Origin of the sequence: Peribacillus sp. FSL K6-1552, assembly GCF_038005205.1 — a bacterium.
Classification (GTDB): Bacteria; Bacillota; Bacilli; order Bacillales; family DSM-1321; genus Peribacillus; species Peribacillus butanolivorans.
This window is the reverse complement of the sequence record NZ_JBBOST010000001.1, coordinates 3,689,415-3,804,757: the sequence shown is the minus strand read 5'-3', so window position 1 is coordinate 3,804,757 and position 115,343 is coordinate 3,689,415. Positions and strand designations below refer to the sequence as shown.

At 37.9% G+C, this 115,343-nt stretch carries 113 protein-coding genes, 1 other RNA gene, 1 riboswitch and 1 other annotated feature (2 of these 116 cut by a window edge); of the genes, 99 read left to right on the top strand and 15 right to left on the bottom strand.

All coding sequences use genetic code 11. The features are described from left to right. The 29 genes from NST21_RS18210 to NST21_RS18070 form a co-directional block, all read left to right on the top strand. Positions 1 to 1,556: the 3' portion of a sigma 54-interacting transcriptional regulator gene (locus NST21_RS18210; protein ID WP_056525077.1), read on the top strand. It extends 553 nt beyond the left edge of the window; the window shows 1,556 of its 2,109 coding nt (coding positions 554-2,109); its start codon lies beyond the left edge, outside the window; its stop codon occupies positions 1,554 to 1,556. A 294-nt stretch (positions 1,557 to 1,850) separates the two neighbouring features. Then, the gene (locus NST21_RS18205; RefSeq protein ID WP_056525074.1) at positions 1,851 to 3,224 is read left to right on the top strand and encodes a putrescine aminotransferase; all 1,374 of its coding nucleotides are present in this window, start codon (positions 1,851 to 1,853) and stop codon (positions 3,222 to 3,224) included. Positions 3,225 to 3,262: 38 nt separating this feature from the next. Then, positions 3,263 to 3,454 (top strand): hypothetical protein, encoded by a 192-nt coding sequence (locus NST21_RS18200; protein WP_340890553.1) that lies wholly within the window; start codon positions 3,263 to 3,265, stop codon positions 3,452 to 3,454. 44 nt (positions 3,455 to 3,498) lie between these two features. Beyond that, on the top strand, positions 3,499 to 3,696 hold the full coding sequence (locus tag NST21_RS18195; RefSeq protein ID WP_053346785.1) for a DUF2768 domain-containing protein: 198 nt from the start codon (positions 3,499 to 3,501) through the stop codon (positions 3,694 to 3,696). A 16-nt stretch (positions 3,697 to 3,712) separates the two neighbouring features. Then, entirely contained in the window at positions 3,713 to 4,435 is a 723-nt protein-coding gene (locus tag NST21_RS18190; RefSeq protein ID WP_053348123.1) for a hypothetical protein, read from the top strand. A gap of 230 nt (positions 4,436 to 4,665) precedes the next feature. Then, complete coding sequence (spoIVA, locus tag NST21_RS18185) at positions 4,666 to 6,144, top strand: stage IV sporulation protein A (RefSeq protein ID WP_056525068.1); 1,479 nt, start codon at positions 4,666 to 4,668, stop codon at positions 6,142 to 6,144. 594 nt (positions 6,145 to 6,738) lie between these two features. Then, positions 6,739 to 7,011, top strand: a complete 273-nt coding sequence (locus NST21_RS18180) for an HU family DNA-binding protein (RefSeq protein ID WP_034308023.1) — start codon at positions 6,739 to 6,741, stop codon at positions 7,009 to 7,011. Between the two features lie 323 nt (positions 7,012 to 7,334). Beyond that, positions 7,335 to 7,901, top strand: coding sequence for a GTP cyclohydrolase I FolE (gene folE / locus NST21_RS18175; RefSeq protein ID WP_056525065.1), 567 nt, complete (start codon positions 7,335 to 7,337; stop codon positions 7,899 to 7,901). A 19-nt stretch (positions 7,902 to 7,920) separates the two neighbouring features. Then, positions 7,921 to 8,169, top strand: a complete 249-nt coding sequence (mtrB, locus tag NST21_RS18170; protein ID WP_053346782.1) for a trp RNA-binding attenuation protein MtrB — start codon at positions 7,921 to 7,923, stop codon at positions 8,167 to 8,169. Between the two features lie 251 nt (positions 8,170 to 8,420). Beyond that, positions 8,421 to 9,251: a heptaprenyl diphosphate synthase component 1 gene (locus NST21_RS18165; RefSeq protein ID WP_340890551.1), complete on the top strand. Its 831-nt coding sequence runs from the start codon at positions 8,421 to 8,423 to the stop codon at positions 9,249 to 9,251. Positions 9,252 to 9,254: 3 nt separating this feature from the next. Further along, entirely contained in the window at positions 9,255 to 9,971 is a 717-nt protein-coding gene (locus tag NST21_RS18160; protein ID WP_053346780.1) for a demethylmenaquinone methyltransferase, read from the top strand. 28 nt (positions 9,972 to 9,999) lie between these two features. Beyond that, complete coding sequence (gene hepT, locus NST21_RS18155) at positions 10,000 to 10,962, top strand: heptaprenyl diphosphate synthase component II (RefSeq protein WP_340890550.1); 963 nt, start codon at positions 10,000 to 10,002, stop codon at positions 10,960 to 10,962. A 96-nt stretch (positions 10,963 to 11,058) separates the two neighbouring features. Next, positions 11,059 to 11,505 carry a nucleoside-diphosphate kinase gene (gene ndk, locus NST21_RS18150; RefSeq protein ID WP_340890548.1) on the top strand — a complete coding sequence of 149 codons (447 nt, stop codon included), beginning with the start codon at positions 11,059 to 11,061 and terminating at the stop codon, positions 11,503 to 11,505. Positions 11,506 to 11,692: 187 nt separating this feature from the next. After that, positions 11,693 to 12,466: a CheR family methyltransferase gene (locus tag NST21_RS18145; RefSeq protein WP_340890546.1), complete on the top strand. Its 774-nt coding sequence runs from the start codon at positions 11,693 to 11,695 to the stop codon at positions 12,464 to 12,466. A gap of 247 nt (positions 12,467 to 12,713) precedes the next feature. Then, on the top strand, positions 12,714 to 13,886 hold the full coding sequence (gene aroC, locus NST21_RS18140; RefSeq protein ID WP_053346777.1) for a chorismate synthase: 1,173 nt from the start codon (positions 12,714 to 12,716) through the stop codon (positions 13,884 to 13,886). A gap of 3 nt (positions 13,887 to 13,889) precedes the next feature. After that, the gene (gene aroB, locus NST21_RS18135; protein ID WP_056525058.1) at positions 13,890 to 14,969 is read left to right on the top strand and encodes a 3-dehydroquinate synthase; all 1,080 of its coding nucleotides are present in this window, start codon (positions 13,890 to 13,892) and stop codon (positions 14,967 to 14,969) included. Between the two features lie 25 nt (positions 14,970 to 14,994). After that, entirely contained in the window at positions 14,995 to 15,363 is a 369-nt protein-coding gene (gene aroH, locus NST21_RS18130) for a chorismate mutase (protein ID WP_340890541.1), read from the top strand. An 83-nt stretch (positions 15,364 to 15,446) separates the two neighbouring features. Then, positions 15,447 to 16,559 carry a histidinol-phosphate transaminase gene (gene hisC / locus NST21_RS18125; RefSeq protein WP_056525052.1) on the top strand — a complete coding sequence of 371 codons (1,113 nt, stop codon included), beginning with the start codon at positions 15,447 to 15,449 and terminating at the stop codon, positions 16,557 to 16,559. Positions 16,560 to 16,606: 47 nt separating this feature from the next. Continuing rightward, positions 16,607 to 17,710 (top strand): prephenate dehydrogenase, encoded by a 1,104-nt coding sequence (locus NST21_RS18120; protein ID WP_340890539.1) that lies wholly within the window; start codon positions 16,607 to 16,609, stop codon positions 17,708 to 17,710. A gap of 28 nt (positions 17,711 to 17,738) precedes the next feature. Continuing rightward, on the top strand, positions 17,739 to 19,025 hold the full coding sequence (gene aroA / locus NST21_RS18115) for a 3-phosphoshikimate 1-carboxyvinyltransferase (RefSeq protein WP_340890537.1): 1,287 nt from the start codon (positions 17,739 to 17,741) through the stop codon (positions 19,023 to 19,025). Between the two features lie 396 nt (positions 19,026 to 19,421). Then, the gene (locus NST21_RS18110) at positions 19,422 to 20,693 is read left to right on the top strand and encodes a tetratricopeptide repeat protein (protein WP_340890536.1); all 1,272 of its coding nucleotides are present in this window, start codon (positions 19,422 to 19,424) and stop codon (positions 20,691 to 20,693) included. A gap of 42 nt (positions 20,694 to 20,735) precedes the next feature. Further along, a complete protein-coding gene (locus NST21_RS18105) occupies positions 20,736 to 21,287 on the top strand; it encodes a ReoY family proteolytic degradation factor (RefSeq protein ID WP_053346769.1) in 552 nt (183 codons plus the stop codon). 161 nt (positions 21,288 to 21,448) lie between these two features. Next, positions 21,449 to 21,910 carry a YpiF family protein gene (locus NST21_RS18100; RefSeq protein WP_056525040.1) on the top strand — a complete coding sequence of 154 codons (462 nt, stop codon included), beginning with the start codon at positions 21,449 to 21,451 and terminating at the stop codon, positions 21,908 to 21,910. A 160-nt stretch (positions 21,911 to 22,070) separates the two neighbouring features. Then, a complete protein-coding gene (locus NST21_RS18095; RefSeq protein WP_053346767.1) occupies positions 22,071 to 22,577 on the top strand; it encodes a QcrA and Rieske domain-containing protein in 507 nt (168 codons plus the stop codon). Positions 22,578 to 22,580: 3 nt separating this feature from the next. After that, positions 22,581 to 23,255: a menaquinol-cytochrome c reductase cytochrome b subunit gene (qcrB, locus tag NST21_RS18090; protein WP_053346766.1), complete on the top strand. Its 675-nt coding sequence runs from the start codon at positions 22,581 to 22,583 to the stop codon at positions 23,253 to 23,255. 55 nt (positions 23,256 to 23,310) lie between these two features. Next, positions 23,311 to 24,078, top strand: coding sequence for a menaquinol-cytochrome c reductase cytochrome b/c subunit (locus NST21_RS18085; RefSeq protein WP_057217447.1), 768 nt, complete (start codon positions 23,311 to 23,313; stop codon positions 24,076 to 24,078). A 181-nt stretch (positions 24,079 to 24,259) separates the two neighbouring features. Beyond that, positions 24,260 to 24,856 carry a DUF1405 domain-containing protein gene (locus tag NST21_RS18080; protein WP_057217449.1) on the top strand — a complete coding sequence of 199 codons (597 nt, stop codon included), beginning with the start codon at positions 24,260 to 24,262 and terminating at the stop codon, positions 24,854 to 24,856. A gap of 117 nt (positions 24,857 to 24,973) precedes the next feature. Beyond that, entirely contained in the window at positions 24,974 to 25,759 is a 786-nt protein-coding gene (ypjB, locus tag NST21_RS18075) for a sporulation protein YpjB (RefSeq protein WP_340890534.1), read from the top strand. A gap of 83 nt (positions 25,760 to 25,842) precedes the next feature. Next, the gene (locus NST21_RS18070; RefSeq protein WP_053346762.1) at positions 25,843 to 26,517 is read left to right on the top strand and encodes a zinc metallopeptidase; all 675 of its coding nucleotides are present in this window, start codon (positions 25,843 to 25,845) and stop codon (positions 26,515 to 26,517) included. A 140-nt stretch (positions 26,518 to 26,657) separates the two neighbouring features. Here NST21_RS18070 and NST21_RS18065 read toward each other — a convergent pair whose 3' ends face one another. After that, positions 26,658 to 27,530, bottom strand: a complete 873-nt coding sequence (locus NST21_RS18065) for a YitT family protein (RefSeq protein ID WP_053346761.1) — start codon at positions 27,528 to 27,530, stop codon at positions 26,658 to 26,660. A gap of 168 nt (positions 27,531 to 27,698) precedes the next feature. On the opposite strand from NST21_RS18065, the gene NST21_RS18060 reads away from it, so the two are divergent. From NST21_RS18060 to NST21_RS17975, 18 genes are all read left to right on the top strand, one after another. Next, positions 27,699 to 28,058, top strand: coding sequence for a nucleotide pyrophosphohydrolase (locus tag NST21_RS18060; protein ID WP_053346760.1), 360 nt, complete (start codon positions 27,699 to 27,701; stop codon positions 28,056 to 28,058). After that, complete coding sequence (gene dapB / locus NST21_RS18055; protein WP_056525032.1) at positions 28,051 to 28,851, top strand: 4-hydroxy-tetrahydrodipicolinate reductase; 801 nt, start codon at positions 28,051 to 28,053, stop codon at positions 28,849 to 28,851. Before NST21_RS18060 ends, dapB begins: the two co-directional genes overlap by 8 nt. A gap of 17 nt (positions 28,852 to 28,868) precedes the next feature. After that, entirely contained in the window at positions 28,869 to 29,294 is a 426-nt protein-coding gene (locus NST21_RS18050) for a methylglyoxal synthase (protein WP_053346758.1), read from the top strand. After that, complete coding sequence (gene bshB1, locus NST21_RS18045; protein ID WP_056525029.1) at positions 29,278 to 29,991, top strand: bacillithiol biosynthesis deacetylase BshB1; 714 nt, start codon at positions 29,278 to 29,280, stop codon at positions 29,989 to 29,991. The genes NST21_RS18050 and bshB1 overlap by 17 nt, the downstream gene beginning before the upstream one ends. 4 nt (positions 29,992 to 29,995) lie before the next feature. Beyond that, on the top strand, positions 29,996 to 31,135 hold the full coding sequence (gene bshA, locus NST21_RS18040; RefSeq protein ID WP_056525025.1) for an N-acetyl-alpha-D-glucosaminyl L-malate synthase BshA: 1,140 nt from the start codon (positions 29,996 to 29,998) through the stop codon (positions 31,133 to 31,135). A gap of 13 nt (positions 31,136 to 31,148) precedes the next feature. Further along, positions 31,149 to 32,342 carry a CCA tRNA nucleotidyltransferase gene (locus tag NST21_RS18035; RefSeq protein WP_340890532.1) on the top strand — a complete coding sequence of 398 codons (1,194 nt, stop codon included), beginning with the start codon at positions 31,149 to 31,151 and terminating at the stop codon, positions 32,340 to 32,342. After that, positions 32,327 to 33,307 carry a biotin--[acetyl-CoA-carboxylase] ligase gene (locus tag NST21_RS18030; RefSeq protein WP_053346754.1) on the top strand — a complete coding sequence of 327 codons (981 nt, stop codon included), beginning with the start codon at positions 32,327 to 32,329 and terminating at the stop codon, positions 33,305 to 33,307. Before NST21_RS18035 ends, NST21_RS18030 begins: the two co-directional genes overlap by 16 nt. 350 nt (positions 33,308 to 33,657) lie before the next feature. Next, positions 33,658 to 34,494, top strand: coding sequence for a 3-methyl-2-oxobutanoate hydroxymethyltransferase (gene panB, locus NST21_RS18025; RefSeq protein WP_340890529.1), 837 nt, complete (start codon positions 33,658 to 33,660; stop codon positions 34,492 to 34,494). After that, positions 34,491 to 35,339: a pantoate--beta-alanine ligase gene (panC, locus tag NST21_RS18020; protein WP_056525016.1), complete on the top strand. Its 849-nt coding sequence runs from the start codon at positions 34,491 to 34,493 to the stop codon at positions 35,337 to 35,339. The genes panB and panC overlap by 4 nt, the downstream gene beginning before the upstream one ends. A 24-nt stretch (positions 35,340 to 35,363) precedes the next feature. Next, complete coding sequence (panD, locus tag NST21_RS18015) at positions 35,364 to 35,747, top strand: aspartate 1-decarboxylase (protein ID WP_340890528.1); 384 nt, start codon at positions 35,364 to 35,366, stop codon at positions 35,745 to 35,747. Positions 35,748 to 35,974: 227 nt separating this feature from the next. Then, positions 35,975 to 38,755, top strand: coding sequence for an ATP-dependent DNA helicase DinG (gene dinG, locus NST21_RS18010; RefSeq protein WP_340890526.1), 2,781 nt, complete (start codon positions 35,975 to 35,977; stop codon positions 38,753 to 38,755). 158 nt (positions 38,756 to 38,913) lie between these two features. Further along, on the top strand, positions 38,914 to 39,084 hold the full coding sequence (locus NST21_RS18005; RefSeq protein WP_082527552.1) for a YpmA family protein: 171 nt from the start codon (positions 38,914 to 38,916) through the stop codon (positions 39,082 to 39,084). Between the two features lie 18 nt (positions 39,085 to 39,102). Further along, positions 39,103 to 39,579, top strand: a complete 477-nt coding sequence (locus NST21_RS18000; RefSeq protein WP_056525010.1) for a cell wall elongation regulator TseB-like domain-containing protein — start codon at positions 39,103 to 39,105, stop codon at positions 39,577 to 39,579. A gap of 19 nt (positions 39,580 to 39,598) precedes the next feature. Continuing rightward, entirely contained in the window at positions 39,599 to 40,783 is a 1,185-nt protein-coding gene (locus tag NST21_RS17995) for a pyridoxal phosphate-dependent aminotransferase (RefSeq protein WP_056525007.1), read from the top strand. Positions 40,784 to 41,534: 751 nt separating this feature from the next. After that, complete coding sequence (gene asnS, locus NST21_RS17990) at positions 41,535 to 42,827, top strand: asparagine--tRNA ligase (RefSeq protein WP_053346747.1); 1,293 nt, start codon at positions 41,535 to 41,537, stop codon at positions 42,825 to 42,827. 115 nt (positions 42,828 to 42,942) lie between these two features. Continuing rightward, positions 42,943 to 43,638 carry a DnaD domain-containing protein gene (locus tag NST21_RS17985; protein WP_340890525.1) on the top strand — a complete coding sequence of 232 codons (696 nt, stop codon included), beginning with the start codon at positions 42,943 to 42,945 and terminating at the stop codon, positions 43,636 to 43,638. 22 nt (positions 43,639 to 43,660) lie between these two features. Further along, on the top strand, positions 43,661 to 44,317 hold the full coding sequence (gene nth / locus NST21_RS17980; RefSeq protein ID WP_053346745.1) for an endonuclease III: 657 nt from the start codon (positions 43,661 to 43,663) through the stop codon (positions 44,315 to 44,317). Continuing rightward, complete coding sequence (locus NST21_RS17975; RefSeq protein ID WP_056525000.1) at positions 44,314 to 44,832, top strand: YpoC family protein; 519 nt, start codon at positions 44,314 to 44,316, stop codon at positions 44,830 to 44,832. Before nth ends, NST21_RS17975 begins: the two co-directional genes overlap by 4 nt. Positions 44,833 to 44,880: 48 nt before the next feature. On the opposite strand, the gene NST21_RS17970 is transcribed toward NST21_RS17975, so the two are convergent. After that, a complete protein-coding gene (locus NST21_RS17970; RefSeq protein WP_340890524.1) occupies positions 44,881 to 47,601 on the bottom strand; it encodes a PBP1A family penicillin-binding protein in 2,721 nt (906 codons plus the stop codon). Between the two features lie 28 nt (positions 47,602 to 47,629). Then, positions 47,630 to 48,241: a Holliday junction resolvase RecU gene (recU, locus tag NST21_RS17965; protein WP_083450805.1), complete on the bottom strand. Its 612-nt coding sequence runs from the start codon at positions 48,239 to 48,241 to the stop codon at positions 47,630 to 47,632. Between the two features lie 146 nt (positions 48,242 to 48,387). On the opposite strand from recU, the gene NST21_RS17960 reads away from it, so the two are divergent. From NST21_RS17960 to NST21_RS17945, 4 genes are all read left to right on the top strand, one after another. Then, the gene (locus NST21_RS17960; protein WP_340890522.1) at positions 48,388 to 49,365 is read left to right on the top strand and encodes a DUF2515 family protein; all 978 of its coding nucleotides are present in this window, start codon (positions 48,388 to 48,390) and stop codon (positions 49,363 to 49,365) included. 334 nt (positions 49,366 to 49,699) lie between these two features. After that, positions 49,700 to 49,975, top strand: coding sequence for a hypothetical protein (locus tag NST21_RS17955; RefSeq protein WP_340890520.1), 276 nt, complete (start codon positions 49,700 to 49,702; stop codon positions 49,973 to 49,975). A gap of 69 nt (positions 49,976 to 50,044) precedes the next feature. Then, on the top strand, positions 50,045 to 50,413 hold the full coding sequence (locus NST21_RS17950) for a YppE family protein (RefSeq protein WP_162878644.1): 369 nt from the start codon (positions 50,045 to 50,047) through the stop codon (positions 50,411 to 50,413). 78 nt (positions 50,414 to 50,491) lie between these two features. After that, positions 50,492 to 51,100 carry a YppG family protein gene (locus NST21_RS17945; RefSeq protein ID WP_340892584.1) on the top strand — a complete coding sequence of 203 codons (609 nt, stop codon included), beginning with the start codon at positions 50,492 to 50,494 and terminating at the stop codon, positions 51,098 to 51,100. Between the two features lie 77 nt (positions 51,101 to 51,177). On the opposite strand, the gene NST21_RS17940 is transcribed toward NST21_RS17945, so the two are convergent. Next, positions 51,178 to 51,642, bottom strand: coding sequence for an Hsp20/alpha crystallin family protein (locus NST21_RS17940; protein ID WP_340890517.1), 465 nt, complete (start codon positions 51,640 to 51,642; stop codon positions 51,178 to 51,180). 138 nt (positions 51,643 to 51,780) lie between these two features. On the opposite strand from NST21_RS17940, the gene NST21_RS17935 reads away from it, so the two are divergent. The 12 genes from NST21_RS17935 to NST21_RS17880 all read left to right on the top strand — a co-directional run bounded on the left by NST21_RS17935 (position 51,781) and on the right by NST21_RS17880 (position 65,404). Beyond that, positions 51,781 to 52,545 (top strand): alpha/beta fold hydrolase, encoded by a 765-nt coding sequence (locus NST21_RS17935; protein WP_340890516.1) that lies wholly within the window; start codon positions 51,781 to 51,783, stop codon positions 52,543 to 52,545. Positions 52,546 to 52,668: 123 nt separating this feature from the next. After that, a complete protein-coding gene (locus NST21_RS17930; protein WP_057217465.1) occupies positions 52,669 to 54,969 on the top strand; it encodes a DEAD/DEAH box helicase in 2,301 nt (766 codons plus the stop codon). A gap of 12 nt (positions 54,970 to 54,981) precedes the next feature. Continuing rightward, a complete protein-coding gene (locus tag NST21_RS17925; protein WP_340890514.1) occupies positions 54,982 to 56,250 on the top strand; it encodes a ribonuclease H-like domain-containing protein in 1,269 nt (422 codons plus the stop codon). 470 nt (positions 56,251 to 56,720) lie between these two features. Then, positions 56,721 to 57,221 (top strand): CotD family spore coat protein, encoded by a 501-nt coding sequence (locus tag NST21_RS17920; RefSeq protein ID WP_340890513.1) that lies wholly within the window; start codon positions 56,721 to 56,723, stop codon positions 57,219 to 57,221. A 68-nt stretch (positions 57,222 to 57,289) separates the two neighbouring features. Further along, the gene (locus NST21_RS17915; protein WP_053346735.1) at positions 57,290 to 57,841 is read left to right on the top strand and encodes a DUF1273 domain-containing protein; all 552 of its coding nucleotides are present in this window, start codon (positions 57,290 to 57,292) and stop codon (positions 57,839 to 57,841) included. A gap of 205 nt (positions 57,842 to 58,046) precedes the next feature. Beyond that, positions 58,047 to 58,358, top strand: coding sequence for a cell division regulator GpsB (gene gpsB / locus NST21_RS17910; protein ID WP_056524974.1), 312 nt, complete (start codon positions 58,047 to 58,049; stop codon positions 58,356 to 58,358). Between the two features lie 72 nt (positions 58,359 to 58,430). Next, positions 58,431 to 58,821: RNase P RNA component class B (gene rnpB, locus NST21_RS17905), an RNA gene on the top strand. Between the two features lie 903 nt (positions 58,822 to 59,724). Next, positions 59,725 to 59,958: an EAL domain-containing protein gene (locus NST21_RS17900; RefSeq protein ID WP_340890509.1), complete on the top strand. Its 234-nt coding sequence runs from the start codon at positions 59,725 to 59,727 to the stop codon at positions 59,956 to 59,958. A gap of 108 nt (positions 59,959 to 60,066) precedes the next feature. Continuing rightward, positions 60,067 to 61,215 (top strand): THUMP domain-containing class I SAM-dependent RNA methyltransferase, encoded by a 1,149-nt coding sequence (locus tag NST21_RS17895; protein WP_340890508.1) that lies wholly within the window; start codon positions 60,067 to 60,069, stop codon positions 61,213 to 61,215. A gap of 193 nt (positions 61,216 to 61,408) precedes the next feature. Beyond that, positions 61,409 to 61,609 (top strand): cold-shock protein, encoded by a 201-nt coding sequence (locus NST21_RS17890; protein ID WP_034307871.1) that lies wholly within the window; start codon positions 61,409 to 61,411, stop codon positions 61,607 to 61,609. 235 nt (positions 61,610 to 61,844) lie between these two features. Then, positions 61,845 to 63,761, top strand: coding sequence for an ATP-dependent DNA helicase (locus tag NST21_RS17885; protein ID WP_057217469.1), 1,917 nt, complete (start codon positions 61,845 to 61,847; stop codon positions 63,759 to 63,761). A 128-nt stretch (positions 63,762 to 63,889) separates the two neighbouring features. Then, entirely contained in the window at positions 63,890 to 65,404 is a 1,515-nt protein-coding gene (locus NST21_RS17880; protein WP_340890505.1) for a carboxypeptidase M32, read from the top strand. A gap of 57 nt (positions 65,405 to 65,461) precedes the next feature. Here NST21_RS17880 and NST21_RS17875 read toward each other — a convergent pair whose 3' ends face one another. Genes NST21_RS17875 through NST21_RS17865 form a run of 3 tightly spaced genes read right to left on the bottom strand, consistent with a single transcriptional unit; the run spans position 65,462 to position 67,756 of the window. Next, positions 65,462 to 67,117 carry a b(o/a)3-type cytochrome-c oxidase subunit 1 gene (locus NST21_RS17875; protein ID WP_340890503.1) on the bottom strand — a complete coding sequence of 552 codons (1,656 nt, stop codon included), beginning with the start codon at positions 67,115 to 67,117 and terminating at the stop codon, positions 65,462 to 65,464. Next, positions 67,114 to 67,593: a cytochrome c oxidase subunit II gene (locus NST21_RS17870; protein WP_056524952.1), complete on the bottom strand. Its 480-nt coding sequence runs from the start codon at positions 67,591 to 67,593 to the stop codon at positions 67,114 to 67,116. Before NST21_RS17870 ends, NST21_RS17875 begins: the two co-directional genes overlap by 4 nt. A 16-nt stretch (positions 67,594 to 67,609) precedes the next feature. Beyond that, positions 67,610 to 67,756 (bottom strand): hypothetical protein, encoded by a 147-nt coding sequence (locus tag NST21_RS17865; protein WP_056524949.1) that lies wholly within the window; start codon positions 67,754 to 67,756, stop codon positions 67,610 to 67,612. Between the two features lie 373 nt (positions 67,757 to 68,129). Further along, positions 68,130 to 68,231: riboswitch (purine riboswitch) on the top strand. 162 nt (positions 68,232 to 68,393) lie between these two features. Here NST21_RS17865 and NST21_RS17860 point away from each other — a divergent pair. Then, positions 68,394 to 68,993: a xanthine phosphoribosyltransferase gene (locus NST21_RS17860; RefSeq protein ID WP_340890502.1), complete on the top strand. Its 600-nt coding sequence runs from the start codon at positions 68,394 to 68,396 to the stop codon at positions 68,991 to 68,993. Beyond that, entirely contained in the window at positions 68,986 to 70,299 is a 1,314-nt protein-coding gene (locus NST21_RS17855) for a nucleobase:cation symporter-2 family protein (protein ID WP_056524943.1), read from the top strand. The genes NST21_RS17860 and NST21_RS17855 overlap by 8 nt, the downstream gene beginning before the upstream one ends. A gap of 425 nt (positions 70,300 to 70,724) precedes the next feature. Here NST21_RS17855 and NST21_RS17850 read toward each other — a convergent pair whose 3' ends face one another. Next, on the bottom strand, positions 70,725 to 70,895 hold the full coding sequence (locus tag NST21_RS17850) for a hypothetical protein (protein WP_157443919.1): 171 nt from the start codon (positions 70,893 to 70,895) through the stop codon (positions 70,725 to 70,727). Between NST21_RS17850 and NST21_RS17845 the strand changes: the two genes are divergently transcribed. From NST21_RS17845 to NST21_RS17805, 9 genes are all read left to right on the top strand, one after another. After that, positions 70,849 to 71,067, top strand: coding sequence for a hypothetical protein (locus NST21_RS17845; RefSeq protein ID WP_340890497.1), 219 nt, complete (start codon positions 70,849 to 70,851; stop codon positions 71,065 to 71,067). The genes NST21_RS17850 and NST21_RS17845 overlap by 47 nt on opposite strands. Positions 71,068 to 71,243: 176 nt before the next feature. Continuing rightward, positions 71,244 to 72,332 carry a type III polyketide synthase gene (locus NST21_RS17840; RefSeq protein ID WP_340890496.1) on the top strand — a complete coding sequence of 363 codons (1,089 nt, stop codon included), beginning with the start codon at positions 71,244 to 71,246 and terminating at the stop codon, positions 72,330 to 72,332. Beyond that, positions 72,332 to 72,862 carry an isoprenylcysteine carboxyl methyltransferase family protein gene (locus NST21_RS17835; RefSeq protein ID WP_098176868.1) on the top strand — a complete coding sequence of 177 codons (531 nt, stop codon included), beginning with the start codon at positions 72,332 to 72,334 and terminating at the stop codon, positions 72,860 to 72,862. The genes NST21_RS17840 and NST21_RS17835 overlap by 1 nt, the downstream gene beginning before the upstream one ends. Before the next feature lie 142 nt (positions 72,863 to 73,004). Continuing rightward, positions 73,005 to 73,163: a hypothetical protein gene (locus tag NST21_RS17830; protein ID WP_157443918.1), complete on the top strand. Its 159-nt coding sequence runs from the start codon at positions 73,005 to 73,007 to the stop codon at positions 73,161 to 73,163. A gap of 207 nt (positions 73,164 to 73,370) precedes the next feature. Then, entirely contained in the window at positions 73,371 to 77,081 is a 3,711-nt protein-coding gene (locus NST21_RS17825) for a dynamin family protein (protein WP_340890494.1), read from the top strand. 18 nt (positions 77,082 to 77,099) lie between these two features. Further along, entirely contained in the window at positions 77,100 to 77,858 is a 759-nt protein-coding gene (locus NST21_RS17820) for a DNA polymerase beta superfamily protein (RefSeq protein WP_340890493.1), read from the top strand. A gap of 12 nt (positions 77,859 to 77,870) precedes the next feature. Continuing rightward, a complete protein-coding gene (locus NST21_RS17815) occupies positions 77,871 to 78,698 on the top strand; it encodes a sulfurtransferase (RefSeq protein WP_340890492.1) in 828 nt (275 codons plus the stop codon). Positions 78,699 to 78,784: 86 nt separating this feature from the next. Then, complete coding sequence (locus tag NST21_RS17810) at positions 78,785 to 79,660, top strand: 5'-3' exonuclease (protein ID WP_053346718.1); 876 nt, start codon at positions 78,785 to 78,787, stop codon at positions 79,658 to 79,660. 121 nt (positions 79,661 to 79,781) lie between these two features. After that, positions 79,782 to 80,063, top strand: coding sequence for a DUF6123 family protein (locus NST21_RS17805; RefSeq protein WP_340890489.1), 282 nt, complete (start codon positions 79,782 to 79,784; stop codon positions 80,061 to 80,063). 46 nt (positions 80,064 to 80,109) lie between these two features. Here the strand turns inward: NST21_RS17805 and NST21_RS17800 are convergent, their stop codons facing one another. After that, positions 80,110 to 81,021 carry a DMT family transporter gene (locus NST21_RS17800; protein WP_340890488.1) on the bottom strand — a complete coding sequence of 304 codons (912 nt, stop codon included), beginning with the start codon at positions 81,019 to 81,021 and terminating at the stop codon, positions 80,110 to 80,112. Beyond that, a complete protein-coding gene (locus NST21_RS17795) occupies positions 81,005 to 81,418 on the bottom strand; it encodes a reverse transcriptase-like protein (protein WP_056524925.1) in 414 nt (137 codons plus the stop codon). The genes NST21_RS17800 and NST21_RS17795 overlap by 17 nt, the downstream gene beginning before the upstream one ends. A 261-nt stretch (positions 81,419 to 81,679) precedes the next feature. Here NST21_RS17795 and NST21_RS17790 point away from each other — a divergent pair, with 261 nt between their 5' ends. The 3 genes from NST21_RS17790 (at position 81,680) to NST21_RS17780 (ending at position 83,606) form a co-directional block, all read left to right on the top strand. Continuing rightward, positions 81,680 to 82,348 carry a reverse transcriptase-like protein gene (locus tag NST21_RS17790; protein ID WP_340890487.1) on the top strand — a complete coding sequence of 223 codons (669 nt, stop codon included), beginning with the start codon at positions 81,680 to 81,682 and terminating at the stop codon, positions 82,346 to 82,348. An 8-nt stretch (positions 82,349 to 82,356) separates the two neighbouring features. Next, positions 82,357 to 82,542: a zinc-finger domain-containing protein gene (locus tag NST21_RS17785; RefSeq protein WP_201185582.1), complete on the top strand. Its 186-nt coding sequence runs from the start codon at positions 82,357 to 82,359 to the stop codon at positions 82,540 to 82,542. An 83-nt stretch (positions 82,543 to 82,625) separates the two neighbouring features. Then, a complete protein-coding gene (locus tag NST21_RS17780; RefSeq protein WP_340890486.1) occupies positions 82,626 to 83,606 on the top strand; it encodes an HD-GYP domain-containing protein in 981 nt (326 codons plus the stop codon). 16 nt (positions 83,607 to 83,622) lie between these two features. Here the strand turns inward: NST21_RS17780 and NST21_RS17775 are convergent, their stop codons facing one another. Further along, positions 83,623 to 84,084, bottom strand: coding sequence for an RrF2 family transcriptional regulator (locus tag NST21_RS17775; protein ID WP_053346712.1), 462 nt, complete (start codon positions 84,082 to 84,084; stop codon positions 83,623 to 83,625). Between the two features lie 170 nt (positions 84,085 to 84,254). Between NST21_RS17775 and hmpA the strand changes: the two genes are divergently transcribed. The 13 genes from hmpA to NST21_RS17710 all read left to right on the top strand — a co-directional run bounded on the left by hmpA (position 84,255) and on the right by NST21_RS17710 (position 101,631). Then, the gene (gene hmpA, locus NST21_RS17770; protein ID WP_309557855.1) at positions 84,255 to 85,463 is read left to right on the top strand and encodes an NO-inducible flavohemoprotein; all 1,209 of its coding nucleotides are present in this window, start codon (positions 84,255 to 84,257) and stop codon (positions 85,461 to 85,463) included. Between the two features lie 64 nt (positions 85,464 to 85,527). Further along, positions 85,528 to 85,743 (top strand) — a binding site (T-box leader). Between the two features lie 57 nt (positions 85,744 to 85,800). Next, on the top strand, positions 85,801 to 86,889 hold the full coding sequence (gene proB, locus NST21_RS17765; RefSeq protein WP_201185579.1) for a glutamate 5-kinase: 1,089 nt from the start codon (positions 85,801 to 85,803) through the stop codon (positions 86,887 to 86,889). A 40-nt stretch (positions 86,890 to 86,929) separates the two neighbouring features. After that, entirely contained in the window at positions 86,930 to 88,177 is a 1,248-nt protein-coding gene (locus NST21_RS17760; RefSeq protein WP_340890485.1) for a glutamate-5-semialdehyde dehydrogenase, read from the top strand. 78 nt (positions 88,178 to 88,255) lie between these two features. Further along, positions 88,256 to 88,702 (top strand): general stress protein, encoded by a 447-nt coding sequence (locus tag NST21_RS17755; RefSeq protein WP_340890484.1) that lies wholly within the window; start codon positions 88,256 to 88,258, stop codon positions 88,700 to 88,702. Positions 88,703 to 89,548: 846 nt separating this feature from the next. Then, positions 89,549 to 91,480: a sigma 54-interacting transcriptional regulator gene (locus NST21_RS17750; protein ID WP_340890482.1), complete on the top strand. Its 1,932-nt coding sequence runs from the start codon at positions 89,549 to 89,551 to the stop codon at positions 91,478 to 91,480. Between the two features lie 185 nt (positions 91,481 to 91,665). Next, positions 91,666 to 92,640: a hydroxyacid dehydrogenase gene (locus tag NST21_RS17745; protein ID WP_340890480.1), complete on the top strand. Its 975-nt coding sequence runs from the start codon at positions 91,666 to 91,668 to the stop codon at positions 92,638 to 92,640. Between the two features lie 88 nt (positions 92,641 to 92,728). Then, positions 92,729 to 92,920, top strand: coding sequence for a DUF3311 domain-containing protein (locus NST21_RS17740; RefSeq protein WP_340890478.1), 192 nt, complete (start codon positions 92,729 to 92,731; stop codon positions 92,918 to 92,920). Beyond that, positions 92,920 to 94,416 (top strand): sodium:solute symporter family protein, encoded by a 1,497-nt coding sequence (locus NST21_RS17735; RefSeq protein ID WP_340890476.1) that lies wholly within the window; start codon positions 92,920 to 92,922, stop codon positions 94,414 to 94,416. The genes NST21_RS17740 and NST21_RS17735 overlap by 1 nt, the downstream gene beginning before the upstream one ends. Before the next feature lie 79 nt (positions 94,417 to 94,495). Further along, on the top strand, positions 94,496 to 96,160 hold the full coding sequence (locus tag NST21_RS17730; protein WP_340890475.1) for a thiamine pyrophosphate-dependent enzyme: 1,665 nt from the start codon (positions 94,496 to 94,498) through the stop codon (positions 96,158 to 96,160). 81 nt (positions 96,161 to 96,241) lie between these two features. Next, positions 96,242 to 97,417, top strand: a complete 1,176-nt coding sequence (locus tag NST21_RS17725; protein ID WP_201223826.1) for a Glu/Leu/Phe/Val family dehydrogenase — start codon at positions 96,242 to 96,244, stop codon at positions 97,415 to 97,417. Positions 97,418 to 97,513: 96 nt separating this feature from the next. Then, the gene (locus NST21_RS17720) at positions 97,514 to 98,941 is read left to right on the top strand and encodes an amino acid permease (RefSeq protein ID WP_340890473.1); all 1,428 of its coding nucleotides are present in this window, start codon (positions 97,514 to 97,516) and stop codon (positions 98,939 to 98,941) included. A 143-nt stretch (positions 98,942 to 99,084) separates the two neighbouring features. Further along, a complete protein-coding gene (locus NST21_RS17715; protein ID WP_340890472.1) occupies positions 99,085 to 100,527 on the top strand; it encodes an aldehyde dehydrogenase family protein in 1,443 nt (480 codons plus the stop codon). Between the two features lie 72 nt (positions 100,528 to 100,599). Beyond that, the gene (locus NST21_RS17710) at positions 100,600 to 101,631 is read left to right on the top strand and encodes an aromatic ring-hydroxylating oxygenase subunit alpha (RefSeq protein WP_340890470.1); all 1,032 of its coding nucleotides are present in this window, start codon (positions 100,600 to 100,602) and stop codon (positions 101,629 to 101,631) included. A 298-nt stretch (positions 101,632 to 101,929) separates the two neighbouring features. Here NST21_RS17710 and NST21_RS17705 read toward each other — a convergent pair whose 3' ends face one another. Beyond that, a complete protein-coding gene (locus NST21_RS17705) occupies positions 101,930 to 102,376 on the bottom strand; it encodes a DUF5392 family protein (RefSeq protein ID WP_340890468.1) in 447 nt (148 codons plus the stop codon). Positions 102,377 to 102,701: 325 nt separating this feature from the next. On the opposite strand from NST21_RS17705, the gene NST21_RS17700 reads away from it, so the two are divergent. From NST21_RS17700 to NST21_RS17680, 5 genes are all read left to right on the top strand, one after another. Continuing rightward, on the top strand, positions 102,702 to 103,319 hold the full coding sequence (locus NST21_RS17700) for a TetR/AcrR family transcriptional regulator (protein ID WP_340890467.1): 618 nt from the start codon (positions 102,702 to 102,704) through the stop codon (positions 103,317 to 103,319). A 29-nt stretch (positions 103,320 to 103,348) separates the two neighbouring features. Beyond that, positions 103,349 to 105,556: a YhgE/Pip domain-containing protein gene (locus NST21_RS17695; protein ID WP_340890466.1), complete on the top strand. Its 2,208-nt coding sequence runs from the start codon at positions 103,349 to 103,351 to the stop codon at positions 105,554 to 105,556. A gap of 834 nt (positions 105,557 to 106,390) precedes the next feature. Further along, complete coding sequence (locus NST21_RS17690; protein ID WP_340890464.1) at positions 106,391 to 106,768, top strand: hypothetical protein; 378 nt, start codon at positions 106,391 to 106,393, stop codon at positions 106,766 to 106,768. Beyond that, on the top strand, positions 106,758 to 107,216 hold the full coding sequence (locus tag NST21_RS17685; RefSeq protein WP_053346703.1) for a hypothetical protein: 459 nt from the start codon (positions 106,758 to 106,760) through the stop codon (positions 107,214 to 107,216). Before NST21_RS17690 ends, NST21_RS17685 begins: the two co-directional genes overlap by 11 nt. A gap of 284 nt (positions 107,217 to 107,500) precedes the next feature. Next, complete coding sequence (locus NST21_RS17680) at positions 107,501 to 107,947, top strand: DinB family protein (RefSeq protein WP_340890463.1); 447 nt, start codon at positions 107,501 to 107,503, stop codon at positions 107,945 to 107,947. 201 nt (positions 107,948 to 108,148) lie between these two features. On the opposite strand, the gene NST21_RS17675 is transcribed toward NST21_RS17680, so the two are convergent. After that, complete coding sequence (locus NST21_RS17675) at positions 108,149 to 108,352, bottom strand: hypothetical protein (RefSeq protein WP_053346701.1); 204 nt, start codon at positions 108,350 to 108,352, stop codon at positions 108,149 to 108,151. A 693-nt stretch (positions 108,353 to 109,045) separates the two neighbouring features. Here NST21_RS17675 and NST21_RS17670 point away from each other — a divergent pair. Further along, on the top strand, positions 109,046 to 109,510 hold the full coding sequence (locus tag NST21_RS17670; protein ID WP_340890462.1) for a hypothetical protein: 465 nt from the start codon (positions 109,046 to 109,048) through the stop codon (positions 109,508 to 109,510). 394 nt (positions 109,511 to 109,904) lie between these two features. Here the strand turns inward: NST21_RS17670 and anmK are convergent, their stop codons facing one another. Together anmK and NST21_RS17660 are read right to left on the bottom strand one after the other, a co-directional pair. Further along, the gene (anmK, locus tag NST21_RS17665) at positions 109,905 to 111,080 is read right to left on the bottom strand and encodes an anhydro-N-acetylmuramic acid kinase AnmK (protein WP_340890461.1); all 1,176 of its coding nucleotides are present in this window, start codon (positions 111,078 to 111,080) and stop codon (positions 109,905 to 109,907) included. Between the two features lie 209 nt (positions 111,081 to 111,289). Beyond that, entirely contained in the window at positions 111,290 to 112,900 is a 1,611-nt protein-coding gene (locus NST21_RS17660; RefSeq protein ID WP_340890459.1) for a glycoside hydrolase family 10 protein, read from the bottom strand. A 340-nt stretch (positions 112,901 to 113,240) separates the two neighbouring features. On the opposite strand from NST21_RS17660, the gene murQ reads away from it, so the two are divergent. The 3 genes in view from murQ to NST21_RS17645 are tightly spaced (at most 48 nt apart) and all read left to right on the top strand, a layout consistent with a single transcriptional unit that may run on beyond the window. Then, positions 113,241 to 114,134, top strand: coding sequence for an N-acetylmuramic acid 6-phosphate etherase (gene murQ / locus NST21_RS17655; protein WP_340890458.1), 894 nt, complete (start codon positions 113,241 to 113,243; stop codon positions 114,132 to 114,134). Between the two features lie 36 nt (positions 114,135 to 114,170). Next, positions 114,171 to 114,479, top strand: a complete 309-nt coding sequence (locus tag NST21_RS17650; RefSeq protein ID WP_340890456.1) for a PTS sugar transporter subunit IIB — start codon at positions 114,171 to 114,173, stop codon at positions 114,477 to 114,479. A gap of 48 nt (positions 114,480 to 114,527) precedes the next feature. Further along, positions 114,528 to 115,343: the 5' portion of a PTS sugar transporter subunit IIC gene (locus NST21_RS17645; protein WP_201185545.1), read on the top strand. It continues 474 nt past the right edge of the window; 816 of the gene's 1,290 nt are visible here — the first part of the coding sequence; its start codon is at positions 114,528 to 114,530; its stop codon lies beyond the right edge, outside the window.

Below are 115,343 nucleotides of genomic sequence, written 5' to 3'. Positions count from 1 at the left end.
TTACCAGTGGAGGCAGTATCCTCAATCAGCTGGAAATTACCGATATAATGAGTGTGCTTGTCGATTATAGCCCAATTCTAAACCATACAAAAGAAGTGGAAGGTCTTATTATCATCGTTCAGGACTTACCAATGGTTGAGGAAATGGCTATGGAAATAGAGTTGATAAAGAGTTCGAATAAGGATTTAAATGCCATTTTAGCGAATATCTATGATGAAATTCTGGTCGTTAATCAAAAAGGGGAACTGTTGCGCTACAGTGACAGCATCATTTCTGGATTCTGGGGAATGGATTTAAAGGATTATATCGGGAAGAACCTCTTGCAAATAGAGGATGAAGGGATTTTTAACCCTTCGGTCACCCGGTTAGTTCTTGAGCAAAAGAAGAAAGTATCGATTGTTCAAGATACGAAAATGAATAAGAAAGTCCTTTCCGTAGGAACCCCTGTGTTCAATGAAAAAGGAGACATTGAGCGAATTGTCATTGCATCAAGGGATATTACAGAAACAACTCAGTTAAAATCAGAGTTAAATGAAATGAGAAAAGAACTTGACTCGTTCAAAAAACAAGATCAATTTTACAAAGAGTTGATTTTCGCCAGTCCTAAAATGGAGCAGATTATTAGCCAAGTGAAAAAAATTGCCCATTTTTCATCTACCGTGTTAATCAATGGAGAGTCTGGTGTAGGTAAAGAAGTGATTGCTGAGTCAATCCATAAAATGGGTAGAAGGTCCAAACAGCCTTTCTTGAAAATAAATTGCGGAGCGATACCGGAAAATTTACTCGAAAGTGAATTGTTTGGTTATACGAAGGGATCATTTACCGGCGCAGATAAAAATGGAAAGGTAGGATACTTTCAACAGGCGAATAATGGCGTTTTATTCCTTGATGAAGTTGGAGATATGCCTATACACCTGCAAGTGAAATTGCTTCGTGTTTTACAGGAACAGGAAGTGATTCCGATTGGTAGTACTACACCTATACCGATTGATGTTCAAATTGTTGCTGCTACGAATAAGAGACTGGAAAAAATGGTCGAGATGGGGACATTTAGAGAAGATTTGTTCTATCGGTTAAACGTCATTCCCATTCATGTTCCGCCTTTAAGGGAAAGACCGGAGGATATACCGCCGCTAGCTTTTCATTTTCTACAAAAGCTAAATGAGCGGTATCACCGGAATTACCATTTTTCGCCAGATGCTCTAAATATTCTGGAGGTCTATTCATGGCCAGGTAACATTCGCGAATTGCAAAATATGATTGAAAGATTGGTTGTCTCCGCGGATGAAGAAATGATTGATGCCGACTTTATCCAGAAGTTCCTTACGGTTGGCAGCGATTTTAAACAGGCAAAACCAATTATAACGAGAATTCTTCCTCTTCAAGAGGCACAGGATTATGTGGAAGAGCAATTGATCATGCTTGCAATGAAACAATATAAAACTACGACGAAAGCAGCTAAAGCGCTGGGGATCAGCCAATCGTCAGTGAGCAGAAAGTATCAAAAAATCTTAGCAGAGCAAAATAAGAGAAGCGAAAAAAATGTATTTTTTTGAATGAAAGCTGTTGACAAGTGTTTAACTTGTACAACGGCTTTTTTTTTATGTAGTAATTGGAAAGCGTCTCGAAGGACTTCTAAAAGGGAGGTATGCATCAGAAAATAAGCTATGCATATTTGCATAGTTTTTATAGATTTTTAAAAGAAAAATAGCTATATCCTTAATGAAACATGTTGGCATGGTTCTTGCTTGTATATATGTATAAGCTAAAAGGGAGGTAAACAGTAAAGTTTTATCAGAGTTATCATAATTAACCAACCACTACAGTTTACTAAAAAAGGAGTTTTTTATATGTCAATTAATGTAGAAAATAAAACAAATCAAGTGAGCCAAACAGAAACACAGGATTATATTAAAAAAGTGCTTCAATTAATCGAACAAAAAGAAATTTCAAAAGAAGATGCCCAATGGGTAACGAAAGAAACTGTTGAAAATTTCCGTAACCATGTAAACCCAGGTTTTTTAGAATATCGGAAAACGGTAACGAAAGATACACAATTCGCAGCAGTAGAATGGTCTGACCAGGATTCCTGTTTTACGGATGTTAATGGAAAAAAATATATTGATTGTTTAGGCGGCTTTGGTATCTATAATGTTGGCCACCGTAACCCCAAAGTTGTAAAAGCCGTTACTGATCAATTGCAAAGACAAGCACTTCACAGCCAGGACTTACTAGATCCATTACGGGCAATGCTTGCTAAGATTCTTGCTGATATTACACCGGGAGATTTAAAATACTCCTTCTTTACGAACAGCGGTACTGAAAGTGTAGAAGCTGCGTTGAAGTTGGCTAAAATGTACAGCGACCGATACACGATTATTTCGACGACAAAATCATTTCACGGAAAAAGCCTCGGTTCCCTTTCGGCTACTGCAAAGGGCATGTTCCGTAAACCGTTCCTACCACTGATTCCGGGCGTACGTCATGTACCTTTCGGTGATATCGATATGATGAGGAAAACGTTCGAAAGTAGTGCCCTAGTCGGTGAAGAAGTTGCTGCTGTATTGTTGGAACCTATCCAAGGAGAGGGAGGAGTCATTCTGCCTCCACAAGGTTATTTGAAGCAAGTTCGAGAATTATGTGATGAGTATGATGCGTTATTAATTTTGGATGAAGTGCAAACGGGAATGGGGCGCACAGGCAAAATGTTTGCTTCTGAGCTTTATGATGTTGTTCCAGACATTATTTGTTTAGCTAAAGCATTTGGTGGTGGAGTGATGCCAGCTGGGGCAGTTGTAGCCAATGAGAAAGTGTTTAAAAGCTGGTTCGAAAATCCGTTCATGCACACAACCACGTTTGGAGGAAACCCACTTGCCTGTGCTGCAGCTATTGCTACAATCGATGTGCTTTTGGAAGAAAAATTACCGGAGCGTGCCGCAGAAGTAGGTGAATACTTCCTAAATGGATTAAGAGAAGTAGCTAACGAGCATAAAGATAAGGTTTTGGAGATCCGTGGACAAGGTTTAATGATTGGCATTGAGTTCCATAAAGACGAAGTAGGTTATGAATTCTCAAAAGCTCTCTTCGATAAAGGTATTTTGGTAGCGGGTACGCTTATAAACTCTAAAACAATCCGGATTGAGCCGTCATTGACAATTCATTTGGATGAAGTTGATACAGTAATCAAAGCGTTTAAAGATGTGTTGCCAACACTTAAATCTTAATTATAATTCAACAAAAAAGCAGCCGAGGGGCTGCTTTTTTGGTTGAATTAAAGGAAGAGAATGGGAGTGTTTTACATTTATTTATTCGGGTAATTTGCAAGAAGTGGAAGTCTTTTATCGGACTATATGTAAGGCTAGGGGTAGTGAAATTGAAAATTATTATTTATCAAATGATTGTGACAAGCAATTTTTTACACAGTTTGGACAATGATTTAATTCCTTTAACGTAATTTGGTATGTTATAATAATTTCTGGAAAAAGGAGTGATAATGATATGACACCTGCTCTGCAAAAAATGTGGATATCCTTTATAGCTATGGGCTTTATGGTTATCTCTATATTTCTTATTTACTTAAGCCGCTATAAATTAAAAGGTTTTTTTAAAGGCTTAACAGCAATTATTGCATACATACTTATGATTCTTGCCGGCTTGATCATCCTTATCGTTGTTCTTAGCGGGCCAACCACTTGATAGGTGAGGAGAAATGATGAAAAATTTTTTCAAAATATTATGTTTATTATGCATCTCGGGATTATTGACTGGGTGTTTGTATCCTCAGAAGCAAAAAATGCAAAATCAACTGCCTTATAAAGAGCAAATACAATCTGTCCAAAGCGCAGTTGATCAATTTCAGAAAGATGAAGGCGGCATTTTGCCAATTGTTACAAAAGAGGCTGAAACACCAATTTACCAAAAATACGTGATTAAGTTTTCTAAGATTTCACCCAAGTATATGGCAGAACCGCCTGACAATGCCTATGAATCAGGTGGAGTTTTTCAATATGTCCTTGTTAATGTTGAAGATGATCCGACTGTAAAACTGTTGGATGTCCGGATGGCTCAGAAAATTCAGGATATTTCCTTGAGATTGAAAGCTTATCAGCAAAGCAACGGTTACCCCCCATTTAAGGAAAGGTTAGCGGATAATGTCTTTACTCTTGATTATGAAAAGATGGGTCTAAAGGAAGCCCCTACGGTCACGAGTCCATTTTCACAAAAAGACTTATATTTCGTGGTTGACGGTGGCGGCAATATTTTTGTTGACTATACCCCTGATTTATATGACGTATTGCAGGGGCATGACGGAGATATTAATCCTGGTGATGATATTCGTGAACTCCTTGTACAAAATTCTGAGTTTGTTCCGGCCTATTCACTGCCATATACAATTGATAAAAAAACAAATAATCCAAAATTTCTTTCAAAATAGTCATAACCCTTCTTCTACAAAATATATTGTAGGGGAAGGGTTATTTCTTTATTTTTATTTCATCTTACTTTTAAAATAACAACCCTTATATAAAATTTCTGGTGGAGGAAGGGATTAAACCAGGGAAATAATTGGAATAAATTTTTAGGACAACATCATAGATATATAGTGTCCTAAATAAAGTAAATGGATAAACGAAATCCCAAAACTCTAATTCGGGAGGGGATACCTTGGAAAAGGTAGATATTTTCAAAGATATAGCTGAGCGGACCGGTGGCGACATTTATTTAGGTGTAGTCGGTGCCGTCAGAACAGGGAAATCCACATTTATTAAGAAATTCATGGAGCTTGTTGTTATTCCGAATATACCGTCAGAAGCTGACCGTGCCAGGGCACAGGATGAATTACCTCAAAGTGCTGCTGGAAAAACGATCATGACGACAGAACCTAAATTCGTACCGAATCAGGCAGCGTCGATTCAGGTTGCGGAAGGGCTTGAAGTGAACATTCGTTTAGTCGATTGTGTGGGTTATACAATACCTGGGGCTAAAGGGTATGAAGACGAAAATGGTCCCCGTATGATTCATACTCCATGGTACGAGGAGCCGATTCCGTTCAATGAAGCAGCTGAAATCGGCACACGAAAAGTAATCCAGGATCATTCCACTTTAGGCGTAGTCGTTACTACGGATGGATCAATCGGAGAAATTCCACGCAGTGATTATTTAGAGGCGGAGGAGAGGGTTGTTGAAGAATTGAAGGAGGTTGGCAAGCCATTTATTATGATTGTCAATTCCGTTCAGCCCCATCACCCAAATACAGTCGCACTAAAGGAATCTTTACAGGAAAAGTATGATATACCTGTATTGGCCATGAGCGTTGAAGGAATGCGGGAATCAGATGTATACAGCGTCCTGCGTGAGGCCCTATATGAATTTCCGGTACTTGAAGTCAATGTGAATCTTCCGAGCTGGGTAATGGTTCTGCGGGAGGATCATTGGTTAAGAGAAAGCTATCAGGAAGCTGTAAAAGAGACCGTGAAGGACATTAAACGCCTAAGAGATGTAGACCGTGTAGTCGGTCATTTCAATGAATTCGAGTTTATCGACCGTGCCGCTCTTGCAGGTATTGAGATGGGTCAGGGCGTGGCTGAAATCGACCTTTACGCACCGGATGAACTCTATGATGAAATTTTAAAAGAAATTGTCGGTGTGGAGATACGGGGGAAGGATCATCTTTTATCTCTGATGCAGGACTTTGCATATGCCAAGGCCGAATATGACCAGGTTGCGGATGCATTAAAAATGGTTAAACAAACGGGTTATGGCGTTGCAGCCCCTTCTCTTAATGATATGAGTCTAGATGAGCCGGAAATTATCCGTCAAGGAGCCAGGTTCGGGGTCAGGCTCAAAGCTGTGGCTCCTTCAATCCATATGATTAAGGTCGATGTTGAATCGGAGTTTTCACCAATCATTGGAACGGAAAAGCAAAGTGAAGAATTGGTTCGATATTTAATGCAAGATTTCGAAGACAATCCACTATCCATTTGGAATTCTGATATTTTTGGCCGAAGCCTAAGTTCTTACGTAAGAGAAGGCATTCAGGTGAAATTAGCGATGATGCCGGATAATGCTCGTTACAAATTGAAGGAGACGCTGGAAAGGATTATTAATGAGGGCAGTGGGGGATTGATTGCTATCATATTATAAAAAAGGTTAAAAGCTGGACCAACTCCTTCATCGGATTGGTCTTTTTACATGTGAGTCTAGAATTTACTAAAAATAAAAAAATGGATGATACGTTTTTGGCTTTACATTAGGGCGTACCGGCTTCTTTGTTGCCAAAGTAAGAGTGGAAACTATTATATTCTAAGAAAAATTTCTCTTGAAGGGAGTTTCTTTCTTGAAAATCTGGTTGTTTTTTCAGTATAATCGCTAAAAGCCTATGGTTATGGGATTTTCAGTAATATAACAAGTTTAATTTCTATAAAAAAGGGAAATGATGTATAGCGAAAGACAAAATTTATAATATATACAATTATTTATGAAAAGATTCCCATTATTTTTTGAATTCCCTTGCTAAGCTAATAGGATTTGTGATAATCTACATACAGAAAACGCGTTATATCAGCGATTTCAACCTATTTTAAAATTTCTAGGTGCATTTTTTGGGAAATTATTTCAGCTTGGTAAACCCTGATTATCAGGGAATGAAAATTTTTGACCGAAACTAATATCAAATCACTATTATAGTGTTGTAATAATGATTTTTTATAAAGATCCTTTTGGGAGGAGGTGAATGGCATGAACAAAACAGAATTGATTAATGAAGTTGTTACAGCAACTGAAATTTCTAAGAAAGACGCTACAAAAGCTGTTGATGCTGTTTTTGATACAATCTTAGAAGCTCTAAAAAACGGTGATAAAGTCCAATTAATTGGTTTCGGTAACTTTGAAGTACGTGAACGTGCGGCTCGTAAAGGTCGTAACCCACAAACTGGTGACGAAATCGAAATTGCAGCTAGCAAAGTGCCAGCTTTCAAACCTGGTAAAGCACTTAAAGATGCAGTGAAGTAACTCTACCATTACATACGGGTGCTTAACCGGAAAAGGGCCGCGTGCAAACGCGGCCCTTTTTTTGCTTCTTAATTTCTATCTGTGATAATATAAAAGACAGTGAATATTTTAGAAAAGTTGATTTTGATAAATTTATTCAAAAGGATATATCATTATGAAAAAATCAATCACGACAAAACTAAGTTTAGAGGTCGCTTTAAGCTAATACATTTCAGTTAGGCTTAGGTTGCTTTAAAAATAGGAAATATGAATGTCAGGGTGAAACACCATGCATTTTTTTCTGAATACATACTATTTTATTTATTTTTAGGAGGTAAGTTTAAATGGCTAATGTTGACCATGCCAAAATTGAAGAAGCGGTGAAAATGCTTCTTGAGGCTGTTGGGGAAGACCCTACTAGAGAAGGACTGCTTGATACCCCTAGCCGTGTAGCAAGAATGTATGAAGAAATTTTTTCCGGACTTACTCAGGATCCAAAAGAATATTTTGATACTGTTTTTGGAGAAGACCATGAGGAACTTGTCCTTGTAAAAGATATCCCGTTTTACTCAGTCTGTGAACATCATTTAGTGCCTTTTTACGGAAAAGCTCATGTAGCATATATCCCGAAAAACGGGAAAGTTACCGGCTTAAGTAAGTTAGCCCGAGCTGTAGAGGCGGTTTCAAAGCGTCCACAACTTCAAGAGCGCATCACCTCAACAGTAGCGGACTCCATAATGGAAAAGCTTGAACCTCATGGTGTCATGGTCGTAGTAGAGGCTGAACATATGTGTATGACAATGAGAGGTGTCAAAAAACCCGGGTCTAAAACAGTGACTTCAGCTGTGAGAGGAACTTTTGCTAAGGATCATCGTACAAGAGCTGAAGTACTGGCATTCATTAAAGACTAAGGATATAGGGGGTTATAAAATGAATGAAAAAAAGATCTTGAATGATTTTGTGGTAATTAAAGCTATTGAGGATAGTGTAAATGTCATCGGTTTAACTAGAGGAACGGATACTAAGTTTCATCACTCTGAAAAACTCGATTCAGGGGAAGTGATGATCGCACAATTCACAGAGCACACTTCTGCGATTAAAATCAGAGGACATGCAAAGATTTATACTCCATTCGGTGAGGTTGAAAGTGATTCGAAAAAGAATCCTTCTGACAAGTAAAATCTTGTCCCTAATTGGTTATGTTTTAAATCAATCACCTGATATCGCGTTTTAACAAGCTGTAAATTTCCCGCATCCATTTTTTTGAATGAACATAAGACGGTGGTTTCCTTATTTATGGAAGTTTCATTTTATAAACGTTGTCCATTTCATCTGATTGTTTTTATGGTATAATAATGTGTATTTTACACAGACAGAAACCAATATGTATGAAAAAAAATTATCTTTCGGGGATGCAAGGGTGATCTCAATTGTTAAACATAACGAACGACTTAAGGCAATTAAAACAATTAATAGAAACCAAAGCTCAACATCCATATTTATTGAAATATATTCAAAAGCCAAGCTTAGACGACGATAAACTGTTATTGCTTTGGGGATTGTTTAACGATTTGGACGTTTTAAGCGAAGAACGGAATCAATACATTATTTCAACTATGCTAGTGCAAATAGCTCTTGATACCCATGAAATAGTGTCAAATTCGGGCGAAGGAATAGAGTTGCCTGAGGAATTGAAAAATCGTCAATTACAAGTACTTGCTGGTGATTATTATAGTGGCTTATACTATCAAGGGCTTGCCGGTGTTGGTAATGTTGAAATGATTCGTATACTATCAAGCGCCATAAAAAAAATAAATGATCATAAAATCATTCTTTATCAACAACGGTCCATTAAGGATGTTCCAACGCTTATAACGACAATTAAAGCGATCGAGGCTTCGCTGATTAATAAATTGGCTGATTATTATAATCAACCTGCCTGGATTGACATTTCAGAAGACCTGCTTCTTTTGAATCGGCTGCATACTGAGATGAGAAACTATCTAAAGTCAGGCCAATCGGTAGTTTTTGATGTCTTAAGAGACATATCTTTTGATGATTCGAATAGTAATGATGTTCTAACTTCAGAAAAGGAAGCACAGATACGGACTCAATTTGACAAGTGTCTGAGGGATGCCAGGCAATCCGTAAAGCTTTCGATGCAGAAGCTAGTAACTAAGAATGACGATTTACTTCAAAGAGTAAACGTAATCTTGAAACAAACAGAGAGTGAAGCAATTTCTTACGTGAAAGAAGGGTGAGTCATGGAGCAGTCTAAAGAGCAAAAAGTTCATCATGTTTTTGAAAAGATTTACGGTAATTATGACAAGATGAATTCCCTCATCAGCTTTAAGCAGCATCTTAAATGGCGGAAGGCTACAATGGCTATAATGAAAGTCCCAAAAGGCGCCCATGCACTTGATGTATGCTGTGGAACAGCGGACTGGACCATTGCCCTTGCTAATGAAGTAGGACCTGAAGGAAAGGTTGTTGGTCTGGATTTTAGTAAAAATATGCTGAAAATCGGCGAACAAAAGGTGAATGAACTCAAGTTAGATCAAGTTTCTCTAATGCATGGGAATGCAATGGAACTTCCTTTTGAGGATAATAGCTTTGATTATGTCACAATCGGTTTCGGGCTGCGGAATGTTCCTGATTACATGCAAGTACTCAAAGAGTTAAACCGTGTTGTTAAGCCGGGTGGAATGGTTGTTTGCCTCGATACCTCACAGCCAACAATGCTTGGATTTAAACAGGGCTATTACTTTTATTTCCGTTTCATAATGCCCGTGTTTGGCAAACTATTCGCTAAAAGCTATAACGAATATTCATGGCTGCAGGAATCGGCGCGCGATTTCCCGGGCATGAAAAAGCTTGAAAGTATGTTCAAACAGGCAGGAATGGAAAATGTCAGTTACAAGGCCCATTTTGGTGGTGTTGCAGCAACACATTTCGGGTATAAGCCTTCAAATAAAGCATAATAGCAATGGACAAAGCTGGGTGAAATGTATGAAATTTAAAATGATGTATTCCTTTTTGAATACAGATTTGCAATTAATAGAAAAAGAACTAGAAGCCGCAATTGAAGCAGACTCCACTGTTTTAAGGGAAGCTTCACTGCATTTACTGCAATCCGGCGGAAAACGAATTCGTCCGGTATTCGTCCTTTTGGGTGCGAAGTTTGGCGATTATGATATTCATGTCGTAAAGCATGTTGCAGCAACATTGGAACTAATCCATACTGCTTCTCTCGTACACGATGATGTTGTTGATGATGCGGACTTACGCAGGGGATCTGCAACTATAAAATCAAAATGGGATAATCGTGTCGCCATGTATACAGGCGACTTCATTTTTGCACGGGCACTAGAAATGATGGCAGTAATTGAGTCGCCGCTTGCGCATCAAATTCTCGCGGATACTATGGTTGAACTATGCCTTGGAGAAATCGAGCAAATTAAAGATAAATACAATTTCAATCAAAATTGGCGGATTTATTTCCGAAGAATTAAACGAAAGACAGCATTACTCATTGCTTCTAGCTGCCAGTTGGGAGCTATTTCAGCGGGTGTCGATGAGAAAATTCATCAAAAGCTATTTAAATTTGGTTATTATGTCGGGATGTCATATCAAATTACTGATGATATCTTGGATTTTACGGCTTCGGAAGAGGAACTTGGGAAACCGGCTGGAAGCGATTTGATTCAAGGAAACATTACTTTACCAGTATTGATTGCGATGGAAGATCCAAAGTTGAAAAGGCTTATCGAAACAGTTCGGGAAGATACGTCTAAAGACGAAATGGCCCATATAATCAATGCTATCAAATCTTCAGGCGCTATTGAGCAAGCTGCTAGAATCAGTGACATGTATTTAGAAAAAGCTTTTTCCGAGTTGAAAGGTCTTCCTGCTATTAAGGCAAGGAAAACATTATCTGATATAGCGAAAAATATCGGAAAAAGAAAGTTTTAGGACTTGGAGTTGCGAAACTCATCAAACAATGGTAATATTCTAAAAGGATTGCCTTATATAGGCAAATAACAATGATACATATTAGGAGTGACAATTATGGAAAGAACATTTTTAATGGTAAAGCCTGACGGCGTTCAACGTAATTTAATCGGTGAAATCGTTTCCCGCTTTGAAAAGAAAGGCTTCCTTCTAGCAGGAGCAAAATTAATGGTTATCTCTCAAGAACTAGCTGAGCAACATTATGGTGAGCACAAAGAACGTCCTTTCTTTGGCGAATTAGTGGACTTCATCACTTCAGGTCCTGTCTTCGCAATGGTTTGGGAAGGTGAAAATGTAATCGCAACAGCACGTCAAATGATGGGTGCTACTAATCCTAAAGATGCAGCAGCAGCTACAATTCGTGGAGATTTTGCAGTAACTGTAGGCAAAAACATCATTCACGGATCAGATTCAGCTGAAAGTGCTGTTCGTGAAATCGGTTTATTCTTCAAAGAAGATGAACTTGTTGAATATTCTAAACTTGTTAACGAGTGGGTTTATTAATAGTTAGTTAATAAATTTTAAAAAAGCGGGTTCTGTCGCCCTTATGCGATAGTACCTGCTTTTTTTTTTTATTATAATCCTTGACAATTGTAACTGTCACTGGTCGTAAAAACTGTTTTTTTAAGAATTTTCAGCCCTCTCCGATATATAAAGAGAAGAACTACTTAAAACAAAGGGAGTCGTAGGTATGCCTCAAGAATATGAAGAGTTTATTCGAAAAATCAAAATGTTGACAGGCATTGATTTGTCATTTTATAAGGAAGGACAAATGAAACGGCGCCTCACTTCTCTTTATGAAAAAAGAGGTTATCACTCATTTCGTGAATATTATAAAGACATTCAAACAAGTCCCAACGTTTTAAATGAATTTTTAGACAGAATGACAATTAATGTTTCAGAGTTTTATCGAAACGCGAAAAGATGGGAAGTATTGGAGAAAAATATTCTTCCCTCTTTATTAGAAAGCCAAAAAAGGTTGAAAATATGGAGCGCAGCCTGTTCAACTGGTGAAGAACCGTACACGATTGCAATGATTTTATCCAATCTTGTTCCCTTAAGCCAGATAGAGATACTAGCGACGGATTTAGATGAGAATGTATTAGCTCGTGCGAAATTAGGAGTTTACCCTGAGCGTTCCTTGAATGAAGTACCTGCTGATATAAAAAAGCAATACTTTATAAAAGAAGAGGATTTTTATCGCGTTGATGATAAAATTAAGCGAAGAGTCACATTTAAGAAACATAATCTTCTTGCAGATCGATTTGATCAAGAATTTGACTTAGTCGTATGCAGAAATGTTTTAATTTACTTCACTGAAGATGCCAAAAGTCTTTTATATGATAAATTCAGTGCGTCATTGAAAAGTGGGGGAGTGTTTTTTGTAGGAAGTACAGAGCAAATATTTAATCCCGGAAAATATGAGTTTGAAACGATTGACACATTTTTTTATAAAAAAAGGTAAATAGTATACAAGGGCTGATAATGCATTCAGTCCTTTTTCGTTTTACTTGCTATAAAAAAACAGGGACTGTATGTCTATGATAAGAGAGATTAAACTATATCGAAAATGTTGAAGAACATGTAAAATAAAATGAATAGTGAATAAATTCAAACAACAAAGGTTTTTACGTTTTACATATACCCACATTTCATAAAATTGTGGTATATTGATACATATACACTTTAAAGTGCTAAAAGGGGGCTGGAAGATGAGATATTTAACAGCGGGAGAATCACATGGTCCGCAGCTGACTACTATTATTGAGGGATTACCGGCAGGGATGCCGATTACGAATGAGGATATTAATGAAGAGTTAGGACGCCGGCAAAAAGGGCATGGTCGTGGACGAAGAATGCAGATTGAGAAAGATCAGGCTTTTATATCTTCGGGAATCAGACATGGCTACACACTAGGGTCACCGGTTGCTCTAGTTGTTGAGAATGACGACTGGAAACATTGGACTAAAATTATGGGAAGTGAAGGACTTTCAGAGGAAGAAGCTGAAGAGATCAAACGTAAAATTACTCGTCCTCGTCCTGGTCATGCAGATTTGAACGGCGGTATTAAATATGGGCATCGTGATTTAAGAAACGTATTGGAACGTTCTTCAGCCCGTGAAACGACTGTAAGGGTTGCTGCCGGTGCTGTCGCTAAAAAGTTACTGTCATTATTGGGGATTGAAGTGGCATCACACGTATTGGAAATTGGTGGAATAAAGGCTGAACCACCACAATATGAAACAATTCAGCAATTACAGCAAGTTACGGAAGAATCTTCAGTCAGATGTTTTGATAAAAACGTAGAGCAGCAGATGAAAGATGCAATTGATGAAGCGAAACAAAAAGGGGATTCGATTGGCGGCATCGTTGAAGTCATTGTAGAAGGAATGCCAGTGGGCGTAGGAAGTTATGTTCATTATGACCGTAAACTAGATGCAAAGCTTGCAGCAGCGATTATGAGTATTAATGCGTTTAAAGGGGTAGAAATAGGTCTTGGGTTTGAAGCGGCCCATCGTTTTGGCAGTGATGTTCATGATGAAATTGCTTGGGACAAAGAAAATGGTTATTACCGTAAAACCAATCGCCTTGGCGGTTTTGAAGGCGGTATGACAACTGGAATGCCGATTATTGTTCGTGGAGTTATGAAACCAATTCCTACTTTATATAAGCCGTTGAAAAGTGTTGATATTGATACAAAGGAAGTATTTGAAGCAAGTGTCGAACGTTCCGATAGCTGTGCAGTTCCTGCTGCTGCTGTTGTTGCCGAGGCTGTAGTGGCTTGGGAACTTGCAGCAGCGATTGTTGATCAATTCCCTTCAGATCGTTATGAGCAATTGGCAGAATACATGAACTCTTATCGGGAAGAAGTAAAGGAGTTTTAAACTATGGAATCCATGCAAATAAAAACGGCTTCCAAGCAATATCCAGTTTTAATCGGTAAACAAGCGATTAACGAGCTTCCCGATTTTATAACACATGAATTAAATCAACTAAATAAGATTTTGATTATAACCGATGAGAAAGTAGCTGAACTTCATTTACAAACTGTGAAAAAAGCCCTGATTAAGACGGGAAAACCGGTCCTGCACTATGTTGTACCAGAAGGAGAGCATGCTAAAACGTTTGAAGTGTTTTATGAATGCCAAAGCTATTGCTTATCTCAACAACTTAATCGCAAGTCATTGATTATCGCCCTTGGTGGTGGTGCAGTCGGTGATCTGGCTGGATTTGTTGCGGCTACTTTTATGAGAGGGATTCCATTTATCCAGGTTCCGACGACTCTGCTCGCCCATGATAGTGCTGTGGGCGGCAAAGTTGCCATCAATCACCCTCTTGGAAAAAATATGATTGGGGCCTTTCATCAGCCAGAAGCAGTCATATATGATCTTGAATTTTTGCAGACTCTCCCACTTCAAGAATTACGGTCGGGTTTTGCTGAAGTCATTAAACATTCCTTGATAGCAGATAAAGAGTTTTATCTGTGGTTAAAGTCGAATATTGTTGATTTGAATAATATAACAGATGAGCAATTTTTAACGATGATTACAAAAGGTATTGGCATAAAAGCGTCCATTGTCGAAGAAGATGAAAAAGAAATGGGGATTCGTGCCTTTTTAAATTTCGGTCATACACTTGGACATGCTGTGGAAGGCTCTATGGGATATGGAAACTTTACGCATGGTGAATCCATATTAATCGGGATGGTATATGCTCTTAAATTAAGCAGTAGAGAACAGGGTCTTGATTTTAAACTTGACGAGTTTATTAATTGGGTATCTTCTTTAGGTTATCAAACAACCATTCCTTTACAACTTGAAAAAGAAACTTTACTTAATTTAATGAAAACAGACAAAAAATCAATCAATGAAGGTGCTACCTTTGTCTTGCTTAAACAATTGGGGTCTCCATTATTAATGGATATAGCCGACTCTGTGCTGATAGAGGAAATGATTGAAATGAAATAAAATACAGGAAATGGGGGAACTGTGTGTGATAAGAGGAATAAGGGGCGCAACAACAGTAGAGAAGGACACAGAAATGGAAGTGATTGCTGCTGTTGAGCAGTTGATGGCAGAAATCATTCGGGTCAACGAGGTTGATCCTGATATGGTTGCCTCTGTATTTTTTTCTGCAACGGATGAGATACGCTCTGTCTTTCCAGCCAAAGCCCTACGTAAATTTGAGGGTTGGACATATGTGCCAGTAACGTGCATGCAAGAAATACCAGTAAGCAACTCCCTTCCATCTTGTATACGGGTAATGATTCATGTAAATACAACAAAATCTCAAAAAGAGATACAACATGTTTATCAAGCAGGAGCTGTCATATTGCGGCCGGATTTGACAAATAAAATATAAGATATGATTTTAGGAAAAAGAATATGATATACTATTCTCACACTTTCTTACTTTAAAGTGATAAAAATATAGAGGTGAATGACATGAAGTGGAATGATGCGGTCCTTTCCTTGAAGTCTTATCAACCTGGGAAATCAACCGATGAAGTAAAAAAAATGTACGGTCTTGAAAAAATCACGAAATTAGCTTCAAATGAAAATCCTTTTGGCTGTTCTGAAAAGGTCAGAGAAAGCGTTAAGAACTCAACCCATTCTTTTGCTATCTATCCGGATGGATATGCAACATTGCTTAGAGAAGCTGTTGCAAAGCATACAGGTGTAAAAGAAACACAGCTTATTTTTGGAAATGGGTCTGATGAGAACATTCAAATCATTTCTAGAAGCCTATTGGGAGCTGGTAAAAACACAGTCATGGCAACAGGCACGTTTTCGCAGTATCGCCATAATGCTACACTTGAAGGCGCGGAAATCAGAGAAGTTCCTCATATTGACGGAGCACATGATTTAGAAGGTATGCTAAAAGCGATAGATGAGAACACTGCTGTTGTCTGGGTTTGTACACCTAATAATCCAACAGGAAAATACATTCCGGAACAGGATTTATTAACATTCATTGAAAAGGTACCGAATGATGTTCTTGTCGTATTGGATGAAGCCTATTGTGAATATGCAGTGGCTGAGGATTACCCGAAAACAAATCAATGGATCAATAAATTTAAGAATTTGATTATACTTCGCACATTTTCAAAAATTTATGGTCTTGCCAGTTTTAGGGTCGGGTACGGATTGGCAGATGATGATATTATTCAGAAGCTCGACCCATCCCGAGAACCATTCAATGTCAATACTTTCGCACAAAAGATTGCTATTGTTGCTCTGGAAGATCAAGCTTTCATTGAAAAGTGTAATACTGAGAACCAAAAAGGACTCAAACAATATTATGAGTTTTGCAGTAAGGAAAATCTAGCTTATTACCCATCACAAGGTAATTTTATTTTCATACATTTCAAACAGGATGCGGATGTAGTATTTCAATATTTGCTAGAGCGTGGATACATTGCAAGGTCTGGAAAATCGTTCGGTTTCCCGAACAGTCTGCGTGTAACGATTGGTTCAACAGAAGAAAATGAAGGAATGATTAACGCTATCAAATCTTTCTTAAATGAAGATGCTACGCCTTCTAATTCCCTTCTTTAATCGTTTCAGCAAGCATAGAGGAGCAAAAAGAAGCGGGGGAGAGAAGTGTGAAGGGAAAGGTTTTTGTAATAGGTCTAGGTCTAATTGGTGGATCTTTGGCCATGGCTGTACGCCATGCACATCCTGAAGCTGTGATTGTTGGAATTGATCTAAGCGAAAAGAATATTCAACTATCAAGGCTACTGGGAATCATTGATGATTCAGTTTCTTCTCTTGAAGCGGGAGCGTGTGACGCTGACTTAATTCTGCTGGCAGTTCCCGTAAATGAAACCGTCCAGATTTTAGCGAAATTAGCTGAGTTGGATTTGAAAAGAGATGTCCTCATTTCTGATGCGGGAAGTACAAAGGATAAAGTCGTAAAAGCGGCAAGACCATTGATAGATAAAGGTGTGGCCTTCATCGGTGGTCACCCTATGGCTGGGTCTCATAAAAGCGGTGCAGGGGCTGCCAAACTGCATTTATTTGAGAATGCGTTTTATTTACTTACTCCAGATGAAACTGTAGAAGAAGGTAAAATAGAGCAGTTAAAAGAATGGTTAATTGGCACAAGAGCAAACTTTTTGGTAGTAACACCTAGTACCCACGATAGACTGACAGGAGTAATCAGCCATTTTCCACATATTGTCGCTTCCGGCTTGGTTAAACAGGCAGAGACATATAGTAAGGAAAATGAGCTGATCTCTAGACTTGCAGCTGGGGGATTCCGAGACATTACGAGAATTGCCTCAAGCAGTCCGGAAATGTGGCGTGACATTTTGTTACATAATCGTGATGTGTTACTGGTATTAATGAATGATTGGCTGAAGGAAATGGAGAATGTCAAAGAGCTTGTAGAAAATGAAGATAGTGAAGAGATTCTGCGTTTCTTTAAGGATGCAAAGACTTTTAGAGATGATTTGCCAACCCATGCGAAAGGCGCCATCCCTGCCTTTTATGATTTATATATTGATGTACCGGATTATGCTGGTGTAATTTCTGAAATTACCGGATATTTAGCTCAAGAAGGAATCAGTTTAACAAACATTAGAATTATTGAAACTAGGGAAGAAATATACGGTGTTCTAGTTATCAGCTTCCAAACGGATGTAGACCGTATTAAAGCATCGGAATGTATTTCAAGACATACAGAATATGAAACAATTCTGGCATAATAAAATAATAGTCGAAGGGGATGATTGTATGAATACAAAAAGTTTAAAAACGAACATTCAATCATTACGTGGTGCGATTGCTGTACCAGGAGATAAGTCTATCTCCCATCGTTCGATTATGTTCGGAGCCCTTGCCGAGGGTGAAACGACAGTTACTAATTTTCTGCCTGGAGCAGATTGTTTAAGTACTATTTCCTGTTTTAAACAGCTTGGAGTAAACATTGAACAAGATGGGCAGCAGGTCCGTATTGAAGGCAAAGGTTTTAATGGTTTGACGGAACCACATGAAGTACTTGATGTCGGAAATTCTGGTACTACGATCAGATTAATGATGGGTATTTTGGCTGGACAGGATTTTTCGGCTGTGTTGGTAGGTGACGAATCAATAGCTAAACGCCCGATGACCCGAGTAGTGAATCCTCTCAGTCAGATGGGAGCACACATTGATGGCCGGAAAGGTGCCGAATACACGCCGCTTTTCATAAGGGGTGGCAAATTACAAGGGTTTCGCTATAAATTGCCTGTGGCAAGCGCACAAGTCAAATCAGCTATACTCCTTGCAGGCTTGCAGGCAGAAGGGGAGACAATCATTGTCGAACCGGAAGAGACTCGTGATCATACGGAACGAATGATCAAGCAGTTTGGCGGGGAAATCGAAAAAGACGGTCAAACGATAAAAGTAAAAGGCAACCAAGTGTTCAAAGGAACCAATATTCATGTGCCGGGAGATATTTCTTCTGCAGCGTTCTTTATGGTGGCTGCTACAATTACAGAAAATAGTGAAATTGTTCTGAAGAATGTGGGCCTTAATTCGACCAGAACAGGTATCATCGAAGTTATGAAAGCGATGGGGGCAGATATAACGGTCGAGAAGAAATCGAGCGAAGGTGAACCGGCAGGCGATATTACTGTCAGAAGCTCTCGTTTAAAAGGAACAACGATCAGCGGTGATTTAATTCCGCGCCTAATCGATGAGATACCAGTTATTGCACTTTTGGCCACCCAGGCGGAAGGAATAACGACGATCAAGGACGCAGCAGAGCTTAAAGTGAAAGAGACCAATCGAATTGATACGGTAGCCAACGAGCTTTCCATCCTTGGAGCGGATATAACGCCGACTGTTGACGGTTTAATTATCAAGGGACGAAAAGCACTAAATGGTGGCACGGTTACAAGCCATGGAGACCACCGTATTGGGATGATGCTGGCTGTAGCGGCATTGATCACAGATGGGAAAGTGGAACTTGAGGATCCGGATGCAATTGATGTCTCATATCCACAATTTTTTGAGCATTTGACTCATTTAATAAAGTAAAGATTTAAAGAAGTTTGCAGACCTTATTAGAGTCTGCAGACTTTTTTTTATTTTTTTTTTCTTAGATTAATCTCTCGGGATTGTTGAAAGCGCTATCATTATAGCCTCTTTTCTAATAATAACTCCTTAGAATTATAAAAAAGGTGATTATCACCAAAAAGGAGATTTACCTTTGTATGGAGAATTAACTATTAACCTTTTTTAAATAAGAATGGGGGGAGAATTTCATCAATGGAATACAGGGCTGCAGTATGGTAAACTAATGAATACTGTTTTTACTATGCACCTCACGATTAGATGCAACATTTTGTACTTTATGGAAGAGAATATAACACTATCACGTGAGAGTGTTTGTCTAGAGACTAAGTGTATTATGCAAAAAGGAAGGAAGCAGCAATGAACACAATAGATCAAGTTATTCAGCATTTAAAAAAAGGGGAATTAACAGAGGCTCTTAAACATATAAATCGAATTAAATCATCAGAGTCAGCCGAGGACATTTTGATGCTGGCTGAAGAAATGCTCCAGCTTGGTTTTGTAGAGGAGGCAAAAGATCTTTTTGAGCATCTACTAGAACTATATCCTGATGAAGGAGAATTGATTGTTTCATTAGCTGAAATTTTGATTGATATGGATCAAGAAGATGAAGCGATGTTAATGCTTGAAAAAGTAAGTGTAGATGATGAAGTATATCCAAGTGCATTGCTTTTGGAAGCAGACCTTTATCAATTACAGGGGATGGATGAGGTCAGTGAGCGAAAATTGATGCAGGCAAAGGGAATACTACCAGATGAGATCATCATTGATTTTGCACTAGGTGAACTGTTCTATCACCAAGGAAGAGACCAGGAAGCCATTGCAAATTACATAAAGGTTTTGGAACAGGAACAAGAAATTGCTGGAGTTAATGTCAATCAACGACTAGCTGAAGCATTAAGCAGCTCTGGGAAGTTTGAGGAGGCCCTTCCGTACTTTGAAAAGGCTCTAAATGACGGGCTCGAAATAAATACGTTATTTGAGTATGCATTTACAGCTTTTCAAGCAGGTCTTTATGAAACCGCCGTGCGTAAGTTTATCGAATTGAAGGAATTGGATCATGAATATCATTCCCTATATTTATACTTGGCTAAGAGTTATGAACATCTTGAAGATTTGGAAAATGCTTTGAAAACGGTCAAAGAAGGTATCAAGGCTGATGAATTCAATAAGGAGCTTTATTTCTTCGGTGGTAAAATAGCCTTAAAAAGCGGACTCGATAGTGAAGCAGAAAATTTATTCAAAGAGGCTCTTGCCATTGATCCCGGCTATTTAGAAGCTGCACTTACTCTTTTGAAACTGTATATGCATCACGAAAGATATGAAGATATCTTAGAGTGTATTGGCGAGGTTAGAAGATACGGTGAGGATGATCCGCAGTTTGAATGGATAGCTGCCGTATGTTATCAACACACCGAACAATTTAAAGAGTCATTAACCTGCTATCATAAAGCATATAATTCATTCAAGAACAATCCAGACTTTCTTGAAAACTATGGTTTCTTTTTAATTGAAGAAGGAGACAGAACCACATCTAGAGAAGTATTTAATAAGCTGCTTGAGCTAAACCCAGCAAACGATGAGTATGTGATGATTTTGGAACGGCTTGGCGAAAGTCCAGAGGAATTGTAGATAAGAGAAAATAAAATAATATCAAGACAGAGGAGGGAATTCATGGTGGCTGCCCCTGTTTCTGTGAATGAGAAAAAGGATTTTATTCGGTGGTTTTTAAATCATTATCAACTGAAAAGAAGAGAATGTGTTTGGATATTAAATTATTTAATGAGTCATGATCAATTAATGAAAAAGGTTCATTTTGTAGAAAATGCACAATATTGTCCACGCGGATTAATTATGTCGACACATTGTGTAGAAGAGGTTCCTTTTAGGTTCTATAAGTCCAATATTATGACGACCGATGCAGAGAAATCTTTTCATGATATCCGCTTAAACCGGGATGAAGATATTTATATTCAACTCAATTTTAAATCCGCTTATTCTTCATATCAGTACGCAGCAGTGCTTGAGAATAACCCTTTCATGCCGAAATCCACGGCTGCAAATGAAAAAGATCAGCTGCTGGCTGAGCAATTTTTGGAAAAAAGTATGCTGTATTTCCAAAGGGATCGTCTACTTAAGGAAATTGATGAAGCGCTCGATAAACATGACGAACAGGCATTTAAGAACTTAACCGAACAACTAAATCAATTAAAAGTACTTGGATGAACTAAAACGACCTTTCCGTAATCAGGAAAGGTTTTTATTTTTTATAAAACGCTGATAAAATCCACATTTTTGTAAAGACTATAGGTATATGGTAAAGATGTAATAAAAAAATGGTAAAATGATAAGGAGTTGATTTAATAAATCGGGAGTGAAGAAAAAATATGAAGTGGACAGCAAAAGATCTGGATATGTATATCCAGTCAAAAGAGTATGTGGATACGGTTTTAATTCCTTTGGTTCCCATAACATTTGGAAGTCAAATTAAGCAAACTGGTTCAATGAATGAATTTCTTACCATTTTAAGCTCGGAAATTGAAAAGCAGATGAAAGGAAGAATTCTTTTAATGCCAACTTTTCATTATTTGAGTGATGAGGAGGATAAGATTGATTTATTAAAGCGTTGGACTAACAAAGTGAAAGAAAATAATTTTAAACATATTTTTTTTCTTACATCAGATATTGAATGGAAAAAGGAAGAGCGGGAATTAGAACATAATTTAGTATGGATTCCAGCCATCCCTCTTGAAACCCTAGAAAATAACCAAGCTAGGGAAATGATTAACCAGCAAGTTCTCCAGATCCTTGATATTTTCACTTATAATTGGAAAAATGAAAAAAAGTAGGATTTTTCGCATTATTTGACACATAGTTGCCACCTTTTGGGTTTTACAAATATTGACCTTGGTAAATTATTGAGATATCATGGAAATGTCCTAGTTTTATAGTGTTGCTATTTATTGGTCCTTTGGGCTCTCAGTATAGTAATAGAGGGGGGGAAAACGCATGAGCAAGCATAATGTTTCACGACGTCAATTCCTTAATTACACACTTACTGGCGTTGGTGGATTTATGGCGGCCGGTATGTTGATGCCTATGGTTAGGTTTGCAATTGATCCAGTATTATCAGCAGATAAAGGCGGGGATTACATTGCAACTAAACAAAAGGTAAGTGAACTGACTACCGAACCAACCCGTGTTGACTTTAGTTTTAAGCAGGTCGACGGGTGGTATGAGTCTGAAGAAACAAATACAGCTTGGGTTTATAAAATGGAAGACGGTAATATCGTTGCTTTATCTCCAATTTGTAAACATTTAGGCTGTACGGTAGCATGGAATACGGATAAGTCTAATCCGAATCAATTTTTCTGTCCTTGTCATTATGGCAGGTACACGAAAGATGGTGTGAACGTGAAAGGGACACCACCGGTTTCACCTTTGGATGTCTATGACACGAAAGAGAAAGATGGAATTCTTTATTTGGGTCAACTAAAACCGCATGGGGGGGCGTAAACATTGCTAACAAAGTTATATGACTGGGTGGACGAGCGTTTAGATATTACGCCATTATGGCGGGATATTGCTGACCATGAGGTTCCTGAACATGTTAACCCCGCGCATCATTTTTCTGCATTCGTATATTGTTTTGGTGGGTTAACTTTCTTTATCACGGTCATCCAAATATTGTCGGGTATGTTCTTGACGATGTACTATGTACCGGACATTAAAAACGCTTGGGAATCTGTTTATTATCTACAAAATGAAGTTGCCTTCGGTCAAATTGTCCGTGGTATGCATCACTGGGGAGCAAGTCTAGTTATTGTTATGATGTTTTTACATACTCTTCGTGTCTTCTTCCAGGGAGCTTACAAAAAACCGCGCGAATTGAACTGGATGGTCGGCGTATTAATTTTCTTTATTATGCTGGCATTAGGATTAACAGGTTATTTACTGCCATGGGATATGAAAGCGCTATTTGCAACAAAGGTTACTTTGACAATTGTCGATTCGGTACCGCTAATGGGACCAGCACTTAAGACATTGATAGCAGGAGATCCAACAATAGTTGGAGCACAGACATTAACACGATTCTTCGCAATTCATGTATTCTTCCTGCCTGCAGCATTATTTGCTTTACTAGCGGCTCATTTCTTGATGATCCGGAAACAAGGTATTTCAGGTCCACTATAAAAGAATTATGAACTGAGAATCATAAAAACCTTTTCATAAAGGAGGGGATTGTTCAATGCATCGTGGGAAAGGTATGAAATTCGTAGGTGACTCGCGTATCTCCGCGAACCGTAAACCGAATATTCCGAAAGATTATTCAGAATATCCTGGGAAAACTGAAGCATTTTGGCCTAATTTCCTTTTAAAAGAATGGATGGTCGGAGCTGTATTTCTTGTTGGCTATTTGAGCCTAACAATTGCACATCCGTCTCCATTAGAAAGAATAGCAGATCCGACAGATACAGCGTATATTCCGCTACCTGACTGGTATTTCCTATTCCTTTACCAATTACTTAAGTATACTTATGCATCGGGTCCGTATAATGCAATCGGGGCTCTCGTTATACCTGGACTAGCATTCGGAGCATTGCTCTTGGCACCATTTTTAGACCGTGGTCCAGAGCGTAGTCCAGCAAAACGTCCATTTGCTGTAGGTTTTATGTTATTAGCAATGGCTGGTGTTTTTTACCTAACATGGGAGTCTGCAGCCCATCACGACTGGGAAGCTTCTAAGAAGCAAGGTGCAATCGTAGAAGGTGCAGACATTGATAAAGACAGCGAAGGTTATAAACTTATGGATGCTAGTGGTTGTATTAGTTGCCACGGAGCTGAGTTAACAGGTGGAGCAGGTGCACCGAGCTTGATTGACACTGGTTTAAAGCCAGAAGAAATCTCTAAAATCGCTCGCAAAGGCCAAGGTGCTATGCCAGCTGGTATGTTCAAAGGTTCTGATGAAGAATTGGCAACATTAGCTGAATTTGTTTCGGGTTTAACAGCAAAATAAAGTATCTATCGACAGCATTTTCTTTCATATGCTGCCGAATGGAAAAGCTGACGACTACGGTTGTCGGCTTTTTTATTGGAAAATTGAAAAGAATCTGATAAGAAATTGAAATGAAAACTTGGATTTAAAGATCAGGAACTGTAAAATGGTTGTATTGAGAATAGTAAGAGAGGTAAAAAGAATGAATATTATCTACAGCTGGCTTGCAAATCGGCAAATGCTCTTTTTGCTATTAATGATTAATATATTCGGAACTTTATTTGGATATTATTGGTATGGTAGTCAATTAGCAAACACACCGACTATTTTTTTAGCATTTGTACCAGACAGCCCGACTGCTAGCCTATTTTTTGTATTTGTATTACTAGGGTTTCTATTGAAAAGAAACTTTGGCCTTATGGAGGCATTGGCGATTATAACCCTATTCAAATATGGTTTATGGGCAGTTGTTATGAATGTACTGACATTAATGACAACAGGTTCATTACCTTGGGAAGGTTATATGTTAATGGCTTCTCATTTGGGTATGGCGATTCAAGGGATTTTATATTCACCATTTTATCGAATAAAACCTTGGCATTTGGTTGTAGCAGGGATTTGGACCATACATAATGATATTATTGATTACGTTTTTGAAATGATGCCTATTTATCGTGATTTATTGGTCTATATGAATTCAATAGGCTATTTTACTTTTTGGTTAAGTATTCTTTCTATCTATGTTGGATGGTACTTTGGTTTTAGAAAAAAGCGATTTACTCTTTCAATGATCAACTAAAAGTTAGCCCCGCATTCATTTTTGTGAGTGCGGGGTTAACTTTTTATGATGAACAAGGTCTACTCATGTTTTTTCTTTCATATCGTTTTAGTAGAGATATGAGGAGGGACGAGTAGCATGTTGAAAAAATTCATATTAACCATTGCTGTTTTATTTGTCGTCTTACATTTCCCTGTCTATGCAGAATCCTCTTCAAGTTTGGAGCAATTAGATAACATTTCCGATAGAGCGTTGGAAATGACAAAGTTGAAGCGATACGGAGATTCGGAAAAGATGCTTACGTTTTTTTCTGACCAGTTTATAAAAGAGACAGCGAAAGAACAAATTCTTGACATGGACGAACTTCGAATTATTACTGTAGCTCATAATGAAGCATTGATGACAATAAAGGATTTGAATAAGGGAGATTCTGAGAAGGTTAATTCAGTTACAAAATTTAGGCTTGTTGTGGATGCTGTGAAGTCAACGCATCAGCCTCTTTGGACCGAGATGGAGGATCAAATGATGAATTCCTTCAGGCAAACAAAGGATGCCGCGATCCATCAAGACACAATAACATTTAATAATCAATTGAACTTATTCCTTTCACAATACGAAATGATATATCCAAGCTTGAAAGTCGACCTTTCTAAAGAACAGATTCAGCAACTGGATACTAGGATTCAATACATTAATCAATACCGTCCTGAAGTAATTAGAGATAGTGATAGCCAAAAAGAGCTGGATGCATTGCAAAATGAATTAACGTCTATTTTTAATGATATGGGAGAAGACGATGCAGATCCTTCCCTTTGGTGGGTTATCATAACTACTGGCAGTATTATTATAATGACTCTTTCTTACGTCGGCTGGAGAAAATATAATGGAGATCGAGAAAAACCTAGAAAAGAACATAACGATTGAAGGTAAGTGAAGAGAACTCTATATTTGACATGGTAGCATTCATTCCATAGAATTGAGAGTAATAATAGTTTTAGGAGGATACCATGTATTTCATTTATTTGGCGATTATCATTTTAATCCCGATTTATGCACAAATGAAAGTGAAAAGTACGTATAAAAAATATTCAAAAGTATCTGCTTCTTCGGGTATGAATGGTGCTGAAACGGCGAGAGCCATTTTGGATCAAAATGGTTTATATAATGTCAGGGTCGAAGAAACACCCGGAATGCTCTCAGATCATTACGACCCAAGAGATAAAACGGTCCGTTTATCGACGGATAACTATCATGGGCATTCTGTTGCCGGTGTAGCAGTTGCAGCCCATGAAGTGGGACATGCGATTCAAGATAAAGAAGCTTATGCGTTCTTACGTTTTCGCCATGCGTTAGTACCGGTCGCTAACTTTGGTTCCAATATATCTTGGATCTTAATTTTAATCGGGGTGTTAGCCAGAATCCCAGGCTTATTAATAGCGGGTATCGTATTTATGGCAGCTGCAGTATTATTTCAAGTAATCACGCTGCCGGTGGAGTTTAATGCTTCCTCTCGGGCAATGGATCAACTCGTTTCTGTAGGAGTTATCCGTAATGATGAAGAACGAGAAACGAAAAAAGTATTAAGTGCAGCTGCGATGACGTATGTTGCTGCCGCTCTTGTAGCCGTGCTTGAACTAGTTCGACTTCTGCTTATGTATACAGGTATGAGAGAAGAAGATTAAATAAAAAGAACTTCATCACATGATGGAGTTCTTTTTATTCGTTTACGATGTATACCGGGTTTAGTTAACACTACTTATAAAACTTCACTATTCGGGGAATCATGTAAAATGATGTATTTGTAATGGTTTCATAGTGGATACTACCGTTCGATTGGATTCTTATTCTCATCTAGGGTAAAGCCTTCACCTAATACGTCATGTACTTCACTTACAGATACAAAAGCATGAGGGTCCACTGAAGTGATGGCATTTTTCAAGCGAACGAGCTCATTTTTACCGACAACACAATATAGAACTTCTCGATCAGTTCTTGTATATGATCCATACCCCCTTAAGACTGTTACTCCCCGCTCCATATCTTTCATGATTTTATCAGCAATTTCCTCATTTTTCTCGCTGATAATCATTGCTCCTCTAGCCGCATAGGCTCCTTCCTGCATAAAGTCGATAACCCGCGCACCGATGAATACCGCCACTAGGGTATACATCGCTTCCCTGTAATCCAAGTAGGTGAGAATGGATAGGCCAATAACGACGGCATCAAAAATAAACATGGTCCGGCCCATGCCCATTCCTAAATATCGATGGGCAAATCGGGCAATAATATCAACGCCGCCAGTTGTCCCGCCATAACGGAAGATGATACCTAGCCCAACACCAACAAAGACCCCGGCAAACAATGCCACCAGCATCAAATCATTCCCGAGATTTATTTCGATTTGATATCTTTCGAATACCCATAGCCAAACGGATAAACCAACTGTTCCAATGATTGTATAAAAAAAAGAAGTCCGCCCTAAATATTTCCACCCTATTAAGAATAAGGGGATATTTAAAACCAAATTAGAATAAGAAGGATTTATCCCAATAAGTTGATATATAATCAAGGTGAGACCAGTGAAACCGCCTTCTGCCAAGTTATTTTGCATGTTAAAATGTACGAGGCCAAATGCGAAGATTCCAGCTCCAAAAAGGATAAATATAGTGTTTTTCAATTTTAAGCCGAAAAGCATGTCTTTTACCTCCAAAACGTTTGAATGCGGTTAATTTACTTATTATAACTAATTAACCAACTATGGGCAATTGTTGTTACCGAACGTATCTGTTGTCATATGATTCACTTTTAGCTAACATAAAGAAGGTATAATGTTTATTAACGAAAATCAAGAATGGGTGACTAAATGGAAAAGCAAAAGACGATCCAACAAATGCAAGCAGAAGTCGACCAATACATAGGACAATTCAAAGAAGGATATTTCAGCCCTTTGGCTATGCTAGCACGCTTGTCAGAGGAGCTTGGTGAACTGGCTAGAGAAGTCAATCATTACCATGGTGAAAAACCTAAGAAATCAACTGAAAATGAGAATACGGTTGAAGAGGAATTGGGTGACATGCTATTTGTGCTAATTTGTTTTGCTAATTCACTTGGTATTGACCTTCAAAGCTCGCACGATACGGTCATGCATAAGTTTGCAACACGTGATAAAGACAGATGGACAAAAAAAGAAGAGAATGTAGAGGGGGAAGTAAAGGATGAGTAAAGTAAGAGTGATTGTAGCTGGACCTCGTGGCAGAATGGGTAATGAAGCGGTGAAGTTAGTACATAGAACAGAAGGGTTTGAATTAGCAGCTGTTATAGACCGTAAATATAACGGGGAAAGCCTCTCAAATATTGAAGGTTTTCAAGGAATTGAAGCACCTGTTTTTTCCGATATTAACGAATGCTTCTCGGCTGTAAATGCAGACGTATTGATTGATTTAACTACACCTGAAGTAGGAATGTATCATACAGAAACGGCACTGAATCATGGTATCCGTCCTGTTGTAGGAACAACAGGATTTACAAAAGAAGATTTAGCAAAGCTGGATTCGTTAACTAGGGAAAAAGGTATTGGATGCATTATCGCTCCAAACTTTGCAATTGGGGCTATTTTGATGATGAAGTTCTCACAAATGGCTGCAAAGTACTTCCCGAATGTAGAAATCATTGAAATGCATCATGATCAAAAATTGGATGCCCCTTCAGGTACAGCTGCTAAAACGGCAGATATGATAGCTGCAGTACGTGAGACAAAACAACAGGGTCATCCGAATGAGAAAGAAACCATTCAAGGTGCTCGAGGAGCAAATATAGATGGCATGCATATCCATAGTGTTCGTCTACCGGGGCTTGTTGCTCATCAACAGGTACTTTTCGGGAGTGATGGAGAGCTATTGACGGTTCGTCATGATTCATTCAATCGCGCGTCCTTTATGACAGGAGTTAAACTTGCTGTTGATTCAGTCATGAAATTGGATGTACTTGTATATGGACTAGAAAATATTATCGAGTAGGTATTAGGAGGAATACGATGAAAATTGCCTTAATTGCCCATGATAAGAAAAAAGAAGATATCATTCAATTTGTAACAGCCTATAAAGCTGTATTTCAACAACATGAATTATTTGCTACTGGTACAACGGGGAAACGAATTATGGAAGAAGTATCATTGCCTGTCCATCGTTTCCATTCGGGACCTCTAGGCGGAGACCAGGAAATCGGGGCAATGATTGCCCGTGGTGAAATGGATATGGTCCTGTTTTTCCGAGATCCATTAACATCGCAGCCACATGAACCGGATGTATCAGCACTAATAAGGCTCTCCGATGTATATGAAATTCCATTGGCCACAAATATGGGAACGGCAGAAGTACTTATTCAGGGTTTGAAACATGGATATATGGACTGGCTTAAACTACGAAAAAAACAAGGTGAGATTAATGACAAACAAAAGTAATATAGATATCCTCGCTTTCGGGGCACATGCGGATGATGTTGAAATTGGTATGGGTGGTACGATTGCTAAATATGCGCAACAAGGTAAGGACATCGTCATTTGTGACTTGACAAAAGCGGAAATGTCGTCCAACGGTACCGTTCTATTACGGCAAAAGGAAGCAGCTAAGGCAGCAGAAATCCTAGGGGTGGAGAGAATATCCCTAGATTTACCCGACCGTGGTTTATATATGAAAGAAGAATACATAAATCAAATTATAACGGTTATTCGCAAATATAAACCTACACTTGTATTTGCCCCTTTTTTGGAAGACCGTCATCCTGATCATGGGAATTGTGCAAAATTAGTTGAAGAAGCAGTTTTTTCGGCTGGGGTTAGAAAGTATTTGGATGAAGATGGTCTTGAAGCTCATCGTGTCCAAAATATGTACTATTTTATGATAAATGGTTTTCACAAACCTGACTTTGTCGTTGACATTACATCTACTATATCGGAAAAATTGGACAGTCTTAGAGCATATGGAAGTCAATTCGAAAAAAGTAATACAACGGTGGAGACACCGCTTGTGAACGGATATATCGAGACAGTAGAAGCAAGGGAAAAGATGTTCGGCAAAGAAGTGGGTGTCGCTTATGCGGAAGGATTTATGTCAAAAAAACCGTTGCTGATCGAAGCCGATTTGTTAGGGGAAAAATAATCTTATGAAATTAAAAATTGGAATTACCTGCTACCCTACAGTAGGAGGTTCGGGTGTCGTTGCAACTGAATTGGGCAAAATGCTTGCAGAAAAAGGACATGAAATTCATTTCATTTCTTCAAGCCTCCCTTTCCGCCTAAATAAGATGTACCATAATATTTATTATCACCAAGTGGAAGTCAACTCTTACTCTGTTTTTCAATATCCACCGTATGACCTTGCGCTTGCGAGTAAGATAGCGGAAGTAGTGAAGAGGGAAAAACTTGATATTCTCCATGTTCATTATGCCATTCCACATGCGGTTTGTGCGATTCTTGCAAAGCAGATGTCAGGAAATAAAGTTAAAATCGTCACGACTCTTCATGGTACAGACATTACTGTGCTAGGCCATGACCCTTCACTATCCAATTTAATAAAATTTGGGATTGAACAATCAGATGTTGTTACAGGTGTATCTAATTCGCTCGTGCAACAAACACATGAGTTAATCTCTCCGGAAAAGGAAATCAAAACCGTTTATAATTTTATTGATGAAAGGGATTATCATAAAACCAATTCAGAATATTTACGGGACGAATACGGTATCCAAGATGAAGAAAAAGTCATCATTCATGTATCAAATTTTCGTTCAGTCAAGCGGGTTAAAGATGTTATCCAAGCGTTCTTTTTAGCTCAAAAGAAAATGCCTGCTAAGCTTCTCCTCGTAGGAGACGGCCCGGAAGTAACAACAGTATTAAAGTTGGCTAAAGATCTTGGAATCGAAGAAAAGGTCTTGTTTCTGGGTAAGCAGGACAACCTTGCCGAATTATATTCAATTAGTGATCTAATTTTACTGCTATCCGAAAAAGAAAGTTTTGGACTTGTACTTCTTGAGGCAATGGCATGTGGTGTTCCATGTATAGGAACGAATGTAGGAGGGATTCCCGAGGTTATTGTTGACGGAAAGACCGGCTATATTTGTGAATTGGGCGACGTCGAAATGGTAGCTGAAAAGGCTGTCGGACTTTTAAGCAACCCTATTTTACATAAACGTTTTTCTGAGGCTGCTCTAGAAAGGGCCAATACTGAATTTCACTCAGATACCATTATGTCAGAGTATGAAGCAATCTATGTTCAAGCGCTCGAAACTAATTCTATTGAATAAGGAGGGGATGCTGATGGATCAGTTATTCTTAAAATCAGTGCCCATTCTTGAATTGATTGAAAAAGCAGGATTCGAAGCCTATTTTGTGGGTGGTTCTGTAAGAGATTATATACTTGGCAGGCCCATCAATGATGTGGATATCGCTAGTTCTGCTACACCTCAGGAAATTAAAGGAATCTTTCCTAAAACAGCAGATATCGGAATCGAACATGGAACGGTGCTTGTAATTGAGGAGTCTGGTACGTACGAAATTACGACATTTAGAACGGAAAGCGGGTATACGGACTTTCGCAGACCTGATTCCGTGCAATTTGTCCGTTCTTTGACCGAAGACTTACAGAGAAGAGACTTTACGATGAATGCGATTGCTATGGATAAGTCTGGGAATATGATTGATCCATTTAACGGAAAGCGTGATTTGTTACAAAAAAGAATTATCACGGTTGGCAATCCACATGAAAGATTTCATGAGGATGCTTTGAGAATGATGCGTGCATTAAGGTTTGTCAGCCAGCTTGATTTCGAACTGGATCAGCAAACTTTTGATTCACTTCAAGAGAATGGACCTATCATTAGCGAAATTGCAATCGAAAGAATTCTCATTGAATTTGAAAAACTTTTAGCTGGAGCCTACAAGACAAGGGCCCTTTCGCTCTTACTAGAGAGCGGGTTATACCAATACTTGCCCCAATTTTCTAATCAAAAAGAAAATTTGGAGAAGTTATTAAATCTGCCGCTTCATCACTTAAAAGCGGCAGAATTATGGTCTGTTATCATGATTTATACGAATGCCAAGGATATTGAAGCGGCGTTAAGAGAGTGGAAACTGCCGCTGAAAACAATTAGAAGTGTCCAACGTATTATTCAGTTAGCAAAGAAAGAACCGCCGTTTGAAAATTCTGCTCTCGAAATATTTCAGGCAGGTCAGATTGAAGCCGTCCAAGCTGCTAAAGTCCGAGCTGTCTTAACAGGACGAAATGTTAAGGATGCAGAGAAGGTTATTCATCAACGAATTAATGAATTAATAATTAAACAAATGTCTGATCTTGCGGTAACGGGTACGGACTTACTGAAATGGCGTCAAGAAAGACCGGGTCCATGGGTGAAAGAATACTTGGAATTGATTTTGAAAGCTGTTTTGAATGCAGAATTAAGAAATGAAAAAGATGAAATTATGAGGTGGCTGGAGAAATGCAATCTGATTTAAGAACAAAGCTGATGGAAGCCCTTTCAAAGGCGAATGGTGCATTTATATCCGGTCAAGAAATTGCTGAATATATAGGCTGTTCGCGCACGGCTGTCTGGAAGCATATAGAAGACCTGCGCAGTGAAGGTTATAATGTTGAAGCTGTCCGCAAAAAAGGCTACCGGATTATTTCAACACCGGAAAAAGTGTCAGAAAGTGAAATACAGCTTGGCTTGGAAACAAAAAAACTCGGGAAAATGATTCACTATCAGGAATCTGTAGAATCAACTCAAAAAATTGCCCATCAACTTGCAAATGAAGGAGTGCAGGAGGGGACTCTTGTTGTTGCCGAGGAACAAGTATCTGGAAAAGGGAGACTCATGAGATCTTGGCATTCTCCAAAATTCAGTGGCATCTGGATGAGTCTAATCTTAAGGCCAAAGATTCCACTTCATGAGGCTCCTCAGTTGACTTTACTGGCCGCGGTTGCCGTGGTTCAGGCAATAGAGGATATAACGGATTTACAACCTCAAATCAAATGGCCGAACGATATTTTGATAAACCGAAAGAAAGTAACTGGCATTCTGACAGAAATGCAGGCAGAATCGGACAGAATTCATTCTGTCATTATCGGAATTGGTATGAATATCAATCAACAAATTGAAGATTTCCCAGAAGATCTGCAGGAGAAAGCGTCTTCTCTTTTCATAGAAAGCGGAGAAACGGTTTCAAGGTCAAAGGTTATACAACGTGTGTTGGTTCGTTTAGAAAATTTGTATGATCTATATTTACAAGAAGGCTTTATGCCAATAAAGGGTCTATGGGAGAGTTATGCCATCAGCCTGGGACAGGTTATTAAAGCGAGTACGGTTAATGATACAATTGTCGGAAAAGCATTGGGAATAACAGATGCAGGTGTTCTGCTCCTTGAAGACAAAAAGGGAACCGTACATTCGATTTATTCAGCAGACATTGAAATTCAGTAGATTTTTGTCAAATCTGTGAAAAATAAATAGAATTTTTGATTTTGGCTTGATATAATGCAAGTGGGCAGTATCTCATGTGAACTGCACCCCCATAAATACCAAATTATTTGAAAATCTGCCTTGATCCATCGTACTGGACTAGGACGGAGGGATGAAACTTCTGATGTTATCAAAGAGATTGACTAAAAGGACAAGTGCTGTTTTGTTGACAATATGAGGCGTTTTTTGCCACTTATTGTAATGTAACAGATACTCTATTTAGTCAGTCTTTTTTTTGCGTATGAATGTATAGGCACCAGTTTTTAAAACGCTGATGTTTTCATCTCCTCCATCAAAAAGGAGGAAACGTAATGAAATTATCCGGAGATTTTTTGAAAATGAAACAAAATCACGAGAAAATTGTCATGCTTACGGCATATGATTATCCGTCAGCAAAGTTAGCCGAACAATCAGGTGTCGACATGATTTTAGTTGGCGATTCTTTAGGAATGGTTGTATTAGGTTATGACTCTACCATCCCTGTTACGGTTAATGACATGATTCATCATACAAAAGCAGTAAAACGTGGGGCCCCCGATACGTTTGTCGTGACAGACATGCCCTTCATGAGCTATCACCTTTCTTTAGATGAAACACTTAAAAATGCGGCTCGCATCATGCAGGAAGGCCATGCGGATGCTGTGAAGGTTGAAGGGGCAGATGACGTTGTCGAAAAAATCTCCGCATTAACAAAGGCTGGTATCCCCGTAATAGCTCATCTTGGCCTGACTCCGCAATCAGTCGGCGTGCTTGGTGGGTATAAAGTACAGGGAAAAGATGCCGAAGCAGCTGCACAGCTCGTTGAAGATGCGAAAAAATGTGAAGCGGCAGGAGCCATAGCGATAGTATTTGAGTGTGTACCATATCAAGTAGGAGAACTCGTCACACAAAACCTAGCAATTCCAACCATTGGAATTGGGGCAGGTGCTGAAACAGATGGTCAAGTCCTTGTTTATCACGATGTCATCAGTTATGGTGTTGAACGTGTTGCAAAATTTGTTAAAGTGTACGGAAATGCGAACGAACTAATAAGCAATTCGATTACAAGTTATGTGAATGACGTGAAAACTAAAGATTTTCCAACGAAAGAGCATACATTTACGATGAAGGAAGAGCAGCTTTCAGCTCTTTACGGGGGAAAAAAATGAAAACTTTTACTTCTGCAGCTGAATTACAACAAATAATCATTAAGGAAAAAAGCAATGACAAAAGTGTCGGCTATGTAGCGACAATGGGCTTCTTACATGAGGGACATGCCACCCTTTTAGAAAACGCTCGTAAAGAAAATGATATCGTTGTTTTAAGTATTTTTGTCAATCCGTTGCAGTTCGGACCAAATGAGGACTTTGAAACATACCCTCGTGATTTGGAACGTGATGAAAATGTCGCAGCCAATGCAGGCGTAGATTATCTTTTCTACCCAACTGTCAATGAAATGTACGGTGAAGAACCATCAGTCAAGGTTGTCGTCCAAAGCAGGACGGAATGTTTATGTGGTAGACAAAGACCAGGCCATTTCGATGGTGTAGCGACGGTCCTAACGAAATTCTTTAATATCATTCTTCCAGATAGAGCTTACTTCGGTAAGAAGGATGCACAGCAAGTCGCAGTAATAGATGGTTTGATCAAAGACTTTAATTTTCCAATTAAACTCGTAGCTGTCGATACCGTTCGTGAAGAAGATGGATTAGCAAAGAGCTCTCGAAACGTATATCTGCTAGATGATGAACGCATAGAAGCAAAAGAATTATACCAAAGCTTATTGAAGGCGATAGAAGTGATTAATACAGGGGAAAGAAATCCTAATACAATTACGGCGCTAGTAAGGGAACATGTAGAAGCCCATACAAATGGGAAAATAGATTATATTGAGGTTTATCAATATCCAGAGCTCAAGCCGATTGAAACATTATCAGGAAATATCATTATAGCAATGGCCGTGAAGTTTAAGAATGCAAGGCTAATTGATAATATTACATTGACAGTAGAATAAACCTACAGCTTAGGGGGAGTTTACATGTTTCGAACAATGATGAATGGAAAAATCCATCGCGCAAGGGTTACTGAAGCCAATTTGAATTATGTTGGCAGTATTACAATTGATGAAGACATAATTGACGCGGTAGGCATTCTGCCGAATGAAAAAGTAGCCATCGTCAATAATAATAATGGTGCACGCCTTGAAACGTATGTGATTGCAGGTGAACGGGGCAGCGGTGTTGTTTGTTTGAACGGAGCAGCAGCAAGACTAGTTCAGCCTGATGATATTGTGATTATCATATCTTATGTGATGATCGCTGAAGATAAGCTGAGTGATCATCAGCCTAAAGTTGCGATTATGAATGAAAATAACCAAATTGTTGAACTGATTTCAAACGAACCTGCAGCTACTATCATGTAAGCGGAAGGCCGGCTCTTATGCGCATGTATCATGCATATGTTGAGCCGGCCCTTTTCATTTGCTTAGAATTGTATTACCAGGATAGGGGTAGGGGTTGAAGTGGATTCAATTAATTAAACTTTTATTCGATAAACTGCGTGTTTCCTTTATTACGATTATTATGGTATAAAAAAGATAAGAGAATTCCATCAGGAAGTGGAGAAAGTGAAGTTTGAGGTGTACAATTCATGACACAACGATATGTAGTGGTCGATTTGGAAACAACAGGAAATTCTCCAAAAAAAGGAGACCGGATTATTCAATTTGCCGGCGTAGTCATCGAAAATGATCAAATTGTAGATGAATACTCAACGTTCATCCATCCTGGACAAGAAATTTCCTTGTTTATTGAAGAATTGACCGGAATAAGCAACGAGACGGTAAAGGATGCACCTGACTTTGAAGATGTCGCAGAAAATATTGCCCGGCTTATAGAAGGGGCTTGTTTTGTTGCCCATAATGTTTTATTTGACTTATCTTTTTTACAGGAAGAATTAGTACGCTGTGGATTGGAGCCTTTTTATGGTTCCACACTTGATACGGTAGAGTTAGCGAAAATTTTGAAACCGACATCCGATGGATATAAGCTACATCAGCTGGCCAAAGAAGAAAATCTAGATCATTCTCGGCCTCATCAAGCGGATAGCGATGCATATGCTACCGCTTTATTATTATTGGAATTGAAAAAAAAGCTCATGAATCTGCCGTTGATGACGCTTAAACAGTTATACCGCTTATCTTTTTCCTTACAAAGTGAAATTTCCGAATTGATAGATGCTTGTATTGCAAGCAAACTTACAAAAGCTGAAGTTCATTCACCTGAACTTATTACATTTAGAGGCCTTGCATTTAAAAAAGTCGACGAAGAAACTAATTATAAAGACAGAGAAGCAGAATTTCCGCAAGATGATGAGAAGAAAATGGCCATGCTACAAAATGCTTTTCCTGCTTTTGAAGCGAGAAACGGACAGCTGGAAATGATGAATATGATTCATCATTCCTTCGAATCCAGTCAAGACGCAATCATTGAAGCTGGAACTGGGATTGGGAAATCCTTAGGCTATCTGCTTCCTGCTGTTTATTTTGCGAGGAAACATCAAAAGCCCGTAGTCGTTTCGACGTATACGCTTCAGTTACAGGATCAACTTCTTCAAAACGAAGTTCCTAAGCTGAAAAAAATCCTTCCTTATTCTTTTCAAGCTGTATTGCTAAAGGGGAGAAGTAATTATTTGAGTTTGGCAAAGTTTGAACGGGCATTACGTGAAAAGGAAGATAATTACGAAACAGCATTAACAAAAATGCAAATATTAGTTTGGCTAACGGAAACGGAAACAGGAGATAAAGATGAATTAAATCTCACAAGTGGTGGACAACTTTTTTGGAATAGACTTCAAAGTGACGGGCTTACATATGTCGGTTTAAAACAACCATGGCTTGAATTGGACTTTTTTGAAAGAGCAAAAAGGACAGCGGGCAAAGCAGATATCATCATTACTAATCATTCCTTTTTAATGACTGATCTTCTTACAGAAGATGCCCTCATTCCAAAAAAAGGGTATTTAATTCTTGATGAAGCTCACCATTTGGAACAGGCTGCTTCTAAACAGCTTGGACGAAGACTTAATTATATTTCCGTGAAGACGGTGCTGAACAGACTAGGGACCACAGATCAAAAGCAATTATTATACAAACTTGAAAAATTGCTCTCAAACAACGGCTTGACGGAAGGTAAGTCCACGCATGACCTAGATCGAAAGCTTAATGACTTTGCCTATGAATTTGAACAACTTTTTTATTACATCTCCAACCAGGCCCAAAAACTATCTCATTCTGTGAGTCCGAAACGCCTCTCATTTAAGATAGATGACCATCGATGGAGTAAAGCGATTCTGGTTGCTGAACGGTTAGTAGACTTGCTAGGATCGATCATCATGGAACTGGAGAAAAGGTTGAGTCTTTTATTAAATAATGAGGCCACGTTAGGGAAAAATGCTTTATTTTATTTAAATGATATAGAAGTGCTTCTTGGACATTTGCAGGATACAAGGGATTCCTTACATGAATTTTTTATCAATCCACAAGAAGAAAATATTTATTGGCTTGATTATACAAATACAGCACCACAACATGGCGTGACATTGACAGTTCAGCCAATTGCAGGAAGTAAATGGTTGTGGGATTCCTATTTTGGACGCCAGAAAAGTGTGATCATGACATCGGCAACCCTCGTTGTGAAGGATTCATTTCAGTACTTTAAAGCGCAGCTTGGTTTAGATTCTGAACCAATACAGACCGCAAGATTTCCTTCCCCTTTTCGTTATAAGGAACTTGTGAAGGTGGTAGTTCCGAACGATATTCCGGATATTAATTGCTTATCAGTGGAGGAGTTCTCGGAATCAGCGGCAAACCATATTATTGCCGCTGCACAGGCAGCTAAAGGGAGAATGATGGTTTTGTTCACCTCGCATGAGATGCTGCGAGCAACCTATTTTTCCATCAAAGACTCAGGGGTACTAGATGAGTATACCTTGTTTGCACAGGGGATTTCTGGTGGAAGCCGAATGAGGTTACTCAGAAATTTTCAAAACTTCGAGAAAGCCGTCCTATTTGGAACAACTAGCCTATGGGAAGGTGTTGATATTCCAGGAGAGGATTTATCCTGCCTAATCATTGTCAGGCTGCCATTTTCACCACCGGATGAGCCGGTCACAGCTGCAAAATGCCAACTTCTCGAAAAGCAAGGCAGAAACGCCTTCTCTGCGTATTCTTTACCTGAAGCCTTGCTAAGGTTCCGCCAAGGATTCGGGAGGCTGATACGTACTCCTGAAGACAGAGGAGTCCTAGTTGTTCTGGACCGCCGCATTATCACCGCCAAATACGGTCTTGAATTTCAAAAGTCCATACCGGCCGTTGACTGGCATCAAGGCTCAATTAATGAGATGGTGGATATGATAGAAGAGTGGATTTAAAGAATCTTTAGATTATTCATAAATCCAATTGAATTTTTATGAAATAATAAAGAAAAATAACCTTCGAGCTGTTATAATGTGAAAGGTAGTAAAGCCTTCTAATCCTATTCATACCAGTGATTGTTGACAATTTTTAATTAAAATGGAGGGGCGTTTTCATGGAAAGTAAAATTGAAGTAATCTCGACAGTCAGGTTGCAAAATTCTCCTGATTTGTATAAGATTGTAGATTCTTTGAACCGGACGTTGAAAAAGGACGACTTAATGTTCGGACTTGCATTAGATTCAGAAAATCAAGAAAAAGCGATATTTACAATTTATCGTACATAGAAAGAGGGAAAAGCGGCTTTGAAAAAATGGTTGATTATTGCTTCTATCCTAGTCCTTTGTTTTATCGGATTTGTCGGCGGGGCATATATTAAAGCGTTGCAGCCTAAAAAAGAAGCTGGTAATGAGGCTTTTGAAAAGGCGAAGAAAGAGGGCGGCCTTGAAACCATGGAAGAGTTCTACCTTTATAATGGGCAGGATTCGTATTCTGTCATCATTGGTAAGGGAGAAAATGGGACTAAAAAAATAGTCTGGCTTCCTGAGGACGAGAAGAAAGAAATTGTAGTGGAAAACTATAAAGATGGTAAGTCAAAAAAAGAGATTTTAAGCATTGTTAATGAAAAGCTAAATCCTCAAAAAATCATTTCAGTAAAGCTTGGTATGGAAAAAAACGTTCCACTTTGGGAAGTAACATATCTTGATGAATCTGAGCGCTTTAATTATGATTATTATGATTTCAAAACAGGGGAATGGCTAAAGTATTATCGAAGCATTTAGAATGGAGGATTAATTTATTATGAAATTAGCTAACCGGGTTCAGGCATTAACGCCATCATCAACATTGGCAATCACAGCAAAAGCAAAAGAACTAAAAGCTCAAGGTCTTGATATAATTGGATTGGGGGCCGGTGAACCAGACTATAACACTCCTAAACATATTATTGATGCAGCCGTTCAATCGATGAATGAAGGGCAAACTAAATATACGCCATCAGCAGGTCTTCCAAAGTTAAAAGCGGCTATTGCTGCTAAATTAAAGCGTGATCAGGGTTTAGATTACAAGCCTTCTGAAATTATTGTTGGTTCAGGTGCTAAGCACGCTCTTTATACATTGTTTCAAGCAATTCTGGATGAAGAAGATGAAGTTATTGTTCCAATACCATATTGGGTAAGTTATCCAGAACAAATTAAACTTGCTGACGGAAAACCAGTATATGTTGTAGGCACTGAAGAAAATCAATATAAAATTACAAAAGAACAGTTAGAACAAGCAATTACTGAGAAAACGAAAGCAGTTATCATTAACTCTCCAAGCAATCCAACTGGTATGCTTTATTCTAGGGAAGAGTTAGCGGCTATCGGAGAAGTATGTTTAGCACATGACATCTTAATCGTTTCCGATGAAATTTACGAGAAATTGGTTTATGGAAATGCATCACATACATCGATTGCGGAGATTTCTCCTGAATTGAAAAAGCAAACAATCATCATTAATGGTGTTTCTAAATCACATTCAATGACAGGCTGGAGAATTGGTTATGCAGTAGGTGATGAGGCCATCATCAAAGCTATGACAAACCTTTCTAGCCACAGCACATCAAATCCTACGACAACTGCTCAGTACGGTGCAATTGCCGCTTATGAAGGTTCACAGGATCCTGTGGAAGAAATGCGCCAAGCATTTGAAGGTCGATTGAATACAATTTATGATAAATTAGTGGAAATTCCAGGCGTTAGCTGCATTAAACCACAAGGAGCATTTTACTTGTTCCCGAATGTTAAACGTGCGGTTGAATTAACTGGCTACAGCAATGTGGATGATTTTACTACTGCATTGTTAGAAGAAGCTCAGGTAGCAGTAATTCCAGGTTCAGGTTTTGGTGCTCCGGACAACATCAGACTATCTTACGCGACTTCATTGGAACTGCTTGAAGCGGCGGTTGAAAGAATCCATTCATTTGTTAAGTCAAAAATGGCTTAAATATTTTAAAACCTGCAGTCATTCCGCGTAAAAGTGGGTGTCAGCAGGTTTTTTTGTTTAATAAATATTTGAGTGGTACAGGATGTACTTTGGTTCCCTTTATAAAAGGATGTGACCAATTGTTTTAGATATATTGTGTGAAGTAGATTCAGATATTGATTAAAAAGATAATAAAAGTTATGCGTAATCGGTTCCTTCAAGATTATCTTTCAGAAGTTCAATTAACTAAAGAATTACAAAAGAATATGTATTTAAAGTCATGTTGATAGTTGCCAGGACTTTATCACGATAAGTAGTTATTAAAATAATGGCCAATTTTGCTGTTAGGTGTTATAAAAGTTAATACTATAAACCCAGAGCTAGAGATAAAGATGTGAATTAATAAATAGAAAGCGGGATTTGAAGCTCGTGAAAGGGTAAAGGATTATTTCTGGAACAAATTTTAAATGGTGGATTTTATATATGTGACAGTTCAATTGTCAACCCTTTTAAATAATATGTTTAGTCTATAAATTTTAAAAACAAAAGCTTGAAAATGACTATTGCATTTTGTATCAGCAAATACGTTAGTAAATAAGTAATCTAACAAGTACAAGGGCAATAAGTTATCAAAAAAAGTATGAATAAAAAGAATATAAATGAATTTTGGAACCTCTGATTTATGTGATTTATTTGCTTGTATGGAGGGCTATAGGTATAATAAGTAGAGTAAATTCCTTAGTAAGATAAGCTATTTTTGGAGGGAAATTCCGTGAAAATTACAATAAAAGAAGCTAGTAAATTTGTCAATCAAGAAGTGACCATTGGCGGCTGGCTTGCTAGCAAACGTTCCAGTGGGAAAATTGCTTTTCTTCAAATTCGTGATGGCTCTGGCTTCATACAAGGTGTGGTCGTGAAAGCAGATGTGGGCGAAGAAGTTTTCGCTCGTGCGAAAACGGTTACGCAAGAGACATCTATGTACGTTACAGGTGTCATTCAGAAGGATGAGCGCTCGCCGTTTGGATTTGAATTACAGGTAAAAGATATTGAAGTCATTCATGAATCAGTTGATTATCCGATTACTCCAAAAGCACATGGTCCTGAATTCTTAATGGATAACCGTCATTTATGGCTGCGTTCAAAACGTCAGCATGCTGTTATGAAAATTAGGAATGAAATCATTCGTGCTACCTATGAATTCTTTAATGAAGAAGGATTTGTTAAAGTCGATCCTCCAATTTTAACAGGAAGTGCTCCAGAGGGAACAAGTGAATTATTCGCGACGAAATATTTTGAAGAGGATGCATATCTTTCACAAAGCGGTCAGCTTTATATGGAAGCAGCAGCCATGGCATTAGGAAAAGTATTTTCTTTTGGTCCTACTTTCCGGGCAGAGAAATCCAAAACAAGACGTCATTTAATCGAGTTCTGGATGATTGAACCGGAAATGGCTTTCATTGAATTCAAAGAAAACCTGGAAGTTCAGGAGCAATTTGTCTCATCAATAATTCAGTCTGTATTGAAAAACTGTCAGCTTGAGTTGAATACACTAGGCCGTGACACAGCGAAGCTTGAACAAATTAAGGCTCCTTTCCCACGGATTACATATGATGAGGCAATTAAATTCCTGCATGAACAAGGCTTTGAAGATATCCAATGGGGTGATGATTTTGGAGCGCCTCACGAAACAGCAATAGCAGAGAGTTATGAAAAGCCAGTATTTATCACTCATTATCCAACTAAAATTAAACCTTTTTATATGCAGCCAGATCCTAACAGGGAAGAAGTCGTTCTTTGTGCCGATTTGATTGCTCCAGAAGGATATGGTGAAATTATCGGTGGTTCAGAGCGGATTCATGATCAAGAACTGCTTGAACAGAGAATTAAAGAGCATGGCTTGAGTGAAGATGCTTACAAATGGTATATGGAGTTAAGAAAATATGGCTCGGTACCGCATTCGGGCTTCGGTTTGGGCTTAGAACGGACAGTAGCATGGATTAGTGGAGTTGAACACGTCCGTGAAACTATTCCATTCCCACGCCTATTAAATCGATTATATCCTTGATTCCATGATAAAACGGTTATCTTGTCATATTTGGCAGATAACCGTTTTTTGTTAAAATTATAAGCTTATTCGTAAACCCTTATTCATGTTATACTTATTCAGAGGTGTCCATAACATGAATAAAGAACATTTATATGCGTGGTTTAAGGAAGGAACGATAACGATTCCATCCTTTTTGTTGACTAACTATAAGACAATGGGACTAAATGAACAAGAAATGGTCCTATTACTTCAATTGCAAAGTTTTATTGATAAAGATAATCCTTTTCCAGCACCATCCCAACTATCTGAACGAATGACATTACAAGAATCGGAATGTCTATTTTTAATCCAACGTTTGGTTCAAAGAGGGTTTGTTGAAATGTTGGTTGAAAGTAATCAAGAAATCGGCCAGGAAAAATATTCGCTGGCTCCGCTATATGAAAAAATGATGGACTGCTTCTTAAAGTCTTTGAAACAGGCTGAATCCGATGAGGTACAAAAAGCCGGGGAGAGTCTTTATACGATTTTTGAACAGGAGTTCGGGCGCCCATTATCTCCATTTGAATGTGAGACATTGGCAATGTGGATGGAAGATGATCATCAACCGGAAATTATTAAATCAGCTCTTAAGGAGGCTGTCATTTCTGGTAAATTGAATTTCCGTTACATTGACCGGATTTTATTTGAGTGGAAAAAGAATGGAATAAAAACGCTGGAACAAGCAAGGGAGCAAGGACAAAAATTTAGAGTGCATCAAAAAAGGGACCGGAAAATAGAGCCAACACAACCGATGAAAGATGTGCCCTTTTATAACTGGCTCGAGCAGTAATGTGAATTAAAGGAGAACGAACATGCTGAATAAAGCTCAAATTCGCTATTGTTTGGATACAATGGGTGAGATGTTTCCGGATGCCCATTGTGAGCTGAATCATTCCAATCCATTTGAATTGGTGATTGCTGTTGCCCTGTCAGCTCAATGTACGGATGTATTAGTCAATAAGGTTACTAAGGATCTATTTCAAAAATATAAAACGCCTGAGGATTACATTAGCGTCCCGATAGAGGAGTTGGAAAATGACATTCGCTCAATCGGGTTGTTTCGTAATAAGGCTAAGAATATCCAAAAGTTGTCACGAATGCTGATTGAGGAATACGACAGGGAAGTTCCACGAGATCGTGATGAGCTTACTAAATTACCTGGTGTCGGCCGAAAGACGGCCAATGTAGTCGTATCGGTCGCGTATGACGTGCCAGCGATTGCTGTTGATACCCATGTAGAGCGTGTTTCCAAGCGACTGGGATTATGTCGCTGGAAGGACAGTGTGCTCGAAGTTGAGAAAACATTAATGGTCAAGATACCAAAGGAAGAATGGTCTGTTACGCACCACAGGCTGATATTCTTTGGACGCTATCATTGCAAGGCCCAGTCACCAAGATGTGAAACCTGCCCGCTTCTAGAGCTGTGCCGTGAAGGGAAAAAAAGAATGAAAAGGATAGAGGTCAAATGACGCAATTGCTTTCATTAAGAGTGCCTGCTGAATTAAAACATCCTTTGTTTTTTTCTAATGAGGAAACCATCTTGGAAAAAGAAGACTATAATGAGTGGAATTGTTTGATTCAACTCGAGAATTTCCCATATGAGTTACTTTTTTATAATAAAGTAGAGTCTTATTTACCTTGGAAGGATGGAGATGGGCATGTCCCGGAACTACTGGAAAAGTGGAAGAAAATCGAAGCTGAATGCGGTCTGCTATTTTCAGAGAGAAAAGCGGGACAGGCTTTGGAACCTATGAAGCAGGGAATTGGTTTATTTTTATCGGCAGTCTATTGGATGCATGGAATGCCAGTTGTAATGAGTGCCTGGCAGGGACAGATAAAGGACTTCACTTATATTCCAGTAAATTTGGTTGAAAGGCTTTCTTTTATCCTTGCAAGACCTGCTTTTTTTCATTCGTATAGGCAGCTCAGTGAATTGTTTAGGGAATTTGAAAAACAATATGTAAAGTCTAGAATTAAAAAATAAGAACCATAAAAAAACGTCTAAGCTTAAAGCTTAGACGTTTTTTGGTTGTTAGTCTTTATTTTCTTTATCTGGGTCTGGAGTGGGGTCAGGAGTCTCGACTGGTTTTTCTGGTTTATTCTCCTCTACTGTTCCAGATTCAGTATCTCCTTCATCAACAACGTCTTCGTCGTCTTTGTTGCCACTTCCATCATCGATGTTTCCATCGTTATTGCCGTTGCCATTTTCGTTACCATTGCCGTTGTTGCCATTGCCATTGTTCTCGGTGTTGCCATTGCCGTTCTCCTCGCCTTGATTGTCTTTGCCTTGATTGTCCTCGCCTTCGGTTGGAGTTTCTTGTTCCAGATTTTCATCTTCGGCTGGTTTTTCAATATCTTCGTCTGTTTTCTCAGGTTCTTCCGCTTCTGCAGGAATTTCCACAGAGGTACTAGCAGGATCACTTTGTTGATTATCAACTCTAGCTACAACAGAGAAAGTATATTTACTTCCAGGGGTTGGATTTGGAATCGTCAAGCTAGTATCCTTAGATTTTTTCAGCACACTTTGAGCTCCGCCATCAACAGACACGTTGACTTCGAATTGCGGATCCCCATCACTTTGAGGATATGACCATGATAACTGAATTTCATTGCTTTCTTGATTATAGGAAGCGTTGATACTAGGTGAGTCCATTTTCTTATATTCTGTAGTCACTTGTGTTGGCTCGTGCCCTTTAACATAATATTCATAAGTGATTTTATCACTTGGCGTATATTCATTGGCTTTAACAGCTGGATTTGAGCCTTTTATGATACCAACTTTTACTACACTGTCTGGTTGTTCGAAGTCTTTAGTTTCTTTTGATTGAGCCATATGTTCCATTAAATTCTTAAATATTGCTTTTGGAATTCTTTGAGATGAATCACCCAGATATTCCATTTGCTCACCTGAAGCATTATCATAACCAGCCCATACTGCGACTGTATAATTTGAAGTGTAACCCGCCATCCAGCTATCTTTTACACCGGAGGAAGGAATGTTATTCGCTGCACGCTGTTCAGGCGTGAAATTGGTTGACCCTGTTTTTCCGGCTACCGGGAGATTAGGTATATTGGCTAACCTTCCTGTTCCATAAGGTTCTTTCATGACGCTTTTCAGCATGTCCGTCACGATAAAAGCCGTTGAATCTTTCATTACAGGTTTCGTTTCCATTTTGTTTTTGATCGTAGTTTTATCACGTAAAACAATTTTTTTCACTGTATGCGGTTTGTTATAGATTCCGCTGTTACCGAATGTGCTGTATGCTCCGGCAAGTTCTAGTGTGGAAACATCTTTGCCACCGCCAATTGCAGCGGATTCGGTGATTTCCTTATCAAAAGGAATGCCCAGGTCTACAGCAAAATCACGTGCCCGGTCCAAGCCGACTGCTTGAAGCGTTTTTAAGGCAGGGATATTTAATGACCTTGCCAGTGCATCACGAGTCGTAACTGTACCATAATGGCGCCCGGAAGCATTTTTAAGCGGTGTTCCGTCACTGTAGGTATATTCCTCATCCTTGATTTGATGGTAGGTGGACCAATTTAAATATTCTACTGCAGGACCATAATCCAGAATTGGCTTAATGGTCGAACCAGGTGAACGCTTGGCATCCGTTGCATAATTCCAGCCGCGCTTAACAGTTGTATTCCTACCGCCGCCTACTGCTTTAATTTCACCCGATTGTGTATCAAGCAAGGTAAGGCCGGCTTGGAGGTCCTTACTTGGGTAATTGATGACTTCATCACTATTTAGCATTTTATAAACATATTCTTGGGCGTCTTTATCAATAGTCGTTTGTATTTCTAATCCATCTGTAAAGACGTTATAGTCTCCCATATCCCCGACTTCCTCAATTACTAAGTCGATAAACGCATCATAAGCTGTCGTGTCTATTTGACTCTTATCAACTTCTTGAAGTCCTTCAGCAATATCGATTTTTTGAGCATCTTTCATTTCCTTCTCGGATATATAACCATGTTTATTCATTAAATGAAGTACAATATCACGACGTTCTTTTGCACGTTCGGGATATTTATATGGATCATAACGGCTTGGACTTTGCGGTAATCCAACAAGCATGGCCGCTTCGTTTAATTTCAATTCACTTAAATCTTTTCCATAATATGTTTGAGATGCAGTCAAAATCCCATTTGCACGGTTTGCAAAGAAAATTTTATTAACATACATTTCAAAAATTTCTTCTTTTGTATACTTTCTTTCAAGCTGTATGGATAGCCACATTTCTTGGACTTTCCTTTTAATAGTTTTATCAGGCGTTAAATAAGAACGTTTGATAACTTGTTGGGTTAAAGTACTAGCACCCTCTGAGCCAAATCCATTTTTGACGTTGGCGATGACTGCGCTACCCAGACGTAAAAAATCAACCCCGTGATGTTGATAAAAGCGGGAATCTTCTGTTGCCAGGAAGGCCTCTTCTACAAGATCAGGTATATCTTCATAATTGACATAATCCCGGTTCTCTCTGCCAACCTCTGCCAGTAATTTACCATCTTCATCAAGAATTTTTGAAGTAACTGGATCTTTTAAAAGCTTTTCATCAAGTTTGGGAGCATCACTTATAAAGTAAGCTAATGCAGCACCTCCAGTGACTAAGCCGATAATTCCAATTGTAACGAGTATAAGAAAAATGCGCTTGAGCATACTTGCTGACTTTTTCGGCCCATTTTTTGGTGCCTTTTTCTGAGTCTGCCCCTGCTTTCGGCGTTCTTCTCTAGTATTATATTTTTCAGCCATTACAGCTAACCTGCCTTTCTAAAAAAAACTAAAAATTTTCTGCGATTAGTAAATCTACTACTTTAATATAGTCAATTCTCGGTTGAAAGCCAAGAGTAATCTTTTCTGAACTACTTTCGACCTCTTGGAGAGTAATAGATTTGCGTCCGCCGTCTTTCATTCTTTTCCAATAAAAACCTAGTTGTTCAGAACTCATTAAATATATATCATCCGTAGCAGAAAAACGGATGATTACAAATGCAATTCCGTCATGCTGAACGATGTGTTTCATATGTTCAATTTGATGGTCATGAAAATTCTTAAGAGGGAAGGAACTGCTGTTTTTCGTTTCCTTTGCCTCAAAATCAATGTACTTTCCTTTATAAACACCATTGTAATCGGTAGTCGATGCTTGTTTGAAGTATGCTTCTTTAATAACAGCAGCACTTCTTTTCGGGTAGTGAACATCGACAATTTGAATAGGTGTTGGTTTTTTATGAATGACGGCAATACCGTGTGCTAAATAATACTGATTGGTTTCATTCAAATCATCTTCTAATGTTTTTCCCCGGTTGCTATAACTGATTTTATTAAGTGGGCTTTTCTTTTCTTCCATTGCCTGCGGTACAAATCTTCGTCCGTTGGGATAATGAAATGCCACTTTTACCCCTCCTTTTTTTCACTTATCTATATTAGCAAAAAAAGAATCTAAAATGTGAATAAAAAGAATTGTTTCTTAGAACGATAGGATTTAAGTACAACACAATTGTCACATTTTATCCTTCTTGAAAGGTTGCGAGCATTAGAATGCGAATTCCAAAGACGGAAATGCAATTACTCTACTCCATAAAAGTTCAAACTGCAAAAGGGAATAGAGATAATATATCAAGAACTAAAGCATATGAACAATTTTTTAATGTTCATCCAGAAATCCAATGGTCCTTTTTGGCAGGTATGGTTTCCCGAAATGCAGGCTGGAATATGTGTGATCTTGAAGGGATTTGGTTTTCTCATTTACTTAGTTCTAAATACAGACTTCAATTATTCCTTACATATGAAGAAGCGAATTGGCGTATTTTCCAGGATGCTTATCCACAATTACTGCTCTATCATTATTCGACGAAGTATGGGCGTCCTTTGTTTCACTTATGTCATTATTTTTTTATTACCAAATTTATGACAAATCAATGGAAATCTTTTTGGAAACATAGAAATCACGAAAAATTAGTCACTGCTCTAATAATAAATGAACAAAATATCATTGAAAAACCGGTTATTAAAAAGCAATCTTTCGTATTTCATTCATTATTATTTTTGCTGCAGGACTGGATGCATTTTAGTACTGTATTATTTCCTACTTGCAATGGGAAATTGTATGGTTCGTCCGTTTCGCATTTTAGAAATATCGATGAAAGAATTAAATTGGGGAAAAAATTGGCTAATCTTTTATTTTCTAAGGAGTTGTTTCCGCTATTTCATGAATTTTCCTGCCGCACTGAGCCAACCGGAGCCCGCTTCGATTATGAACAATATCGAAAAAGGCCAAGGTACCACGAGACACCGATGCTGAGGGGAGTTTATCCAATCATCCATCATAAAGCAGAAAAGATAGAACAGTGGGATTCAAATAAAAAAATTAAAAAGGAGTGGTTTATAAAACCTAAATGGGAGGAAGACCCTATGTTGACCGACTGGTATGACCATAAACAAAAACAGCTACACACAGCCGTCATGGTCAAAAATTGGTTTTTTAATAAAATGACAAACAGGGAAGGCGTTGATTAAGCCTTCCCTGTTAATGGTGCTGCAAGTGTTACAGCCTTAGGTAGAGGGCCGGTTTTCTCCACTAAGTTTCGGATTTCCCGTTCCTGCCTTGTTGGTGGGCGGCTTTTGTCGTTTTTCGTTTTCTTTCTGTCTGCTTTCATTCGACTGCATAAAATTCACCTCCTGTCTGTATTTTTGTTTAAAACTCCATTCTTCATTCTGCCATTGTTGTCGAAGGTCCCAATAAATTAAGTGAATAGCACTTTCTTTGCCGATTCCCTTCTAGTTTTGTCAACGTTGAAGGGCTTTCTAATAAAAAAAAGAATAGTACAGGTAATGAATGGGAGGGGTCAGCATGGTCAATAATAGTGTCGCAACAGAGGAAATACTAAGGATGATAGCTGAGATCAGTACCAGTCTGGACTGTTTGGAAAATTCATATGGAGAAACTGTTAATACAGTAAGGTGTAAACTATGGGCAGAGCAGTATACATTAGTAAATGAAGCCCAGGAGGCCATTGAGAAAGCAGAAGATTATTGGATTAATACTGAAAAAGAAAACCTTTCCTATTCCATTACACTAGATAAATCCAAAAGGACGCACAAGATTTTAGCTGAAGTGCAGTTTTAAGCCAACAGGATTTCATTTTATAAGGAACTAGATTATACTATTGGAAACAAATGTGCGGAGGAATTTATTGTGCAAAAAGAAAATCTTCAAAGATTAACTGAACAATTATTGAATTATGCGGTTAAAGCAGATGATATATATGAAAATGTACGTAGGGAAGGAAAAGAAAAGGATTTCTTTTCTGAGGTTAAGCCGTTTGCAGATCAAGTCAGAACCATTTGTATGGAATGGGAAAGCGGAATGAAGGAGTGGATGAAAGAAACGGAGTTTAAACATCTTTTCCCCGAGCAAATTGAACAAACAGCACATAACCTTTCCGATGTAGCCGTTCAGGCATTTTTTCCAAAAACCAGTTACAAGCGATTTAAAAGTCATGTTCAATCGGTTGTGTTTATTCTTAATAATGTAAAATCAGAAATCGATCGGATATTATCATAAAAACACCTACACTATATTTCCTCTTTTTTCATATATTATTGGAACCATGCCATGAATAATGAGGAGGGCTCATTGAAAATGATGAGATCCGGTTATCACCAAGTCTCCCCTAGTCAAGAACATTATCCTCAATCAATATCAGAATACTGGGGAGGATACCAGCAACCTATGCCGTATCCTCAGCCCAGTAATCAAGAACCATATATGTATCCTTATCCTCCCCAGGAAAATGGGAGCTATATGCCGACAAATCATGACCCATATCAACAGGCGGCCTATCATCCGTTTCAACAAATGCAGCAACAGGTGATGCCTGTGGGAGCGTTTCCAGGCAACAGTGTAATGCAGCCAATGCAGCAACCAATGCAGCCAATGCAACTGCAGCCCTATCAGCAGCAGCCCTATCAGCAGCAACATCAGCCTCAAGCTTTTAGTCCGTTTGATAACCCGCTCCAGCCGGCTAAACGTCCCCCACACAATCAGCAGCAGGCTCACAATCCATATCCAAAGCAGCAATTCATGCAAAAACAGCAGCCATCGGGTATCAAGTCGGTTATGAATCAATTCAAAACACAAGATGGATCCATGGATATAACGAAAATGATGAACACAGCTGGACAAATGATGAATACAGTCTCTCAAGTTTCTTCAATGGTCAAAGGAGTAGGGGGCTTCTTCAAAGTTTAGATGTTGAATAAAGTAAAAGCAGACTTACAAGTGACCCAGCCACTTAATTAAGTCTGCTTTTTAATTGCTTAAAAAGATTAATCATTGATTTCAATTCGATTTCCCTTAACCTTGGGTAAATGTAGAGTGAGAATGCCATCGCGATGTCTTGCTGTTACTTTTCTTTCATTAATTGGTTTTGGAAAGGAAATGGTTCTAGATAATCGGCTTGCTGACAGATCTTTCTGAAACATTCCTTGAGTTTTATGTTGCGTAGCAAGGCTATCTACATGATTTGCCGAGATGGTTACCGCCTGGGTCAACAAATCAATGGAAATTTGGCTGCGTGCAATTCCGGGCAAGCTAGCAGTGAGGATATATTCGGAATTCGTCTCATGAAGGTCGACCGGAAAGCTTCGTTCTTTTGCTGAACCAAAGAAATCATCAAGTGATTGCAGCATGCCTTTGGGTCTCTCGGAAAACAATCGATCCATCTTGTGAATAAAATGGGTAAAAGGCTCATTTTTGCCCTTGTGGTTATTATTTTTTTCAGAAGAGGTCATCACGGTGCTCCTTTCTAAAAATTCCTTTGCATATAGGCTATGTAGAGACTTAATATGTGTGAATCAAAGAAGGGTTTAGATATAGGGAGGAAGGGAATAACGTTACTAAATGATTATTTTTAGAAAAGAGGGATAGAGATGAATAAAGGTAACAAGCTTTCTTACATAGATAGCGGGGAAGGTAAAAAAACGTTGCTATTTATCCATGGATTTTGCGGAAGTCATGGGTATTGGAGGGACATCATTAGTGGTTTAAAAGATAAATATCGAGTTATTGCCATTGATTTACCAGGTCATGGTGCAAGTGAGCCACTAGGGGCATCTTTCACGATTGAAGATATGGCAGTGAATATTGCTGCATTTTTAGATGAACAGCAAATCAATCAGGTTTACATGTTCGGTCATTCGCTCGGAGGTTATATCACATTGTCATTTGCTGAGCAGTTTGCTGAAAAATTGAGTGGTTTCTCCCTCATTCATTCCACCGCATTGCCTGACGATGAGGCTGGGAAGGAAGGGCGGTTAAAATCTGTTGAAAAAATTGAAATTGACGGGATCCCTGCCTTTATTGATGGACTTGTACCGAAGCTTTTTGCTAAATCTGATGATCCTAACATTGAAAATGCAAAAGAAATAGGTTATAAAACAAGTGAAAGTGGAGCAATCGGTTCTTTGCATGCTATGAGGAAAAGAAGAGACCGAAATCATGTACTGAAAGATACAAAACTACCGGTCCTTTTGGTTGCAGGTGAACAAGATAAGGTTATTCCTGCTAAAAAAACCTTTACTGTAAAAGGGGATCATATTAACGAAGTTATACTCAAAGGAAGCGGGCATATGGGGATGTTGGAAGCTCCAGGCAAACTTGCCGAAGAAATTATACGTTTTGTCGAAGGAAAATAAGTGAAGAAATAACAAGTAGGAACACGGGATTTTACCGTTTCCTGCTTTTTTTTTGTAAAAGGAAATAGTTTCCCTTTTGTACAGAACGTTCATTCGGTAGAATAGGAGTATGAGGTGGGTTATATGAAACTGCGAAAAAATTTACAAGAAGTTATCACTGGTTTAAAAACAAATGAGGAATTTAAAGATAATATTGTTCACTGGCAAGTTATTGACGCGAAAGAGGCAAAAATCGTCTCTTTCCCAGATCAAATAGATGATAAAATCAAGCAGGCTCTTAATAAACGAGGGATAAATGGGTTGTATACCCATCAGGCGACTGCTTTTGAGACTGCTGTGAGTGGTAAAAGCCTTGTGGCTGTCACTCCGACAGCTTCTGGTAAAACGTTATGCTATAATTTGCCAGTTCTTCAAAAAGTACTTGAAGATGAAAAAACAAGAGCACTTTATATTTTTCCGACAAAAGCATTGAGTTATGATCAAAAAAGTGAATTGAACGAAATGATTAATGAGATGGAAGCTGATATAAATAGTTATACGTACGATGGAGACACACCATCCAATATAAGGCAAAAAATACGTCAGGCAGGGCATATTGTGATTACCAACCCTGATATGCTCCATTCGGGAATCCTGCCGCATCACACGAAATGGGTTTCTTTATTTGAGAATTTAAAGTATGTGATCATCGATGAACTTCATATATACCGAGGCGTTTTTGGAAGTCATACGGCAAACGTCATTAGAAGACTAAAACGAATCTGCCAGTTTTATGGAAGTGATCCTGTATTCATCTGTACATCTGCGACAATCAATAATCCAAAAGAGTTGGCTGAGGAACTTACGGAAAAAGAGATGGTTCTTGTCAATAACAATGGAGCACCGAGCGGAAAAAAACATTTTGTGTTTTATAATCCGCCAGTAATTAATAAACCGCTTAATATTCGAAGAAGTGCAGTGTTGGAAGTCAGGAAACTCGCAAATGAGTTTTTGAAAAATAAGATTCAAACAATTGTTTTCGCTCGAAGCAGGGTCCGTGTGGAGATTTTACTGACCTATTTACAGGAACTAGTGTCCAAGCAGCTTGGTCCAAAATCGATCCGAGGTTATCGCGGAGGTTATTTGCCAACACAGCGTAGAGAAATTGAAAAGGGGCTGCGAGATGGTTCAATTTATGGTGTGATCTCTACGAATGCTCTTGAGTTAGGGGTTGATATCGGTCAGCTTCAGGTTTGCATCATGACTGGCTACCCTGGATCAATATCGAGCGCCTGGCAGCAGGCAGGACGTGCAGGTAGAAGGCATGGGGAAGCTTTAATCATCATGGTCGGCAGCTCTAGTGCTCTTGATCAGTATATCGTGAAGCATCCTGACTATTTCTTTACGAGAAATCCGGAAACCGCAAGAATTAATCCAGATAATCTCGTAATCTTGGTTGATCATATTAAATGTGCAGCATATGAGCTTCCTTTTAAAAAAGGAGATGCCTTTGGCAAGGCGGAGATTATGGACGTTCTTGAATTTCTGACAGAAGAAAGAGTTTTACACCAAAATGGCGATAAATGGCATTGGATGAATGACGCATTTCCGGCGAGCAATATCAGTCTTCGTTCTGCAGCACAGGAAAATGTTGTCATCGTCGATCAAACGAATGCCCCAGACAATAGGGTCATCGGAGAAATGGATACGTTCAGTGCGATGACCCTTCTTCACGATGAAGCAATTTATTTGCATCAAGGAATACAATTCCAAGTGGAAGAATTAGATTGGGAAGAAAAGAAAGCGTATGTACGTGAAGTCAATGTGGACTATTACACGGATGCTAACCTTGCTGTTCAGTTATCTGTATTGGAAGTGGATAAACAGCAAACATTCTCTTCAACTACAGCAGCTTTTGGAGATGTCTCTATCCGGGCGATGCCTACGATATTCAAAAAAATTAAATTTGAGACTCATGAAAATATTGGATCAGGGCCAATCAGCCTCCCGGAAGTGGAACTTCATACGAGCTCTGCCATGCTTTCTATGGAACCTGATATTTTTGAATGGGATGAAAATCGAATCGAGCAAGGAATGATAGGTGCCTCACATGCGCTGAATTACATGATTCCGCTTTATGTAATGTGCGATCCCCATGATATTCATGTGTATCCACAAGTTAAAGCAGCACATAATGAAAAACCCACCATTTTTATTTATGACAGTTATCCAGGTGGAATAGGACTAAGTGATAAAGTGTTTGAAAATGCTGCGGTCATTTTGTTGGAAACAAAATCAATGATCGAAAATTGTTCTTGTGAAAACGGCTGTCCTTCCTGTATCGGAACGGAATCTGCTTCGAAGACAGCCAAAAGTGATGCTAAGCGGTTATTGGATCTGTTTTGTAAGGAAAACCATGCATCAAATGCAGGGGTATGTGAATAGAGGTGCAGTATTTTGTCATTAAAAAATAAATTGAATCGTATGAAAACACATATGAACTTAGAACCAGTGAACAATCCTTCTCCTATAGAGGAAGATAGCACGTCAGTAAATACAGATATTCCTTTTCATGATAAGTGGCTGGAGAACGATACCGTTTCCTTTCATTTCGATGATGACTATTGTTTCATCCGTGAAGTCCGCTATCCCCTTAATCATAAGCATGGGTTGTATTCATTTTCTGAGTTGAAAAAGGTTGTGAAAGAATGGAATCAAACTTCATTAGTGCATCCCCTTTCCGCTAAAGGTGTAAAAAGCGAAGAACTCTTTTTCTTCGATACCGAAACAACAGGGCTTGGCGGTGGTGCCGGAAATACAATTTTTTTACTAGGTTATGCCTATTTAGAAGGTGAAGAAGTGGTCGTTAAGCAGCATATCTTGCCACAGCCTGGTAGTGAAATACCGCTTTACCAAAGCTTTCTGGAAAACATCAATTATGAAACCCTTGTCACATATAATGGTAAGTCATTTGATTGGCCACAGTTAAAAACCAGACATACCTTGATAAAGGAACATGTTCCAAAACTGCCTGAATTCGGACATTTTGATTTGTATCATGCTTCAAGACGCCTTTGGAAAAACAAATTAGAACGTGTAAAATTATCCGTTGTCGAAACAGACATTTTAGGTGTACATAGAGAGGATGATATTCCTGGATATTTGGCGCCGATGATTTACTTTGATTTCGTTGAAAGAAAGAACCCGGAAATTTTGTTTGGAATCATGAAGCATAATGAAGTGGATATTTTATCACTAATCACTCTGTATATTCACTTGTCCCGGAAAATTCTCCAAATAGATGGATATACGGAAGAGTCGATGGAAATTGCACGCTGGCTCGATTATCTAGGAAAAAAAGAGGAATCGGTTGAGACCTATCAAAGAATATTGGAAGTAGGAAGTGAGGAAGATCGGATTATAGCTGGCAATGCTATAGCCTTTCAGAAAAAGAAGCAAAAGCAATTCAATGAAGCGTTGGAGATTTGGAAGGAAGTTGCTTTAAAAGGGGATGTTCACTTAAAGATACAGGCTCAGATTGAATGTGCAAAATTATTCGAACATCAATTTAAGGACATCGCTTCAGCAATAAATTGTGCTAGAAATGCGCATCAGGAGATGATGAGGACAGAGAATGGCAACCATCTAGCAAAAAAAATCTTGGATCTGGAAAAAAGGATCCAAAGACTCGAAAGGAAAAAAGGTTCTAAGGGTAGACTTGTATAATATAGATAGTCTTAAATAGGAATCTACATAGTCAATAAATAGGTGATTATGAAATTAAAAAAAATGGTTACAAATATTGTAGCATTCAGTCATTATGTGTAAAATGGTAATGGTTGAGGGTGAAATTCTGAAACATTCATTTCATGCCTTACATCATTTAAATTCAAGGTGAAAGCGGAGCGGAGAAATGTATAAAACGACTTTATTTCTATTTTTTGTTGTCCTTTGTTTAACGATTGTTTTATTTACATCATTAAAAGACAGTTTCTACTCCTTTTTATAAGAAATTCACTCTGCAAGCACTTTTGTAGGGCTATCCAAATATAACGATGTGTACTTTTAGGTTGCCACATAGAGTTTTATACTTATTAAGTATAAATAGGTCTTTTCATCAGTACACGTATCCCCTTTTTTTCATAGTCTATAATGGTAAGACCAAAATTATCATGACGAAAGGGGACGTAATATAAATGAATTTTCGTAATTGTGGAGGACATAAATCCAATGTTATGGGAACATCCAATGTAATGGGTGCATCGAATGTTATGGGAGCATCAAATGTAATGGGTGCTTCAACTGGAAAAAAACCTTCCCATGTAATGGGAGCTTATACTAGTCCGATGGCTGGCGGTTATCCGACTGCTGTATCTCCAGCGCAATATGGTCCGATGGCTGGTGGTTATCCGACTGCTGTATCTCCAGCGCAATATGGTCCAACACAAGCACTTCCATCTCAAGTAGCCCCAGCACAGGTATCTCCAACGCAGCAATTTGTTAATACAAACGTTTCGAACACAGTGATACCTGTCGTTCACCCATCACATACTACAACTGTTAATAAACATGTAAACTCGTATAAACATTACTTTCCACATACTCAATCAGTAGTGAATGAGTGTTACACTCAAAACTTTATTTGTGGAAGGCCGCCACACAATCCTTGCTGCCCACCTAGGCATTTCGGATATTGAAATTTAAGGGCTTATTTTAAGCCCTTATCTTCTTACATAATCATGTGAAAAGGGAGATTGGCCAAGTAATGAAGGTTTTGTATATAACTGGCTACAAAGCTTTTGAATTGGGAATATTTAAAAATGATCATGAAGCAGTAAAATATATAAAAAAAGCAATTAAGCAACGTCTTTTACCATTGGTGGAAGAGGGGTTAGAATGGGTAATTATTTCAGGCCAGTTAGGCACAGAACTATGGAGTGCAGAAGTAGTATTCGAGATACAGGAAGAATATACCCAGCTTAAATTAGGGGTACTTACTCCCTTCCTGAAACAGGAAGAGTCATGGAATGAGACGAATCAAGACTATTACCGTTCCATTTTAGCACGTGCTGATTTTATAGAATCCATCTTCAAAAAACCGTATGAAGGACCACAACAGCTGAAAACTAAAAATCGTTATATGGTCCATAAAAGTGATGCCATGCTAATCATTTTTGATCCCGAAAAAGAAGGATCCGCCCAATATCCTTATTACGAAGCAATGAAAAAAGCGGAAACTCAACTATACCCAATTTTACAGATAAGCTTTGATGATCTGCAACTGGCTGCAGAAGAAGACAGTTGGTCCGAAGATTAGCACAGTAAAAATAATTATGGACTAAAAGTTGTTTCAAAAGCATATTCATATTATGATGAAAATTAGATACAGATTTATGGGAGTACATATCGTGCACTAAAAAAAGTATGACGTATAAAAAAACTGTTTCGTTGACAAACCCAAGTAGATTTGAAAAAATAATAAAAAGTCGATTGTATTGGCGAAAGTATTGAGGTGAAGTCTTATGCTATCCGATAAGATAAAATTAACGGCTAAAGATATTCTTGAAAAAGATTTTAAAACAGCCATGCGAGGTTATAAACCTGAGGATGTGGATCAATTTCTGGATCTAATCATGAAAGATTATGAAGTGTTTCATCAGGAAATTGATGATCTTAAACAAGAAAATCTTAAATTAAAAAAACAGGCCGAAGAGAGTACAAAACGTCCGAGCCAACCTGCACCTGGTGCAACTCCGGGGACCACTAACTTTGATATCCTTAAACGGTTATCCAACTTGGAAAAGCACGTATTTGGAAACAAGCTTTTTGATTAATGTTTTTAAAAGGTAAAATAATTTGTATTGTGTTTTCTTGAATAATGTATTATAATCAATAATGTTATGTTAACGTTTGGGTAATTGCTGCTGCATTTTTTTGCAGTAGAGGAAAGTCCATGCTCGCACGGACTGAGATGTCCGTAGTGTTCGTGCCTGGCGAAAAAATAAGCTTGGGCAGCAGTCTTGGATTGCTGACGGCTGGGAAAATGCCTAAGTCCTTTTGGATATGGCATGAATACCTATAAAAGTGCCACAGTGACGGAGCCTTTACAGAAATGTAAGGGGTGGAACGAGGTAAACCCCACGAGCGAGAAACCCAAATTAATGGTAGGGGCGCTTTCTTCCTTGGAATTGAACGAGGAGAAGGACAGAAGCTATGCTTCTGTAGATAGATGATTACCGCCGAAGTACGAGACGTGAGTCGCTTGCAGTACTGAGGAACAAAACATGGCTTACAGAACGTTACCATATAACACTTAAAGCACAACTCTCCTTTGTAAAAGGAGAGTTTTTGTTTGTGAAAAAATTGTCCATTTTAAAATTTCCCTCAATATCTTAACACTAGAGGTGCAAAATACCTTATCATAGAAGTGAAAATGACTTTGTGAAGGTATTCGAAGATTATGTGAGTGACATAAATGAACAGGTCAGTATTCTAGAGGTTTTTTAATTTACTAATACTTTTATACAGCAATATGATATGTATAGTGATTCACCAGTGATTATCCATAAAGGGAGAGTTCTTTACCTTATGGTTAAGGTTCCCACATTTCCGAAGAGTCGAATCGGGATGTGTATTACGTTGCTCTATTTTTGGACATTACCAATCGAAAAAAAGATCAGTTTCAAAAGTGGTCAGTAAGACGTATTGATGGGTAAGGCAATGTTAACTCTAAATCATGAGTATAATAATAATAACTTTCAAGAGGTATAATCAATATCTTTCTGTGTTAAACTTGGATCTTGACTGCAATTGAAAGAAATGAGTTGCAGGTACATTATCTTCCGCAAGTTCACTTGGAAACAGGAGATGTAATTGGGTTGGAATACATATCAGCTTGGAGAGTTCATTTCTTTTCCAAAAGAGACAGGCCTTGTTAACCTAAATCAGCCAGTTGGTTATAAAATGAACTTGTGAGTATGTTAAGTAATTCCATATTTCTGGGTATCCTAATTACAAGGTTTGCATCAACATTTCTAGTTTGTATTTTAACAGGAATAATGTTAGAAAAAGGTATTGTCCTTATTGAAAATAAGAACATTTCCCAATTGCGCAAGGATTGAAACTGATGGAGAGCAGAATTATGGCAAATGCAGAGGGTTCTGTTGAATAATTGGTTATTCTATAAAACAGGGGATCATTTTGTCTATCAATGATCTTGGTACTGGTTATTCTTCCTTTAGTTATATTAAATGGTTTCCGATTGATACAATGAAAATTTATCAAAGTTTTAATGAAAAGTTGATCAATTATAAAGGTGACTTGCTCATTGTAAAAGCTACCATCACGATGTCGAAGACACTTAATCTGGAAATCATTGCTGAAGTCGTTGAACATAAAAAAGCATGTAGACTTTTTGAAAAAGCAAAAGTGTGATATCATTCAAGAGTTTTACTTGTCAAAACCGCTACCTGTTTCTAAATTAAAAAAAATTTGGAAATGCGGGAACCGATTTTGATTAATGGAAAGTAGGTGCATGAAGAAATGAAACAATTCGATATTATTGCAACATCAGCAATGGGATTGGAATCAATTGTTGCCAAGGAAGTTCGGGATCTTGGTTACGATTGTCAAGTAGAAAACGGGAAAATTATGTACAAAGGGGACCAATCAGCCATTGCTCGCTCTAATTTGTGGCTGCGCAGTGCAGACCGTGTGAAAATTAAAGTCGCTGAATTTAAAGCTTATTCTTTTGATGAGCTGTTTGAAAAAACAAAAGCCTTGAACTGGGAAGATTACTTATCTGCAGACGTTGAGTTCCCTGTAAGTGGTAAATCAGTTAAATCGCAGCTTTACAGTGTCCCTGATTGTCAGGCTATCGTTAAAAAGGCGATTGTTGATAGATTGAAAAGGAAGTATAAACAAGTATCTTGGTTTGAAGAAACAGGTCCATTGTTTAAAATTGAAGTTTCTATCTTAAAAGATGTAGTGACACTTACCATGGACACATCAGGTGCAGGACTTCATAAGCGCGGTTATCGTACAGGGCAGGGGGAAGCGCCCCTTAAAGAAACTTTGGCGGCTGCATTGATCATGCTGACTAATTGGAAACCGGATAAACCTTTCATTGACCCATTTTGTGGATCTGGAACTATTCCTATTGAAGCTGCATTGATTGGGCAGAACATCGCTCCTGGTTTTAACCGGGAATTTGTTTCTGAAAGCTGGGCTTGGATGGACAGTAAGGTTTGGGATGAAGCGAGAATTGAAGCTGAAGATTTAGCGAATTATGATCAGTATTTAGACATAACAGGTTGTGATATTGATCATCGCATGGTTGAAATTTCAAAAGCCAATAGTTTTGAAGCAGGACTTGGTGATCTTGTTGAGTTCAAACAAATGCAAGTGAGAGATATCTCGACCAGGAAAGAATATGGTGTTATTGTGGGGAACCCACCCTATGGTGAACGTCTAGGGGAGAAAAAAGCTGTTGAACAGATGTATAAAGAAATGGGGCAGGCCTTCAAGAAGCTTGATACTTGGTCAGTGTACATGATTACCTCGAACCCTGACTTTGAACAGTTTTATGGTAAGCCTGCAACTAAAAAAAGGAAGTTGTTCAATGGATTCATCCGAGCGGACCTTTATCAGTATTGGGGAAAACGGCCGCCAAAACAACCGAGAAATGAATAAATAGGTATAATATAATGGAAAATTTAGAATAGTCAGGACATTTTATTCATAATAGGTTCCAGTCTTGCTTATCATTTCCTTTTCTGTTATTCTAATAATGAATTATTTTTGTTCAGATTTAAGGAATGCCTTAATATTCAATGAGCAAGGATAGTAATATAATGTGTGGCGAACACACTAGGAGGCAACAAAAATGGAACAAGGTAAAGTAAAATGGTTTAACGCAGAAAAAGGTTTTGGATTCATCGAACGTGAAGGTGGAGACGATGTATTCGTACATTTCTCAGCTATCCAAGGCGAAGGTTTCAAAACACTTGAAGAAGGCCAAGATGTTACATTTGATGTAGAACAAGGTCAACGTGGACCACAAGCATCAAACGTAAACAAAGCTTAATTCAACTAAATAGTACTTACAGACAGGCTCTCATGAAGAGCCTGTCTTTTATTTTACGAGTTGGGAGCGCTTGCTTACATACATACATAGAAGATGCAGTATATACGGGAAAATTCATTTCTTGTAGAAAGGTAAATAACTTGACTATCAATGTAGAATAAAGGATAATATACTTTTGCCTAGATAAGTTATTATACGAAATTTTATATACTGATGATAGATAAAAGGGGAGACCATGATGCTTAAAACACTGCCTTTTTCGGTTACAAAGGAAGATTCTTTTTACGATAAGCTTTCAGAATGGATCGGTGATGTTTTTTACGATATTCTTCCCGAAAAAGGATTTGAGCTGCGTGACGAACAAATCTTCATGGCTTTTCAATTAGAAAAAGCCTTTAAAGAAAAGAATGTAAGTTTTGCAGAAGCTGGTGTAGGGACTGGTAAGACATTGGTCTATTTACTATATGCCATTTGTTATGCCCGATATACTAATAAACCGGCAATTATTTCGTGTGCAGACGAAACATTGATTGAACAGCTTGTCAAAGAAGAAGGCGACATTCAAAAAATTAAGAACGCATTAGGTATTGATGTGGATGTACGTCTTGCCAAATATCATGATCAATATGTATGCCTTAAGAAATTGGAGTATGCAGTGAATCATGAAGATTCAGAGGGAATAGATCAGCTCTATGATGAACTTCCCAAGTTTGTCCATGATAACTCATCCATGAATGCTTATACTGCTTACGGGGACCGTAAACAATATCCATATTTGAATGATGAAGACTGGTCAAAAGTAGGCTGGGATCAGCTTCAAAACTGTTTTACTTGTGATAAACGCCATCGTTGTGGACAAACCCTTTCACGAGACCACTACCGAAAATCAAGTGATTTGATCATTTGTTCACATGACTTCTTTATGGAGCATGTTTGGACAAAAGAAAAACGTAAGCGTGAAGGACAGTTACCGTTATTGCCAGAACATAGCTGTGTAGTTTTTGATGAAGGCCATTTATTGGAGTTTTCTGCTCAAAAGGCACTAACGTATAAAGTTGGTGAACAAACTCTTGCTTCGGTTTTAGAATTGCTAACAGCCAACCAGGTGCGTGAAGAAACGCTTTACATCATTGAAGACTTAATTGACATTAATGAAGAGTTTTTCGATTTGCTTGATGAAAAGGCCATTCATGTTAGTGGTTCTAATCGGTATGAAATTCCGATGTCCAAAGAAATTACAAACTTTGCACAAAAGCTTCATAAAAAGGTTGAAGAGTTAGAAGAAAACCTTGTTTTTGAAGCGGAAATGTACACGATTAATGACTATGATTTAAAAGTGACAGAAGAATACTTAGAACAGCTAGGATACTCACTTTCTCTATTTGTGAAGGATGAACAGGCGGTATCATGGTTTGAAGAAAATGAAATGACAAAAACATTGGTCATTATGCCAAGGCTTGTACAAGATATTTTGTCTGAACAAGTTTTTTCTAAAAAAATCCCTTACATTTTTTCTTCGGCAACATTATCTGATAATAAATCGTTCCAATACATTGCAGATAGCTTAGGGATAGATAAGTATGATAGCTTCTCTGTTGAATCGCCTTTTGATTATGATGAAGTCATGAAAATGAATATGCCGGTCTTTGAAAATGGAGACAAATTGGCTAAACTAAATTATACAATGAAGACGATTGAGGAAAATGAAGGTAGAACGCTAGTATTATTCCAATCAAAAGAAGAATTGCTATGGTTCAAGGAAAACAGCCAGAAAACAGCATATCCCTTTTATTTTGAAGGTGAAGCGGAGATTAGCGATCTTGTTAAAAGGTTTCAAGAAGATGAGCAATCTGTTCTGTTCTCATATCATTTATGGGAAGGGCTCGATGTTCCGGGGGCTTCATTACAAAATGTAGTGATTCACTCACTTCCATTCCCGCCACATGATCCAGTATTCGAGGCCAAACGAAACTCGGTTACTAATGCATTTGAAGAAGTGGATCTTCCATATATGCTTCTTCGCTTGCGTCAGGGAATCGGACGTTTGATCCGTACCAGCAATGACTCGGGGACCGTACAGATTTTGATTGAGAAGGATCTTTCGGAACAGGTGAAAGAGAAAATTATTTCTGTTCTTCCTGTATCGCTTTAATTAATCTATTTTGAGAGTCAAGGGCAAAGCCAGCCCTTGGCTCTTATTTTATTTTTAAGCTGCTGGTAGTTCTGATATGAAAAATTTTTGTATAATATGGTAAAGTGTAGATGGAAGGGGCAGTGAATATGAAAAAGGGTACTAATGTGATAGAAAAAGAATTTCAAGAATATGTGAAGAAAATTTCAGCCTATAATGAAGCCCTCGCATTAATTAATTGGGATTTACGTACAGGTGCACCCAAAAAGGGAGTAGAGCAGCGTTCTGAAGTTATTGGGGTACTTTCCTCTGAAGTTTTCAATATGATCACAAGTAAAGAGATGGAGTGCTTCATCGACGACCTTACAACAGAGGAAGCTTCTCTTAGTGAAACGACGAATAAAATGGTACAAGAATGTAAAAAAGAGTTTGAAAGGAATAAGAAAATCCCAGCAGACGAATTTAAAGAATTCGTTATTTTACAATCCCGATCTGAAAGCGCATGGGAAGAGGCAAGAGAAAAGGCGGATTTTTCGTTATTTCAACCTTATCTGGAACAAATTGTTGCCTATACTCGTAAATTCGTTGAATATTGGGGTTATGAGGGTCAGAAATATAATACCCTATTAGATATGTATGAACCAGGTATGACCGTTGACATTCTTGATAAGGTATTTAGTCAACTGCGAGCAAGTATAGTTCCTCTAGTAAAACAAATAGCGGAGAGTAAACATCAACCTGAAACTGCTTTCCTTTATAAAGAATTCCCTAAAGAACAACAGCATCAACTCAATCTTCGAGTTTTAAAACAGCTTGGATACGATTTCAAGGCTGGAAGGTTGGATGAAACAGTCCACCCTTTTGCGACTGGAATCAACAGAGGTGATGTAAGGGTGACGACCCGCTATGATGAATATGATTTTAGAGGGGCGATTTTTGGTACGATTCATGAATGTGGACACGCTATTTATGAGCAGAATATCGCTGAAGAGTTAACGGGGACACTGCTAGATGATGGTACGTCAATGGGAATCCACGAATCACAATCATTGTTTTTCGAAAATTTTATTGGACGAAACTATAGTTTCTGGAAAAATAAATACCCTCTTTTAAAAGAGTATGCACCAGATCAATTTGCTGATGTGAAACTTGATGACTTTTACCGTGGCATTAACGAATCAAGACCGTCCTTCATCCGTATTGAAGCTGATGAACTGACATATCCTTTACATATTATGATTCGTTATGAACTGGAGAAAGCACTTTTTAATGGAGAGCTTGAAGTGAAGGATTTACCGGAGGTTTGGAATAAAAAATACAAGGAATACTTAGGGATTGTACCTGAAGATGATGCCATGGGCGTTCTACAAGATGTACACTGGTCAGACGGCAGCTTTGGTTACTTCCCATCCTATGCATTAGGGTATATGTATGCGGCCCAAATCAAGCAGGCTATGCTTAAAGATTTGCCTGACTTTGATGCTTTGTTGGCATCAGGTGATATTGCTCCAATTAGAACATGGCTTAATGAAAAGATACATAAATACGGAAAAACTAAAAAGCCGCTTGAGATTTTGAAAGAAACAACAGGGGAAGGCTTAAACGTGCAGTATTTAATAGATTATCTTGAAAGTAAGTATAAGGAAGTTTATAAAATTAAATAAAATCTTCAAATAAAAAAACCTTGGCAAATCTGCCAAGGTTTTTTTTATTGTGTAGGATCACCATAATTTAAATCCTTTTGATCCCGGTGGTGCATTTTGGAGAATATCAATAAACGGAATTGTATACGCAAAGAGAATAAGTGCTGCAGTTATTCCAAGCCATAATTTCCAATTTTCAAAAACGAGTGGCGTTTTTTCGGCTTTATCAGTAACTTCACCAACAGGGAACTCTTCGTTGCCTTTTGGAGCAAAGAAGGCTAACTGTATAAAAATAATGATATATAAAATAATCCCGATAAAGAGTATGGTTCCACCTACAGCTTGGGCGATTTGATAAGGAATCCAATCAAGTGCTTGTGTGGAATCTCCATAAGTGGAGTACGAAGAGCGGCGAGGTGCTCCCAGCAATCCAGCGATATGCATGGCCCCAGACATAAAGGACATCCCAATTGCCCAAAAGACCCCTTGAATAATCGCTAATTTATTTAATTTTTTTGTTAAGGTGCGTCCAGTTAAATGGGGAACGAGCCAATATGAAATCCCAAAGAAAGTTAAGATTACGGAAGTCGCCAACGTTAAATGAAAATGTCCTGTAACCCAAATAGTATTATGGACAACCTGGTTTAATTGGTTTGAGGCATTGACTAATCCTCCGGCACCTGCTGGTATGAAAGCCGCCATTCCAATAAAAGGAACGGTAAAACGCGCATCTCCCCAAGGTAGCATCTTAAACCAACCGAATATCCCTTGGGCACCCTGAGAACGTCCGTATTGTTCAAAAGATCCGAATAAAGAAAAGGCAGTCATTAAAGATGGAACAACGACTAAGAAGGTTAAAATCACTTGTAAAAACTTCCAGACAGGATCGATTCCGGGTTCAAGCAATTGGTGATGAAGTCCAACAGGTATAGAGAAAAGCAGGAAAAGAATAAAAGACATTCGAGCCAATGAATCTGAAAAAATTTTCCCGCCAATGACTTTAGGAATCACTACATACCAGCACATATAAGCTGGTAGCAACCAAAAATATACGAGCGGATGCCCGAAATACCAAAATAAAGTTCGGCTTGCTAAAACGTTAATAGAATCCACCCAGCCTAATGACCATGGGAGAATTTGAAATAACACGGTAGCTGCCACTCCGATAGTAGCAACAATCCAAAGTAGAGTATTTACAACAGCCATAAAACTTAATAAGGGGCTTGCTTGGCCGCGATTGTTTTTCTTCCACTTGCGGTATGCCGCTATAAGGGCTCCACCACTAATCCAGCTGCCAACGATCACAAGTGTTAAGCCACCATAGAAAATAGGATGCGCTTGAAGAGGTGCATAAAAAGTATAAAGGACAGATGCTTCATTTAATAAAACCATAACAGCGGCAATAACAGTTCCGAGTGTCATTGTCCAAAAACCAATCCAGCCTGCAATTCTGGAAGGGGTGGACAATGGACCGATTGTTTTACTAACTGCTGATAGCTGAAATCCTATGATAAAGAAAGTTGTTAGCACCAGAGCAAGTAAAACTCCGTGAACCGTAAGTAATTGATAATACGTTATACTGGCAGGTAATTCCATTCTGCCTGAGCGAACCAAAGTTTGAAGTAATCCTGCAAATCCTCCAAGTGCTAAAGCAATAATGGCTACATAGAAATGAGCCATGGATAGTTTTGCATCCAGTGGGTGAACTTTTTCATTTTCAGCCGTTTTTTTCATTTTGAAACCACCTCGATACGGGAGCTCATCATGTGGTGACCAACCCCGCAATATTCATTGCAAATAATCAAATTTTCTCCTTCATTATTAAATCTAGTGGTATATTCACTGACGAATCCAGGTTCAAGCATCATATTAACGTTAGTCCCAGCTATCTCAAAGCCATGGATAACATCTTTTGATGTTGCGATAACCTTGACAGTTGAACCTTTAGGGATCTCCACTTTTGCAGGACTATACGAAAAGGCAGAAGCTACAAACACTAATTCATAGTCCCAATCTTTTCCTGTGACTTCATGTAAGCCAGGGGCATTAAATGGAGCAGTGACCTCCACTTTTTCAGGATCAATTGTAACTAAACAGCTGGGAGGTTGATTCCCTAGATAGAAAGCACTAACCCCAAGCACTGTCAAGAATACTAGCAGGGCTACTGTACCGAAAATCAACCAAACCTTTTCAAACTTGTGCATGTGCATTATTTCTCCTCCTCAATTAACCTAAACGATTTACAAAAATAAAATAGATACTGACCCATACAATAATTAGAATAATTCCTAGTATTAAAACAGAAGCAAGTGTACCTTTTAAATTAGAAGTCTCTTTTATTTGTGATTTGTTCTTAAGTTTAGGTGCGGCCATCGTTTTCACTCCTTTCTAATTCCCAAAAAGACATGAGTACATGTTCATCATACAAAAGTAATGGTAAATTAGAATCCACTTTTTCTCTGTTCACAAATTGTTCAATCGTTACTTTTATAAGTTCGATATAGTGTAAAGTTGAGGTAAGTATAAAAATTTGCTTTTGATGTGTATCAAGTTGTGAAAAAAATGTGAAGATTATATAGTCTGGATTTTTTCACACATAGATGGTAGGAAAAAATCCTATGAAACGATCAGTCAATTTCTAAATTTTCTAAAAATACGAATGATCATTTATTATTTAAAGTGAAAGTTCGGTTTTTGTTAAAAATACCTTTTCAAATAGAGAAAGCGTTGTTATAATTCATATATTACAAAAATATAAAGTTTCACTCGTATAATAGCAGGGATATGGCCTGCAAGTTTCTACCGAATTACCGTAAATAATTCGACTATGGGTGAGTAATAGATCTTGTCGCACAATGAAAGGGTTTTGTTGAGTCCTTTTTCATTTATGCCCGAGAAATATTGCCTCACTCTAAAAAAAGTGCTGCAATGTTTCTTGGGCTTTTTGTTTGTCTGGAAACATCTGCATGACTATGGGTTAAATAAACATCCAAGATTGGGAGGAACCTTCATGCAACTTTTAAAGGAAAAAATCTTGTCCGAGGGTCAAGCTTTATCAGAAGATATTTTAAAAGTAGATTCATTCTTAAACCACCAAATGGATCCTATCCTGATGAAAGAAATCGGTAAGGAATTTGTGAAACGTTTTGAACATAAGGAAATAACAAAAGTACTGACGATTGAATCTTCAGGGATTGGACCTGGACTGATGGCGGCCTTAGAATTGGAAGTTCCGCTAATTTTTGCACGTAAACGTAAATCACTGACTTTGACCGAAGGTTTAGTGACAGCATCTGTTCATTCCTTTACTAAACAAGAAACGAATACAATCACGGTGTCCAATAAATATATTGAAGCTGGTGATAAGGTATTGATCATCGATGATTTTCTTGCAGTTGGTCAAGCAGCCCGAGGTTTGGTGGATATTTGTGACCAAGTTGGAGCAGAAGTGACTGGTATTGGGATTGTAATTGAGAAAGCTTTCCAAAGTGGTGGAAAGGATCTTAGAGAACAAGGCTTCCAAGTGGAATCTCTAGCTCGAATCGCAAAGTTGAAATTCGGCGAGATAACATTCGCTGAGGAACAGGAAGGGGCAACTGTAAATGTCTAAACAATCACCAATAAAAGTTGCTTCCTTAGGATTACAACATGTACTTGCGATGTATGCAGGTGCGATTGTTGTTCCCCTGATAGTCGGTGGGGCGTTGGGTTTAACGGCAGCGCAGTTAACTTATTTAGTATCGATTGATATTTTAATGTGCGGAATTGCAACGCTTTTACAAGTGTGGAAAAATAAATTCTTTGGAATTGGGCTGCCAGTCGTTCTTGGCTGCACATTCACAGCAGTTAGCCCAATGATTGCGGTTGGTACCCAATATGGAGTCACTACCATTTATGGAGCCATTTTGGTCTCAGGATTGATTGTGGTTATAATAAGTAAGTTTTTTGGTAAATTGGCAAGGTTTTTCCCTCCTGTTGTTACAGGATCAGTAGTTATGATTATTGGAATCACTCTCATTCCAGTTGCGATTAACAATCTGGGGGGCGGCCAAGGTGCTGCTGATTTCGGTGCCTTGAATAATGTGGGTCTTGGTTTTGGAACATTGCTATTTATCATTTTCATGTATAAATTCTCAACGGGATTTGTTCGTTCTATTTCTATTTTATTAGGTTTACTAGTCGGAACATTTGTAGCTTTCTTCCTGGGTAAAGTGGATTTCAGCTCAGTAGCAAGTGCTACTTGGTTGCATTTACCTCATTTTTTCTACTTCGGTACTCCGACATTTAACATCACGGCGATTATTACAATGACATTGGTGGCGATAGTTAGTTTAGTGGAATCAACGGGGGTTTATTATGCTTTGGGGGAGATTACAGATAAAGAGATTTCGGAAGATGATCTAGCACGTGGGTATCGTTCTGAGGGGATTGCTATCATGCTAGGCGGTTTGTTTAATGCATTTCCTTATACCGCTTTTTCACAAAATGTAGGTCTGATTCAATTGTCCGGTATTAAGACAAGAAATGTCATTTATACAGCTGCAGGTATGCTTATTTTGATCGGATTTGTTCCTAAAATAGGTGCGTTCACGACCATTATTCCTTCATCCGTTTTAGGCGGAGCGATGGTAGCCATGTTCGGAATGGTTATAGCGGCGGGAATTAAAATGTTAAGTAAAGTGGACTTTGCCTCTCAAGAAAATTTATTGATTATCGCATGTTCAGTGGGTATGGGTCTTGGGGTAACGGTTGTTCCTGAACTATTTGCTCAAATTCCAGAAAGTATCCAAATTTTAACAGATAACGGAATTGTGGCCGGAAGTTTGACTGCTATTTTCTTGAATATTGTTTTCAACATCGTCCCTACAAACGGGAAAGTGAAGGAAGCACATATTGAAGGACGGAAAGTAGCCTAAATAGTTTTGAAAAAGCTGATAGATTTATACCTTAGAGTAAACTGCCTCAAACGCACAGATATTTTTGCGTTTGAGGCAGTATTTTTTTATTCTGATTGGTTAGTAAAACATTACCGGATTGAAAGAAAGCCCTCCAGAGAATTCTAATTATAATGAAAAAAAGATTTAACAGATAAAAGGAAACTCTCTTCACTTTTTGAATATATTGATAGTATCTATACAAGAAAGTAAGTGATAGAGATGGAAAAAAAATATTGTATTCATTGTCGAACTATATTAAATCAGGAATTTAGATGCCGTGTGTGCGGAAAAGAGGAATTTCAAAATATCATTATACAAGTACAAAACCAATCCTCAATAAAGAAGGAAGAATGAAGGCCCCCCTTACCGCTTGTGAAGGTAAGGGGGGTTTTATGATTTAAAAACTACATTTCAATCATCAAGATAATATGAATCTTATGGGTCCCATTCAGTATAATCGGGAAAATGATTACTTGATTAAAGCCGTATATTTGACCGACAAAAACGGTTGGAGGGGTAATATCCATAATGGTCTCATCCAATGTTAAGGATGTTGCTATATTAACAGCTAGCATATTGCCAAGCTCAGCGCAAATGAGTCAAGCATTTCTCCTTCTAGAGGGATACCAAACATGGCTCGACTATTTTACTCATGCATCCACGAGTTCCTCAATGAAAAATCTTTCTCGGAACTCAACTGTCATGCCAATTAGCACGCTGATGGATTCCTGTTTGAAGGCTGATTAGAAAAAAGAGAAGGCTTTTGAATATCTTATCAAATATATAGGTTTTTTTACCTACTTTATAAAATGAAAAAACAAAATATTAATAAAAAACATATATATATCACTATTTATCGTTAAAGCATTAAATGGGTTTTTGTGGGTATATTAACCATATCATGTATATTTAGGGGTGGGTTCATGCCATATTTATTATCCGCATCTCATATAAAACTTCCTTATTTACTTTCACAGGAAAAGATCATGGAATTTTCCAGGGAAATCTTTGGTTCCTCTTTTAAGAATATTGAACGATTATTGCGGGCATTTAAAAATGGCCAAGTCGAAAATCGTTATTTTTCAAATGATCTTGAATGGTTCAAAGAGGAACATACGTTTGCGGAAAAGAATGATATATATATTCAACAAGCAGTCGAGTTCGGTAAAGAAGCAATTGAAAAATGTTTAGCTAACACTGAATTTTTAATAGATAAACTGCAGCCAAGTGAGCTTGATGCCTTCTTTTATATATCAAGTACAGGGATGGCTACTCCTACCATTGATGCAAGAATAATGAATGAACTTCCTTTTAACCCACATACAAAAAGAATTCCCATATGGGGGCTAGGGTGTGCGGGGGGAGCGAGTGGGCTATCGCGTGCTTTTGAATATTGTAAAGCATATCCGAAAGCAAAGGTCATAGTATTAAGTGTGGAATTGTGTAGCTTAACCTTTCAAAGAAACGATATTTCCAAGAGCAATTTAATTGGAACATCCTTATTTTCTGATGGAATTAGCTGCGTTTTAATTTGTGGTGATGAAGTGTCAGCTGAAAAGTTCTCGAAAAAAGATCAGCATTTAAAATTTTTAGATTCACAATCAACGCTTATGCCAAATTCGTTGGATGTAATGGGGTGGGAAGTTAAAGATCAAGGGTTGTACGTGGTTTTTTCAAAAGATATTCCAACCATTATCAAAGATTGGCTTAAACCTAACGTGGAAGCTTTTTTAGTGGAGAATGGATTGATGCTGGGGGATGTGAAAGATTTTATAGCGCATCCAGGCGGAAAAAAAGTAATCGATGCCTATCACGAAGCTCTGGGATTTAATGAAAGCATGACAGCAGAGTCAATGGGTATATTGAGGGAGTTCGGAAATATGTCTTCGGCTACGATTTTGTATGTACTAGAAAGATTCATGATTCGTGGCGGGAATATAGGTGAATATGGCTTGGCAGCTGCATTGGGGCCAGGGTTTTCTTCAGAACTAGTGTTAATGAGGTGGAAATGATGATTTTTACCATTTTTATTGCGCTGATTGCTATTCAGCGTCTTGTTGAATTATATATTGCAAAACAAAACGAAAAGCAGTTGAAAATGGAGGGGGCTGTTGAGTTCGGTGAGTCCCATTATCGGTGGATGGTTCTGATGCACCTGAGTTTTTTTATTGTACTCACTATCGAGGTAATGGTCTATGAAAGGAAAATTGCTACGCTTTGGCCGATCTGGCTGACTCTTTTTCTCATTGCTCAGTCAGGCAGGGTTTGGGTTATCAGTTCACTAGGAAAACATTGGAATACAAAAATCATTGTGGTGCCAAATGCCGAAGTTGTAGTTAAAGGCCCTTATAAATACTTCAAACATCCTAACTATCTCATTGTAGCAACGGAGATTATCGTCATTTCCTTATTATTCAATGCTTATTATACAGCTATTATTTTTAGTTTGTTGAACGCTTGGATGATGGCGGTGAGAATCCCCTTGGAAGAGAAGGCTTTAAAAACACACACAGAATATTCTACAGTTTTTAAGCAAAAATAATAAAAGTTTCATTTTTCTTATTGAAAATGATTATCGTTCGTGATAAGATTCTAATTGAAGATGAAAATTATTCTCATTCACTTACTGATAAATATTTTTGAAACTTAAAAGCTACCCAATATAAAAGAGGATGGTGTTCGTAATGGTCTGGTTATTCATTTTATTGACAATCGCTACATATAGTTTTGTGATGAAACATGTATTAAGTAATATTCAAAAACCGGCAAAGGCAGTAAAAGCTTATACGGAGTCAACAATTGAAAACCGAGCTACATATAACCCATCTCCTACAACCAGGTAAATTACCTGGTTTTTTTATGCAATCAGAAAGTAATTACGAAGATGTAAACAAACAAAGTGGAACCCACCAATCGGTGGATTTTTTTGTTTTCTGAACACGTTTTGTAAGAATTCATATAGTAAAACTAAAAGCTTTCGGTATGAATAACAATCGAAATCGTTTACAATAAGATTATTAAAATGACGATAGATTAAGGGGTATGGATTCATGATTCAAGAAACGTTAAAGCAACAGTCTAAATTGGGGATTTTGACTGCCATGTATGAGAAATTTCAATCAGCAGGAGATACAAGCAATGCTGATAAACTGAAACAGCTAATCATGAAAGTAAAAAATGAGGAATTTATCATTGCTTTTTGCGGGCATTTTTCAGCGGGGAAATCAAGCATGATCAACTTCTTCCTAGATGATCAAGTATTGCCTTCAAGTCCGATTCCAACGAGTGCCAATACGGTTAAGGTTCAAAAAGGGGAGGACTATGCCAAAGTCTTTTATCATCATCAGGCACCGGTCGTATTTCCCGCACCTTATGATTTTAAAGAGGTAAAGAAATTTGCTAAAGATGGTGATTCAGTATCGGCAATAACAATAAGCTCCAATCAGTTTTCACTGCCAGAGTCATGTGCAATCATGGATACGCCAGGGATTGATTCGACAGATGATGCACATAGAGTTTCTACTGAATCGGCCTTGCATCTTGCTGATGTAGTCTTCTATGTTATGGATTATAATCATGTTCAATCAGAAGTGAACTTTCTTTTTACTAAAGAATTGTTAGAAGCGGAAAAACCAACATATTTAATTATCAATATGATTGATAAACATGATGAAAATGAGCTCAGCTTCCAAGATTTTAAATTATCTGTTTCTGAAGCATTTGCAAACTGGAATGTATACCCTGATGGAATATTTTATACATCAGTCAGAGACTTGAACAATAGCGAGAATGAAATCGAAACCGTTCGTCAATTTATATATGAAATGGCAGAGAAAGGTCAAAATGATGGGAAAGATGCCATAATGCAATCGGCAAAGGCCCTAATCGAAAGACACCTTATTTGGCTGAAGGAACAGTATGAAGAGGATCATGCCAGTGAATTTGAAGTTTTATCAGAACTTCCATATGAAGAGCGAATCGACCTAACAAATAAAGTGGACAGCCTTATAAAGGGAAAAAAATCATTAACAGAACGTTTAGAGAATGTGAAAGTGCAATTTGCCAAAGATTTAGAAACCATTTTGAAAAGTGCTTACATCATGCCGGCGGCTACACGGGACCTAGGTAAATCATTCTTGGAATCAGCACAGCCCGATTTTAAAATGGGGCTATTATTTGCCAAGAAAAAAACGGAGGCCGAGCGCGAGGAGCGTCTTAACGTATTCTTGGCAGATTTACAAGAGAAGGTCAAAACCCAGCTTGAATGGCATCTTAAAGAGTTAGCGGTTAAAACCCTTACTGAAGCTGAAGTCCATGACCCAACGCTTGAAAGTAAGGCTCAGGCCCTGCACATCGAGGTGACAGAAGCTTACATAAAAAATTCTTTAAAGCCCCAAGTCAATATTACAGGTGAATACGTTTTAAACTATACAAATGATTTGGCCTCTGCTATCAAAAAAAAGGCACGTGATGAAGCTGAAGAATTTTTGCACAGCATGATTGCTGTCATGCAGGGTATAGTGGAGCAACAGACGATATCCATCGATAATGAACTTGAAGGTTTTGCTGAATTTGCGGAAGCCCTCAAAGTTACCGCAGCGATGAATGCAGAAATCGAGTCCCAAACAGAACAATTAGATGGTATTGCTAATCAAACGGTATCGCTAATGGATGAGCGTTATGTCGAGACACTTTTGACTGAATGGGATGAAGAAGAAAAAAATATTACAGTCAAAATTATGAACACGAATGATGACAATAGGGCTAAGCAGGCTAACGAACTACATGCGGCGGATCTTGAAATCGAAACTAAGGTAGCAGAATCAACTGTAGGCGTTCCATTATCTAATACGATAGATTTACGTGGGAAGGAAAAGTTAATGGAGACTGCATCAAATTTACAGCAGGCAGCCAAACTAATTCAACCTTTGAAAGGTTTTCAATCACTTTATAAAGAATTAACAGATAAGGCAAACCGACTAGAAAAGCAGACTTTCACAGTTGCGCTATTCGGTGCATTTAGTGCAGGCAAATCTTCATTTGCAAATGCGTTAATGGGAGAAAGCGTTCTTCCTGTTTCGCCAAATCCTACTACTGCTGCCATTAACAAAATCATGTCATCTGACGCTGAGCATCCACATGGTACGGCAACAGTTAAATTAAAAACCGAAGCTATGCTGCTAGAAGATGTAACCTTAGCTTTAGTTGCTTTTGGTAAGACAGCAAAATCACTCGATGAGGCTCACCATCTTGCCGGACAGATCATTGAAACAGCAGGGGAAGTGGATAAAGGGAAAACGCATCTATCTTTCCTAAGGGCTTTTTATCAAGGATTGCCTCCTCACAAAAGTGATTTAGGAAAGGTCATCACAGTGGACCTTGAAGGGTTTAAACGTTTTGCTGCCGAAGAGTCCAAATCGTGTCTCGTTGATTTGATTGAATTGCGTTATGACTGTGAAATGACAAAGCAGGGAATGGTACTTGTTGACACTCCTGGAGCGGATTCAATAAATGCTCGGCATACTGGTGCTGCTTTCGAATATATTAAGAATTCTGATGCCATTCTTTTTGTGACCTATTATAATCACCCATTCTCTCGGGCAGATCGGGAGTTCCTAATCCAACTTGGGAGAGTGAAAGATTCCTTTGCTATGGATAAGATGTTCTTTATTGTCAATGCGGTCGATCTTGCTCAAACTACTGATGAACTGGACGAAGTTATGGATTATGTGAAAGATCAATTAAATGGATTCGGAATCCGTTTTCCAAAGCTGTTCCCGCTTACAAGTAAGGGAGCATTGATAGAAAAACAAATTCCAGGTTCATTTATGCACTCTTTCCTTCCTAATAGTGGAATTTCGGAATTCCAATTACAATTTGATTCTTTCATCGAGAACGACTTAACAGGACTGGCAATTGAATCAGCGCAAGCTGCTGTAAAAAGAACAGAAGAACTGCTTCGAGATGTTATTACAGCGTCCAAGCAGGATGAAAAAGCGAAACAAAAAGCGCTCGAGACTCTCGCTCTTGAGGCGCAGTCTATTTCTGGTCTTCTGGAAGTCATTAAAGGGGAAGCCGAAAAACAACGTTTGAAAAAAGAGATTGATGAATTGACTTTCTATAGTAAACAACGCGTATTTTTCCGGTTTAATGATTTCTTCAAGGAATCTTTCAATCCGGCTGTCATTAAAGACGATGGGCAGGATTTGAAGCTGGTCCTTAAACAAGCATTAAAGAATTTATTAGAAGCACTAGGCTTTGACCTTGCACAGGAAATGCGTGCTACGGCGTTAAGGACTGAAATGTTCGTCAATAAATTATTGAATGAGAAACAAGTCGGATTGCTTCAGCAGATACAGAAAGTAAGAAAAACTCTTTCGTTACAGCCATATGAACCAAATGAGAGGGATTCCCTTGAATTTTCGGGTGCTTTTGTCCAATTAGACACGAGTGAATTCAAAAAAGAATTGGCGCTGTTTAAAAATCCAAAGGCTTTCTTTGAAAAAAATGAGAAAGTGAAAATGAGCGAGGGACTTCAGCAGCGTTTGGATGAACCTGCCCTTATATATGTAAAAGAGCAAGGTGGGAGAATATTCGAAATGTATACGGAAATTCTTGATCAAGAGTTACTTTCCATTCAAAATGAATATAAAACGGAAATATCGGATATTTTCGCAGGCTTACGTGCAGCCTTAGAAGAAAAGGTTGATTTACCGTATTATGAAAAGGCTGTAATTGAATTGGAAAAAATGCATTTGTAATAGAAACGAGGTTCGTTTATGAAAGAAAACCTTATTTCAATTTTGAGAAACCTAGAAAAGAAAAAGAATATCACAATATTAATGGCTGCTGTAACTGGCAGCCATTCTTTTGGTTTATCATCAGCCAATTCAGATATTGATGTCCGGTTTATATATGTTCATAATGATAGGCGGTCTTATCTCTCACTTAGTCAACCCGACGAAGTGATTCAATTGAATGAAGGCTTTTGTGATGTGGAAGGCTGGGATCTATTTAAAACATCACGGCTGACGTTAAAGAGCAATCCCGCACTATTTGAATTATTTCAGTCGCCCATCCAACTGATTGCTCAACCGGATTATTATCGGGTGATGAAGGGGTTAATCGAAGTATGCTATTCCAAAAAGGCTTTAGGACATCATTACTACCGGATGATGACAGGCAATCTTCAGCAATTGACAAAAACAAGTAGTTCCGAAAAAAGAGTGCTGAAAACATGGGTACAAGTTTATCGTTCCTATTTAGTACTGCAATATTTAATCCTGTTTAGAGCTCTTCCACCTTTATGCGTTTGGGAATTACTCGATTCTGTATTAATTGATAAGGAAATGAAAAGCAGAATGACGCGAATATTTACAGCAAAACAAAAAGAAGAATTTTCAAAACATGAAAGTATAAAAAGTCTTGAGTTTTTGGAAGGGAAATTACCTTCCATAAAGAATGAAATAACTAAGCTTCCTATAGGGAAGCACATGGAAGAGGATCTTAATCAATTAATTTGGTCCATTTTGAAATAGGGAGATGTGTAGATGGGTTATATAATGGAAAAAGAAGAGCTGTTGTCGCTGTTGAATTCTAGAGATATTAGAATCTGTGACTGTCGTTTTCAGCTAGGAGCCCCTGATATGGGTTATATTGAATATGAGAAAGAACATATTACGGGTGCTGTCTATTTTGATCTTGAAAAAGACTTATCCGGACGGGTTGAAAAACATGGTGGTAGACATCCTCTTCCTGACCTTAATGCATTAAAAGAGAGGCTTGAATCAAATGGTATTACCAATGATACGGTACTTATTGCTTATGACGGGGGAGAAGGTTCCTTTGCTTCTAGGTTTGTCTGGCTGCTGAGCTATCTTGGTCATCAGAAAGTGTTTGTACTTAACGGCGGCTTTAGGGCATGGAAGGATGCGGGCTATCCGCTCGAAACGAATCAGTCGAAATATGCTTCAACGGATTATAATATAGATTTAAATGAATCTGTTTTGGCTTCTTATCAAAAAGTGAAGGAATATACAGTAAAAAGGCCTAATGATGTTGTTTTAATTGATTCAAGGGAGTCTAAACGGTACCAAGGGATTGAAGAGCCGATTGATAAAAAAGCGGGACATATACCTGGGGCAGTCAACAAGGTATGGACAAAGGTTCTTGAAAATGGATATTATAAAAAATCGGAAGAATTACAGTTAAATTTCACAGACATCAGCCGAGATAAGGAGATTATCGTTTACTGTGGATCAGGTGTGACGGCTTCTCCCAATTATATAGCCTTAAAAGAAGCTGGTTTTAAAGATGTGAAGGTATATGTCGGTAGTTTTAGTGACTGGATTTCCTATTCTGATAATCCTATTGAATGATTAGGTTTTCCAATTAACGATCCTCAAAAAGGTGGACAGCTATGTTAAAATAGATATACATCATGATAGAGGTGATAAATGTGTTAATGAAAGAAAACGAACAGCATCCTTCCTTTATGCTTGTCGACGGGATGGCGCTTTTATTTAGAGCTTTTTATGCAACAGCCGTTACAGGTCAATTTATGATTAACTCAAAAGGTATTCCAACAAATGCCGTACAGGGTTTCTTAAAGCATATGCTGACAGCGGTGAATCATTTTTCTCCTAGTCATGTAGCAGTATGTTGGGATATGGGAAGCAAAACTTTCCGCAATGAACTATTTGATGGATACAAGGCTAATCGTTCAGAAGCACCAGTTGAAATGATTCCTCAATTCGATTTAGCGAAAAAAGCTGTTGAAGCCTTTGATATCCCGAACATTGGGCTTTCCGGATACGAAGCTGATGATTGTATTGGGACAATAGCAAAAGCATCTGCTGAACATAGTCGAGTAGGCATATTGACAGGAGATCAAGATATGCTTCAGTTAATTGAAGAAAACATTTCTGTACTTTTATTGAGAAAAGGGTATGGTAATTATGAAGTGCATAATCCCGATAGCTTTTTTGAATGGAAAGGGATTACACCAAGACAAATGATTGATTTAAAGGCTTTAATGGGAGATACAGCTGATAACTACCCCGGCGTCAAAGGAATTGGGGAAAAGACAGCTTTGAAATTGTTGATTCAGTATCAAAATATAGAAGGTATTCTTGAAAATGTTGCTTCATTAACCAAGGGGCAGCGATCTAAGATTGAATCGGCTGTCGATATGCTTCACCTATCGAGAAAACTTGCCGAAATCAAGTGTGACGTACCTGTTTCATGCTCCTTAGATGAAGCGGTGTATCAGTATGACCGTGAAAAAGTGAAAAATCTGGCTAGAGACCATGAATTTAGGACTTTACTGCGAATGCTGTAAAATAAATGAAGCGGGGTTCCCTTAGGAGCCCCGTTTATTTTTATAGGAAGTATTTTGTCGAAAAATGGATAGGCAAAATCTTATATTTACGGTAAGATGAAATTAAGGCAAGTATTATGGAGTGGATGCAGAAGTGGGGCAATCAACTGAAGAGTATGTGAGTTTTTTAGAAGGAAAGGGATTCACTTTTGGGAATGATGCTATTGGTTTTATTTATTTTGGCAAACGCTATACAAACGCCAGTGATAATATAGTCAATGTAGCAATCGAATTGACATTGAAAGTTCAAAAGAATTTTGATGGTAGCTTTTATATTTCCTTTTTAGAAAACCTAAAACAAAATGGCATTGAAACTCGCAGTGCAGCGGTATCATTTGCAAAAAAGCAGGGACTGCTAAAATAAATCGGACTTCGTAATTTAGAAGTCCGATTTATTTTTATTTAATCTTTTAAGAAAAATCTTGAGTTGCTATCGATTTCTTTTTCTTCGATGGCAACTCAGCGAGAATCATGCCAAGGAAAATGAATACGCAGCCGATGATTGAAGCAGAAGTCAATTTTTCCCCAATCAATATGAATGAGGAAAACGCCGCAAAAACCGGTTCCATTGAAAAGATTAATGCGACCCTTGTAGGTGTGGTATAAGCCTGGAAGAAGGTTTGTGCGAAAAAGGCAAATGCCGTTGCAAGAGCAGCCGTGACCAATAAGGCGGTCCAGACCTCTGGCTGTAACATGACTTCCGACTTAAAGATTATAGAATAATCTTCATTAAATAATATGGCTGAACCTAAGGATAAAAAAGAAACCGTGAAAATTTGAATCAGAGTTAACGGTAAGGCAGGAAGGGTTTTAGCATACCTAGCAGTCGTAATAATCTGCATGGCAAAACTGATCGCACATAAAAATACTAGAAAATCACCAACATTCAAGTTCGAGCGGTCGGCGAAAGTCATTAAATAAAGCCCAATCGTTGCGGCAACGACACCCATTACTGTATTACGTGATAGCCTCAGTTTTAATAGTAACAAAGAAAAAACTGGTACCATGACAACACTTAAGCCTGTTATGAAGCCAGTTTTGGCAGGAGTAGTATAATTCAAGCCTATTGTTTGAAAGCCATAACCCAAGAAAAGCCATACCCCGATATGAAGTCCTGCAATTAACAATTTCTTGTTCCAGGTTTTTCCCCTTTTATGTAAAGTTAATAAGTAAGGTATAAACAAGAAAACAAAGGCCATAAAAAACCGGATAGCATTAAATGTGAAAGGTTCAAGAAAAGAAAGGGCATTCTGCACCATAACAAATGTGACACCCCAAATGAATACAACAAACAATAATGAAACATCAGCTGTCTTTTTCATTATTTTCCTCAACTTTGTTTAAACGAATGGCCCGTCGTGCTAGTTCATCCGCTCTCTTATTTTCGAGATTTGGAATCCATTTCACAAAAAATAACTCAAGCTGGTCTGATAACTTAAGTGCTTGATCAAGCAGGATGGCGTATTTTTTTTTAGCAAACCTTTTTTCAATGGCCTGGTTGATGGCCTGGGAATCGGTCCGAAAAGAAACGACTTGATAATGACTGGATATACATATCTCCAATGCCTTGATTAAAGCATGGTATTCCGCCTCATGATTTTCCATATTTCCAAGTGGGATGGAATGACGCTCGACTACACCGTTATTATTAATGAAAATTCCTGCGCCGCTCGGCCCCGGATTGCCCGCACTGGCTCCATCAATATACACTTCAATCATGATGTTCCTCCTCGAGTTTACACTGTTCATATGCTATGATTAGTAGTTGCTTCATATAATAATTAAAGACTGAAAGATGTGAATCATGAAATTAAAAAGATTCTAATTCAACAAGAGAATTTCAGGCTGTTATGGGAACTATAAAGAAATAATTAAAAGAATATTTGATTGTTTAAATTATATTATAAATGGTATTACGAAAAATAGGTATGAAAATTGACAAACTTTATCATGGAATAGATGACAAGGAGCTGAAAATCATTGAAGGTAATTATGCAATGGACATATCATGCTTCAAAAAAACCAACTGCCGATTTTGTTTCCGATTGGTTGGATGCTGGTACTGCCTTAGTCATTACAGAAGATCTCGAAAAGGCGGGACGTTTGAAGGAAGTGGAATTCAAGGATGAATTCGATACAATTTGGACAAAAAAAGAGTTAAAGAAACTCTTAACAGAGGTAGAGGAGGAACCTCAGGATGTGACGGTTTTTTTTGATGGTGGTTTTCAAAAAGAGCAAAGAGTAGCCGGAATTGGTGCAGCTATATATTATCGACAAGGGAAAAAACACTGGCGTATACGGACTAACCTAAGGCTTGAGCAATTTGAATCCAATAATGAAGCAGAGTATGCTGCCTTTTATGAAGCAGTGAGGCAGATGGAGGAACTTGGAGTCCACCACCAAAGCTGTTTATTTAAAGGTGATTCTCTTGTTGTATTAAACCAACTTTCTGGAGAATGGCCCTGTATGGAGGAAAACTTAAATAAATGGCTGGACCGTATAGAAGCGAAGTTAGAAAAATTAAAGATTATCCCGGTCTATAAGCCAATTTCACGGAAAGAGAACCAGGAAGCCGATCGTCTGGCAACACTTGCTCTTCAGGGAGAAGTCATATTTAGCAAATCGGAAATTGCTGAGTTAAAGGAGTAGTAACAAAAATGAACAGGAAAAAAATATATGAAGAAGTAGAAGATGTAATTTCCTCATTTTGCCATGAATGTTTTTTACAAAAGCATTTTCGAAAAGAATATGGTCGTTCATATGCTCACCAATTCTGCATTTCTCAGTGTACAGTTGGTGAGAAATTAAAACAGCTCGGCAATGAACTTAACGACCGTTCTTAGGCAAAGAAAATAGCTTTCATTTTCACACAAAACCAATGAATAATATGGTATTTAGGTAAAAAATAGAGAAAAGTGTGAGAGAAATGAAATATAGAAAAGGGAAGCTAAATAATGAGATTTCCCCTCTTACAATTCCTGAAATTGATTTCATAATGGAAGAAATAAATAAAGGGAAAGAAAGCGAATCAGTTAAACAACATGTACAACCCAACGTAAGAATTCATGAAAAAATTAACGGCGCTTCTGAGCAAATTAAAAATTTATTTGAAGACATCCGTAAAGAAGAAAAAATTCAGCTTGAAACTGTTGAAGGAATTAAAGCTGAAATTGTACCTATCATCGAGGAGGCTGCAAAGAACCCTGATATTTATTACCTGTTCGAAGAGATGCAGGAAAAAAATGAATATACGTATAAGCATAATATTGGTGTAGGAATCATTGCCACTTATTTGGGAACAAAGCTTGGTTTATCGAAGGAAAGTCTTTCAGATCTGACATTGGCAGCTATTCTGCATGACGTAGGTAAAACGAGGATTCCTGAGAGATTATTAGAAAAACCGGGGAAACTGACTGCGACAGAGTATGATGAAATAAAACGCCATACAATTTATGGATACGAGCTCCTTAAAAGTATCCCGGGCATTCCACCCTCGATTGCTTTAACGGCTCTTCAGCACCATGAAAGGGAAGATGGGCAAGGTTATCCCCATAAATTGAAAGGAAGTAATATTTACTATCTTTTGAAGATCGTGGCAATAGCTGATGTATTTCATGCTATGTCATCAGATCGTGTTTATCATCAGGCTATGCCATTTTATAAGGTGATTGAGCAAATGAACCGCGATGTTTTTGGGAAAATCAATCCGAAAATGTTGCTAGTATTCATTAACCAATTGATGGGTACCTTAGTTGGGAAAGAAGTCATGCTTACTAATCAACAAATCGGAACAATTATCATGATAAATCCTTACGAGCCTCTTAAAGTTTTAATGAAAACTAATTCAGGTATCTTAGATTTAAGGTTAGAAAAAGAATTGCAGATTGAACGGATTATAGGTAAATGAGGAAAGAGCCCGATTATTATAAATCGGGCTCTTTCTCACTATGCTTTACCGAATCGAAATAGGCTTTGAGCATTGCTTTATTTTCGCTGAAGTCAGCAATAGTATATTGGTCAAGGACCTTTAGAAAAGCATCTAAGGCATTATTAAGTACGAATTTTAATGAACAAACGGGAGAAATCACACAGTTATCGTGATCTTTAAAACATTCCACTAAATAAAAATCCTCTTCAGTTTTCCGAACTAATTCCCCTACATTTATTTCAGCAGGAGGTTTTGCGAGCCGGAAACCGCCATTTCGTCCGCGTATTGTCTCAATATAACCTAATTTACCGAGATTATAAACAATCTTCATGAGATGATTTTTTGATAGTTGATAAACCTCAGAAATCTCTTTAATATTTGACAATTTGCTTTGATCTTGGGAAGCCAGGTAAATCAACACTCTTAGTGAGTAATCGGAATAACTCGTTAACCTCATGTTTATCGCCTCACATTCTATCCCTATTTGACTATATCATAAATGTGAACATTTTTTAAACATTAATACTAATAGTATAAAAAGATGTATTTTATATATTGCTTTTCAAGTCATTAAGTTCTAAGATAAACATGTATTTAAAATACTTGTTTAAGAAGAGGGGTTTACACATGCTATCCCAAAAAACTATCGACATCATCAAATCCACTGTACCTGTTTTAGAAGTACATGGTACAACTATTACAACTGTATTTTATGAAAATCTTTTCGAAGCGCATCCTGAACTATTGAATGTTTTCAATCACGCCAATCAGAAAAAAGGACGCCAACAAAATGCACTTGCTAACACCGTATTAGCCGCAGCTAAATATATAGATCAACTTGAAACGATTTTACCAGCTGTGAAACAAATAGCACAAAAACATAGAAGTCTGGCTGTTAAACCGGAACATTACCCTATTGTAGGAGAATTCTTATTAGGAGCAATTAAAGAAGTATTAAAAGATGCGGCTACCGAGGAAATCATCCATGCGTGGGGAGAAGCATATGGAGTCATTGCCGGTGTATTTATTAGCATAGAAAAGGAAATGTACGATCAAGCTTCCAATCAGGACGGAGGATGGTCTGATTTCAAACCATTCACTGTAGTGGAAAAAGTACAGGAAAGCGATGTAATTACATCCTTTTATTTAAAGCCAGCAAATGGTGATGCGGTTCCATCATTTTTACCTGGACAATATGTGACCATACGTATGGAGATACAGGGTGAACGTTACTTATTCAACCGTCAGTATAGTTTATCAGCTTCACCTGGAAAAGATTACTTCCGGATTTCTGTCAAAAAAGAAAAGCCGGGAATCTCTCCAGATGGTAGAGTCTCAAACTATCTGCATGAAGTTATTCAGGTGGGAGACATGATAGACGTAACCGCTCCTGCTGGAGATTTCACTATCAACATGGAAAAACAAACACCTCTAGTATTTCTTAGCGGCGGCGTTGGAATAACTCCTTTCATGAGCATGGTACATGCGGTTGCTGATCAAAAGCCCGAACGTGATGTACAATTCATTCATGCCTCTGAAAATGGTGCATTGCAGCCGTTTAGAAGTGAGTTGACAGAACTTTCTCGAAAATTGACTAATTATCAATTATCCTTTGTTTATAAAAATCCGAGCGAAGAAGATAAGAACTTACCGAATTTTGAGAAGCAAGGTTATATGGATGCGGAACTATTAAGCAGACATGTAAAACCTGAAGCAGATTATTATGTATGTGGTCCGGTCCCGTTTATGAAAGCTATTATTACTTGTCTGAAAGAGCTTGGGATAGATCCAGAAAAAATCCACTATGAATTCTTCGGCCCAGCGATAGCGCTTTAAGATTTAATAAAGGTTTTTGAATGGTGTTGACATCAAGAAGATAATTTTGCATACTATATTAAAACCATGAACGTTGAAGGAAGATTAGTATGCGAAAATTTACTGTGACAGAGAGCGGTGTTAATTGCTGGAAGACCCGCGACAGAAAAGCGCAGAACCTGCTTCTTGAGTCCTATGCGAAACATAGGCGCAAATCCTGGCGTTATCAGGCAAAGTGGGATGCATAAATTTGCATTCAATGAAGGTGGTACCACGGAGAGAAGCCCTTTTCGTCCTTGTTTCGAGGACGAAAAGGGCTTTTTTTCATGTCTAAGATATTAATTGGAGGAAAAAATCGATGGAAAAGAAGCGCATCGTTGTAAAGATAGGAAGTAGTTCTTTAACCAACACACAAGGTGAAATCGACCAAAAGAAATTTTCCGATCATATCCAGGCAGTGGCAGCATTAAGAAAGGCTGGACATGAAGTTGTTCTTGTTTCATCAGGGGCTGTAGCAACCGGTTTTCGCAAGCTCGGATACCCTTCAAGACCTGTTACTCTAAAAGGAAAACAGGCAGCTGCAGCCGTCGGGCAAAGCCTGTTGATCCAGTCTTATATGGAACAATTGGGGCACTTTGGAATTGTTCCAGCACAAATTTTACTTACAAGAAAAGATTTCTCAAAAAAAGATCGGTATAAAAATGCCTATGCCACATTAATGGAATTGCTTGAGCGGGGCATTCTCCCGATAATAAATGAAAACGACACCGTATCGGTAGAAGAGTTGACTTTCGGTGATAATGATATGCTATCTGCTCTTGTAAGCGGGCTTGTCCATGCCAACAACCTGATTATTTTAACTGATATTAATGGGCTCTATGATTCCAATCCCCAAACAAATCCAGAGGCTAACAGATTTGATAAGCTTTCCGAAGTTACCGAAGAGTTATTACAAATGGCTGAAGGAGCGGGTTCAAGTGTTGGTACGGGAGGAATGAAATCCAAGCTGATTGCAGCGCAAACAGCACTGTCTCTTGGAGTCAAAGTATTTATCGGTTCAGGAGAGGGCAGTGAAAAACTTCTTACAATACTTTCAGGAAATGGTGATGGCACGTATATTGGCAATGATGTCTTAACAACTGTTACAAAAAACAAACAGTGGATTTCCCTTCATTCAAAAGTATCTGGGAAAATCTATGTCGATGCAGGTGCAGAAAAGGCACTAGTTTCAAATGGCAGCAGTCTATTACCGGCTGGGATTTATGATATTAAAGGAGTTTTCAATAAGGGAGATGTCGTCGAGGTCTTCGGGGCAAATGGATTATTAGGACGTGGAGAGGTTCTATATTCCGAAGCGGAGTTAAAACAGGCGATGGGCAAACGAACGACGGAGCTTGTACTAACTTCCATTGAAGTAATCCATCGTGATAAATGGGTGAAGGCATAGTGGTATATCAATTTTATCGAAGGTAAAGGGGGCTTATAAAATGAGTGAAGTGATTGCGAAAGGAAAGGCAGCGAAAATAGCAAGTTATCAGCTAATCGGACTGTCTACCGAACAGAAAAATGAGGCGCTTGAGAAAATCGCCATGCAACTAGTTATTGATAGAGAAAGTTTGTTAATAGAAAACCAAAAGGATCTCGAACAAGGCCGGCTAAAAGGTTTTAGTGAGTCTACGTTAGACCGAATTATGTTAAACCCTAAACGTATTGATGACATTGCCGCGGCGATACGGCTATTGATTGAATTAAAAGATCCAATAGGTGAAAAATTGGAAATGATAGAAAAAGAAAACGGTTTATTAATTAAAAAATTACGTGTCCCAATCGGTGTTATTGGAATGATCTATGAAGCAAGACCGAATGTGACTATTGATGCAGCTACATTATCTTTAAAAACAGGGAATGCGGTCATATTACGGGGAAGCTCTTCAGCAAAGTATTCCAATATGGCGCTTGTCTCTTCTATTCACAAAGCATTGAAGAATACGAAAATTCCTGTAGATGCTGTTCAATTAATTGAAGATACAAGTCGTGAAACAGCTAAGGAACTTTTTCACCTTAAAGATTATTTAGATGTTTTGATTCCGCGCGGTGGAAAGAATTTAATTGAAACAGTAATTAGGGAGTCCACCGTCCCCGTCCTTGAAACGGGGGCAGGTAATTGTCATATCTTCATCGATGAGACGGCAGATTTAACCATGGTAGAGAATATTGTCTTAAACGGTAAAACACAGCGTCCTTCCGTTTGTAACGCAATTGAAAGCCTGCTTATTCATGAAAAATGGTTCGAAGAGAATGGGAAGAGTCTTTTGGGAGTCCTGAACGAAAAGGGCATTGAAATATACGGTGATGAAGCGGTTTGTAACGCTTTTCCTGAAGCGAAAACTGCCACGGAAGAAGATTGGTCAACAGAGTATTTAGCATTGAAAATCAGCGTGAAAACCGTCAGTAGTGTATCAGATGCTATTGAACATATTAATCGATATGGAACAAATCATTCCGAAGCAATCCTGACTAAAGATGAACAAAATGCGGCGGTCTTCTTGAATAAAGTAGATGCAGCAGCAGTTTATCATAATGCTTCCACACGTTTTACTGACGGATTTGAATTCGGTTATGGCGCTGAAATAGGCATTTCTACACAAAAGCTTCATGCGCGTGGACCAATGGGCTTGCCGGCATTAACTTCAAGCAAATATTTTATTTATGGCGAGGGACAAATCCGGGAGTAATTCCATTTTTTAATAGATGGTTATCAAAACTCACTAAAGGGTATTGTATAGTACATTACTTTTAAAGGAGAAGATACCATGGACAATAGATTTATAGCAATATATGATAATGAAAATGAAGCAACCTTAGCAGTTGAAAATTTAAAGAAAAAAGGATATTCATCCGATCAAATATCAGTAGTCGCTAAAAATATTGATAAATTACCAAATGAAGCCGAGGAAGTGAGTCCTACAAAGACTGATGGATTCGTAGCCGGTGCAGCAGCAGGTGGGGCTCTTGGTTTAACTGGTTTAGTTATTGGGATGAGTGCATTGGCTGTACCTGGAATCGGCCCGATATTAGCTGCAGGCCCTATTATCACCACATTTGGAGGAGCGGCAGCTGGGGCAGCATCAGGTGCCGGAGGATTGAAGAAGCCATTATTGGATATTGGTCTAGATGAAGCAGAAATCGATCAGTATGTGGAGGAAATCAAGGTTGGGAAAATTCTCGTCATAGCAGATCCTATTTTAAGTAAGTCGTAAGTAAAACCTCCTTGAATTGAACAGATCTACGATGATGGACAACTGAGTTCCCTGGTCTCAAATGCTCAATATGAAACAGGTAGTGTTTATTGAATAACCCCGTTCAGGATTTCTTGAACGGGGTTATTGTGTTTAATTTTATTGTCAGTAACTATAAAATCAAAAGGAATTCCACATTTGTATGAAGAATATAAGGAATATTGTCCTATTAGTGTGAAAGGAATGAAAATTTCGGAAAATAAAAAAGGTATTAAATGAAATGTCCTTACCAGGTAATTGGTTATATGAAGAGAAGGGGGATCACCCATTTTTAGTTCAGTTTTTGATTTCATTGAATCACCAAATAATGAAAACTTTAAGAAATTAAGGTGGAAATTTTACTCATAATGATTTTACGCTTATAAGAAGTTAATGTTAAAAGCGTATTCTAGTGATGAAAAGCAGGGGACAAAGAAAAAGGTTAGTGGCGTAATGTAAGTAAAGAGACTTTAAAAAGTTTTAATGAGATGCTTTGAAGGTGACACCGATCCCCCTTTAAGAAGGTGAATAACATATTTGATGATAATCAAAACCAATCTTAATACTAGGGTTTAGAATTAAAAGTGAAAAGGCTGTGTATTGAAAAAACCCACGATAACAGGGTTTTTTATTTTTCAAAAGTGATTTTTAAAAATGAAATATCTAATTTCTAAATTAATTCTTTTGCGGTTTTGAACAAAAATTTTTGCTTGGTATTCTTAGCTATCTCGATAATATCAAGTCCTGGTTTGACTAGAGCTTTAATAAGAGGTTGCTGAGTTATAATATTCAATAAACCAAAATGATTTTACGCTGGAGGTGTGTGTGTTGATAAAAATTAAACTCGTTGTTCCTCGAAAAGGGTATATTACGGATGCGTTTGAAAGATTTGAGGAATTCAACCAGTTGGAAGAGTTGGAAAATAAAGATAATGGTTTAGTGAAGTTTGTGTTAGAGGAGGTAGTTGTGGATGCTGATCAGATTGTGAAGTTGAAGCTTGATGCTGATGTTGTCATCTCAAGGGGATTAATCACGAAACTTTTAAAAGAAAGCAATGAATTTATTCCTATCGTTGATATACCTGTACAAGGTATTGATCTCATTCGTTGTCTATATGATTGCAAGGCACGTTTTGGCAGTAAAAAAGTGGCCGTTATAGGAGCGCTAAATATGATTTATGGAGTGGAAAACCTTTCGGATATCGTTGATTTGCCAATTCAGTCCTATATATTAAATGATATCGAGTCCTCAGCCAGTTTAGTAGATTTAGCTGCCAGTGACGGCTGTGAGGTGGTGCTAAGTGGTTTAAGTACCTGTAAATATGCTGAAGAGATAGGATTGGGAGCCATTCTAGTTGACACTGGAAAGGAATCATTTCGGCAGGCGTTGATTGAGGCGAAAAGAGTAGCTCTAGTCAGTAGAAGGGAACAGGAGAAGACCAAGCGTTACCAAACGATTCTTAATTATGCCTATGAAGGAGTTATTGCTGTAGATTTAAAAGGACAAATATCTGTATTTAATACTGCCGCTCAGGAGATATTATCCATTTCCAAGGGGAGCTTAATTGGAAATTCTATATACGATATAATAAAACAGGGAAAATTTCGTAATATGCTGTTAAGTGACGATGAATACGAAAAAGATATTGTTGCTTACCAATCTATTCAATTATCGGTAAAAAAAGTTGGGATATTTTTAAAAGGTAAAAAAGTAGGAGATATGGTCGCCTTTCAAGATGTTACACGCATTCAGGAGATGGAAGGGAAGTTCTTTAGGAAGATTCATTTACGCGGACATGTGGCTAAGTACACATTTGATGATATATTGTATCAGAGTTCCGAAATTAAGAGGACGATTGAAACAGCTCAACGTTATAGTGAAGTAGATTCAAATATTCTTATAATTGGAGAAACCGGAACGGGCAAGGAAATATTCGCCCAAAGCATACATAATCATAGCAACCGGAAAAATAACCCGTTTGTAGCCATTAATTGCGCTGCGCTTCCCGAAAATTTATTGGAAAGTGAGCTATTTGGGTATGCAGAAGGAGCTTTCACAGGGGCTATGAAAGGCGGAAAGCAAGGATTTTTTGAACTGGCTCATAGAGGTACGATCTTTTTAGATGAAATAGGAGAAATCTCTCCAAAAATGCAGAGCCGGCTGCTTCGTGTCCTGCAAGAGCGGGAAATCATGCGCATCGGTGATGATAAAGTAATTCCGGTTGATGTGAGAATTTTGTCGGCAACGAACAAAGACCTCATGCAAATGGTCAAAAGTAATGACTTTCGGGAGGATCTGTATTATCGCTTGAGTGTACTGGACCTTGTATTGCCTCCACTTCGGGAACGAAGAGAAGATATTCCGTTATTGGTGAATGCTTTTATTCAGAAAGGTCTTTCGGATCAAAAACAAATTAAGATTACAGATGCTGCAAAGAAAAAGCTGAGTGAAGGGAATTGGGAAGGGAATATTCGTCAATTGCAAAATTTTTGTGAGCGATTAAGCGTTCTTTATAAAGACAAGTTAATTGATGTGTACGATATCGAAATGTACTTTCCGAATAAGAGTAAAAAGAAAATACTGTCGAATCAAGAGGAAGAAAGGGATATGTCACCAGGGATACATTTATCCGAGCGTGAAAGAATTGTTCAAACGTTAAAAAAGGTTAACTATAATAAAGGAAAAGCTGCCTCTGAGTTAGGGATGAGTCGCACAACTTTTTGGAGAAAGTTGAAGAATTTGAATATTGAAACAAATTGAAACGAAATGAAACTATTTAATTCAATTTGAAACAATTTGTTAACTTTATTTATTTCTTAATTAGAGAACTAATTGGCTTCTTTCTTGGATAAACTGATGTTTTTTATGTTGGCACGATTATTGTATATATACAATAGAGTAGGAAAGATACTTCCTTCCAGATTAACATGAAAGGGTGTGGGCATATGAGTCATTTAGTGTATATTCCTCAAGATATTGAGAAAGAGGGGAAAAGTTATTTAGTAGAGAAAGGCTATAAGATTAAAGTAGGGTCTGATCTGGCGCAAGAAATTCTTATGGAAGAAATCAAGGATTGTGATGCAGTATTAACGAGATCAACGGCTGTTATAAATAAAGAAGTTATTCAAGCAGCTGAAAATCTCAAAGTAATTGCTAAGTATGGAGTGGGCTTGGACAATATTGATATCGAAGCCGCTACTGAGCGTGGCATTTATGTAACAAATACGCCAGAGGCAAATGCGAATGCTGTAGCTGAACATGTAATGGCATTAATTTTATCTTTGTCCAAAAACTTAAGCTTGGCGGATAAAGAGCTACGCAATGGGAATTTTGCTATCCGTAATCAACTTTTTGGCATGGACTTGGAAGGCAAGACTTTGGGGATTATTGGACTAGGGAGAATCGGTAGAATTCTGGCAAAAAAGGCTTCTAAAGGCTTCGATATGAAAGTAATTGGTTACGACCCATATGTTACAGCTAGCACGAACTCGGAGTTAGAGATAGCAACAGATTTAGAATGGGTATTCAGAAACTCTGATGTTATCAGTCTGCATCTGCCGTTAACGAACACAACAAAAGGTATAATAGGAAGCCGTGAGTTTTCCTGGATGAAATCTTCATCCTATTTTGTAAACGCTTCCAGAGGAGGCGTAGTGAAGGAAAGTGATTTAGTAAATGCTTTGCAAGCGGGCGAAATTGCCGGCGCTGGAATAGACGTATTTGAAGTTGAGCCTCCTGATAAATGGAATCCTCTTTTTAAATTGGATAATGTGATTGTCAGTCCTCATAATGCGGCATTGACGAAGGAAGGTTCGATACGCATGGCTGTACATGCAGCAATGCAAGTGGATCAAGTTCTTACTGGTGTGAAACCGAATTGGGCTGTAAATGAACCCTTAACAAAAGGATTGTCAATATAATAATACATGATTTATTATCTGATTATTTTTAGAATAATAAGATATTAAAAGGTCGAGTTGGGCATTTGTTGATAAGGATGGTGAACAAATGAAGAAAATAATCTATGTGATAAGTGTGGTACCAGCACTTGGTTCGCTTGTTGTTATCAATCGAATTGAACCTTATGTTTTAGGAATGCCATTTGTTCTTTTTTGGGCCATATTATGGGTTTGTCTCACATCAGTGTTTTTGATAATTGCTAATAAACTTGATCCTGCAACCAAGGAGGAAGAAGAGTAATGAATGCAGCCCTTCTTGTTATCCTTTTCTTTCTAGTTCTGTGTATTTGGTTAGGGCTTCAAGCACGAAAAGGTAAAAATATGAGTTTGGAACAATGGGCTATAGGTGGACGAGGTTTCGGCAGCTTTTTGCTCTTCTTTTTGATTGCCGGTGAAATGTTTACGACATATACGTTTTTGGGGGCAAGCGGCGGCGCTTATAGATCTGGTATGCCTCCTGCCTTATACGCTTTCAATTGCTTCTATTTCGTAATCGCCTATTGGCTGTTGCCTCCAATTTGGAAATATGCCAAAAAAAACAATGTCATATCTCAATCTGATTTTTATGACAAAAAGTACAATAGTCCGGCTTTAGGTGTGCTTGTGGCAGTAATTAGCGTTATTTCAATTATTCCTTATCTGATCATGCAGTTAAAAGGGTTAGGAATTATCGTATCGGAAGCCTCCTATGGGTCCATCTCTCCTAATGTGGCCATAGTTGTAAGTGTAATTGCGATCACAATTTATGTAACTGCTTCAGGGATGCATGGAGTAGCGTGGACCGCGGTAATTAAAGATATCATGATTTTGGCGGTTGTCGTCTTTATGGGGATTTATTTTCCCCTTCATTATTACGGTGGCTTGCAGCCAATGTTTGAAGCAATCGATACAGCCAAACAAGGTCTATTGATATTTCCAGAACAAGGTTTGAGTATCTCTTGGTTTATTTCCGCTACGATAATGACAGCACTTGCATTCTATATGTTTCCTCATATGTTAGCGGGAGTTTTCTCTGCAAAAAGTCCAAAATCCCTTCGTTGGAATGCTGGGATTATGCCAATTTATCAAGTAATCATCATTTTTTCACTATTTATTGGTTTTTCTGCGATTCTCCAAGTTCCGAATTTACAGGGAGCAGAAGCAGACTTGGCTTTATTTAAAATGGCAAAGATGTCATTTGATCCCTGGTTTGTTGGAGTGATTGGAGCATCAGGAGCGATGGCCGCCCTTATACCTAGTTCACTCGTGTTGACGGCTACAGCCACAATACTTTCAAAAAATGTATATAAGGTGTGGAAACCGAATACATCAGATGACCAGCTTCGGAGATTGAGTAGGATGTTAGTACCTGTCATTTCTATAGTGACTCTATACTTTACGTTCAATGGCGGGGAGTCGATTTTTACATTGTATCTTATGGCATATAGCTTCATGGCACAGTTGTTCCCAGCACTATTTTTCAGTCTGTGGAAAAAGAATCCTGTTACCGTTCAAGGAGCTTTTGCCGGAATGATCGTTGGAATTCTAATTGTCATATACTCGACTACTTCAGGTACGACACTTGCTACATTATTTCCATCTCTACCGCAAGTGATACAGGATCTTGATGTGGGGTTAGCTGTATTAATTATCAACATTGCAGTAACTTTGGGAGTAAGTGCTGTTACAAGAAAAACTTCAATTGAGATGGAAGAAGATAATAAACAAGTTTCCGGCATGGAAAAATTCGTTAAATGATAGTAAGGATGGGTTCAAGATTAATATAAACATAAATTACTAGAACAAAAACACGTTCTTGAAAGCGGGAGGCTTATTTATGAAAGTCAGTGGAGGTAGGGCAGTCGTAGAAGTAATGGCTAAAGAAGGGGTAAAAAAAGCTTTTTGTGTACCAGGTGAAAGTTATCTTAGTGTAATGGATGCACTATATCAACATCCTGAAATAGAACTTATTTCCGCCAGGCATGAAGGAGGTGCCTCTTTTATGGCGGAAGGGTATGCGAAGGCATCAGGTGAGGTAGGAGTTTGTATGGCAACGCGTGGAGTGGGTGCTACAAACTTAGCTATCGGTATTCATACTGCTGCTCAAGATTCAACCCCAATGGTTGCGCTTATTGGCCAAGTTGAACGCCCTTTTAAAGAAAAGGAAGCATTTCAGGAAGTAAATTTGACGGGTTTTTTCAGTCATTTATGTAAATGGACGGTAGAGATTGATCGTGTGGAAAGAATCCCAGAATTATTGCAACGGGCGTTTCATATGGCGCGATCGGGACGTCCGGGCCCTGTATTAGTGGCTTTGCCGCATGACATGTTAGAAGATGAGGCAGAGTTGAACATCTATCCTACTTATCGCTCGCTTCCTCCTCAACCACATATGGAAGATGTGAAGCAGGCGATAGAGGCGATACGAAACGCGGAGCGCCCCGTATTGATTGCCGGTGGCGGTGTGATTCATGCTAAGTCTAACAGGTTGCTTGTACAGTTTGTCGAGGCGATGAAACTTCCTGTTATTACAGCATTCCGTCGATTCGACGCGTTTCCGAACTCACACCCTTGCTATGCAGGATGGCTTGGGTTTGGGACACCTCAATATTTACTTGATGCAATTCGAGATGCAGATGTAGTTTTGGCGTTAGGGACGCGATTCTCTCAAGTAGGAACACAAGATTACACCTTGCTTTCTAAAAATACAAAACTGATCCATGTAGATATTTGTCCCGATGTTTTTGGTAAAGTGTATGCTCCTTCTCTTGCCATTGAAGCAGATGCCAAGAGTTTCTTAGAACAAGCGGTGCAAGCGTCAGGATCAGATTCTTCTATTTCAAGCGAAGATAATGTGAAAGAATTGCACGGTAAATTTATGGATTTTTCTGAACCAAAGGCCGACTACACAGAAGATTTCGTGGATATGGACGGATTAATGCATGACATTGCTGTCTGTCTTCCGAAGGATACCATTATTACAAATGATGCCGGCAACTTTTTTGGATGGCTATCCAGATATTATCGTTTTGAACATGAAAACACATACGTGGGGCCAACGTCGGGAGCCATGGGATATGGACTGCCTGCGGCAATTGGGGCAAAGCTAGCACAGCCTCACAAACATGTTGTTTCTTTTTCAGGAGATGGCGGCTTTATGATGACTCTCCAAGAGATTGAAACGGCTGTACGATATAAAATTCCGATCATATCAATTGTTGTGAACAACAATATTTACGGAACAATCCGTGTACATCAAGAAAGGCATTTTCCAAATCGGGTCGTTGGAACTGACTTGTCCAATCCTAATTTTGCCGAATTGGCCCGCTTATTTGGAGCGCATGGTGAAAAGGTTGAAAAAAATAGTGATTTTGCGCCAGCACTGCAAAGGGCGATTGCTTCAGGGCTTCCGGCTGTAATTGAAGTTGCAGTCAATCCAAAGATTCTATCTGTTGGCCAAGACAAGAAGGAAGTGCACCAAAAGCTATTGTCCAACAAATAGTTGCGGGGCATATATGCTGTGGCATTGTTTTTGCATTAGAAGTTAGTAGGAATAATAAAAGATTTTGGGGAGGTTTCACAGATGTTCAAACCATATTTAGTTGTGGAATGGAATGATACGGAAACAGATGCAAAAGGTTGGCTGGTCGTGCATAACTTTGTCAAAGGCTACGCAGGCGGCGGTACAAGAATGCATCCAACGGTCACAAAAGAAGAGGTCCAAAGGTTAGCTGAGGCGATGGCTTATAAGTATGTAGCCGGTGAATCTGAGACGACTGGCGGATGTAAAGCGGGCATTGCCTATGACTATAAAGCGCCAGACGCGTATGCAGTATTAAGAAGATTTCTAATTGCGATGATGCCTTATATAGACATCGGGGTATCTTTAGGCAGTGATTTAGGTACCAAATATGAAGATGTGCTCAAAATATTTAATGAATTTGGTATTGATATCCCTCTTACGAAATCAATGAAGCAGAATCCGAATGTTCTACAAGGGATAAAGGACTTTGATGAATTGTTGAAAACAAAAATTGACGGGTTGTATTTAAACGATGTCGTAACAGGCTATGGTGTAGCATTTTCGGCAGATGAGGCCTGGAAATTTAAAAGCGGAAAAGATGGAGCGAGAGTTGTCATTCAAGGATTCGGCTGTGTAGGAGCAAGCTGCGCATTGAAAATGTCCCAGTTAGGTTATAAAGTTGTTGGAATTTCTGATGCAACCCTTTTAGTAACGTGTGAAGAAGGATTAGATGTCCAAAAGCTTATTGATCATAAGAATTTGTACGGAGAAATGGATAAAGACTTTTTTGAACCGCATTATAATGTAAGGTCAAACACGGAATGGCTCGATATAGATTGCGATATTTTAATTCCGTGCGCACTAGAGGATGTCATCCACAAATCCAATGCTAAAAGTGTAAAAGCAAGCTTAATTGTGGAAGCGGCAAACATTCCCCTTTCTTCTGAGGGAGACGAAATCATAAAACAAAGAGGAATTGATGTTGTCAATGATTTCGTGGCCAACCTGGGGGCGATAAGATTTTATGAAGTGGTTATTTTCGGACTAGTTAAACCAAATCCGCAGGCTGTAGTTGATGATATTGAAAAACTTTGTAGGAAAAATACGTATCAGTTGTTTACAGAAGCAAAAAACCAAAATAAATATCAAAGAGAAGTAGCTTATGAAATATTTAAACCGACAATCAGCGACTTGTTAGAATATGCAGAACCCTCCGAAGCGTTACCTGCACAATAATGTGGTTTAATTTCAGAATAATGGGAACTCTCGTTATCTTGTGTTAATCATAAAAGTGTATAGAGCAGTTTATCGATTAGAAACGGGGGGGAATTAATGCAAACAGGACATGAAAATCAGCCAAAAGAATTACAGCGTTCGATGAAGAGCAGACATTTATTTATGCTCTCCTTAGGTGGGGTTATTGGAACAGGTCTTTTCCTGGGATCAGGTTATGCGATCGGTGAAGCCGGACCCGCAGGAGCGATTGTTGCCTATTTGTTCGGTGGTTTATTAATGTACTTGGCGATGATTTGTCTCGGTGAATTATCGGTAGTGATGCCGGTGTCCGGTTCCTTTCAGGTCCATGCAACGAAATTTATTGGACCCGCTACTGGATTTGTCATTGGATGGATTTACTGGCTGAGTTGGGCTCTTTACGTAGGCTTAGAATTTGTAGCGGCTGGTTTGCTTATGACTAGATGGTTTCCTGATATACCAGTATGGGTATGGTGCATGATATTTACCGTACTTTTGTTCACTATAAATGCCTTAACAACGAGAAGTTTTGCTGAGACTGAGTATTGGTTCTCAGGGATTAAAGTACTTGCTGTTATTCTGTTCATAATTATCGGTGCGGCAGCGATGTTTGGATTGATTCGTATGGATGCACAACCTGCTCCGTTTTTTTCTAATTTTATGGGTGATGGACTATTTCCTACAGGATTCACGGGTGTGTTTATATCGATGATGACGGTCGTATACGCATTTCAGGGATCAGAAATCATGGGGGTTGCAGCAGGAGAGACGGAAAACCCCCAACAAAGTATTCCGAGAGCGATTCGAAACATCGTAATACGTGTGCTGCTTTTCTATGTTCTAGCAATCTTTATCTTGTCGGCTATCGTTCCGTGGCAAGAAGTTGGGGTACTGGAAAGCCCATTTGTTACCGTGTTTGAAATGGTAGGTATTCCTTATGCCGCTGACATTATGAATTTCGTAATTTTGACGGCGGTCCTCTCTGTAGGGAACACGGGTCTGTTTGCTTGTACAAGGATCCTTTTCTCCCTTTCTCAAAACGGAATGGCGCATCCTTCATTTGGAAAGCTAAATCGGCGCGGTGTACCTATTAATGCCTTACTCGTCACCTTGGTCTTTGCCTTGCTGTCGTTACTTACAAGTGTAGTAGCAGAAGAAACGCTATTTGTTGTGTTACTTTCTATAAGCGGGGTTGGAGGTGTACTTACTTGGATGGCGATTGCGTTCGCACAGTACAGATTCCGTAAGCAGTATATCAGAGAAGGAGGAAAGGTTGAAGATCTGAAGTATAGAGTACCTTTCTTCCCGTTTGCCCCGATTCTCTGCATCCTTATGTGTCTAGGTATTTTCGTGTTCACCGCTTATGATTCGACACAGCGCACTTCGTTGTATTGGGGATTAGGTTTCGTCGCTGCTTGCTATATATTTTACTATTTTAGGTATACGAGAAGGAAGGTAGATGTGCCCACCTTTACAAATGAACAGCCTAATGATTTCGTTCAATAGAAATTATTCTTAATATGCCGACAAATGAAAACGTGCAACCATTCGAGTATACACGAATGGTGGAAGAATCTATTTTAGAAGTTTCCAGTAATAAGCAAATCTATCATCTAGAATTAGAAAAATAGAATACGGGAGGAAATCATATGCGTTACTTAAATTATATTAATGGAAAATGGAAAGAACCAACTACAGGGGAGTATAGGGAAAATCTTAGTCCCCATAATGGAGAAAATTTAGGGGAATTTCCATCCAGTGCTGCGGCTGATTTACATGATGCAGTGGCAGCCGCAAAAAATTCATTTCCTGCTTGGAAAAAACTTTCGTTTCAGCAACGGGCTTCATATTTGCAGAAAGCAGCTGATATTTTGAAAAAGAATGTGCAGGAAGTAGGTCAGGATTTGATAAAGGAAGAAGGGAAAACATTCTTGGAAGGGATGGGAGAAGCCAATCGTGCTGCTAGCATACTTGAATATTATGCTGCTGAAGCTCGGCAGCCACTTGGAGAAGTAATTCCTTCAGCGAATGCCAATACATTTTTGTACACTACTCGTACTCCGCTCGGTCCGGTGGGGTTGATTACACCATGGAACTTTCCAATTGCTATCCCTGTGTGGAAATTGGCGCCGGCCCTTATTTATGGAAATACAGTCGTGATTAAACCGGCTGATCTTACACCTAAGTCGGTCTATCATGTGATAAAAGCATTAGATGAAGCGGGTCTTCCGGCTGGTGTCATTAATTGTGTATTCGGAAGGGGTTCTGTCATTGGTGCTGAATTAGTGGAACATCCGGATGTGAAGGCTATATCTTTTACAGGTTCGAATCAAGTAGGTCAGCAAATTCAAAAACAAGCCATTGAACATGGGAAGAAAGTGCAAGTCGAAATGGGAGGGAAAAACCCGCTCGTCGTTCTCGCAGATGCTGATCTTGAAAAAGCAGTGGAGATCGCTGTAGGCGGAGCTTTTAAATCCACAGGGCAAAAATGCACAGCCACTAGCAGGGTGATTGTCGAAGAAGGAATTTACGAAGCATTCCGAGAACGTCTTGTCGCGCGTACGAAAGAATTAAAAGTGGGCGACCCGCTTAACGAAGAAACATATATCGGTCCCGCTGTATCTAGATCACAACGCGATGGCGTGCTTGAAATGATTGATGCCGGGAAATCAGAAGCAACGCTTTTGTGTGGAGGAGAGATTCCGACTGAAGAGGAATTGACGAATGGTTTTTATGTCCAACCGGCTATCTTTGAAAATGTTCCTCAACATGCGCGCATTGCACGTGAAGAAATCTTTGGACCAGTCATCGCACTTTTTAAGGCCGGAAATTATGAGGAAGCAGTTAAGATGGCGAATGATACAGAGTATGGATTGAGCGCTGCAATTTGCACGAATAATTTAACGGCGGCTCAACGGTTTATTGAAGATGTCGAAGTGGGTCTTGTCCATGTCAATTCGGAAACAGCAGGAACCGAACCGCAAATGCCATTTGGCGGATGTAAAAATTCAAGTGCAGGCAGCCGTGAACAAGGGAAGAGTGCTGTTGAATTTTATACAGAAATCAAGACAGTATATATGGATCGGGTATAACTAGAAATTAAATATGTACTAAGCGGTTTTTTGAACTTTAAAATTAGATAATTATCAGGAGGGATTTTCAATATGAGTACGAAAGAAAATGTACAGTTTAGCCCAACACTACCTTATTCACGGTATGTCGATCCAGAGGTATTTAATGAAGAAAGAAAAAAGATTTTTAGGAAAAATTGGATATTAGTGGGGCATGCCAGCCAAGTCGAAAAAGTAGGCGATTTCTTGACATTAGATGTCGCCGGGGAGCCTATTATCGTTTCTCACGGTACTGATGGTGAACTGCGTGCTTTCTACAATATTTGTCCGCATCGCGGAATGAAAGTAGAACAATCTGATAAAGGAAATAAAAAAGTTTTACAATGTGGATACCATGGATGGACATTTAAATTAGATGGAAATGTTAATAGAGCTCCTAATTTTAAAACGAATGAACTGGGAGTACACAGCTGTATGAAATCCATTCGCTTAGAAGTTCAGAATGCAATGATTTTTGTCAATCTAGACAAAAATGCTCCTTCTCTGGCAGAAGCATATCAGGAATTTTTAGTAGAAATGAAAGAGTATCCCTTCTTTGATTCTCTAAAACTAGTTAGGGAAACTCGTCGAGTAGTTAAAGCTAATTGGAAAGCTGTTGTTGACAACTACCTTGAATGTGATCATTGTTCCATTGCTCATCCTGGCTTTGCAAAATCTTTTGATATATCGAACTTTTGCACAACGACACACGACAAATTTACCTATCAATATATGTCAGCAAGTAAGAATGCTGAAGGTGACCAAGCACGTTTTTATTGGATTTGGCCCAATATGATGATTAACGTTTATCCAGGAGACGGGAATGTGAATACCATTCAAGTAATTCCTGTTGATGCAGAGACGTCGCTAGGTATTTATCGTGATTACTCCCTCAATGAAAAAACAACAATAGAAAAAGAAGACTATTTTAAATTTGTTGATCAAGTACGGCAGGAAGATTTTGAATTGGTGGAAAAATTGCAAAAAGGATTAAATTCCCAGGCGTTTACAAATGGTATCTTTTCTCCAACAGAACATGCAGCAGTCTATTTTCATGAACTAATTGATAAGGCCCTCCATGACTAATTACTTTGCTGCCAATATAAATACACAGCATTAAAAAGAAATGAGAATACAAAGAATTTGTGAATGCCAAGAAATTTTATTCAACCTTTTTTGGAATAGATCTATCGAAAAGTGGTCTTACCTCGTTAAGTAGACAGTTTAAAAGCCTAAGCAAACAACCAGTATGAATCGGTAGTCTACCGGAGCATACTGGTTGAGTTGTTTTTTTAACCTTATATTTTTAAAAAGCACTAATCGTTTGTTGACTTATTTCAACGACCGATAAAGTTATAAAAATTTGCGAACTTCCATTTAATATTTATTCATTTTGGAAGGGTTGGTTCTTCCTTTGTTCCTCTTCTGCGAGAAACTCCAAAAAGACATTCATTGCAGATAGCGGCTGCTCATTTACCTTTTTATAGTAATTACTTTTCCTGGCATCGGTTAAATAGTTGCTTTCTTTCATTCTCTCCAGCATATATTTTTGGCTCATTTTCACTATTTCTTTTTGGTTGTGTTTGTTTTCCTTTAAAAGGGCAAATCCTATAGCACCCACTAATGCATATATTGCAAGGGCAATTTTAGAGATTGGATATGAGTCATTTTTAAATAAAAGAAAAAATAGATTTATGATGGAAAACCCTATCATCACGGTTGAAAAAAAACCGTATTTCATATTTTTCTTCAATAATGGAGACAGTTTTGATTGAAGTTTTTTGATTTCGGCCTGCATGAAACGCGGTATATTATTTATCTTAATAATCATGGTGTCCTCCTTAATATGCATACTATGCATATTTGTATTGGTTACCTTTTGTTTCATTTCATGGTCTTTATCTTTACACCAACCTATTTAAGAAATCAGGAAAAGGAACCTAATTGTCTATATCTTATCGCTTAGATACTTATTTGTCATTTATTATACTTTAATAGTAAGTAATCAATATGGGTAATAAAGCAAAAAGAGATGATAGAAAGATATGATGTTCCTAAACTTAAAAAAAGAAGCCTTGCTATTATAAAAAAAATTTGTTAATATCATAAAATAACTTAATGACCGATTTGTTCAAACGGTCAGTTCGGGGTGATATATGTCAATTGACAGGAAAAAGTTAATATTAGAAGCTGCGACAAAGTCTTTTTCACTCTTTGGTTATAAAGCAACAACTATGGAACAAGTAGCGAAAATAGCAAATGTCGGCAAGGGGACCATCTATACTTTTTATGCCAATAAAGAGCAATTGTTTAAAGAGATTGTGTTACGAATGATTGAAGAAATGAAATATGAGGCTGAGCAGTCAATTAAACCAAACTTAACCTTTTATGAAAACCTGCATAGTGCACTATATCGAATCTTAGAATTCAGAAAGGAGCATCAATTATCACTGAAGCTATTTCAGGAAGAAAAAGAAATGGGAACGCCAGCAGTTTTACAAATGTTAAATGAATTAGAAATAGAAATCATTTCCTATATTAACTGGAAAATTAAAATAGCTATCGAAAAGAAAGATATTTCTCCATGTAATCCTGAAATAACAGCTTTTATCATGTTGAAGATTTATTTAGCACTTATATTCGATTGGGAAAGAAATCATAAACCACTTGAAAAAGAAGAAATAGCAGAACTATTTCAGTTATATTTGTTTAACGGATTGGCTGTCACTCCTGATAGTCCTTATTATTTACAAAAAAATGACCAAATGAACTAATTGGTCAATCGTTCTTAGGGGGAAATTCTTTGAAATCTAGTTTGATAAAACAGGAGTTACTTGGCCTGTTTAAAAATAAAAAACTGCTTATCCCAATTATCGCAATTCTATTTATTCCTATTTTGTATAGTGGTATGTTTTTATGGGCTTTTTGGGATCCGTATGATCGCCTAGAAGATTTACCAGTTGCCATTGTAAATAATGACACTGGTGCTAAGTTAGAGGGAGAAGAATTAAAACTCGGTGATGAATTTGTAGAAAAACTGAAGAAAAGTAAGGATTTTAATTTTCAGTTTGTTGATCGTAAAACGGGCTACAAAAACTTAGAGGATCAAAAATATTACTTACTAGTAGAAGTTCCAGAGAATTTTTCGAAAAACGCGACGACGTTAATGGATGATAAGCCGCAAAAACTCGAATTAAAGTATGTTCCAAATGAAAGCTTTAACTTCTTATCAGCTCAAATAGGAGAAACAGCTGTTCAAAAAATCCAAATGGCTCTAGCAGAAAAAGTAACTGAGACATATGCAGAAACGATGTTTGACATCATAACAGAAATGGGCGAAGGGTTTCAGTCAACGGATGAAGCAGCTGGGAAACTGAAAGATGGAATCCTGGACGTTGATAATGGTGTAAAAACTTTAGAAGAAAAATTAACTTCATTAGCTGAGAAACAAGTAGAATTTACAGGTGGAACTAAGAAAGTTCAGGACGGTACCGTTGAGTTACAAAAAGGAGCACAATCACTTGCTGATGGTTTAGGCCAGTTATCTAACGCTCAAAATCAATTGATTGACGGAGCGAAAAAGGCAGAGGATGGGGCAGGAAGCCTTCAAGCAGGTATAGAAAAAGCTCATTCTGGCATTGGTACAGTTGAAGCGAAGATGAATGAGGTTGTTTCGGGTACTGAAAAAATCCATGACGGAAGTAAGCAGCTTACTGGTTACTTACAAAAGCTTGAAACAGGTGCAAATAGCTCAGCTAATGGGGCATCAGGATTGAAAGAAGGAGTTTCTACCCTTCAATCGCAATTAGAACCGTATATGGGAGCACTACCTGAAGAACAGCAAGCAGCTTTGAAGCAAGCATTTGCACAACTGTCAGAAGGTGCAACAAAGCTTGAAGCTGGGAATAAAGAGCTTGCTAGCTCTGCAAGTCAAATTGAAGCAGGTTCAGCTAATCTTTCTGAAAATATTGCCACACTGAATAATGGGCAAAAAGCTCTTCAAACAGGTGTTTCTCAATTAAATGAAGGAGCAGTTCAATTAGCAACAGGGGCAGCTCAATTAAAAGAAGGTCAATCTCAATTAAGAGTAGGACTAGTAACATTCGGTGAGAAATTATCAGAAGCAAAAACTGGTAGCCAAAACCTCGCTGCAGGTTCAACGACACTTGCAGATGGAGTCAATCAACTTACAGCAGGATCGGCAGCATTAGCTGATGGATCTAGTCAATTAGCTGATGGATCTAGTAAAATTGTAAGTGGAACAAGTAAGTTGGCAGAAGGGTCGACAGAGTTTAAGGATAAAATCAATAAAGCTGCTAAAGATTCTGCAGATATTAATGCTGGTGAAGAAACGTATAACATGGTTGCAGAACCTGTTAAGGTTGAAAAAGAGAGTATCAATAAAGTTCCAAATTACGGAACTGGTTTTGCCCCTTATTTCCTATCACTAGGTTTGTTCGTTGGTGCCCTATTGCTATCAATTGTCTTTCCATTAAGAGAGCCGATTGGAATTCCGAAAAACGGGTTCACTTGGTTCTTAAGTAAATTTGGCATTATTGCTTCAGTAGGTATTATCCAAGCAATTATTGCCTCAGGATTAACTTTAGTACTGCTGGATATGGAAGTGAAAAGTGTACCGTTATTCGTAATATTCTCGATTATAACGAGTTTGGTATTCATTACATTGATTCAGTTGCTTGTAACAACAATGGGAGATCCAGGTCGTTTCATCGCGATAGTTATCTTGATCTTGCAGTTAACGACAAGTGCTGGAACATTCCCACTTGAATTAATACCAGAACCATTACAAATATTCAATAATTGGTTACCGATGACTTTCTCAGTAAGAGGATTTAAAGAAGTAATATCAAGTGGTAACTTTGGTTTAATGTGGCAAAACGTCTATGTTTTACTTGGCTTTACAATTGGTTTTATGATATTGACACTGCTTTACTTTGTCGTGAAGCATAAGAAAAGCTATTCAGGAGTAAGCGAAACTACTGAAAATTAAACACAAACAAAAGAACGATTCCTTTTAAAGGTATCGTTCTTTTTTGCTTGCAGTAGAAGTATAAAATCCATATTTAGATCTAGTACATAAATGAGATTCGTGCCCTCTAATCTCGAAAGATCTTAATTAGTAAATTTTCTTTTTTTATATAGCTTCAAAGCTTTACCTATCTTTTGCTCTGGTTTATTTCTGCATTCCAATTCCACCAGGGACAATACTCTAAAATGTAACGCATTCTAAAATAGTAGAAGGCGTTACATTTTTATTTTTTCAATTGAATAGGTAAACTCTTTTGTCCATATACCGCACTGTTCTTGATTACATCAGTAAATGGTTTCGGGAACGTGAGTGAAGTAAACTTTTTCACCAATTCCGTTAAGGCAATGTTAGCTTAAAAGGCGCAACGATACAGCAATGATTACCGTGTCCAAAAAAATATGAGGATTTAGATTACGGTGAATATCAAATTCATGAGCTCGTTCAAATACGTTTTCATCTTGATTAGCTGTTGCAAGTAGAACTAATACAATTTGTTCTTTTTGTCAGAGTTTACCTCATAGTAGAGTGGGCTAAAAACTAACATGATAAAAAATCTTCATCCTATTATCCTGATAGGCAACAAGTCTTTTTTTTATGGTAACATTGTCCTTATATGGTATGATAGATATGAGTGTGTTGGCTATTGATAAACTCGGAAATAGGCTAATTATGTATTTTTCTGTATAAACTACGAGACTATTGTGGTATTTTATTCATTTAAATCGAGTTTTCGTACGAATCAATATATAATTAGAAAGCGAGAAAATAGATTCAAAGATTAAGGAGGGACATAGAATGATGGAATGGGCGTTAGTCATTTTGTTTGGTGTAGCAGTTTTACTGTTCATTTTGTCGTTTATTAAAACGGATTCGATAAAAGTGGATAAACAATTAGAACAGTTTGCTAGTACTTTTGGAAATGAAGTAAATCAACTACAAGAAAAAATACGGAAAATCGAGATAGATACTGAAATTACAGCACAAGAGACAGGCATTCTTGCAGGTTCTTCTGAACAGCGGCTCTTGTTACGTGAGGTTCTCGACTTACATAAGCGCGGGTATTCATTTGAAAGCATCGCATTGAAAACACAACAGTCAGAAAATGAGATAGAACGCTTGCTTACTCCTTACATAAAAACTAATGAAAGGAGAAACGTTGCCAATGACATCTAAATCAATGCGCAGCTTTGCAGGAGGTCTTATTGTTGCGGCGGGTTTGTGCGGTGCAGTATACTTCTTTGGTCCCAGTGAAGCGACCGGAACACAGACTTCAGAGAAGCTGTCAGAAGATGATATGAAAGATTTGCTGTCTTCTGAAGGATATGTCATACATTCAGAAAAAGAGTGGGAAGATCAGCTTGCTGAAACGAAATCCATTAAAGATAAAGCGAAAACAGAAACAACAGAAAAGGTCGTATACCGTACAGTTCTAAAAGTGTCTAAAGGTTCGACAAGTATTGACGTTGGTAAAACCCTTCAACGAGCAAAAGTTATTAAGAATGCAAAGGATTTTTCTGATGAAGTTGAAAAGAAAGGTAAGGCCAACGGATTACGTCCTGGAACATATGTGGTAGATAGTGAGATGACGACAGAAAAAATTATCTCTACCATTTTTAAATAACAAATTTTTAATGCAATATTTTCATAAAAAACGACTATTTTATAAAGATAGTCGTTTTTTATATTCCACTATAATAATATCCAGGTAAATAATTGGAATCAATATTAGGTATATCCACTTGAACGCGAAAAGGGAGGTTGCTGCAGCACTCTTAATCTAGGGGATCTAATGGGTCAGGATACTTGAAGAAGGTTAATGAATATGATTTAAATGTTTATTCTTTTTTTTTATTAAAGAGGCTTGATAAAATGAAGAAATACTTTAAACAATGAGAGGAGAAAAATATGCAGAGCGTAGTTGATAAAATAAATAATTGGATAATTAAGGTCCCGAATGAGTTCAGTGGGATGTCTGAATTAGAGGTGTCACAAAGACCTATGCCAGATAAATGGTCAAAAAAAGAGATTTTGGGCCATTTATGTGATTCTGCTATTAATAATCTTGAAAGATTTATCAAAATTCAATATGAAGAACAACCATTTGCCCTTACCCCATATAATCAAGATCAGTGGGTGGATATACAGGATTATCATGATATATCAATTGAAGAAATAATAAATCTATGGTGTGGCTTAAATAAAAAAATAATAAAAATTATTGCTAAGACGCCTTATGAAAAATTAGCGTATCAATGTGATATTGGTAATAATCAAATGAAGACTCTCGAATGGCTTATTCAAGACTATCTTGAACATATGGAACACCATTTAAAAAATCAGGTTTTCAATTAAATGAACGATTCTTAATAATTCAACCTATATAAAATTAACCCTCTTTGTACGTGCAAGAGGGTTTTTTACGCAATAATTTGTTGTATTAAAGGGCGTGATAATTAAAGTACCGTTTTTTCTTATTCAAATAATGGAAGGATAATTGAATATAAAAGCATTAGGTGCTCCTAAAACAGGACATGTGCGACGACATTTCCTGCTCTAATATTCCCATTCTTCTTTCGATTCTAGAAAAGAATCGACTGATTCATCCAATAATCTTTCCCGATTTGGGTCTTCATTGACATCTGTATCCACTTCCATTGCTTGTTTAAGTATGTCGTATGTATCAATCTTTTTATTTAATCGATTAACTTGATTTTTATGTGGGACTGGATTAAGGCTATTATTTTCTTGATTTGGCATATATTCTCCTTTTGTAACGGTATTTTATATTAGTATGAACAATTGATCCAAAAAAAAATCCAATACTTTTTTAGATGGATTAATATTTTATCTTCTTTCACGAACTAGTTCCTGAATCAATGAGAAAAGATTCATTAACATTCGGAGCTGTATATGTGGCTGCTTTTTCTTATTGTGCTAATTTGGCAGGTTAGCATTCCTATAGATCGTTATTTTTTCGACTTTGAAAAAAATAGGGCTCCTTAGTAAGGTATGAGTATAATCTAACTCAAAACTAAGGAGGAATTCTATGGGATTTTCCTGTTTATGAAGATGGCGAATTCTATTTTGTAAAAAAACAAGTGAACGTGGAAGAGGTACCAGCATCCGATCAATATTTAAAGGAAATCCGCGACCTTTTACAAAAAAATACACGGCAGGATGAAAGATTATAAGTTCATACCAAATATTCATCAAACGGGCAATAAAGCTCAATAAGACGTTTGTTAAAACTTTTTTATACAGAATTGAATTTTTGATAAAGATATTACCTCCCTAATGAAGGGGTGTTTATAAAATGGGGAAGATGGAAATACCAACTGATGGAGAGGTTGCTATTGGCCCGCGTAAATCAAAATGGATTGAATGAAGGGATCATTTTGTATACCGTTGTGGGAGGTACCTGTTATTTTACAGTATAAGGGAGGAAAAACATTGAAAATTTTTCGTTTATATGTAGTTGGATTCATTTTCGGAACACTCTTTTTGGCTGGATGCAATAATACAGCCGAACCGGAAGAAACTGGGAGTACACTAAAACAACAATTAGAGGAAGCAAATCCAGTTACTAATATGAAAGAAAATAATGGGACAAACAAGGCTATTAAAAATGGAGTCAATACTGTACTTAAATCGATAAGTACCTTGGATCAAGAAGTAAATGCGAGGGCAGACTCAGCTAAAATTCAGGAAATTGGCAAAGAAATTAGTTCTAGCTGGGATACGATTGAAAAGCAAGTAGAAGATCAGTACCCCGATTGGTATGAGAGAATTGAGAAAAATCTTTATCCTTTAATTGGGGAATCTGGAAACCCGGTTAAAAACGTAGAAAAAATCAAACAGTTCTCTAAAGCAACAAAAGCAGATTTGCAGTCCTTTATGGAAGAAGTGAATAGGTAATTTCTAATATCAGGCTTATTTCCAAAGGAGAATTTATTTGCTATTTGGAAGTAAGTCCTTTTTTTATTGAAGGAATAAATATACGTAGTATATGAATAAGAAGGAGGATCTTGTTCTCAATAGAAGTTCGGTATCCGTATAATGAATTTTAAAGATTGTAGGTGAGGACTGAATTATTTTAATCATTACTTTCTTTTTTCTCCATTATCTTAGCGGGAATCATCAGATCATCATCAGGTGTATTCATCGTTCCGTCCATTCTTTAGCCTTTGCAATAAGTATCATATAAAACGGTTATTTTCGATGTTTACTTATGGAAATCTTAATGAAAATTCCCCTAAGATTTATCATCGAAGGGGAATATGAAACAATACATCTAATTATTTTACATTTTTTATAGGATGCTTTCTTCTAAATTCAATGATTTAGATGGAGGGAAGGTTATGTTTCCAAGAATGACATCATTTTTAGCACCGGTAGCCTTGGGAACGTTACTAGGGTTACCGTGAAAAGTCTCATTTGCAAGTAGAGCAAATGCCACAGCTTCTTTTGCTTCAGAAGAGTATCCCAATTCTTCTTGAGTCAAGACTTGAATAGAATTTCCAAGTAATGACTGGATCATTTCCAATAACGTTTTATTGTAGCTGCCACCACCACCAATAATTACTTCTTCTATTTTGGTTTTTGGAAAGATGTAAGCGCGATAGTTCTCCACAATAGACTTTGCTGTAAACATCGTTACAGTTGCTAAAATATCTTGGCTTGGAAGTGATTCAAACATCTTTAATAGCTTTACTACATATTGCCTACCAAACAATTCTCTACCTGTTGATTTTGGTGGAGGGCTCATAATATATGGGTGGCTGAAACAATATGATAAAAGCTCTTCATTAATTAGTCCTTGTTTAGCTATTTTACCACCTTCATCATATCTTAAATTAAAAAGTTGGCGGCATACTTCATCAATAATCATATTCCCAGGTCCTGTATCAAAAGCATACATGTCATTCAGAGAAGCTTGCTTGGGTAAAACAGTTACATTTCCAATGCCTCCTATATTTTGAAGCAATCTTCCCTTTGTTTCACTTCTATAAAGAATATATTCAGTAAAAGGAACGAGAGGAGCTCCTTGTCCTCCTGCAGCCATGTCCATCGTACGAAAATTAGATATTACAATTGTGTTTGTGTCGTGGGCAATTACTGCAGGTTCCCCAATTTGTAAAGTTGAAGGTACCCAGTTTTGTTCTTGCAAAGGCTGATGGTAAATAGTTTGTCCGTGGGATCCTATAAGATCCAACTGTTCAATAGGGAGTCCAGCTTTCTCGCAAACTTCCTTTGTTGCATCTGAAAATAATTTTCCTAGCTTAAAATTCAAACTACAAATTAACTGCACATTTGATGTTTCTACAGACAAAGACTGCATAATTTCTTTTTCAATATCTTTTGGAAAAGGATATGTTATGAACTCAATCATTTCTATTTCAGTTTTTAGTCCAGTATTATTCACACGAACAAGTGCTGCATCAATTCCATCTAAAGATGTTCCAGACATTAATCCTACTATGTACATTGTCATTCCACCTACTTTTAATTGTCTATTAAAATCCTAGTTAATCAATAATTTTAAAGAATAAAATTATACTAAAGTTGAGGCCCTTCTAGCATGGTTTTAAATGTATAACTTTCGTCTTTTGTAATGTCCTCAAGGATTTATATTTATTCTAAAACGCTTACAAGATTTTTTTTCATTTATTTCACACTAAAAATATATTTTGATGATTATTTTATTTTTATTTTAATCTGTTTTGTTTGTTTGCTTTCATTGTGAGTACGGTCTAAGGCAGTCACAACATATGTGTAAGTCTTTCCTTTTTGTACAGTGTGATCAATAAATAATTGACTTTTCTTTTCTTTATGAACTGTAGCCAGTAAGTTCGTTGAATCTTCTATGTTTCCTTTTTTCTTCCCATCAAAACGATAAATTGCATAATATGATGCATCTGAATGCTTGTGATCTTGAATTTCAAATTGGATTCCAGCACCTGTTTGTTTTGATCTGCTTACATTTGGAGCCTTTGGAGCATTATTATCTATCCAAGGCATTGGTGGAACTAATGCGGGATATTTATAAATGTCGTTGCTTAAACGATCTGCTACTCCAAGGGGATTTTTACGTAAATCTTTTGCACTGAAATGCATGCTTCCATCAAATTCTTTATATGTTCGATTTAATTTTAACTGGTTTGGCATTTCTTCTGGATTAAACCAGTTTTGTACACCGTTAGACTCTGTATTAATTTTATAATCAGCTTGTCCAATATAGAGCTGAACATTTTTACCTTTGACTTCTTTTGTCCACCAATCAAGTAGCTTTGCATAGTCGGCTACTGGCAATCCAATATTCCAATATAATTGGGGGGCAATATAATCAATGTATCCATTATTAATCCATGTTCTTGTATCCGCATATAAATCATCGTAATTTGTTTGTCCAGCAGCAGTGTCAGATCCAGTGGGATCTACTGCTTTGTTACGCCAAACTCCAAATGGACTAATACCAAACTTCACATATGATTTTTCTGCTTTGATTTCTTCATTAATATGCTTAACAAGATTGTTTACATTATCCCTCCGCCAATCTTCTACATTTGTAAATTTACTTGCACCATATTTTTTGTATGAAGCTTGATCAGGGAAAGGGACACCCTCAATTTTATAAGGGTAGAAATAATCGTCCATGTGAACTGCATCAATATCATAATTCTCAACAACTTCCATAATACCGTCAATCACAAATTGCTGTACCTCAGGAATACCCGGGTTAAAGTACAATTGTTGTCCATATGGTATGACCCAATCTGGGTGCTCTCTAGCAGGATGAGATTCTGGTAGTTTATCAAGGTCTGAGAGTTCAGCCGTTTTTCCTAAAGGCATAGTAATACGATACGGGTTGAACCAGGCGTGAAATTCCATATTTCGTTTGTGGGCTTCTTCAATCATGAATGAAAGAGGATTGTATCCTGGATTTTTTCCCTGAACTCCTGTTAAATATTGTGACCAAAGACCATATTCAGAAGGATAAAAGGCATCAGCAGTGGGTTTGATTTGCATAACGACAGCATTCATACCCATTGCTTTTTGTTCATCCAAATATTTTATAAATTCTTCTTTCTGAGTTGAAACTGATAAACCGGGTTTTGAGGGCCAGTCAATGTTTAACACACTTGCAATCCAAGTTGCGCGCAGTTCCTGTTTTATATAAGCCGTTTGTTGAGGGATAGACTCGGATTCTGCACTTACAATCAAATTAGATGGCAGGAGAAGTGATCCCCCTACAAAAGCAGCTATTGCCAATGAACCTAATTTTCTCTTTGAAATTCTTTCATTCATCAATAGTACAACCTCATTTCTTAATATTTATTTATATATGATCATTTGTAAGCGGTAACAAATGATGAATATACTTACTTGTCGTCTAAATGAATAGAGGATAATTTCTAAACTATAAAAAGGTCATTCAAAAATACAAAGGTTTGGTTAATGAAATAGCTAGTAGCTTTTAGGATAGAACAACATATTTAGTTGAATATTAAAAATTATTAATTTATATTATGTTTATTTTAAAATTAATTTTTAGAAAAGTATACACATTATTGAAATTTATTTTTAATAGTGTTATATTCTCTATAGATTAAGAAATTTCGAAACTTTCACTACTGATAAAAAAAGGATGATATGTATGCTAGAGCATTTAACGACAGAGTGTCGTAATGAAAAGACTATGTGTTTAGATGAAATGAAAACGATTGAATTTTTAGAGGTGATGAACGATGAAGACATAAAAGTTGCTCATTGTGTAAAAAAAGAACTTCCGCAAATTTCAAAAGCTGTGGAGATGATCGTTGCAGCAATGAATAAGAACGGAAGATTAATCTACATGGGTGCTGGAACAAGTGGACGAATTGGTTTATTGGATGCCGTAGAATGCCCGCCAACATTTAATACTGCTCCTAGTGAAGTAGTAGGTCTGATCGCTGGAGGAGAAAGCGCATTCATTAAAGCAGTTGAAGGTGCTGAAGACAGTTTTGAATTAGGTCCTGAAGATTTAAAGAAGATTCAATTAACAAACAAAGACGTTGTAGTAGGCATTGCGGCTAGTGGACGCACTCCATATGTTATTGCCGGTTTGGAATATGCCAATCAAGTTGGAGCAGGAACAGTATCGATAAGCTGCAACAAAGGTTCAGAGATAGGAAAAATTGCAAATGTTGCTATTGAAGTTATAAACGGGCCTGAAGTACTGACTGGTTCTACACGGTTAAAAGCTGGAACATCGCAAAAGTTAGTATGCAACATGCTTTCTACAGCTTCAATGGTGGGAATTGGAAAAGTTTATGGGAATTTAATGGTAGATTTACAACTGACAAATGAAAAGCTAGTTGAACGTGCAAAACGTATTATTATGGACGCTACTGACTGCAGTTATGAAGTTGCAAATAAATTTTTAGAAAAGGCACATTCCCAGCCCAAAATTGCAATTGTCATGATTTTAACGAATGTTTCATATGAAGAAGCATCAAATCGTTTAAAAATGGCACAAGGATTCATAAGAAAAGCTATTTAAAGCTTTTTTATAAAAAAATAATAGGAGGAACAAAAAATGAGAGTATTATTCGTATGTTCAGGTGGAATGTCAAGTGCAATTGTTGTAAACGCTTTAAAAAAAGAAGGGGAAAAACAGGGTGTAAATATAGATGTATTAGCAGTTGGCACTCAAGAATTTGATTCAGAGGTTCGAAACGGTTGGGATGTTGCAATGGTAGCCCCTCAAGTCAAACATCGTTTTGATGGCTTTAAGGTTTCTGCCGATGAAGCTGGAGTCCCATGTCAAGTCATTCCAGCTCAAGCATACAGTCCACTTGGTGGCCCTACGCTATTAAAACTAATAACCGAACTAGTAAAAAAATAATCTAACAAGTATGTCTTAACTATTAAAAATTAAAAGGGGATAACACGAATGGACAAGTTTGTTGCTTTTTTAGAAAACAATCTTTCAACACCCATGGCTAAATTGTCTGAGCAAAAACATTTACGCGCAATTCGTGATGGTGTGGTTTCTGCTTTACCATTCATCATCTTTGGGAGTTTATTCCTTATCATTGCATTTCCACCAGTTGCAGCAGACACTGCATTAGGTGAATGGGCGGCAAAACATATAGCAGAAATTTTAATACCATATCGATTAACGATGTTTATTATGACGCTATATATTACTTTTGGTATAGGGTACAGTTTATCTCAAAGCTATAAATTGGACCCACTATCAGGAGGTTTACTATCATTAGCGGCCTTCTTGTTCACAATAGGTGTAAAAATGATGGATGGTGTAGGGTTTGTTTTGCCAATGACAAATCTCGGAGGCCATGGCCTTTTTGTAGGAATGCTTGTATCCATTTTTGCTGTTGAAACTTTACGTCTATGTAAGACCAAAAATATTACAATAAAAATGCCGGATTCTGTTCCAACTTCAGTAGCCCGATCATTTGAAGCATTAATACCGGTTACAATTGTTCTGCTTGTTATGACCTTAATTACAGTCGTTTTTGCTGTAGATTTACATTCACTTGTTGATAAGGCGGTTGCACCCCTTATTAGTGCAGGCGATACATTGCCAGGTGTATTAATCCCAGTGTTTTTGATTACATTCTTCTGGTCATTTGGTATTCATGGCGTATCAGTAGTAGGTGCCGTTGCTCGTCCAGTTTGGGAAGTTTACTTAGCTAATAACTCAGCAGCAGTCGCAGCTGGGACTGCAATTCCTCACGTAGCTCCT

Excerpts from the sequence above, each read along its gene's own strand:
- NST21_RS18205 (WP_056525074.1), top strand. The coding sequence starts at position 1,851 with ATGTCAATTAATGTAGAAAATAAAACAAATCAAGTGAGCCAAACAGAA.
- NST21_RS18195 (WP_053346785.1), top strand. The coding sequence starts at position 3,499 with ATGACACCTGCTCTGCAAAAAATGTGGATATCCTTTATAGCTATGGGC.
- NST21_RS18190 (WP_053348123.1), top strand. The coding sequence starts at position 3,713 with ATGAAAAATTTTTTCAAAATATTATGTTTATTATGCATCTCGGGATTA.
- NST21_RS18180 (WP_034308023.1), top strand. The coding sequence starts at position 6,739 with ATGAACAAAACAGAATTGATTAATGAAGTTGTTACAGCAACTGAAATT.
- folE (WP_056525065.1), top strand. The coding sequence starts at position 7,335 with ATGGCTAATGTTGACCATGCCAAAATTGAAGAAGCGGTGAAAATGCTT.
- mtrB (WP_053346782.1), top strand. The coding sequence starts at position 7,921 with ATGAATGAAAAAAAGATCTTGAATGATTTTGTGGTAATTAAAGCTATT.
- NST21_RS18160 (WP_053346780.1), top strand. The coding sequence starts at position 9,255 with ATGGAGCAGTCTAAAGAGCAAAAAGTTCATCATGTTTTTGAAAAGATT.
- hepT (WP_340890550.1), top strand. The coding sequence starts at position 10,000 with ATGAAATTTAAAATGATGTATTCCTTTTTGAATACAGATTTGCAATTA.
- ndk (WP_340890548.1), top strand. The coding sequence starts at position 11,059 with ATGGAAAGAACATTTTTAATGGTAAAGCCTGACGGCGTTCAACGTAAT.
- NST21_RS18145 (WP_340890546.1), top strand. The coding sequence starts at position 11,693 with ATGCCTCAAGAATATGAAGAGTTTATTCGAAAAATCAAAATGTTGACA.
- aroC (WP_053346777.1), top strand. The coding sequence starts at position 12,714 with ATGAGATATTTAACAGCGGGAGAATCACATGGTCCGCAGCTGACTACT.
- aroB (WP_056525058.1), top strand. The coding sequence starts at position 13,890 with ATGGAATCCATGCAAATAAAAACGGCTTCCAAGCAATATCCAGTTTTA.
- hisC (WP_056525052.1), top strand. The coding sequence starts at position 15,447 with ATGAAGTGGAATGATGCGGTCCTTTCCTTGAAGTCTTATCAACCTGGG.
- aroA (WP_340890537.1), top strand. The coding sequence starts at position 17,739 with ATGAATACAAAAAGTTTAAAAACGAACATTCAATCATTACGTGGTGCG.
- NST21_RS18110 (WP_340890536.1), top strand. The coding sequence starts at position 19,422 with ATGAACACAATAGATCAAGTTATTCAGCATTTAAAAAAAGGGGAATTA.
- NST21_RS18105 (WP_053346769.1), top strand. The coding sequence starts at position 20,736 with ATGGTGGCTGCCCCTGTTTCTGTGAATGAGAAAAAGGATTTTATTCGG.
- NST21_RS18100 (WP_056525040.1), top strand. The coding sequence starts at position 21,449 with ATGAAGTGGACAGCAAAAGATCTGGATATGTATATCCAGTCAAAAGAG.
- NST21_RS18095 (WP_053346767.1), top strand. The coding sequence starts at position 22,071 with ATGAGCAAGCATAATGTTTCACGACGTCAATTCCTTAATTACACACTT.
- NST21_RS18085 (WP_057217447.1), top strand. The coding sequence starts at position 23,311 with ATGCATCGTGGGAAAGGTATGAAATTCGTAGGTGACTCGCGTATCTCC.
- NST21_RS18080 (WP_057217449.1), top strand. The coding sequence starts at position 24,260 with ATGAATATTATCTACAGCTGGCTTGCAAATCGGCAAATGCTCTTTTTG.
- ypjB (WP_340890534.1), top strand. The coding sequence starts at position 24,974 with ATGTTGAAAAAATTCATATTAACCATTGCTGTTTTATTTGTCGTCTTA.
- NST21_RS18070 (WP_053346762.1), top strand. The coding sequence starts at position 25,843 with ATGTATTTCATTTATTTGGCGATTATCATTTTAATCCCGATTTATGCA.
- NST21_RS18065 (WP_053346761.1), bottom strand. The coding sequence starts at position 27,530 with ATGCTTTTCGGCTTAAAATTGAAAAACACTATATTTATCCTTTTTGGA.
- NST21_RS18060 (WP_053346760.1), top strand. The coding sequence starts at position 27,699 with ATGGAAAAGCAAAAGACGATCCAACAAATGCAAGCAGAAGTCGACCAA.
- dapB (WP_056525032.1), top strand. The coding sequence starts at position 28,051 with ATGAGTAAAGTAAGAGTGATTGTAGCTGGACCTCGTGGCAGAATGGGT.
- NST21_RS18050 (WP_053346758.1), top strand. The coding sequence starts at position 28,869 with ATGAAAATTGCCTTAATTGCCCATGATAAGAAAAAAGAAGATATCATT.
- bshB1 (WP_056525029.1), top strand. The coding sequence starts at position 29,278 with ATGACAAACAAAAGTAATATAGATATCCTCGCTTTCGGGGCACATGCG.
- bshA (WP_056525025.1), top strand. The coding sequence starts at position 29,996 with ATGAAATTAAAAATTGGAATTACCTGCTACCCTACAGTAGGAGGTTCG.
- NST21_RS18035 (WP_340890532.1), top strand. The coding sequence starts at position 31,149 with ATGGATCAGTTATTCTTAAAATCAGTGCCCATTCTTGAATTGATTGAA.
- NST21_RS18030 (WP_053346754.1), top strand. The coding sequence starts at position 32,327 with ATGCAATCTGATTTAAGAACAAAGCTGATGGAAGCCCTTTCAAAGGCG.
- panB (WP_340890529.1), top strand. The coding sequence starts at position 33,658 with ATGAAATTATCCGGAGATTTTTTGAAAATGAAACAAAATCACGAGAAA.
- panC (WP_056525016.1), top strand. The coding sequence starts at position 34,491 with ATGAAAACTTTTACTTCTGCAGCTGAATTACAACAAATAATCATTAAG.
- panD (WP_340890528.1), top strand. The coding sequence starts at position 35,364 with ATGTTTCGAACAATGATGAATGGAAAAATCCATCGCGCAAGGGTTACT.
- dinG (WP_340890526.1), top strand. The coding sequence starts at position 35,975 with ATGACACAACGATATGTAGTGGTCGATTTGGAAACAACAGGAAATTCT.
- NST21_RS18005 (WP_082527552.1), top strand. The coding sequence starts at position 38,914 with ATGGAAAGTAAAATTGAAGTAATCTCGACAGTCAGGTTGCAAAATTCT.
- NST21_RS17995 (WP_056525007.1), top strand. The coding sequence starts at position 39,599 with ATGAAATTAGCTAACCGGGTTCAGGCATTAACGCCATCATCAACATTG.
- NST21_RS17985 (WP_340890525.1), top strand. The coding sequence starts at position 42,943 with ATGAATAAAGAACATTTATATGCGTGGTTTAAGGAAGGAACGATAACG.
- nth (WP_053346745.1), top strand. The coding sequence starts at position 43,661 with ATGCTGAATAAAGCTCAAATTCGCTATTGTTTGGATACAATGGGTGAG.
- NST21_RS17975 (WP_056525000.1), top strand. The coding sequence starts at position 44,314 with ATGACGCAATTGCTTTCATTAAGAGTGCCTGCTGAATTAAAACATCCT.
- NST21_RS17970 (WP_340890524.1), bottom strand. The coding sequence starts at position 47,601 with ATGGCTGAAAAATATAATACTAGAGAAGAACGCCGAAAGCAGGGGCAG.
- NST21_RS17960 (WP_340890522.1), top strand. The coding sequence starts at position 48,388 with ATGCGAATTCCAAAGACGGAAATGCAATTACTCTACTCCATAAAAGTT.
- NST21_RS17955 (WP_340890520.1), top strand. The coding sequence starts at position 49,700 with ATGGTCAATAATAGTGTCGCAACAGAGGAAATACTAAGGATGATAGCT.
- NST21_RS17945 (WP_340892584.1), top strand. The coding sequence starts at position 50,492 with ATGATGAGATCCGGTTATCACCAAGTCTCCCCTAGTCAAGAACATTAT.
- NST21_RS17940 (WP_340890517.1), bottom strand. The coding sequence starts at position 51,642 with ATGACCTCTTCTGAAAAAAATAATAACCACAAGGGCAAAAATGAGCCT.
- NST21_RS17935 (WP_340890516.1), top strand. The coding sequence starts at position 51,781 with ATGAATAAAGGTAACAAGCTTTCTTACATAGATAGCGGGGAAGGTAAA.
- NST21_RS17930 (WP_057217465.1), top strand. The coding sequence starts at position 52,669 with ATGAAACTGCGAAAAAATTTACAAGAAGTTATCACTGGTTTAAAAACA.
- NST21_RS17920 (WP_340890513.1), top strand. The coding sequence starts at position 56,721 with ATGAATTTTCGTAATTGTGGAGGACATAAATCCAATGTTATGGGAACA.
- NST21_RS17915 (WP_053346735.1), top strand. The coding sequence starts at position 57,290 with ATGAAGGTTTTGTATATAACTGGCTACAAAGCTTTTGAATTGGGAATA.
- gpsB (WP_056524974.1), top strand. The coding sequence starts at position 58,047 with ATGCTATCCGATAAGATAAAATTAACGGCTAAAGATATTCTTGAAAAA.
- NST21_RS17895 (WP_340890508.1), top strand. The coding sequence starts at position 60,067 with ATGAAACAATTCGATATTATTGCAACATCAGCAATGGGATTGGAATCA.
- NST21_RS17890 (WP_034307871.1), top strand. The coding sequence starts at position 61,409 with ATGGAACAAGGTAAAGTAAAATGGTTTAACGCAGAAAAAGGTTTTGGA.
- NST21_RS17885 (WP_057217469.1), top strand. The coding sequence starts at position 61,845 with ATGATGCTTAAAACACTGCCTTTTTCGGTTACAAAGGAAGATTCTTTT.
- NST21_RS17880 (WP_340890505.1), top strand. The coding sequence starts at position 63,890 with ATGAAAAAGGGTACTAATGTGATAGAAAAAGAATTTCAAGAATATGTG.
- NST21_RS17875 (WP_340890503.1), bottom strand. The coding sequence starts at position 67,117 with ATGAAAAAAACGGCTGAAAATGAAAAAGTTCACCCACTGGATGCAAAA.
- NST21_RS17870 (WP_056524952.1), bottom strand. The coding sequence starts at position 67,593 with ATGCACATGCACAAGTTTGAAAAGGTTTGGTTGATTTTCGGTACAGTA.
- NST21_RS17865 (WP_056524949.1), bottom strand. The coding sequence starts at position 67,756 with ATGGCCGCACCTAAACTTAAGAACAAATCACAAATAAAAGAGACTTCT.
- NST21_RS17860 (WP_340890502.1), top strand. The coding sequence starts at position 68,394 with ATGCAACTTTTAAAGGAAAAAATCTTGTCCGAGGGTCAAGCTTTATCA.
- NST21_RS17855 (WP_056524943.1), top strand. The coding sequence starts at position 68,986 with ATGTCTAAACAATCACCAATAAAAGTTGCTTCCTTAGGATTACAACAT.
- NST21_RS17845 (WP_340890497.1), top strand. The coding sequence starts at position 70,849 with ATGGTCTCATCCAATGTTAAGGATGTTGCTATATTAACAGCTAGCATA.
- NST21_RS17850 (WP_157443919.1), bottom strand. The coding sequence starts at position 70,895 with ATGCTAGCTGTTAATATAGCAACATCCTTAACATTGGATGAGACCATT.
- NST21_RS17840 (WP_340890496.1), top strand. The coding sequence starts at position 71,244 with ATGCCATATTTATTATCCGCATCTCATATAAAACTTCCTTATTTACTT.
- NST21_RS17835 (WP_098176868.1), top strand. The coding sequence starts at position 72,332 with ATGATTTTTACCATTTTTATTGCGCTGATTGCTATTCAGCGTCTTGTT.
- NST21_RS17830 (WP_157443918.1), top strand. The coding sequence starts at position 73,005 with ATGGTCTGGTTATTCATTTTATTGACAATCGCTACATATAGTTTTGTG.
- NST21_RS17825 (WP_340890494.1), top strand. The coding sequence starts at position 73,371 with ATGATTCAAGAAACGTTAAAGCAACAGTCTAAATTGGGGATTTTGACT.
- NST21_RS17820 (WP_340890493.1), top strand. The coding sequence starts at position 77,100 with ATGAAAGAAAACCTTATTTCAATTTTGAGAAACCTAGAAAAGAAAAAG.
- NST21_RS17815 (WP_340890492.1), top strand. The coding sequence starts at position 77,871 with ATGGGTTATATAATGGAAAAAGAAGAGCTGTTGTCGCTGTTGAATTCT.
- NST21_RS17810 (WP_053346718.1), top strand. The coding sequence starts at position 78,785 with ATGAAAGAAAACGAACAGCATCCTTCCTTTATGCTTGTCGACGGGATG.
- NST21_RS17800 (WP_340890488.1), bottom strand. The coding sequence starts at position 81,021 with ATGAAAAAGACAGCTGATGTTTCATTATTGTTTGTTGTATTCATTTGG.
- NST21_RS17795 (WP_056524925.1), bottom strand. The coding sequence starts at position 81,418 with ATGATTGAAGTGTATATTGATGGAGCCAGTGCGGGCAATCCGGGGCCG.
- NST21_RS17785 (WP_201185582.1), top strand. The coding sequence starts at position 82,357 with ATGAACAGGAAAAAAATATATGAAGAAGTAGAAGATGTAATTTCCTCA.
- NST21_RS17780 (WP_340890486.1), top strand. The coding sequence starts at position 82,626 with ATGAAATATAGAAAAGGGAAGCTAAATAATGAGATTTCCCCTCTTACA.
- NST21_RS17775 (WP_053346712.1), bottom strand. The coding sequence starts at position 84,084 with ATGAGGTTAACGAGTTATTCCGATTACTCACTAAGAGTGTTGATTTAC.
- hmpA (WP_309557855.1), top strand. The coding sequence starts at position 84,255 with ATGCTATCCCAAAAAACTATCGACATCATCAAATCCACTGTACCTGTT.
- proB (WP_201185579.1), top strand. The coding sequence starts at position 85,801 with ATGGAAAAGAAGCGCATCGTTGTAAAGATAGGAAGTAGTTCTTTAACC.
- NST21_RS17760 (WP_340890485.1), top strand. The coding sequence starts at position 86,930 with ATGAGTGAAGTGATTGCGAAAGGAAAGGCAGCGAAAATAGCAAGTTAT.
- NST21_RS17755 (WP_340890484.1), top strand. The coding sequence starts at position 88,256 with ATGGACAATAGATTTATAGCAATATATGATAATGAAAATGAAGCAACC.
- NST21_RS17745 (WP_340890480.1), top strand. The coding sequence starts at position 91,666 with ATGAGTCATTTAGTGTATATTCCTCAAGATATTGAGAAAGAGGGGAAA.
- NST21_RS17740 (WP_340890478.1), top strand. The coding sequence starts at position 92,729 with ATGAAGAAAATAATCTATGTGATAAGTGTGGTACCAGCACTTGGTTCG.
- NST21_RS17735 (WP_340890476.1), top strand. The coding sequence starts at position 92,920 with ATGAATGCAGCCCTTCTTGTTATCCTTTTCTTTCTAGTTCTGTGTATT.
- NST21_RS17730 (WP_340890475.1), top strand. The coding sequence starts at position 94,496 with ATGAAAGTCAGTGGAGGTAGGGCAGTCGTAGAAGTAATGGCTAAAGAA.
- NST21_RS17725 (WP_201223826.1), top strand. The coding sequence starts at position 96,242 with ATGTTCAAACCATATTTAGTTGTGGAATGGAATGATACGGAAACAGAT.
- NST21_RS17720 (WP_340890473.1), top strand. The coding sequence starts at position 97,514 with ATGCAAACAGGACATGAAAATCAGCCAAAAGAATTACAGCGTTCGATG.
- NST21_RS17715 (WP_340890472.1), top strand. The coding sequence starts at position 99,085 with ATGCGTTACTTAAATTATATTAATGGAAAATGGAAAGAACCAACTACA.
- NST21_RS17710 (WP_340890470.1), top strand. The coding sequence starts at position 100,600 with ATGAGTACGAAAGAAAATGTACAGTTTAGCCCAACACTACCTTATTCA.
- NST21_RS17705 (WP_340890468.1), bottom strand. The coding sequence starts at position 102,376 with ATGATTATTAAGATAAATAATATACCGCGTTTCATGCAGGCCGAAATC.
- NST21_RS17700 (WP_340890467.1), top strand. The coding sequence starts at position 102,702 with ATGTCAATTGACAGGAAAAAGTTAATATTAGAAGCTGCGACAAAGTCT.
- NST21_RS17690 (WP_340890464.1), top strand. The coding sequence starts at position 106,391 with ATGATGGAATGGGCGTTAGTCATTTTGTTTGGTGTAGCAGTTTTACTG.
- NST21_RS17685 (WP_053346703.1), top strand. The coding sequence starts at position 106,758 with ATGACATCTAAATCAATGCGCAGCTTTGCAGGAGGTCTTATTGTTGCG.
- NST21_RS17680 (WP_340890463.1), top strand. The coding sequence starts at position 107,501 with ATGCAGAGCGTAGTTGATAAAATAAATAATTGGATAATTAAGGTCCCG.
- NST21_RS17675 (WP_053346701.1), bottom strand. The coding sequence starts at position 108,352 with ATGCCAAATCAAGAAAATAATAGCCTTAATCCAGTCCCACATAAAAAT.
- anmK (WP_340890461.1), bottom strand. The coding sequence starts at position 111,080 with ATGTACATAGTAGGATTAATGTCTGGAACATCTTTAGATGGAATTGAT.
- NST21_RS17660 (WP_340890459.1), bottom strand. The coding sequence starts at position 112,900 with ATGAATGAAAGAATTTCAAAGAGAAAATTAGGTTCATTGGCAATAGCT.
- murQ (WP_340890458.1), top strand. The coding sequence starts at position 113,241 with ATGATATGTATGCTAGAGCATTTAACGACAGAGTGTCGTAATGAAAAG.
- NST21_RS17650 (WP_340890456.1), top strand. The coding sequence starts at position 114,171 with ATGAGAGTATTATTCGTATGTTCAGGTGGAATGTCAAGTGCAATTGTT.